Origin of the sequence: Mycobacterium colombiense CECT 3035, assembly GCF_002105755.1 — a bacterium.
Classification (GTDB): domain Bacteria; phylum Actinomycetota; class Actinomycetes; order Mycobacteriales; family Mycobacteriaceae; genus Mycobacterium; species Mycobacterium colombiense.
Map to the genome: position 1 here is coordinate 2,809,361 of NZ_CP020821.1, position 115,343 is coordinate 2,924,703.

Consider the following 115,343-nt stretch of genomic DNA (forward strand, 5'->3'; position numbering starts at 1 on the left):
CCGTTTGGTGTCCAACCTCACCGGAGTCGATCCGTCCGCGGTGACGCCGGGACTGGCCGTTCAGGTCTACTACCAGACGTTCGACGACGGCTTGGTGTTGCACCAATTTCGGCCCAGCGGTTAGGCGCGGTAATGGATTTCGACTTGACGCTCGACACCGCTTCGGCGCCGCTGACCGGGCTTGGCGCAACCTATTCGGAAGGACCCGCATGACGACGACCGCCAACCGCACTTTGCAATGGCGAGACATTTCGGTCGGCGACGAGGTCACCGCGCTCGAAATCCCGATTACCACAACGATGATCGTCGCCGGCGCGATCGCCACCCGGGACTTCATGCCGGTGCACCACGACCGCGACTACGCCAAGCAGCAGGGCTCGCCCAACTTGTTCATGAACATCCTGACCACCAACGGCTACTGCGTGCGCTTCCTCACCGATTGGGCCGGGCCCGAGGCGATGGTGAAGAACCTGTCGATCCGCCTTGGCGTGCCCTGCTTTCCGGACGATCCGCTGCGGTTCACCGGCAGCGTCACCGGCAAGACGCAAGGACCGGACGGTGAAAACTTTGTCGAGGTGGCGTTCAAGGGCACCAACAGCCTGGGCGATCACGTCTCCGGAACCGCGGTGCTCAGCCTGCTCGACGGGGTGGGCGCGTGAGCCGGGCGCTGCCGGGTGCGGCGGCCATCGTCGGGATCGGCCAGACGGAGTTCTCGAAGGAATCCGGGCGCAGCGAGCTGCAATTGGCGTGCGAGGCGGTCAGCGCCGCGCTGGACGACGCAGGCCTGTCGCCCGATGAGGTCGACGGCATGGTCACGTTCACCATGGATTCCAGCGACGAGATCGACATCGCGCGCAACGTTGGCATCGGCGACCTGAGCTTCTTCTCCCGCGTGCACCACGGCGGGGGCGCGGCCGCCGGCACTGTCGTGCACGCGGCGATGGCCGTCGCCACCGGCGTCGCCGACGTGGTGGTGTGCTGGCGTGCGTTCAACGAACGCTCCGGCTTCCGATTCGGCGGAAGCGGCCGCAGCATGGCCGAAACTCCCTTGTTCATGGCGCATTACGCACCGTTCGGACTGCTCACCCCGGCGGCGTGGGTCGCGATGCACGCGCAGCGCTACATGTCGACGTACGGCGTCACCAACTCCGACTTCGGCCGGATCGCGGTCGTCGACCGCAAGCATGCGGCGACCAATCCCGACGCCTGGTTCTACCAGCGTCCGATCACCCTCGAAGACCACCAGAACTCGCGGTGGATCGTCGAACCCGTGCTGCGCCTGCTCGACTGCTGCCAGGAGAGCGACGGCGGTGTCGCGCTCGTCGTCACCAGCGCCGAGCGCGCCCGCGACCTGCGGCAGCCGCCGGCCATCATCACCGCGGCGGCCCAGGGCGCGGCCGCGACGGCGAGATGATGACGAGTTACTACCGCGACGAGATCACCGGCCTGCCCGAGATGGGCGTGGTGGGCCGGCGGCTGTGGCGCGACTCGGGCCTCAAGCCGCAAGACATCCAAACCGCGTTCATCTACGACCATTTCACGCCCTTCGTCTTCGCCCAGCTCGAGGAGCTCGGTTTCTGCGGTCGCGGGGAGGCCAAGGACTTCGCCACCGTCGAGCGGCTGTCGCTGGGTGGGGAGTTCCCGATCAACACCAACGGTGGGCTGCTCGGTGAGGCCTACATCCACGGCATGAACGGCATCACCGAGGGCGTGCGCCAAGTGCGGGGCACCTCGTACAACCAGGTCGACAACGTCGAACACGTGCTCGTCACGTCCGGAACCGGCGTGCCGACCAGCGGCCTGATCCTCGCACCGGCCGGCTGAGGGGGACCGTGACTCAGCCGTCCGCGAACATCCAGTCGCCCGACACCCGCGAGCTCATCGTGGAGTCCGCGTTCGCCTGCTTCGGCAGGCAGGGGTTGCAGAAGGCGACGATCGTCGACATCGCCAAGCACGCCGGCGTGTCCCGCAGCACGATCTACGAATACTTTTCCGACAAGGCCTCGATCGTCGAGGCGTGCGCCGAACACGCGTCGCAGCGGTTCTACCTCGAGATGACCAAGGCCATGGACGCCAGCAGCACCCTTGAGGACAAGCTCTGCGCCGCAGCGGTATTCGTCACTCAGGCGCGACGGGTCATCGCCTCGGAGAAGTATTTCGACGAGGACGCCATCAGCCTGCTGCTGACCAAGGACGCCGCCGTGCTGCTGCGCGAGTGCGTCGAATTCTTCGCCCCGTACCTGTCCGCCGCCCGGCTCACGGGCGAGGTGCGCAAGGACCTCGACATCGAGGCCGCCGGCGAATGGTTCGCACGCATCCTGTTCTCGCTGTTCAGCACGCCGTCCTCGACGCTGGACATGGACGATCCGGAGGTGACGGCGGAATTCGTTCGGGCCCATGTCGTTCGCGGCTTCGCCAGCGAGCGTCCGCGCCCGCGGCGCGGCTAGTGTCAGCGGGCGTGAGCTAAGTCTCGCCGCGGGTTATCGGCGTGTCGTCAACGCCCGCAGGAAGAACGCCAGATTGGCCGGGCGTTCGGCCAGCCGCCGCATGAAGTAGCCGTACCACTGGGTGCCGAACGGGACGTACACCCGCACCGGGTTGCCCGCCGCGGCGAGACGTCGCTGTTCGTCGTCGCGGATGCCGTAGAGCATCTGGTATTCGAATTCGCGTCCGCGACGGCCCGATTCGCGTGACATCTCGGGCACCGCGGCGATGATCTCCGGGTCGTGGGTGGCCACCATCGGGTAGCCCGACCCCGCCATCAGCACCCGAAGGCAGGCCAGGTACGAGTCGGTGACCTCGGTCGGCTCGCGGTAGGCCAGCGAGGCCGGTTCGTCGTAGGCGCCCTTGCACAGCCGAACCCGCGCGCCCGAGGCGGCGAATTCCTCGCAGTCGTCCAGGGTGCGCCGCAGATACGCCTGCAAAACCAGGCCCAGCCAGGGGAATTCGGTGCGCAGGTCGCGCACGATGCGCAGCGTCGAATCCGTGGTGGTGTGGTTCTCGGCGTCCACCGTCACCCACACGCCGGCACGCCGGGCGGCGTCGCAGATCGACCACGCGTTGTCCCGCGCGATCTTGTGCCCGTCGCGCTCCAGCGACTGCCCCAGCGCCGACAATTTCACCGAAACCTCGAAAGGCGCAGCGACGTCGAAATCGCCGGGCCCGCCGAGCTTCTCAATCAGGTCCAGGTAGGTCCGCACCGCCGCGTCGGCGTCGTCGGCGTCGGCGACGTCCTCGCCCAGATAGTCGACGCTGACGAGTCGGCCCGAATCACGCAGCGCCGCCACGCTGTTCAGCACGGATTCGATGGTCTCGCCGGGCACGAACCGGTGCACCACCTTGCGGGTGAGCGTCAGCCGTTCGGCGGTGCGACGCACGCCGTCGCGGCGGCCCGCGGCCAGGATCGCCGGGCGCAGTGTGCTGGCGAACAGTCCGGCCATCACTCGGCGCCCATGTGCGGATAGGTGTGGTCGCTTGCCGGGATGAAGGTCTCCTTGATGGTGCGAGCCGACGTCCAGCGCAACATGTTCAGCATCGATCCGGCCTTGTCGTTGGTGCCCGAGCCACGCGATCCCCCGAACGGCTGACGCCCGACGACCGCGCCCGTCGGCTTGTCGTTGACGTAGAAGTTCCCGGCGGCGAACCGCAACCGGTCCTGTGCCGTCAGCACGGCTTCGCGGTCGTCGGCGATGACGGCACCGGTCAGCGCGTACCGCGACCCCGTGTCGACGACGTCGAGGATGCGCTCGTAATCGTCGTCGGGATACACGTGGACCGACAGCAGCGGGCCGAAGTATTCCGTCGCGAACGACTCGTCGCCAGGGTCATCGGACAGCAACACCGTGGGCCGCACGAAATAGCCCTCGCGGTCGTCGTATTCGCCGCCGACGGCGATGGTGACGTGGGGCGCGCCCTTGGCGCGCTCGATGGCGTCGACGTTCTTGATGAAGGCGCGCCGGTCGATCAGCGCTCCCCCGTAGTTGGTCAGATCGGTCACGTCGCCGTAGCGCAGCGCGGCGGTCTTCCCCAGGAAGTCGTCACCCATGCGGCGCCACACCGACTGCGCGACGAACGCGCGCGATGCGGCCGAGCATTTCTGCCCCTGGTAGTCGAACGCGCCGCGAATCAGGGCGGTGCACAACACCTCCGGGCGTGCCGAGGCGTGCGCGACGACGAAGTCTTTGCCGCCGGTCTCGCCGACCAGCCGCGGATAGCTGTGGTAGCGGCCGATATTGGCGCCCACCTGCTGCCACAAATGCTGGAAGGTTGCCGTCGACCCGGTGAAGTGGATGCCCGCCAGCCTCGGATCGGACAGTGCTACATCGGAAACGGCGAGGCCGTCGCCGGTGACCAGGTTGATCACGCCGGGAGGCAGCCCAGCGGCCTCGAGCAGCCGCATGGTCAGATACGCCGACAGCGTCTGGGTGATCGACGGCTTCCACACCACCGTGTTGCCCATCAGCGCCGGCGCCGTCGGCAGGTTGCCCGCTATCGAGGTGAAGTTGAACGGCGTGATCGCGTAGACGAAGCCGTCCAGCGGGCGGTACTCGCTGCGATTCCACTCCCCCGCCCCGCTGATCGGCTGCTGCGCCAGGATCTGTCGCGCGAACGCGACGTTGAACCGCCAGAAGTCGATCTGCTCGCACGGCGAGTCGATCTCGGCCTGATAGACGGACTTGGACTGGCCGAGCATCGTCGCGGCGGCGATCTTCTCCCGCCACGGGCCGGCCAGCAGGTCGGCGGCGCGCAGGAACACCGCCGCCCGCTCGTCGAAGGGCAGTCCGGCCCATGCGCGTTTCGCGGCCATCGCGGCCTCGATCGCCGCCGTCGCGTCGGCGTGCCCGGCGTTGGTCAGGGTGCCCAGCGTGGCGGAGTGCCGGTGCGGTTGGACGACGTCGATGCGCTCACCGTCGCCCATCCGGTGGGTGCCGCCGATGACGTGCGGCAGGTCGATCGGGCCATCGGCCAGCGCGGCCAGTTCGGTGGCCAGCCGGGCGCGTTCCGGCGAATGTGGGGCGTAGTCGTGGACCGGCTCGTTGGCCGGCATCGGGACCTGTGTTATCGCGTCCATGCTGCAAGGATCCTCGCGGCGACCGCGCAACGAGTTAGCCGATCGAACAATACCGATGGGCAATCGTAGTAAAATCGGACAACATGGCCGGTGTGGGGCTGGGACAGCTGCTACTCGCGCTGGACGCGACCCTGGTGAGCCTGGTCGACGCGCCCCGCGGCCTGGACCTGCCGGTGGCGTCGGCCGCACTGATCGACTCCGACGACGTGCGGCTCGGCCTGGCCGCCGCGGCGGGTTCCGCGGATGTCTTCTTTTTGCTCGGCGTCGCCGACGACGAGGCGCTGCGCTGGGTGGACAAGCAGGCGCGCGAGCGCGTGCCGGTGGCCATATTCGTCAAAGAGCCGTCGAATGCCTTGGTGGCCAGGGCCGTTGCGGCCGGCTCGGCCGTGGTGGCCGCCGACCCGCGGGCCCGCTGGGAGCGGCTCTACCAGTTGGTCAACCACGTCCTGGAGCACCACGGGGACCGCGCGGACGCGACGGACGACTCGGGCACCGACCTGTTCGGGTTGGCGCAGTCGCTCGCCGACCGCATCCACGGCATGGTCAGCATCGAGAACGCCCAGTCGCACGTCCTGGCGTACTCCGCGTCCAACGACGAAGCCGACGAGCTGCGCCGCCTCTCCATCCTGGGCAGGGCCGGCCCGCCCGACCATCTCGAGTGGATCGGCCAATGGGGCATCTTCGACGCGTTGCGGTCGGGCGGCGACGTGGTGCGCGTCGCCGAGCGTCCCGAGCTGGGGCTGCGCCCGCGACTGGCCGTCGGCATCTACCGGCCCGCACCGGATGCGCGGCGGCCGCCGGTGTTCGCCGGAACCATCTGGGTGCAGCAGGGCTCGCAACCGCTGGCCGACGACGCCGAGGAGATGTTGCGGGGCGCCGCCGTGCTGGCCGGCCGCATCATGTCGCGGCTGGCGGCCCGGCCGTCGACGCATGCCCGGCGGGTGCAGCAGCTGCTGGGCCTCGCCGACGCGGAAACCCCTGCGGGGGTCGACGTTGCCGCGATCGCCGCCGAACTCGGCCTGGCCGCCGACGGCGACGCGGCGCTGATCGGTTGGGACGCGGCGGACGGTTCACCCGGACACGGCCGGCTCGCCGATGTTATCGCGCTGAGCGCCAGCGCCTTTCGCGCTGACTCCCAGGTCGCGTCGAACGGCGCGCGCACGTACGTGCTTGTCCCCCAGACGCGCAACCGTTCGGTCGCCTCGTGGGTGCGCGGCACCATCGGCGCCATGCGCGACGAACTCGGGGTGCAGCTACGCGCGGCCATCGCCGCACCGGTCGCCGGCCTGGCCGGGGTTGCCGCGGCGCGCACCGAGGTGGACCGCGTGCTGGACAGCGCTGAGCGGCACCCGATTTCGTTCGGGCAGGTGACATCGCTGGCCGAGGCGCGTACCACTGTTCTGCTAGATGAGATCGTGACCCTGGTCGGCGGCGACGAGCGGTTGATCGATCCGCGGATCGTGGCGCTGCGCGACGACGATCCGGTGCTGGCCGAGACGTTGCGGGTCTATCTGGACGCCTTCGGCGACATCGCGGCGGCCGCGCAATCGTTGCGGGTGCATCCGAATACGGTTCGCTACCGGGTTAGGCGGATCGAGAAGTTGTTGTCGACGTCGCTGACCGATCCCGAGGTGCGGCTGCTGTTTTCGCTCGGATTGCGCGTGCTGGAAAGCCGTTGACCCGCTCGCCTTCCCGGGCATGGCGGCCGACATGCGCGAAAATCCAGAAGCGGTACCCTAGCCCGCATGCAGTCTTCGTCGGTCGTCTCCCTGTTGCGGGAACGCGCCGGCCTGCAACCCGACGACGTGGCGTTTCGGTACACCGATTACGAGCAGGACTGGGCCGGTGTCACCGAAAGCCTGACGTGGGCCCAGCTGTATCAGCGCACCCTGAACGTCGCGCACGAGGTCAAGCGGCACGGCACCGCCGGGGACCGCGCCGTCATCCTCGCCCCCCAGGGCGTCGGCTACATCGTGGCGTTCCTGGGAGCGATCCAGGCCGGGCTGATCGCGGTCCCGCTCTCGGTGCCGCAGCCGGGCTCACACGACGAGCGCGTCGCCGCCGTCCTGGCCGACACCGCACCCTCCGTCGTCCTGACCACGTCCGCGGCCGCCGCGACCGTGAACGACTACCTGCACCACCCGGCGGCCGCCGGGCCCGCCGTCATCGCGATCGACGCGCTGGATCTGGACGAGCCGAATTCGTCGAGCATCCGGATCAGCGGCGCCCCGAGCATCGCCTACCTGCAGTACACGTCGGGCTCCACCCGCCTTCCGGCCGGCGTCATGGTTTCGCACCGCAACCTGCACGCGAACTTCCGGCAACTGATGGCCGCGTACTTTCCCGATTTCAACGGCGTGGCCCCGCGCGACACCGTCTGCGTGTCGTGGCTGCCCTTCTACCACGACATGGGGTTGATGCAGGGCGTCATCGCACCGATCCTGGGCGGCTACCGGGGCGATGTGACGAGCCCGATCGCGTTCCTGCAGCGCCCGGCGCGCTGGATTCACGCGATGTCCCAAACCAACCCGGTGTTCTCCGCCGCGCCGAACTTCGCCTTCGAGCTCGCGGTCCGCAAGACCACCGACGACGAGCTGGCCGGAGTCGACCTGGGCAACGTCATCAGCATCGTCAGCGGCGCCGAACGGATCCATCCCGCCACGCTCGACCGGTTCTGTAAACGGTTCGCACCGTACGGCTTTCGCGAGCACATGATGCAGCCCTCCTACGGGCTGGCCGAGGCCACCGTCTACGTGGCCAGCCGCGCCGAGGGCGGCCCCCCGCGCGTCGTCCACTTCGAACCGGAGCGGATGTCGGAGGGCAGCGCGCAGCGGTGCCCGGCCGAAACCGGCTCACCGCTGCTGAGTTACGGCACACCGACGTCGCCGATGGTGCGGATCGTCGACCCCGATACCCGCACTGGATGCCCGGCCGGGACGGTCGGTGAGATCTGGGTCAGCGGCGACAACGTCGCCGACGGCTACTGGGAGAAGCCCGAGGACACCCGGCGCACCTTCGGCGGCGTCTTGGCCGGCGCGTCCTGCGGCACCCCCGAGGGCCCGTGGCTGCGCACCGGCGACCTCGGCTTCATCTGCGACGACGAGATGTTCATCGTGGGCCGGATGAAGGATCTGCTGATCGTCTACGGCCGCAACCACTATCCCGAAGACATCGAGTCGACGGTGCAGCGGATCACCGGCGGCCGCGTCGCGGCGATCTCGGTTCCCGTCGACGAGACCGAAAAGTTGGTCACCATCATCGAATTGAAAAAGCGCGGTGATTCCGACGAAGACGCGAAGCGCACCCTCGACACCGTCAAGAACGACGTCACCGCGGCGATATCGAACTCGCACGGGCTCAACGTCGCCGATCTGGTGCTGGTGGCGCCGGGATCGATTCCCACCACGACCAGCGGCAAGATCCGGCGGGCCGCGTGCGTCGAGCAGTACCGCCGCCGGCGGTTCACCCGGCTGGACGCCTAGCCCTACTGGCTGTTCGCCGTCTGGGCTTCCTCGAGGAAGCGACCCACCACGTCGGGACCGGTGGAGTGCATCTTGATGGACAACTCGAGCAGCCTGTCCTTGACCCGCTTCGGGAGCAGCTCGATCGAGCGGGTGGTGGCCGAGTCGTACTTTGCACCGGGAAAGCGCTGCAGCAGAACGTCTTTCTGCTCGTCGGTGGTGTAGATCTCGAGCAGCTTCATGCCGGCGAACGCGTCGATCGCCCGGTCCGCCATTCCGGCATTCGCGAGCGCTTCCAGCCGTTCCTCGTTGATCCAGACGTTGACCTTGATCTTCTTCTCCGCAGTACTCATGAGTTCTCCAATTGGTTCAGCGTGAAGACCGGCAACCTGTCCTTCAGGTACTCCTCGGTGACGAACGGCGAGCCCTGGCCGTACTTGGCGGCGCTGTCCATCACCACCTCGAACACCTCGTGGCGCATCACCTGTTGGGTCGGCTTGACCTCGTCGGTCAGGATGCTGCGAATCAGGCTGCCGCTGAAGCTTTGTGATTGGTCGTCGTGGCCGCACAGCGCCGAGTTGGTGACCTCCTGGCACACCGGGCAGTACCAGTTCTCCCGCAGGAACACCGGCTTGATCCCCAGCTCGCTGCGGTATTGCTTGAGGATGTTCTGCGAGTCGTAGGGGTGGTAGAAATCGCCGACCCCGGCGTGGTCCCGGCCGAACATGTGATGCGTGCAGCCGAGGTTCGTCCGCAGGATCGCGTGGAAGATGGCCTCGCGGGGCCCGGCGTAGCGCATGTCCCACAGCGTGAACGACACCAGGTGGACGTCCTCGCGGAAATACCCGCTCGTCCGTAACTCGTTCTGCGCCAGGAGGATCGCCTCGTCGATGTAGTCGCCGACGCGCTTCTGGCCGATGATGGCGTTGACCAGCACGCCGGTGTTCAGGTGGTCGACGGGCTGGTCCTCGTTCGCTGCCAGCCACGCTTGCTTCATCAACGCCTCGTGACCGGTGTGCGGAACGTTGCGGGTCTGATGGGCGACGGCACGCTTCCAGTTCTTCTTCGCCAGCGCGTCCTGGTGCTGCCGCGGCGTGAGCCAGAAGCTCTTGAAGGGTTCGTTGAACACCGGCTCGTTGATGAGCGTGATGTCGCCGCCGATGAAACGATTCGCGTAAGCCAGCGTCTTCTTGACACCCGGGTGCCGGGTATCCGCGGTGCCGTAGGTCTTTTCGGCCAAGCGCGCCAGGTCGTACTCGTAGATCTCGGAGACCTCCAAGATCGCCATCGGGGCGTCGAGATACTCGAGGACGACGCTGTGGCCCTCTTTCACCCCGTACTTGTCGACGTCGTCGGCGGACAGGTCGAAGACGATCGGGATGCTCCACAGCGTGCCGTCCGGCAGCTGGAAGTTGTCCAGCGTGCCATCCACCTCGCGGCGGCCCATGAAACCCGCCAGGGGGGTGAAGAAACCGTAGGACAGGCTGATCACCTCGTGCGCGGTGGCTTTGGAGATCGGGATGCGCGGCAACCCGTCAATCCGGCTCGCCGCATTCTCGGTGGACACTCGTTCCACGATCGGCTTCCCGTTATGGCCTTGGTAGCTCATGTAACTGACCTCGATTCGGTAATCAGCGGGTTGCGGTGGGACGGCTCCCGACGCCGTCACCGCCGTACCCGTCCGCTAAGCGTCCGGCCGTGCCGGGCCCGAGATGACGCCCGCGCGCTCGAGATGGGCGATCACTTCCTCGGCCAGCGTGTCCGCGTCCTTGGTGCCGCCGTCGAGCCGCAGCTCGGGCCGCGTCGGGGCCTCGTAGGGGTCGTCGATTCCGGTGAACCCTTTGATCTCGCCCGCGCGGGCTTTCTTGTACAGGCCTTTGGGATCACGCTGCTCGCAAATCTCAATCGGGGTGTCGATGAAGATCTCCTGGAAATCGCCGTCGTCCAGGGTGGCCCGAATCGCGTCACGATCGCGGACGTAGGGGCTGATGAAGGCCGTCAGCGCGATGGCGCCGGACTCACAGAACAGCTTCGCGACCGCGCCGATGCGGCGGATGTTCTCCTCGCGATCCTGGGCCGAAAACCCGAGACCGAACCGCTTGGCGAACTCGGGTCCGTGCCGCTCCTCGAGCAGTTCCGGACCGGCGTTGAGCCCATAACGGACGTTGTCCCCGTCCAGCAGAAAGCTGCGAATGCCCCGCTCGTAGAGCTTCTGCTCGACGACGTTGGCCACCGTGCTCTTGCCGCTGCCGCTCAGCCCGGTGAACCAGATGACGCAGCCCTTGTGGCCGTTGAGTCTTTCGCGTTCGGCGCGGCTTATCTGGTGTTCGTGCCAGGTGATGTTGTTCGACATTGCCAGCTCCTGTTCACCACGTCTCGACCGACACCGACGAAACCCGCACGGCCACTTGCCATCCTCCGCATCACCGGTCGCCGCGATTGGTGGCCGACTTCGGCGCAGCAACCTCGTCGCATCGAGCCCGGTCACACACCTTCACCATATTGTTTATCAATCAATCCGGATAAGAACCAGTCCACAAGTAAAGATGGTCAACTTACGGGAGTTTGCGTCGCCTCGCGGCGGCCGGCCGCGCAGTCGTGCGCCGGGCCCGGTAGCGGACCCGCCAGCAAATGAAATCGCGGCCGGTTGGGTCGGGCCGATCGGCACCACGCCCCGCCCCGCATACGACGGATCGCCGCGCGATGTGTGCCGAGGACCGGGTCAGGACGCTGACGGCGCGGCTTCCAGGCCGGCCAGCTCGTCGCACAGATGGTCGGCCAAATCCCGAACGGTGGTGATCTTGGTGGGGCTGACGCGCACCCCCGTCTCGGTTTCGATGCGGGTCCGCAGCTCCAGGTTCCCCAGCGAATCCAGACCGTAGTCGGACAGCGGCCGATCCGGATCGATCGTCCGCCGGAGCAACAAGCTGATCTGACCGGAAACCAACCGGCGGATGGCCGACGGCCATTCCTCGCGCGGCAGCGCGCGCAGCTCGGCGAGGAACTTGCCGGTGTCCGGTTTGCCCTGGCCCAACGAGGCGAACGCTTCGGCAAAGCGGCTGCGTTGCGCGAAGGATGTCAGCCATGGCGTCCCCATGATCGGCGCGTAGCCGGAGTACGGGCGGTCGTAGCGCAGCAGCGTTTCGAAGGCGCGGAAACCCTCGGCGGGCGTGATCGCGATGCCGGCGTCCTCGGCCAGGGCCGTGGCCCGGCCGACCTCGGACCACGCTCCCCACGCGATGGAGGTGGCCGGAAGACCTTGGGCGCGGCGCCAATACGCGAACGCGTCCAGCCAGCTGTTGGCCGCGGCGTAGGCGCCCTGCCCCGGCGAACCCACCAGCGCCGCGGCCGACGAGAAGCAGCAGAACCAGTCGAGGGGCTGCTGCGCGGTGGCCTGATGCAGGTTCCACGCGCCGTAAACCTTTGGCGCCCAGCACCGGTCGATCAGGTCGTCGGTGACGTTCGCCAGCGTGGCGTCCTGTACGACCGCGGCGGCGTGCAGCACGCCGCGCACCGGCAGCCCGGTGGCCGTGGCGCACGCCACCAGCCGCTCGGCCGTCTGCGGCTCGGCGATGTCACCGCACTCCACCGCGATGTCGGCCCCCGCGTCCCACAGCCGCTGGATGGCGTCGCGCGCCCGCTCGTCGGGCTGCGAGCGCGAGTTGAGGACGATCCGCCCGCAGCGCTCCGCGCCGTCGCGAGAGGCCATCTGGCCGGCCAGAAACAAGCCCAGGCCGCCGATGCCGCCGGTGACGATGTAGGCGCCGTCGGCGCGGAACGGTCGCACCTGGTCCGGCGGCACCGCGGCCACGCTGCTTCCCGCGCGCGGCACCTGCAGCACCACCTTGCCGGTGTGGCCCGCGCCCGCGACCAGACGCACCGCTGCGGCCGCGTCATGGATCGGATAGTGCGTGGTGCGCGGCAACGGCAGTTCACCGGCCGCGGTGCGCTGGTACACGGTGGTCAACAAGCGCCGAACCGTATCCGGGTGGCTGAAAGTCAGCAGCGCGAGGTCGACGGCGAACAGCGAGAGGTTGCGCCGGAACGGGAACAGGCCCAGGTGGGTGTCGCCGTAGATGTCCCGCTTGCCCAGCTCGACGAAGCGTCCACCGAGGGCCAGCAAGTCGATTCCCGCGCGCTGCGCGGCGCCGGGCAGCGAGTTGAGCACCACGTCGACGCCATACCCGCCGGTGTCGCGGCGGATCTGGCCGGCGAATTCCGTGCTGCGCGAGTCGTACACGTGCTCAATGCCCATGTCGTGCAGCAGTTGCCGGCGCTGCGGGCTGCCCGCGGTCGCGAAGATCTCACAGCCCACGGCACGGGCTATCGCGATGGCCGCCTGGCCGACTCCACCGGTACCGGAATGGATGAGCACCTTGTCGGTCGGTGCGATGCGCGCCAGGTCGTGCAGGCCGTACCACGCGGTCGCGGCCGCGGTCGGCACCGCGGCCGCTGCGTCCAGCGGCACCTCGGGAGGCAGCGTGACCGCGTGCCGGGCATCGGCGATGACGAAGGTGCCCCAGCATCCGTTGCGGGATATCCCGCCGACCCGGTCGCCGACCCGGTGCTCGGTGGCGTCGGGGCCGACGGCGGTCACCACGCCGGCGAAGTCGCCGCCCAACTGCTGCTGGTAGCCCTCGAAGGTCGGGTAGCGGCCAAAGGCGAGAAGAACATCCGCGAAGTTGACGGTCGACGAGGTCACCGCTACCTCGATCTCCCCCGGCCCGGGCGGCACCCGGTCGAACGCGGCGAACTCCAGCGATTCGAGGTCACCGGGCGTGCGGATCTGCAGGCGCATGCCGCCGCGCTCGTGATCGACGACGGTGGTGCGCCGCTCGGACGGGCGAAGCGGACCCGGCCGCAGGCGCGCGGCGTACCACTGGCCGCCGCGCCAGGCGGTCTCGTCCTCTTCCGATCCGCTTTTCAGTTGCAGCGCAACGTGTTCGGGATCGGTCGCGTCGTCAACGTCGATCTGGGTGGCACTCAGATGCGGGTGCTCGGAGTCGATCACCCGCATCAGTCCGCGCAGCCCGGCCTGCGCCAGGTTCGCCACGTCACCCGCGATCACGCTCGCCGCGTTGCGGGTGACCAGGTACAGCCGCGGCGACTCCCCCGGCAGCTCCGAGAGCTCGCGGGCGACGGCCGCCAGGTGCGACACGTAATCCCGCCCGCGCCGCTGCGCGCGCGGCTCGTCCACGCCGCCATCGGGCGCCGCCACCAGCACAACGCCGGTCAGCCCCTTCAGCGGCCCGTGGCCGTTGGAGGCGGTCGCGCCGCCGGACAGCAGCGTCCGCAACTGTGGGGTATCCATGGTCCCAAGGGGAAAGGCCAGCGTGGTGCATTGCGCGCCATCGCAATTCAGCACCTCGGCAAGCCGCACCGGCAACGGGTCGTGATCGTCGGACGCGTTGAGCAGCACCCACGAACCGGGCTCGCCGTGCGCGGCCTCGGACGGCTCCCGCGGCTCCCAGTCGATGGTCAACAACCGCTCGTTGAGCAGCCGGTGGGCGTGTTCGTGTTCGGACGTGCCGCCGGACAACCGCAATCCCTCGACGGTCAACAGCACCGTTCCGGACTGGTCCAGCACGTCGAGGTCCGCCTCGCATTCGCCGGGTCGCGAGGACGTGACCCGGGTGAGGCAGTATTGCGCGTTACGCGTCGAGTGAAAGTTGCGCAGCCGGCGCACGCCGACCGGCAACAGCAGGCCGCCGGCTCCGGCCGCCTGCATCTGGGGTGAGACGACGACCGACTGGAAGCAGGCGTCGAGCAGAGCCGGGTGCGCGGCGTAGGCCGACTGCTGCGAGCGAATGGCGCCGGGCAGTGCCACTTCGGCAAGCACCGTGGTGATCTCCCGGTCGGCAATCAGCACCGCGGTCAGGCCCGAAAACGCCGGACCATAGTGGATTCCGATGGCCTCGAACGCCTTTCGCAATTCCGCACCGTCCATGCGGGACGGGTGGTCGGCGATCAGCGTGGCCAGGTCGTGCGCGGGCGGCTGCTGCGGCTCGGCCGGGTCCGCGTCGGCATGCAGGACGGCGCTCGCCCGGCGGATGCGTTCGCCGTCCTCGTGGGTGTCCACAGCGAAGTCGAGAACGCCGGGCGCGGTGACCGTCGCGACCGACGACGCCGGCGTCTCGTCGGCCAGCAACAGCGTCCGCTCGAACGCGACGTCGCGGACCTCTGCGCGTTCACCGAGTGCCGCGCGGGCGGCCGCGAGCGCCATCTCGCAATAAGCGGCACCGGGAAATGCTGCGACAGAGTGGATTTGGTGGTCTGCAAGCCAGGGGTGGTTCTCGGTGCCGATCTCGCCCTGCCAGACGTGGCGCTCGGGTTCCTCCCGCAGGTGCACGTGCGCGCCGAGCAGGGGGTGCACGGCGCGAACGGAGGCGCCGTGTGCCTGCTCGGTTGCCTCGCGGGTGAGCATCAGCCGGCGGTGGGTCCACGTCGGCAGCGGTGCGTCCACGAGTCGGCCGGTCGGATACTGGACGGCGAAGTCGACCTGGGCGCCGGCGCTGTGCACGTCGGCGACGAAGCCGCGCAGGCCGACCGGCAGCTCCTGCTCACGGCGCATGGCCGCCAGGGCGGCGATGGGCATGTCCAGGCTGGCGGCGTTCTGCTCGACGGCGTGCGTCAGCAGCGGATGCGGCGCCAGCTCGCCGAAGACGCGGAACCCATCCTTGAGTGCCGCCTGCACCGCGGCCGCGAATCGCACTGTGTAGCGGAGGTTTTCCGCCCAGTAGTCGCCGGTGAATGACGGCCGTTCGCGCGGATTCCACAGTGTCGACGAATAGTACGGAACCTCGGGGGCGGTCGGTTGCAGATCGGCGAGGGCGTCGACCAGCTCGTCGAGTATCGGCTCCACCTGCGGTGAATGCGAGGCGACGTCCACCGCCACCTCGCGCGCCAGCACGTCCTGCTCCTGCCACGCCGCGACCAGATCGCGGATGGCCTGGGTGTCGCCGCCGACGACGGTCGATGTCGGCGACGCGACCACGGAGAGCACCACGTCGGAGATCCCGCGAATCGAAAGTTCGGACAGCACTTGCTGTCCCGGCAGTTCCACCGATGCCATCGCGCCGCTGCCCGCGATCCGCGCCATCAGCTTCGAGCGGCGGCAGATGACGCGCACACCGTCGGCGACCGACAACCCGCCGGCGACGACTGCCGCTGCGGATTCGCCGAGCGAATGCCCGATGACGGCGCCGGGGCGCACCCCGTAGGACTTCATCGTCTCGGCGAGAGCGACCTGCATCGCGAAGAGCGTCGGCTGCACCTTGTCGATGCCGGTCACCGTCTCCGGCGCCGTCAACGCATCGGTTACCGAAAAGCCGGATTCCGCGGCGATCAACGGCTCGATGGACGCGATGGTCGCGGCGAACACCGGCTCCCCGGCCAGCAGTTCGGCGCCCATCTCCGGCCATTGCGAACCCTGGCCGGAGAACACCCACACCGGTCCGCGGTCGCCCTGTCCCACCGCGGGCTGGTATGGGATGTCGCTGTCGGCGACCGCGCGCAGCGCGGTGCGCAGTTCGCCGGAACTGTTCGCCGAGACCACGGTTCGCACCGGCCGGTGCGCGCGCCGCCGCGACAGCGTATAGCCCAGATCCCTTAGGCCCGCGGCACTCTCGCCGTCGAGGGCATCGCCCTCGTCCAGCCAGTCCGCCAGCCGGGCCGCCGTGACTCGCAGCTGCTCGGCGGAGGTGGCCGACAGAGGAAACAGCAGCGGCCCCGCCGGTTCATCGGGTGCGTGCGCCGGTGCCTGCTCGGGGGCCTGCTCCAGGATGGCGTGCACGTTGGTGCCCGACATCCCGTATGACGACACCGCGGCGCGTCGCGGGTATTGGCCGTTGCGGGGCCACGGTGTATTGCTCTGCGGCACAAAGAGATTCGTCTTGATCCGGGCCATCTCGTCGGGAAGCCGGGTGAAGTGCAGGTTCTGGGGGACCACGGCGTGCTGCAGCGCGAGGATCGCCTTCATCAGTCCCAGCGGCCCGGACGTCGACTGCATGTGGCCGAAGTTCGTCTTCACCGATCCCAGGGCGCAGGGTCCGCCCGTGCCGTATACGGCGGCCAGGCTGGCGAATTCGATCGGATCGCCGACGGGGGTGCCGGTGCCGTGCGCCTCCACCAGGCCGATCGTGGCGGCGTCGACGTCCGCGATCTGCAGGGCCTTCTGGTAGACCGCGACCTGGGCCGTTTCCGAGGGCGCCGCAATGTTCACGGTGCGGCCGTCCTGATTCGCCGCGGTGCCGCGCAGCACCGCCAGGATGCGATCGCCGTCGCGCCGCGCGTCGTCGAGCCGCTTGAGCAGCAGCATGACGCAGCCCTCGCCGGACACGAAGCCGTCGGCGCGCACGTCGAAGGCGTGACAGCGGCCGGTCGGGGACAGCATGCCCTGCAGCGAGCCCGACACGGACTTGCGTGGTTCCAGGGTCACCACGACTCCACCGGCCAGGGTGAGGTCGGATTCGCCGCTGCCGAGGCTGCCGCACGCCTGGTGGACGGCCATCAGCCCCGACGAGCACGCCGTGTCCACCGTGACCGCCGGGCCGTGCAGGCCGAGGGTGTAGGCGACCCGCCCGGACGCGAAGCTGTTGCTGGTGCCGGTGAATCCGTACGGGCCTTCGGCCGCGCCGCAATCAGCGGACAGCAGTTCGTAGTCGCCGTGCGTCAGGCCGACGAACACCCCGGTCTGCGAATGCATCAGGGCGCCCGGGTCCAGGCCGGCGTGCTCGACGGCGTCCCAGGACGTCTCCAGCAGCAGGCGGTGCTGCGGATCGATCGCGGTGGCCTCGCGTTCGGTCATTCCGAAGAAGTCGCAGTCGAAGCCGCCCACGTCGTCGAGGAACGCACCCCAGCGGGTTACCGACCGTCCGGGCACCCCGGGCTCGGGGTCGTAGAACAGATCCGCATCCCACCGGTCGGCGGGAATTTCGCCGACCAGGTCGTCACCGCGCAGCAGCGCCTCCCACAGGCGTTGCGGGGAGTCGATCCCGCCGGGGAGTCGGCAGGCCATCCCGATGACGGCAACGGGTGTGGCGTTTGCAGCACGCAAAGTGCAAGTCCCCTATCCTCGCCCGGTCACCTCGGGCAGTCGATAGCCGCGCGCGTGCGCGGGCAGCCCGTGAGCATCGGCGCGCACCATCCTTCTCACCTGTTTCAGGCGTAATTATGCAGGTGTCAGTTTACATTCAAACGCCGTCAGCTTAGCGGGAGTAAGGAATTTCGGCCCGGCGTATCGCGAACCCGCCGGGAAGTCCCGAACGCCACGAAACCCACGCCGTGACTACGCAATTCCCCATCCCGATCCCACCGCTGGGCCGCGCCGCCCGGCCTTCGCCCATACCGCAGGTGGGCATCCGGTCCCGCCGGCCACCGCAAAACCCCATCGCGATGCGACGTCATCGATCGGCGCGCCAACCCTCAACGGCGCCGAAATCTCCTATTCCCCACCCCAATTCGCGCCGGGGCGCGAGGCTACGAATCGCCGGTTTGGTCGGAATCCTCGGATTCGGCGTCCTTCGCGGGGTCCTCGATAACCTGATATGCCGGATCGAGCATGGAGATGGCCCGCGTGCCGGACTGGCGCGCCTTCCCGGTGATCCGCAGCACCTGACCGGGCTGGATGTCCGCACCGCCGTTGCCCGGGCGGAACGTGACGGTCATTTCGCCGGTGCTGTCTCCGATGACGATCTGCCGGTGGGTCCGGCCGCGGGTCGTGACGTCTTCAACCTCGGTGACCCGCCCCTCGACGCTGGCGCGCTGCCCGGAGATCAGGCCCGCCACCATGATCACCGACCGGGGCCGATCTGGATGTTCGTACGCGTCCACCTTCCGGTCCTCGTCCTGGGACACCCACGCCTCGATCTTGTCGATGCCCTCCCCGATCTTTTGCTCGAAGGTATCGGGGTAGGCCTCCCTGATCCTCGATTCGACGTCGTAGGGCACGATCGTCGCCGCGGCGTCGGGGATGAGGCTGACCGCCCGCGAGATCTTGTCGGCGGTGCGGTCGTGCAGCAGCCGGCCCAACAGCCGGGCGAAGGTCCGGCGCGGCAGCAGCACCGTCACGTTGGTGCGCGCGTTCTCCTCGCGCGCCTTGGCCACCAGCAGTTGCGCGGCCCGGCTGATCCGGCGGTCGGGGCAGTCCACGATCCGCAGCGGAGTGTCGAGTTCGAAATGGTCCCAACGCTTTCGCAGCAGCGCCGCGTGGGCCGGGTCGACCATGAAGTGCACCGCGATCAGCTCGTCGGCCCGCAATCCCCGGCCGTAGCGCAACGCCTCGATCACCGCCAGGTCGACGGAGTCGACGAACACGAACACCCGGTGCCGCGAGTACTTCACCAACTCCGGGCGGTCGGTGCGGAACATCTCGAGAATCGCCGCCTCGGCGCGGTATTCGCGGTTGAGGCGGGTCAGCATGAACACCAGCAGGGGGAAGACGACGACCACCAGCCAGGCGCCCTCGGTGAACTTCGCCACCGCGAAGATCCCCACCACGATCGTCGACAGGACCGCGGCGGACAGGTTGATCGCCAGCCGGCGGCGCCAGCCCGGTTCCCGGTGCGTCAAATGGTGTTTGGTCATCCCGTAGCCGGCCATCGAGAAGCCGGTGAACACGCCGATCGCATAGAACGGCACCAGCGCGTTCACGGACCCGCCGGTGGCCACCAGCAACGCGACCGAGAGCGCCGTCAGCGTGATGATCCCATTCGAAAACACCAGCCGATGCCCACGTTTGGTGAGCTGCCGGGGCAGGAAGCGATCCTCGGCGACGAAACTGGCCAGGGCTGGAAAGCCGTTGAAGCTGGTGTTCGCGCCGGTGAACAAGATCGCGGCCGTGGCCGCCTGGACCAGGACGTAGAAGACGTCGCCGACGGCGCCGCTGCCGAAGACGGCGCGGCCGATCTGCGACAGCACCGAGGGGTACTCCGTCAGATAGGGCGTCGCGTGGGTGACGTGGGCCAGGTAGGCGACACCGGCCAGTAGCAGGCCGAGGACGGTGGCCATCGCGGTCAGCACTCGACGCGCGTTGCGGCCCTGCGGCTTTCGGAAGTAGTCGACCGTGTTGGAGATGGCCTCGACCCCGGTCAGCGACGAACCGCCGTTGGCGAACGCCCGCAGCAGCACCAAGATCGTGGCGCCCAGCACCAGCCCGTTGCCCTGGTGCACCGGCACCGTCCCGGCCATGTGGGCGGGATCGTAGATCGGCAGGTTGCCGATGGCCGCGCGGACGACCCCGATCACGATGGTCAGCCCGACCATGACGATGAAGGAATAGGTCGCCACCGCGAACGGCAATCCCGCTTCCTTGAGGCCCCGCAGGTTGGCGTAGCAGATGATCAGCACCACGGCGACGGTCAGTTCGAGGCTGTACGGCCCCAGCGGCGGAATCGCCGAAACCACCGCGACGGTGCCGGCGGCCGACTGCACCGCGACCGTCACCACATAGTCGATCAACAGGGCCGCGGCGGCGATCTGCGCGACCCGCGGCCCGAAATTGTCGCGCGCGACGATGTAGGAACCGCCGGCCCGGGTGTAGGCCATCACCACCTGCCGGTACGACGCGGCCACCAGCACCAGGATCAGCAGGATGACTCCGGTGATGGGCAGCAGCAGCAGGAACGCGGCCAGGCCGGCGTGGGGCAACAGTTCGATCAGGATCTGCTCGGGACCGTACGCGACCGAGGACACGGCGTCAGGCGAAAGTGCACCCAGCGCAACGGAATTCGACAGCTTCTCGGAAGCGATGTCCTCGGTGATCAGCGGCTTACCGAGAAACACCCGCTTGGCGATGTCCCCTAGCGACAGCGGGATCCGCAGCTTGCCTGTCGAACCGGTCACGAGCACCGTCCTTCCCCGGAGAACGTGAGACTCCTTCGATGCATTGTGCACGCTCGCCCGCCCCGGGCGCCCGCGCGGCGCGGCTAACTCAGCCGCTGCACGGCGGCGGCGATCCGCTCGTCGCTGGCGGTCAGCGCAACCCGCACGTGCTGCGCGCCGCGCGGCCCGTAGAAATCACCCGGCGCCACCAGGATGCCGCGCTGCGCCAGCCAGGCGACGCTGTCGTGGCACGGTTCGCCGCGGGTGGCCCACAGATAGAGGCCGGCTTCGGAGTAGTCGATGGTGAATCCGGCAGAACGCAACGCGGGCAGCAGCGCCGCGCGGCGCCGTTCGTAGCGCTCCCGCTGCGCCAGCTCGTGGGCGTCGTCGTCCAGGGCGGCCACCATCGCCGCCTGCACCGGCGTCGGCACCATCATCCCGGCGTGCTTGCGCACGGCGAGCAGTTCGGCCACCAGCTCGGGGTCCCCGGCGACGAAACCGGCCCGGTACCCGGCCAGCGAGGAGCTCTTCGACAGGGAGTGGATCGCGAGCAGGCCGGCATGATCGCCGTCGCACACCGAGGGATGCAGGATCGACAGCGGCTGCTCGTCCCAGCCCAGCCCCAGATAGCACTCGTCGGAGGCCACCAGGCAGCCCCTGTCGCGCGCCCAGCCGACCACCTTGCGCAGGTGATCGACGCCCAGGACGCGTCCGGTCGGATTGCTCGGCGAGTTCAGGTAGTACAGCGACGGCGATTGCGGGCCCAGCTGGGTCAGCGAATCCGCGCGCGACACCCGCGCCCCCGCCAGCCGGGCCCCGACGTCGTAGGTCGGATACGCCAGCTCGGGCACCACGACGAGGTCCGCGGGGCCCAGGCCCAGCAGCGTGGGCAGCCAGGCGATCAGCTCCTTGCTGCCGATGACCGGGAGCACGGCCGCCTCGGTCAGCCCGGTGATGCCGAACCGGCGATTCAGCGCCGCGACCGCCGATTCGCGCAATTGGGCGGTGCCCACGGTGGCGGGATAGCCCGACGCCGACGCGGCCGCGGCCAGCGCGTCGGAGATCACCGGGGCGACCGGGTCCACCGGGGTGCCGACGGAGAGGTCGACGATCCCGTCCCGATGAGCGCCGGCCTGCGCTTTCGCGTCGGCCAGGGTGTCCCAGGGGAACTCCGGCAGGGACTCCGACACCGCCGGCCGGCGCTTTTTGAGCTGGTGTGGCACCGGGCCGCTCAGTCGCCTTCGCCCTGCGGCGGCAGATCCTTGACCACTTGCGGGTCGTTCTCGGTCATGCCGACCTTGGCCGCACCGCCGGGCGATCCCAGCTCGGCGAAGAAGTCGGCGTTGATCTGCGTGTACTGGCTCCACTGGTCCGGCACGTCGTCTTCGTAGTAGATCGCTTCGACGGGGCAGACCGGCTCGCACGCGCCGCAGTCGACGCATTCGTCGGGGTGGATGTAGAGCATCCGAGCGCCCTCATAGATGCAGTCGACCGGGCACTCCTCGATACACGCCTTGTCCTTGATGTCGACACAGGGTTCGGCGATCGTGTACGTCACAGACGTCTCCTCCATGTACTAGTCCGTGTACCAGGCTGAAATGTTGGGCTGTTCAGCTCGCACCGGCGCGTCCGACCGCTTCCGATGAAGCTTTCGGTTACTGATACTAGACGTTGCAGATACAGGTCAACCATTCGGCGCGCCTGTCCGTATACAGATTTAAGACCGACAGTCTCGGAGGCCGCGACCGGGTCCCGTTTCGCCGAGGGCGAACGCCGCCAACATGCCGCTGACCTGCGAAGAGTAACGCCGCGGCTGCGGCGTTCGATAGCTCTTGCGTTGCGAGTACGCTCGCGGGGCCTGGTAATCTCAACCGGAGGACGGCAACCGCTGGGCAGATGTTCTCGCCGTAATAGCGGTGCATTAATTGGGGAAGGTGTCCACACATGAGGCTGTCGTTGAGCAAATTGGGCGTTGCGGTTGGCAGCGCGGCGGTGGCGTTGACCGCCGCGGCCGGGGTCGCTTCGGCCGACCCGTCGGACGCGATCATCAACACCACCTGCAACTACGGGCAGGTCATCGCGGCACTGAACGCGACCGACCCGGCTGCTGCCCAGCAGCTGAACTCGTCGCCGGTGGCGCAGTCCTACATCCGCAACTTCCTGGCGGCGCCGCCGCCGAAGCGCCAGCAGATGGCGCAGCAGATTCAGGCCATGCCGTCGGCGCAGAAGTACTACGACGACATCAACCAGGTCGCGGTCACCTGTAACAACTACTGAGCCGATCGCTCCGCACGAAGCGGTTCAGTAACCGCCGAGCAGGCGGCGCACCCGGCCCAGGGTTTCCGGCCCGACGCGGCTGCGAATGCGTGATGGATCTGCGGGTCTACGTCCCCAGAGCAGCAGCACGCGCGCGGCCGCGTCGGTTTCCAGGGTGGCCGGGCCGTCCGGTTCGGCAAATCCGATGGTGACCTGATCCGGATCGGCGGCCACGACGACGTCGTCGGTGCCGTCGGCTCGCAGGCGGGCCTCGATGCGCTCACCCGGCTTCAGCTGCTTGGCCCCTTTCGCGAGCAGCGGCCTGCCGACCGCGAGGACGCTGTGCGTGGTCATCCACGGCTCGGCCAACCGGGCCCGGGCGGCCGGTTCGTCGCCGGTGATGTCCCAGCTGTGCAGGACGAGCTCCTCGCGCATGTGCTCGGCGAACCACGGCACCTTCATGGTGCGGCCGGTCCACGCGACATCGGTGTCGGCGGACACCCCTTCGGCGGCCGCCGCAACGTCGTTCAGTGTGGCCATCCGCTCGGTCAAGGCGTCCCACAGGTCCGCGTCGTTCAGGGCGCGCAACGGAGCCTCACGTTCCTCGAAGTCGCGGGTGGCGACGGGCTCACCCGCCAGATGGCCGCCGAGCACCCTGGCGAGTTCTTCGGCGTTTCCGGCCTGATGCACGACGATGTCGCGCACCGTCCAGGCTTCACACCAGGTGCCGGCGTCTGGTCCGTGTCTGCGGACCGCATCCACGAACGGAGCCCACTCGGGAAATCGGTCGTCGTCGATTCGTCGCTTCACGGCTCCGGGTATACCCGCCGCCTGTGACAAGCAAGCGAACTACGCGGCCAGGGTCGTGTAATCGGTGGTGCGTTGCCGCCCCGGGCGGCCGATGCCCTCGGCGATCGCGATCAGCTCGGCCACCGTCTTGGCCGAACCGTATTCCGAACCGGCCATCCGCGAGATGGTCTCCTCCATCAACGTGCCGCCCAGGTCGTTGGCGCCGCCGTTGAGCATCACCTGCGTGCGCTCGACACCGAGCTTGACCCAGCTGGTCTGAATCTGGGAAATGCGGCCGTGCAACATGATTCGAGCCAGCGCGTGCACCGCCCGGTTGTCGCGATGGGTGGGGCCGGGACGCGACGCGCCGGCCAGGTACAGCGGCGAGCTCTGGTGCACGAACGGCAACGGCACGAATTCGGTGAAACCGCCGGTGCGGTCCTGGATGTCGCGCAGCACGTTGAGGTGGCCCACCCAGTGCCGCGGGCTGTCGACGTGCCCGTACATCATCGTCGACGACGAGCGCAGCCCCACCTCGTGTGCGGTGCTGACGATTTCGATCCACAGCGACGTCGGCAGCTTGCCCTTGGTCAGCACCCAGCGCACTTCGTCGTCCAGGATCTCGGCGGCGGTGCCGGGGATGGTGTCCAGGCCCGCCTCGCGCAGGCTGATCAGCCACTCACGAATGCTCAACCCGCTCTTGGTCACACCGTTGGCGATCTCCATCGGGGAAAACGCGTGCACGTGCATCGACGGCACCCGCGCTTTGACCGCCCGGACCAGGTCGGCGTAGCCGGTGACCGGCAGCTCGGGGTCGATGCCGCCCTGCATGCACACCTCGGTGGCGCCTTCGACGTGCGCCTCCCAGGCACGGTCGGCGACTTCGTCGGTGGACAGCGAGTACGCGTCGGCGTCGCCCTTGCGCTGCGCGAACGCACAGAACCGGCACCCGGTGTAGCAGATGTTGGTGAAGTTGATGTTGCGGTTCACCACGAAGGTCACGTCGTCGCCGACGGTCTCGCGGCGCAGGGTATCCGCAAGGGCGGCAACGGCTTCCAGCGCCGGACCGTCGGCGGTCGCCAGCGACAGGTATTCGCTGTCGGAGCAGCCGGCGGGGTCGCGTTCGGCGGAGCGCAGCGCCGCGAGCACGTCGGTGTCGATGCGTTCGGGGGCGCGCGCAGCCAGTTCGTGCACGTGGGCGCGGATCGATTCCCAGTCACCGAAGGCGCTGTCGATGTCGCTGCGGGTTTCGGTGTTGCGGCCTTCGCTGTCGATCGCCGCGTTGAGGTCGACCCGGCCCGAGGAGCCGACGTCGTCGGGCTCCTGCCAGGGCAGCCCCACCGGGTTGACGTCGCGAGCCAGGCCGGTCGCCGGATCGGCCAGCGCCGTCACGTGTGCGGCCACCCGCGGGTCGATCCAGGCCGAGCCCGCCTGCACGTATTTGGGCTGCGCGGTCAGCCGCTGAACCAGCTCGTAGCCGGCCTCGGCGGTCACGGCGGCCAGATCGTCCAGGGCCGGCCACGGCCGCTCCGGGTTGACGTGGTCGGGCGTCAGCGGTGAAACCCCGCCCCAGTCATCGACTCCGGCGCCGATCAGCGCCAGGCACTCGTCGCGCGACACCAGGTTGGGGGGCGCCTGAATGCGCATCCCGGGTCCGAGCACCAACCGCGCGACCGCCACCGTCGCCAGGTAATCCTCGATGCCGGCGTCGGGGACGGCGGCCATCGCGGTGTGTTCCTTGGCCCGGAAGTTCTGCACGATCACTTCCTGCACGTGACCGAACTCCTTGTGCGACTTGCGAATCGCGTGCAAGGTGTCGGCGCGCTCGGTGAGGGTCTCGCCGATGCCGACCAGCAGGCCGGTGGTGAACGGAATCGACAACCGGCCCGCGTCGGTCAGGGCGCGCAGGCGAACGGCCGGGTCTTTGTCCGGGCTGCCGTAGTGCGCAAGCCCTTTCGTCTCGAACAGCCGGCGCGACGTGGTCTCGAGCATCATGCCCATCGACGGCGCCACCGGCTTGAGCCGCGCCATCTCCGACCAGCTCATCACGCCGGGGTTCAGGTGCGGCAGCAGGCCGGTTTCCTCCAGCACCCGGATCGCCATCGCCCGCACGTAGGACAGCGTCGAGTCGTAGCCACGCGCCTCCAGCCACTCGCGCGCCTCCGGCCAGCGGTCCTCTGGCCGATCGCCGAGGGTGAATAGCGCTTCCTTGCAACCGAGTTCGGCGCCGCGACGGGCGATGTCGAGGATCTCGTCGGGCTCCAGGTACATGCCGGCGCCCTGGGCGCGCAGCTTGCCGGGCACGGTGACGAACGTGCAGTAATGGCAGCTGTCCCGGCACAGGTGGGTGACCGGTATGAAAACCTTGCGCGAGTACGTGATCGGCAGGCCACCACCCGGTCCGCGCCGTCCCGCCGACTCCAGACCCGCGTCGCGCACCCGCGCCGCGCTGGCGCACAGATCCGCGAGATCCGCGCCGCGCGCGGTCATCGCGACCGCCGCCTCGTCGATGTTCAGCGCCACACCATCTCGAGCCCGCCGCAGAACCCGTCGCAGCGCCGACGCACTGACCTCGGTGGAGGCCTTGGCCGGAACCACAGGGTCAGGCAGAGCGGTAGGCTCCTCGCCCGGAGTCAACAGCACCTTTGTGTAACTTCCCGACGATCGAATTTCATCCGCGCGTCCCAACATGTGAAATCGTGGCACCCGTTGCGGGTCCCGTCTGGGCAACAGTCAACAGTAGCGGCACACCCGCGCGGGCAAGCGGGCGACATCCCCGCCGAGCGTCAGGCGCCCCGGCCGCGCCGCCACAGCACCCACACGGGCGGCGCCACCCCCAGGACCAGCAGCAATAAGGCGCCGTAGGCCATCAGGCCGCGGCCCCCAGGATCACGTCGTCGGCCGGGCCGCCCATGCTGATCACCGCGACCGTCAGCAGCCAGGTCCACAGCGGCAGGGCCGCGAGCCGCGGCGAGCGGGTCCAGCGACCGGCGGCCCACACCAGCGCCGCGTTCACCAGTCCGGAAACGAGTCCACTGATGGGGAACGGGACCGTCCCGATGTAGAGAGGCAGCAGCAGAGCCCCGGCAAGTGCGGAGAGCACCCCGTCGACCGCCAAGAGGGCCAACACGACGAAACGGATCGCGGGGTCGGTTGCGCCGCCGTCGTCCAGGGACGCGACGCGTGGCTTGGTTTCGGTCAGGTCGGGACGCTGTCGATGTTGGACATGATGGAGCCGATAACCCACTGCAGGCTGTCCAGCCGGTCCTGCCAGTGCTGCTGATTAGGGTCCAGGTCGGGGTCCATGCGAATTCCTTCCGTGGCTGCCTGATTGGCAGCCTACCGCGTCGGGGCGGCGGGGAAACCAAGCCCTGCGAGCAGGTCCGTCTCCCAGCCGCGCCCGTCGCGCTCCCCCGCGGCGCCGGCGGCCAGGACGTAATGCTCGTCGCCCAGTATCGGTATCGCCGCGTTGTTGGACAGCGCGCAGGCGCGGCCGGTCGGTCCGACCATCACCTGGGTGGCGTGCGCGGCGAGCGCCGCCCGCTTGGCGTCGGAGGCCTCCGGGGCGGTCTCGACGACGGCGTCGATGTCGGCGTCGGCGTAGCCGAAGGTGAACTCTTCCTTGGGCGGGATCGACCACTCGGGCCGCAGATCCTCGGGCGTCAGGGCGTCCATGGCCGCCTCGAACGTGCGCGTCGCGAACACCGACCAGTACAACTTCGGCACGGCCCAGGGCTCGCCGGGGAAGTCGGCGCCGGCCCCGGGCCCGGCCGCCGCCACGGCGGCCACCGTCACCCGGTGCGCGTGCACGTGATCGGGATGGCCGTAGCCGCCGCCCGGGTCGTAGGTCACGACGACGTGCGGGCGCTGCTCGCGGATGACGGCCACCAGCGCGCCGACGGTCTCGCGCTCGTCGGCGTCGATGAATCGCTGCCGATGCCGCCGGGGCGTGCCGCGCATGCCGGAATCGCGCCAGCGGCCGGCCCCGCCGAGGTAGTGGGGCTCGCCGATGCCCAGCGCCCGCAGCGCGGCGGTCAATTCGCCGATCCGGTAGCCGCCGAGCTGGTCCGCGCGATCGACGGCGAGTCCGGCCCAGCGATCGCCGATCACCTCGCCCTCTTCGCCGAGCGTGCAGGTGACGACCCGGACGTCGGCCCCGCGGGCGGCATAGTGGGCGATGGTGGCGCCGGTGCCGAGGCTTTCGTCGTCGGGATGCGCGTGGACGAACAGCAGCCGCGGCGTCTCAGGCATGGACGGCACCCTACCGTCACCGGCGCCGATTTCGGCAGCCCGGCGGCTACCCACCGGTAAGCGACAGATAGGAACGCGCACGGCTACTATCAAGGGGTGCCTCAGCTCACGGACGCGGACCACACCGGCAGCCGAAGCCGTAGGCGAGGTGAGGTTCTCGAGCGTGCCCTCTACGAGGCGACCCTGGCCGAGCTGACCGAGGTCGGTTACGGCGGCCTGACCATGGAGGGGATCGCGGCCCGGGCCCACACCGGCAAAGCGGCGCTCTACCGGCGCTGGGACACCAAGTGCGAGCTGGTGCACGCCGCTTTGGTTTTCGCGCTGCCGCCGCTGCCCGAGCTGCGTTCCGGCCGCTCGGCCCGAGAGAACCTGCTGGCGATGTTCACCGCCCAGCGTGACCTGCTGGCCGGAAAGACCGGCTTCCCGGGCCTGGACGTCGTCCATCAGCTGTTGCACGAACCCGAGATGCGGGCCATCTTCGCCGACGCGGTGGTGCGGCCAAGGATGGCCATCGTGGAATCGATCCTGCAGGCCGCCATCGCGGACGGCGACCTCGACCCGAAGGTCGTCACGCCGCTCACCGCCCGCATTGGCTCGGCCCTGATCAACCAGCATTTCGTGCTGAACGGGTCGCCGCCGAACCGGCGCGACCTGGCGCTGATCGTCGACACCGTGATCCCGCCGCGGGCGGCGCGGGCCGCCGACTGACGGCGCGCGTTACGGCCCGGTCTTGACCCACTGGCCGGCGTCGCCGACGATGCCCACCGGAACCGCGCCGGACAAGCTGACGTTCTGCACGCTCGGGCCGGCGGCGACGATCGTGGTGTCCTGCAGGATCGGCAGCACGGTGGACATGTTCCACAGCCGCGGCTCGACCGCGGTGATCACGTCGTTGATGTTCTTGGTGCCGTTGAGGGCCGCGTCGATGTTCGACTGGATGCTGCGATCGCAGATCCCGGTCAGGTTCGACGGCGCCTGCACCAGGGCGTTGGGATCGGCGGGGCGGCTGGGCGGTGGCGTCGTGGTCGGAGTCGTCGACGTGGCGGCCGGGCTGGTGGACGGCGTCGGACCGGCGGAGGTGGTGGGCGCCGGCGCCGGCGCGTTGGAGATCGGCACCTGGGTCGATTCCAGTGCGCGACAGCCGTATCGGGACGCGAGCCGGGCCGCCAGGTTTCCGCCGGCCTGATGCCAGCCGACGATCGCGTCCACCCGGTTGTCGTTCAGCGCGTCGTGGTACAGGGTGACCGGGTCCAACGCCAGCACGGTCGCCGCGATGCCGACGTTGCGCAACCGGTCGGCGGCGGTGTTGGCGACCGCTACCGAGGTCGGGTCGTTCGCCGCCACCCCGATCACCAGCGAAAGTTGTTGGCCGTCCTTGCTGATCCGGCCGCGGATCACCTCGGGCGGCCCGGTGTTCGGCGGGGTCGGCGCCGGCGGGGCCCCCGAGGGCGAAGCGTTGGGTTCGACCTTGTATCCGGCGCCCTCCAGCAACGCCAGCGCGGCCGGCGTCGTCATCGCCGGGGCGCGGTCGGCTCGTATCCGGGGTCGCTCGGCGCGCGGATCTGGGCCTGGTCCAGGGTGACGGTGTTGTCGCTGCCCGCGCCCACGGCGGCGAGCAGGTCGACGTCGAGCAGCCCCAGGATCGCCTTCCGCACCTGCGTGTCAGCCAGTTTGGCCTCGTTGGCCCGCAGCGTGAGCTGCATGACCCGCGGCGTCACGATCCGGGCCGTCCGGACGTCGGGGATGGCGGACAGCTGCGCGAAGGCCGCCGAGCCGCCATGCACCTGGGCCACCTGGGTGTCGCCGTTGCGCACGGAATCGGCCAGCGCGGCCGGCGCACCGGCGCGCCGGAAGAGAATGAGCGCGGGTTTGGCGGGCGACCCCCAGTAGCGGTCATTGCGCGCCACCAGGATCTCGTCGCGCTGCGGGTCGATGCTCTCCACGCGGAACTGCCCGCCGGTGACCGGCATCGCCCGGGCCAGGCCGGCCGCGAAGCCTCCGGGCACGTCCTTGACGATGTGCGCCGGAAGGATGTTGCTGAACAACTCTTTCCACGACGGATACGGTTCGGCGAAGGTGACCACCGCCTGCTTGCCGCCCTCCAGGGACTGCACGCCGGTGATGAGGTCATACCCGGCCGGGTCGACGACCCCGGGCTGGCTGACCATCTGGTGCCACAGGTACCAGAAGTCGTCGGCGGCGATCGGCGCGTTGTCCGTCCACTGCGCCTCGGGCCGGATCTTGTAGGTCACCGTGAACGGGTTCTGGCTGGTCACCTCGGCCGACACCAACAGGGTGGGGTCCATCTCCCAGCGTGAGCCGGTCGGCGCGTTGGGGTCGGGCACCGGCCGGAAGGCGCTGGGCAGCACCAGCGCGCTGATCGCGGCGTTCACCGGCGACAGGTCGGACAGCAGGTGCGGGTTGAAGCCGGCGCCGATCGAGTCGATGCCCATGATGATCTCGCTGACCCGGGGCGGCGGCGGCACCGAGTTGTGCGGCGTATCGGTGCTCTGCGGCGCCGGCGGCGGGTTGACCGTGCAGGCCGACAGGACGAATCCGACCGACGAGACCAGGCCGGCGAGCACCATGAACAAGCGGCGGACGCGTCTCGGCACGCTGATCAGGGTATCGAGCAGCTGCACAGCAGCCCGTCCGACCACCCGGTGCTAACCCCGGGCCTTGGCGCGCGACCGGCTGCGGGCCCGGGAGGTGGCGTCCAACTCGACCTTGCGCACCCGGACGATCTCCGGGGTCACCTCGACGCATTCGTCTTGCGCGCAGAATTCCATGGCCTGCTCGAGATCGAGCTCGAGCGGCCTGGCCAGCGTCTCGATGACGTCGGCGGTCGACGACCGCATGTTGGTCAGCTTCTTCTCGCGCGTGACGTTGATGTCGAGATCCTCTGCGCGCGGGTTGATTCCGACGACCATGCCCTCGTAGGTGTCCTGGCCGGGTTCGACGAAGAACTGACCCCGGTCGGCGAGCTGGATCATGGCGAACGGCGTGATGGTGCCGGCGCGGTCGGACACCAGCGACCCGGTGTGGCGGGCCCGGATCTCCCCCGCCCACGGCCGGTAGCCGTCGAACACGGCGTTGGCGATGCCGGTGCCGCGGGTCAGGGTGAGGAAGTCGGTGCGGAAGCCGATCAGGCCGCGGCTGGGCACGATGAAGTCCATCCGGACCCAGCCCGCCGCGTGGTTGGTCATCTCTTCCATCCGGCCCTTGCGGGCGGCCATCAGCTGGGTGATCGCGCCGACGAACTCCTCGGGGCAGTCGATGGTCATCGCCTCGAAGGGCTCGTGCAGCTTGCCGTCGATCGTCTGCGTGACCACCTGCGGCTTGCCGACCGTGAGTTCGAAACCCTCGCGGCGCATCTGCTCGACGAGCACCGCCAGCGCGAGTTCGCCGCGGCCCTGCACCTCCCAGGCGTCGGGCCGGTCGATGTCGACGACCTTGATGGAGACGTTGCCGACGAGTTCGGCGTCGAGCCGCGACTTCACCATGCGCGCGGTCAACTTGTGGCCCTTCACCTTGCCCGCCAGCGGCGAGGTGTTCGTGCCGATGGTCACCGAGATGGCGGGCTCGTCGACGGTGATGCGCGGCAGCGCGTGCGCGTGGTCCGGGTCGGCCAGCGTGTCGCCGATCATGATCTCCGGAATGCCCGCGACGGCGACGATGTCGCCGGCGATCGCCTCGTCGGTGGGCGTGCGTTCCACGCCCTCGGTGACCAGCAGTTCGGTGATCTTCGCGTTTGTGATGACGGGATGCCCGTCCACCTCGCGCATCCAGGCGACCTGCTGGCCCTTGCGGATCCGGCCCTTGTAGATGCGGATCAGCGCAAGCCGTCCCAGGAAGGCCGACGCGTCGAGGTTGGTGACCAGCGCCTGCAGCGGCGCCTCGGGATCGCCCTGCGGCGGCGGGATGTGCTCGAGCAGCACATCGAACAGCGGATCGAGGTTGTCGCCCGCGGGATTCTCGCCGTTGGCCGGTTCCGTCGTGCTGGCGATGCCCGCCCGCCCCGAGGCGTACAGCGTCGGCAGGTCGAGGGCGGCCTCGGCAGCCTTCTGCGCTTCCTCGTCGAGGTCCGATGCGACGTCGAGCAGCAGGTCGTGGCTCTCCGAGACCACCTCGGAGATCCGCGCGTCCGGCCGGTCGGTCTTGTTGACCACCAGAATCACCGGAAGGTGGGCGGCCAGCGCCTTGCGCAGCACGAAACGGGTCTGCGGCAGCGGGCCCTCGGAGGCGTCGACCAGCAGCAGCACCCCGTCGACCATGGACAGGCCGCGCTCCACCTCGCCGCCGAAGTCGGCGTGGCCCGGGGTGTCGATGACATTGATGACGGTCGTCGTTCCGTCCGCATTCTTGCGATGCACGGCCGTGTTCTTGGCCAGGATCGTGATGCCCTTTTCCTTCTCCAGGTCCCCGGAGTCCATCAGGCGCTCGACCGCGTCGTCACCGCGGTGGTGCAGCGCGCCCGACTGCCGCAGCATCGCGTCAACCAGGGTGGTTTTTCCGTGGTCGACGTGGGCGACGATGGCGACGTTACGAAATAGCACGTCGGTGATTGTGGCAGCGGGGGCCTGTCAAAGCGAACTGGCTACCGAACCGGCTGGTAGCCGCGCGCCCCGCGCCCGTCGGCTACCAGCCCCGCCGGCGCGGCGCCGTCCCGACCAGTTGGCCCTTACCGGCCGCCTCGCGGCTGCGGTAGACGATGTAGGGCCTGAACAGGTAGACAACCGGTGCGCTGAACACGTGCACCAGCCGGGTGAAGGGCCACAGCGTGAACAACACCATGCCGATCAGGGCGTGCAGCTGGTAGTCCAGCGGTGCGTTGATCATCACCTCGCCGTGCGGCTGGAATATCCAGATCCGGCGGAACCACAGGCCCACCGTGTAGCGGTAGTGGAACTCGCCGCCGTGCGGGCCGGTGCCGATCAGGTCGCAATACAGGCCCACCACGATCGCCAGCAGCAGCACCACGTACATCACCTTGTCGCTGCGGCTGGTGGCGATGTTCACCGCCGGGCGGGTGAACCGCCGGTAGATCAGCAACCCGATGCCGATCAGCGTCGCGATGCCGGCCGCCGACCCCGCGATGACCGCCTGCAGGTGGTAGACGTGGTCGCTCATCTTCAGCATGTGGGTCACCCGGGGCGGGACGAACAGCCCCATCACGTGTCCGGCGAACACCGCCAGGATGCCGAAATGGAAGATGGGGCTGGCGATGCTCAGCAGTCGCGACTCGTAGATCTGCGACGAGCGTGAGGTCCAGCCGAACTTGTCGTAGCGGTAGCGCCACCAGGTGCCCACGATCAGCACCGACAGCGTGACGTAGGGCGCGATGTCCCAGAACAGGACGTTGCTAAACACTTGGCGTTCCTTTCCGGGGTGGCACGGTCAGGGTAAACGGTTGCAGCCCAACGGCTTCCGCCGGCGGCCCGGCTTCCGCCAGCCGCTCGGCGCGGCGGACTTCCTGATCGGTTGCGGCGGGCAGGGTCTCGCAGACCGCCGCGACCGTCGGCTCATACGGCGACTTTGCCTCGGCCAGGGCGCCGCGCAGCACGTCGATGGGCACGCGGTGCCGCTCGAGCAGTCGCCGACCGACCTCGGGATCGACGGTGGCGGCGAACTCGAGCACCACCGTCAGGTGGTCGGGCGCCTCGCCGCCGGGCGGCGTTACACCCGCCTCCCGGTACGCGGTGGCGAACGCCAGCATCTCGCGGCCGCGGTTGCGGGTGTCCCCCGCTGTCCAGTAGGTCAGGTACATCGTGGCGCGCCGGCGCATGTCGAACGTGGCGACGTAATCCATCGCCGCGGCCATCGGCTCGCGGGCGCGCAGCGCCGCGACCGTCTGCTGCAGCAGCGCCGCCGGCGGACCGCTGATGTGGGCGAGCAGCTCGTCGACCGCGTCCAGTCGCGCGGCCAACCCGTCGTCGGGGTAGGACAGCAACAGCGACGCCGCCTGCCACACCAGGCGGTCCTGCATCGCCCGGTTGGTGGAGCGCTCCCGCAGGGCCGAAAGCAGTTTCATCGCTGCCGCCCCTCGGGAAACATCCCGGCGGGCGCCTGGCCGCCCTCCCAGTTGAGCAGGTTCACCCGACCGGACGGCCGCAGGTTGCCGGGATCGTCGCCGCGCTGTTGCAGGGTGTGGAAGGTCTCCACCGAGACCACCGGGTCCGACTCGTACATGCCGGGTCCGCCGTCACCCGTCAGCGAGCAGCCCATCTCCTCGAGATCGCGGGCCTGCGGAGCGAAGGCGGTCGGAATGACGTAGCGCTCTTCGTATTTCGCGATCGCGAGCAGCCGGTACATCTCGTAGATCTCTTCTTCGGTCAGGCCCACCGAATGCGGGATGTGCGGCTGGGTCTCGCGGCCGAGGTTGATGTCGCGCATGTAGGAACGCATCGCCGCCAGCCGCCGCAGCACGCCCTCGACCACGGCGGTGTCGCCGGCGGTGAACAGTTCGGCCAGATACTGCATCGGGATGCGCAGCGCGTCCAGCGCGCCGAACAGGTTGCCGAGGTCTTCCCCGTCGTGCCCGTCGCGGCTGACCGCGTCGACCACCGGCGACAGCGGCGGGATGTACCAAACCATCGGCATGGTGCGGTATTCCGGGTGCAACGGCAGCGCCACCTTGTAGGTGTGGATCAGTGCGTACACCGGTGAACGCTGTGCGGCCTCGATCCACTCGTCCGGAATGCCCTCCGCCCGCGCACCGGCGATGACCTCTGGATCGTTGGGGTCCAGCAGGATCTCGCACTGCGCGGGATAGAGATCGGTCTCCTTCTCCACCGACGCCGCCTCAAGCACCCGGTCGACGTCGTAGAACACCACACCCAGGTAGCGCAGCCGCCCCACGCAGGTCTCCGAGCAGATGGTCGGCAGGCCGACCTCCATCCGCGGATAGCACAGCGTGCACTTCTCGGCCTTGCCGGTCTTGTGGTTGAAATAGACCTTCTTGTAAGGACATCCGGACACACACATCCGCCAGCCGCGGCAGCGGTCCTGATCGACCAGCACGATGCCGTCCTCGCTGCGCTTGTACATCGCGCCGGACGGGCACGACGCCACGCAGGACGGGTTGAGGCAGTGCTCGCAGATGCGGGGCAGGTAGAACATGAAGGTTTCTTCGAGCGAGAGCTTGACCTCTTCGCTGACCTTCTTCAGGATCGGGTCCTCGGCCAGGATCTCCGGCGACCCGGCCAGGTTGTCGTCCCAGTTCGGCCCCCACGAAATCTTCATGGGCTCACCGGTTATCGCGCTCTTGGGCGCGGCCGTCGGGAAGGTGTCACCCGCGGGTGCCGTGGTCAGGTTTTCGTAGTCGTAGGTCCAGGGCTCGTAGTAGTCGCCGATGAGCGGCAGCTTCGGATTGGCGAAGATCCGCAGCAGTTTGTGCAGGCGGCCGCCGTCGCGCAGCCGCAGCCGGCCCTTCTTGTCCCGGATCCAGCCGCCGCGCCACCGCTCCTGATCCTCGTAGGTGCGCGGATAGCCTTGCCCGGGACGGGTTTCGACGTTGTTGAACCAGACGTATTCGGTGCCGGGCCGATTGGTCCACGCTTGCTTGCAGGTCACCGAACAGGTGTGACAACCGATGCATTTGTCGAGGTTCATCACCATCGCCAACTGCGCCATGACCTTCATCGCGGTCCCCCCTTTCGCGCCGTGTCGGTGCGCATCAGTACTGCACCTCCTGGCTGCGACGACGCACGACGGTCACCTCGTCGCGCTGGTTACCGGTCGGCCCCAGATAGTTGAACGCGAACGCGTGCTGGCCGTAGCCGCCGGCCAGGTGGCTGGGCTTGATGCGCACCCGGGTCAGCGCGTTGTGGTTACCACCGCGCTTGTTGTTGGTTTCGGAGCGCGGCGTGTCCACGGTGCGCTCCTGGACGTGGTAGACGAAGACCACGCCGTCGGGCATCCGGTGGCTGACGATCGCCCGGCACACGTAGATGCCGTTGACGTTCACCGCCTCGACCCAATCATTATCGCGCACTTGAATTTTCGCCGCATCACCCGGACTCATCCACATCGTCGGTCCACCGCGGGACAGCGAGAGCATGTACAGGTTGTCCTGGTAGGTGGAGTGGAACGACCACTTCGAGTGCGGCGTCAGGTAGCGGACGGTCAGCCCGATCCCACCGTTACCGTCCGGGGTCGGGCCCAGCTGTGGCTGGCCGAACAGGCGCGCCATGTCCAGCGGCGGCCGGAACACCGGCAGGTGCTCGCCGAGCTCCTCGACCCAGTCGTGTGCGAGATAGAAGTGCATGCGCCCGGTGAGGGTGTGGAACGGCTTGAGGTTCTCGATGTTGATGGTGAACGGCGCGTAGCGCCGGCCGCCCGTTTCGCTGCCCGACCATTCGGGGCTGGTGACGACGGGGACGGGCCGCGCCTGGGTGTCGGCGTAGCTGATGCGCTTGTCCTCGCTGCCCTCGGCCAGATGCACCAGCCGCTGACCGGTGCGCTTCTCCAGTTCGTGGAAGCCCTCGACGGCCAACCGCCCGTTGGTGGTGCCGGACAGCAGCAGCAGCACGTCGGCCATTCGAGACGCGGTGGTGATGGCCGGGCGACCCGCTGCCACACCGGATTTCAGCACCCCGAACTTGGCGGCGAGCTCCTCGACCTCCCGGAAGGGGTGCACCGTGATGCCTTTGGTAGTCAGGCCGAATTTGTCGACCAGCGGACCCAGCGTCAGCCACTTGTCGTAGACGGCGGTGTAGTCGCGCTCCACCACGGTGAGCTTGCCCATCGTCCGCCCCGGCACCGGAGTCCCTCCCGAATGCAACCAATCCTGTTCGGTGCCATCGGGATAGGCCATCGCGTCCGGGGTGTCGTGCTGCAGCGCGGTGAGCACCACGTCGGTGCGGGTGCCCAGGTGATCCTTGGCCATGGCGCTGAAGGCGCGGGCGACGGCACCGAAAGCGTCGAAGTCCGAACGGGTTTCCCACGGCGGATCGGTCGCGGCGCTGAAGGCATGCACGTACGGGTGCATGTCGGTGCTGGAGATGTCGGCCTTCTCGTACCAGGTCGCGGCCGGCAGCACGATGTCGGACACCAGCGTCGTCGAGGTCATCCGGAAGTCGATCGACATCATCAAGTCGAGCTTGCCCTCGGGGATGTCCCCCTCGCAGGTCACGTCGGTGGGCCGGACCCCGTCCTCCGGCGGCAGCGCCGAAGCGTTGGAATCGGTGCCCAGCAGATGGCGCAGGAAGTACTCGCCGCCCTTGCCCGACGAGCCGATCAGGTTGGCGCGCCACACGGTAAGCACCCGTGGCCAATTCACCGGATTGTCGGGATCGGTCACGGCGAGCTTCAGCTTGCGCTGGCCGAGCTGTTCGGCCACGTACTCGGCGACGTCGCGGTCCGCGGCGCGCGCCTCGTCGGCGACGTCCAGGCTGGACCGGTCGAACTGGGGGTAATACGGGCTCCACCCCATGGCCACCGAGGACGCCAGCAGGTCCATGGTGTGCTTGCCCGCGAACCGGCCCCGGCCGATCGGGCTGGCCAGCTTGTCCGCGCCGTACCCGTCGTAGCGCCATTGGTCGGTGTGGGCGTACCAGTACGAGGCACCGGGCACCTGCCGCGGTGGACGCACCCAGTCGGTTGCCATCGACATCGTCTGGAACCCGGTGAGCGGGCGCACCTTTTCCTGGCCGACGTAGTGGGCCCAGCCGCCGCCGTTGCGGCCCATCGATCCGGTGAGCATCAGCAGCGCGAGCACCGCGCGGTAGATCGCGTCGCTGTGGAACCAGTGGCAGATCCCGCCACCCATGATGATCATGGAGCGGCCACCGGATTCCTCGGCGCTGCGCGCGAATTCCTTTGCCACCCGGATGGCCTGGGCGGCCGACACCCCGGTGATCGGCTCCTGCCACGCCGGGGTGTTCTGCTGGGTGGCGTCGTCGTAGCCGGTGGGCCACTGGCCGGGCAGGCCGGGCCGCGCCACGCCGTATTGGGCGAGCATAAGGTCGAAGACGGTGCACACCAGGTGCTTACCGATGCGGCGGACCGGGACACCGCGCGCCACGGTGGTGCCCTCGCCGTCGACGGTGTCGAAGCTGGGCAGGTGGACCAGCGCGCTGGTGTCATCGCCGTCGCGGCGCACGCTGAGCGCCGGCGTCAGGTCACCGAGATCGAGATTCCATTTCCCGACGCCCGACTCGCCATACCGGAATCCCAGCGAACCGTGCGGCACCGCAACCGAATCGGTGTTCTCGTCGAGCACCGCGGGCTTGAGCGCCGCGTTCTCCGAGCTCTTGAAGGCCTCCCCCAGGTCCGCCGCCGTGAGGTTCTTTCCCGGCACCAGCATGCCGCCGCGCTCTTCGAGCTTGATCAGGAACGGCAGGTCGGTATAGCGGCGCGCATAGTCGGTGAAGAACGGAACCTGCTTGCGCACATAGCATTCCGAGAGGATGACGTGGCCCATCGCCATGGCCAGCGCCCCGTCGGTGCCTGCCGCGCAGGGCATCCATTCGTCGGCGAACTTGGTGTTGTCTGCGTAGTCAGGACTGACGGTCACCACCTTGGTGCCGCGGTAGCGCGCCTCGGCCATCCAGTGCGCGTCGGGGGTGCGGGTGATCGGGACGTTGGAGCCCCACATCATCAGATACGCCGCGTCCCACCAGTCCCCGGATTCGGGCACATCGGTCTGGTCACCGAACACCTGCGGGGAGGCGACCGGCAGGTCGGCATACCAGTCGTAGAACGACGTCATCGGGGCGCCGATCAGCTCGAAGAACCGCGAGCCGGCGGTGTAGGACACCATCGACATCGCGGGGATCGGAGAGAACCCTGCGACCCGATCCGGTCCGTAGGTCTTGATGGTGTGTACGTGGGCGGCGGCGATCAGCTCGGTGGCCTCGGCCCAGGTGACCCGGACCAGTCCGCCCTTCCCGCGCGCCTGCTGATAGCGGCGGCGACGATCCGGATCGGACTGGATGTCCGCCCAGGCCAGCACCGGGTCGCCGAGCCGCGCCTTGGCCTCCCGGTACATCTCGATCAGCACGCCGCGGGCATACGGGTAGCGCACCCGGGTCGGCGAGTAGCTGTACCACGAAAACGACGCACCTCGGGGGCAGCCCCGCGGCTCGTACTCGGGCCGGTCCGGGCCCACCGACGGGTAGTCGGTCTGCTGGGTCTCCCAGGTGATGATCCCGTCTTTGACGTAGATCTTCCACGAGCACGAGCCGGTGCAATTCACCCCGTGCGTGGAGCGGACCACCTTGTCATGGCTCCAGCGGTCGCGGTAGAACACGTCGGCTTCGCGACCGCCCTCCCGCGTCACCGTGCGCAGGTCGGCCGAGATCTCGCCCGGCGTGAAAAACCGCCCGCTGCGCTCCAGGAGCTCCTCGAGCACTCCGCCAATGTGAGGTGTGACAGTCAAGAAGTAGTCCTCCGATTCGGTAGCGTCGCGCCTCGTCGCCAAGTCGTTCGTTCGACCCCGTGTGCGTTGTTTTCGGCCATCAGCCCGTCGATCCGCCCGCCCGCACCAGCTCGGATCGGCTCAATGCTCGGCATGTCAGGCCCGCGGGCCGGGGGGCGATACACGACCAGCATAGGTCTGGGCCGAGGGCGTGATCAGGTTTGCCGCGCGTGGGCGAATTACGGAAAAAGTGGTCATGAGCATCGGTTTTTGCGCACCCTTCAGCGTCCCTGTCCGGCGCCGAGGCCGTGACGGGACGATCTGAACAAGCATTCGGCTCGATATCGGCACGCACATCCAGGGCAGCTTCGTGTCGCGTCGTTATTACAAGTCATATTGTTCTATTCAGTTCACTGCGAAGACCTGCAACGCGGCTGTACATAAGCTGCCGGAAGTCTGTGGACTTGTTATGAGGCACCCGTCAAAGGGCCCGCGCCAGGTCCCCTAACCAGCCACGATCGGCCGGCACCCAGTCGAGATCGTGCAGCTCAGCCGCCGTGATCCAGCGCAACGCGCGGTGATCGCGGGCGTCGGGCTCGCCGCGGAGCAACCGTACGCGGTAGGCCCGCAGCGTGAACCGGCCGTCCACCGCGACGTCGGCGCCCAGCCGATCGCCCACCACGACATCGCCGACCGCCAGGCCCAGCTCCTCGGCCAGCTCGCGGGCCAGCGCGTCACGCTCGGTTTCACCGGGCGCGACCTTGCCACCGGGCAGCTCCCAGCGGCCGGCCAGCTCCGGGGGACGGCCGCGTTGCGCCACCAAGACCTTGGAGTCGCAGATCAGGGCGCCCGCGACGACGATCTGGGTGGGCATGGCCAGTGACGGTATACCGTCGGGGCCCGCGCGGGGCACGACGGCCTGGGCCGGGAGAAAGATCAAATTCCACCGGAACGGCCTTAAATTCTCGCGTCGCGTGTCGAAATGCTTTGTGGCACAACGGTTCTCTTCCGGTTTGACCGCCAGCGTGGGATACTGTGGCCCTGGCCGGTCACTATCTCTAGCAGGCACTTCCAGGAATGGGGGTTGGCAATGACCACCGAACCCGCACCGACGTTCACCCGCACATTCAGGGGCTATGACAGGGCCGCGGTCGATACCTACATCCAGGTGTTGCTCACCAAATACAAGTCCCTGAGCGACGAAGTCCACAACCTCAGGGCCCAGCGAAACGAATCCAACGATGAGGCGGTCGCGCTGCGGATCGAAGTCGCCTGCCTCAAGGACGAGATCGCCGTCCTCTCGGACACCTCGCCCTCGCCCTACGCCATGCAACATCGGATGGCGAAGTTGCTGAGGCGCGCGATCGATGAGATTTCCCAGATGCAGGACGAGTCGCGCGCTGAGGTAGAAGCGCTGATCGCCCAGGCTGAGGCCGAGGCCGACGCTGCCCAACGAGAGCACCGGGAGTTGCTGGCAGACATCGCCGCGCAGCGCAAGGCGGTCGAGGCGGAATGCGCGGCAAGCAGGAAAGAATTCGACGCCGAACTCGCCAGACTGCGCGCCGAAGCCCAGTCGGCGATCGACGCGGCGTGGCAGGAAGCCCAGCGTGAGCGCGACCAGCTCCTCACCGACGCAAAGGAGCGAGCTCGCCATTCCGACGAGCAGGCGCGCAGGGCGCTGGCCGAAGCGAATCAGCGACGAATCATGATCCTGGAAGAACTGATGGGCGTGGCCCACGACCTGCAAAGGGTTCCGGCGATCCTCGAGTCGGCATACCAGGAACGCAGCAACCCGCCGGAGGAAAGCGTCGTGGTGCAGCTGGATCAGAAAAGTCAGGCGCCGGGTCCCGCTGTTGCCTCCTAGTTGACCTCGTCGTCGACAAGCCCGTCGGAAAGTGTCGCGAATTCCTCCCCCGCGGCGTGGCCGCCGACGGTATACCGTCGGGACATGGCTGTGTTAACGGATGAGCAAGTAGACGCCGCACTGCCCGATCTCAACGGATGGGAGCGCGCCGACGGCGCCCTGCGCCGCTCGATCAAATTTCCGAGTTTTCTCGCCGGCATCGATGCCGTACGCCGGGTGGGCGAGCACGCGGAGAGCAAAGACCACCACCCGGACATCGATATTCGTTGGCGGACAGTGACTTTCGCCCTCGTCACGCATTCCGAGGGCGGCATCACCAATAACGACATCGACATGGCGCGCGACATCGACGGCATCGTCGACAACTAGTTTTTCGCACCCTCGCCGCGGTCGGTGGTCACGCTCGGCGCGAACCCCGCCTTCCGTCCGCTGGCGGCGATCCAGATCAACGTCGCCACCGCCGCCACGATGTAGATCAGCCCGGCCCACGCCAGGTACCAAGGCCGGCTCACCTGCCAGATGGTCGGTTGGGCGAAGCTCAGCAACCACGGCACGCCGATCACGGTGAGCGCCAGCCAACCCCAGCCCACGATGCGCGCTCCGCGCAGCTCGCGCACCGGGCCGTGGATCGCCCAGATCATCAGCGGCACCAGCCACACCCAGTGGTGCGTCCACGAAATCGGTGAGAGCAGCAGCCCGAACAGCTCCACCACCAGGAGCCTGCCCAGCCGATCGGTGGAGCCCAGGGCGCGCCAGGCCAGCACCGCCAGCACCGCGGTGACGGCGACGGCGGTCACCACCAGCGGGCCGAATCCCACGTCGTGGCCCAGGATCCGCGAAATGCCGCCGCGCCAGGACTGATTGAACGAGGTGGCGATGGGGCCCACCCGATGGGCATCGCCCAGCAGGTCGGTGAAGTAGTAGCGCGTCTGATCGCCGACGACCAAGACCGAAATCCCAATGGTGGCAACGAAAATGACAGCCGAGAACACCGCGGCGCCCCACCGGCGCGCGCCGACCAGATAGACACCGGAGATCGCGGGGGTCAACTTGATGCCGGCCGCCACGCCCACCAGTAGCCCCGAGAGCCACCACCGGGTGGTGTAGACCGCCCACAGCACCGCGGTCATCAGCAACACGTTGACCTGTCCGTAGTCGAATGTGCTGCGCAGCGGCTCGATCCAGATTGCGACGGCGGTCCAGAGCATCGCCACCCGCCGGCCGGCGGCACCGGTGGCCACGCCCATCAGGCGCTGGCTGAGCCGGACCGCGCCGTACAGCGCGGCCATGGTGGCGACCTGCCAGAGGAACGCGACGAGGCCGAACGGCAACAGGTGCAGGGGGTAGAAGACGACGGCCGCGAACGGCGGGTAGGTGAACGGCAGCGGGAAGTCGGGCGTCTGGTCGGCGTAGACGTAGCTGTACAGGGTGCCGGGGTGGTCGATCGCGGCCGCCCCGCCGAGGTACACGTGCAGGTCGACGAAGTTCGCGCCGTTGGGAGCCAGATACGTCCACGCCAGCCGCGCGGCGATGCTCGCGATGAGCAGCATCGGCGCGGCCGCCTGACAAAGACTCGCCAACCGCTGGGGCTTGGGTGCCGCCGGAGCGGCCGAGGTGGTGTCTATCCGCCCGACTTTAGCGAGCGGGGTCCGCGCGGCGGGGCCGTCGGTCCCCATTCAGCTTCGTGGAGGGCTCTTTTCGCCCGTTCGGTCACCCTTCTCACTCGTATCAGTAACGAGTTCATAAATGCCACACGTGTCACTTGAGTCCCATCTGCATCAAAGTAACTTCAGCGCCGGACCTGTAATCGATCAATCAGGGAGAGTCATGCCAACCATCTGGACTTACATGCGAGCAGCCGCCGTCGTGGTCGGTTCGTCCGCAGCGCTATTGACGGGCGGTATCGCCCACGCCGACCCCGTGCCGGCCCCGGCCGTGCCGAACATTCCGCAGCAGCTGATCAGTTCGGCGGCCAACGCACCGCAAATCCTGCAGAACCTCGCGACCGCACTCGGCGCCACCCCGCCGGCGGCTCCGGCCTCCCCGGGCATCAGCTTCCCGGGTGTTCCGGCGGCCACCTCGCCGGCAACCGCGGCGGCTCCGGCGGCGGGCCTTCCGTCGATTCCCGGACTGACCGCGCCGACCAGCCCCGCCGGCCAGGTGCCTTCCACGGCGGCCAACCCCTTCCTTCCGGGGCTGGCGCAGTCGGCGACCCCCGCCGCGCCGTCGACGGCGACCGGCGGTATCCCGGGGATGATCCAGGGCTTGACGGGTGCGCAGCCGGCGGCTGCGGGTCCCGCCGCCCCGTCCGCTCCGTCGATCCCGGGCCTGCCCGCGATCCCGGGGCTGTCCTCTCCGGCGGCACCGGCCACTCCGCCGGCTCCGCAGATTCCGCAGGCGCAGGTCAACATGCCGGCGATGCCCGCCGGCCTGCCGGTCAGTGTGCCTCCGAAAGTCACGCTCCCGCAGGACCTGCCGGCGCTCGCTTCGGGTCAGGCTCCGGCCGCACCCGCGCCAGCCGGGGCACCCGCGCCGGCGGCCAGCCCCGCCGGTCCGGCAGCGCCGCTGCTGGCCGCCCTGCCCTGATCTGTTTCGTAAACGGCTAAACCACCACTGAGAACCGGAGGACACACACCGTGGCAACCACTTGGAATCTGTCCAAAGGTTTGGCCGCTGTCGTCACGGCATCGGCTGTCGCGTTCGGGCTCTGCCCGAGCGCGGCAGCCGACCCGGCGGCGCCGCAGCCGACACCGCAGCCGAATGCGGCCCCAGGATTGCCGGGCCTGCCTGCCCTGTCGCAGCTGAGCCCGCTCATCCAGCAAGCGGCCGCCGACCCGCAGCAAGCGACACAGCTGCTGATGGCGGCAGCGCAAGCCTTCGCGCACAACCCGAGCACGCCCAGCGAGTCGAAAAACGTTGCGGCCGCGGTCAATCAGTTCGTCGCCGAGCCCGGCGCGCCGGCGCAACACGTGCCCGCGGCCGGGGTAGAGCCCGGTTTGCAGGCCCACCTGCCCGCCGGCATCGACCCGGCCCACGCGGCCGGCCCGGCACCCATGGCGGCTCCCGCCGCTCCAGCTCCAGCGGCAGCCCCGGCCCCCGCGGCGGTACCGGCGCCCGCACCCGCAGCGGCTCCCGCGCCCGCAGCCGCCCCGGCGCCCGAGGCGCACCTGCCGGCCGGCATCGACCCGGCGCACGCGGCCGGTCCCGCACCCGCCGCGGCACCCGTCGCACCGGGACCCGCCCAACCGGCCAACGTGCCCGTCGCGGCGCCGGCCCCGGCGCCACCGGCCCCGGCCGCGGCACCGCCGGCGGCCCCGCCCGCACCGGAGGCCGCACCGGCCCCGCGCCCGCACCCGCGCCCGCACCGGCGCCCGACGCCGCCCCGCCGCGGCGAACCCGGGGTTCGGCCCTGACACGCCGCCCACGCAGGACTTCATGTACCCGTCGATCGGCTCCAACTGCCTCGCGGACGGCACCAGCGCCATCGCCACCGCGCTGTCGGTGGCGGGGCCGGCCAAGATTCCCGCGCCGGGTCCGGGGCCCGGCCAGACCGCCTACGTGTTCACCGCGGTCGGCACGCCCGGCCCCGCCGACGTGCAGAAGTTGCCGCTGAACGTCACCTGGGTGAACCTGACCACCGGAAAGTCGGGAACCGTCGCCCTGCAGCCGCGTCCGGACATCAACCCGGAGGGGCCGACGACGTTGAGCGCGATCGTCGACACCGGCTCGGGCAGCATCATGTCGACGATCTTCGGGCAGGTCACCACGAAGGAAAAGCAGTGCCAGTTCTTGCCCACCATCGGCTCGACGGTGGTGCCGTAACGAACCACCGCCCCCAATGCGCGTGTCCCCGACCGGGGGCACGCGCATTTTCGTCGAGCGCGGCTAGTACGCCATGAACAAGATGGCGTCGCGGTCGTACTCGAGGCCAGGATGCGCACTGGCGAGGTGAGCCTGGGTCAACTCGACCAGTTCGTCCTCGTCCTTGCCGACGATGGCTTCGCCGCACGGACACGTCAGGTGTGTCTTCACGTTGCCGCCCTTCCCTTCTCCGGACCTGCTACTTAGCCGCTTTGGCTGCCGCTTTCATCTGCTTTTTGTAGGCGCGCACTTTCCCCATCGACTGGGCGTCGACGATGTCGGCGACCGATATGTGCGAACCGGCCTTGCCGAAGTCCCCCGCCGCCGCCCGCCATCCTTTCGGCGTCACGCCGTACTGCTTGCCCAGCAGCGCCAAAAAGATCTGCGCCTTGACGGCGCCGAATCCGGGCAGTCCCTTGATCCGCCGCAGCAGCTCGCTGCCGTCGGGGTCGCCGGCCGTCCACAAACCGGCCGCGTCGCCGTCGTAGCGGTCCACGATGATCTGTGCCAGCGTTTGGATGCGCTTGGCCATCGACCCCGGAAAGCGGTGTATCGCAGGCCTTTGCGAGCAGAGTGCGGCGAATTTGTCGGGGTCGTAGTCCGCGATTTCGGCGGTATCGAGGCTCCCCATCCGGTCCGCGATCCGCTTCGGACCGACGAACGCCGTCTCGAAGGGGACCTGCTGATCCAAGACCATTCCGACAAGCAATGCGAACGGATTCTCGTCCAACAGGGCATCGGCTTCCGGATCACCGGCCAGGCACAGGTTCGGCACTCCGACAGTCTAGGGCTGCGCGTGATCGAAACACCTACTGAGTATTGGCCGCGGCGTCCCGGCCAGGTCATCCGTGGCGGCACTTCGTCGGCGTTGATTCGGCTGCACCAGCGGCTATGGGGTGCGATCCTTTGCAGATGGACGGGGACGACCCCGAGCAACGCATCGCCGAGCCGGAACGTCAACTGGCGGCGCACAAGCGCGGCCCGGATCTCCCACCGGCAAGCCCGGACCACGCCGCCGGGTCGCGCCGTTTCGTGGTAACCACCCCGCGGCTGCAGACGTGGGCCTTGATCTGCAGTTACGGGACGTGGGCGGGGTTCGTCGCGGTGTTCGCGGTCATGTTCGCGGTTCCATCCGCATGGGCCCTTGCCTGGATCGTCCTTATCGTCATGGCTCTCGGGGTAACGCTTTTTGCTGTGCTCGGCGTTCGCCGGTGGGGGTCCAACAAGAAGATCACCATTTGCGTCACGAGCGACGGCCTCACCGTCGATGAGAAGCCGCGCGAGGTGTATTCATTCGATGGCGCGAAGCTGGGCGTATTCACCGTCGGGCAGGCCATGACGACATCGGGTACCGCGCTTCACCTGCACTGCGGCACGCACCGCTTTGTTCTCGGCGGACGAGATCATCGCCTCGCCACCGCAACACCGCTGCAGGCGCCGCCCACCGACCGCGTAGACGGGTGGTTGCCGGCCGCAGACTTCGACGAGGTGCTCACCATGGTCGCCCGCCACTCTGGGTTGGAGGTACGCGGGCACGCGCCGGGCGAGCCGGTTCGCTGTCTGCTGTATCCGCCCCTGAAACCGGTCGGGCCCTTCAGGTTCCACCGCGCGAATCAGACCCCGCCACCACGTCTGGCCATCGAAGTGGGTGCAGATGCGGTCCATGTTATCGACCCGAACACCAATACGCTGGTCGCCTCGGCGTCGCGCGCGCGGGTGACCGCGACACCGGCTCATTACCGGCAGGTCGGCCCGGAGCAGTCGTATAACGTGCCGGTCCTGGTCGTGCGCGTTCCTGGCTTGCAACCGCTGACCATCGAATGTCGTCGCGCGTGGCGCGGCGACGTGCCCAAGGTGAAGGACGAACCCGAATTTTGGGTCCCGGTCGCGGATTCGCGCGCGCTCGTCGAGAACTTCGGGCTGGCCGCGAAACTGAAAGACTAGGCCAGACGCCGAGGCCTGCGCCTGAGTCGCCCCGTGAGAGCGGCAGAAGACCGGCAACCCGTCGACGGGAGTTCACGCTCTGTCCGACGGCGCCGGCTTCCGTCTACCGCGTTATCGTGGCGTGGTGGTCGACGAGGGCAAGCTGGCGCTGATGCTGGCGCGCGACGAGCTGCATCAGCTCGTCACCGCCTACTGCCGGGCGGTAGACCGCGCCGACTACGACGCGCTACGCGGCCTCTACCACCCCGACGCGACCGATTCGCACGGCTCGTTCTCGACCGGCGGCGTCGAACAGTTCATCGCGCAACTGCAAGCCGCAGAACCGTATGTGCGTGTCTCCCAACACAACATCACCACCACGAACTTCGTGGTCGACGGCGACACGGCGCGCGGCGAGATCTACTGCCTGGTGTTTCACACCTTCGCGGGCCCCGAGCACGACATCGACGTCATCATCGGCGGGCGATACCTGGACACGTACACCAGACACGACGGCCGCTGGAAATTCAGTCAGCGCACCATTGTGGCGGACTGGGCATAGCGCAACGACCCGTCGCGGGTGGACTTCGAACACCCCAGCACCCGGGGCAGCCTGCGCGGCCAACCCGGCCAAGCCGACCCGTCGATCGCCCTGTTCACCGCGCCGAAAGGCTGACGCACGACGAAAGGCTGACGCCCGCGAAACGTTGCGGCGCACAGCATGTTTCGCCGGCGGCCGTCAGCCGCTCTTGCGCCGGAACTCCCGGCGGCCCCCGCCGCGCCGTGCGCCCGCGATTGCTTGCCGGCGCCGTCCTTGTGGTCGGACCCGGTCGAGGATTTCGCCATCTTGCGGTCCAGCGCTTCGCGGAATTTGCGCTTGGTGTCGTCGTCCGACCCGGGCGACTCAGCGGCCCGCGAAGAGTCCGACGACTTGGAACCACCGGTCGATTCAGCCATAGGGGGCAGCCTAGCCCCGGATTGCCGAAACGGTTCGCCTAGGCGGCGCGGCTACCGCATGCCCGGCGGCATGCCATACAGGTGGGAGATCGGCAGCGTCAGCAGCACCCGCCGGTCGGTGACCATCGCCTGCCGGTATTCGTCCCAGTCCGGGTGTTCACCGGCGATGTTGCGATACAACGCAATCAGCGCCTCCACGGTGTCGTCGTCCGGCGCGGCCGCGGGGGGCGTCAGCTCGGCGGTGCCCTCGGCGACCGCGTAGGACCAGCCGTCGTCGGCGTCGACCAGGATCGAGGCCCGCGGGTCGCGGCGCAGGTTGCGGGTCTTGGCGCGCGGCTCGGTGATCGACACCTGGATCGCCACGCTGCGCGCATCGAAGTGATAGCTCACGTTGGAGAGCTGCGGCCGCCCGTCGCGCTTGATGGTGGCCAGCACCCCGAGGGAGTGTCCGCTGATCAAGGCCAGCAATTTGTCGTCGAAGACTTGGCGTCCCATGACGAAAGACTACGTCGCGGACGGCCCGGGATATCGGTCGCGCGGCCGACCTGGTGAAATCGGGGCATGACCAAGTACGCGGCGTTTCTGCGTGGCGTCAACGTCGGGGGCGTCAATCTCAAGATGGCCGAGGTGGCGGCCGCCCTGAGCGAGGCGGGGTTCACCCAGGTCCGGACCATCCTGGCGAGCGGCAATGTGCTGCTGGAGTCGACCGCCGGCGTGGCGTCCGTGCGCAAGAAGGCCGAAGCCGCGCTGCGCGACCGGTTCGGCTACGACGCGTGGGTGCTGGCCTACGACGTCGACACGGTGCGCGCCGTGGTCGATGCCTACCCGTTCGAGCGCGAGGTCGACGGCTATCACTCCTACGTCACGTTCGTCGCCGACAAGGCGGTGCTCGACGAGCTCGACGAGCGGCTCGTCGACACCGGCCCCGACGAGAAGGTCCGCCGCGGCGACGGCGTCATCTACTGGCAGGTCGCCAAGGGCGGCACGCTGGACAGCAGCATCGGCAAGACGATGGGTAAGCCGCGGTACAAGTCGTCGACCACTACACGCAACCTACGCACGTTGGACAAGGTGTTGCGCTGAACCCCGACTAGCAAAGTGACGGCGCGCCAAGGGGTTTCGGCCTTGTGCGAACACTTGTCACTCGTCGGGCACCGCCTCGATGTAACGCACCGCGTCGGCCTTGTCCAGCCCGAGCCCGCGCGCCACCCGGACGTACTCGCGGGCCGCGGCCGCCATCGCCGCGTCGGTCGGGTCGTAGCGGGCGATGAAAGTGCCGAAGCGCCCACGGGTTTCGATGATCGCGGAGCTTTCCAGCTCGCGGTACGCGCGCGCCACGGTGTTGACGGCGACACCGAGCTGGCCGGCCAGGTCCCGCACCGTAGGCAGGCGGGTGCCGGGCGGCAACGCGCCCTCCCGGACGCCGTCGATGACCTGCGTCCTGAGCTGGTCGAACAACGGCTTTCCCGCCTTCATGTCGACCTTCAACCAGTCACCCAGCTCCACCCGTCCAGTATCCCCCACCCCCGGCTATCTTGGTGGGATGCGAGTAGCGGTGCTCAGCGGCGCGGGGATCTCCGCCGAAAGCGGGGTGCCGACCTTCCGCGACGACAAGAACGGATTGTGGGCCCGCTTCGACCCGTACGAGCTGTCCAGCACCCAGGGATGGCACGACAACCCGCAGCGGGTCTGGGGCTGGTATCTGTGGCGCCACTATCTGGTCGCCGACGTCCAACCGAACGCGGGGCACCGGGCCATCGCCGCCTGGCAAGACGACGCCGAGGTCAGCGTCATCACCCAGAACGTCGACGACCTACACGAGCGGGCGGGCAGCCGGTCGGTTCACCATCTGCACGGCAGCCTGTTCGAATTCCGTTGTGCGCGTTGCGGTGTGGGCTATTCCGGCGCGCTGCCCGCGATGCCCGAACCGGCGCTGGAGGTGGAGCCGCCGGTATGTCACTGCGGCGGGCTGATCCGGCCCGACATCGTGTGGTTCGGTGAGCAGCTGCCGGACGAGCCGTGGCAGCGCGCCGTCGAGGCCACCGAGGCCGCCGACGTCATGGTGGTGGTGGGGACCTCGGCGATCGTCTATCCGGCGGCCGGGCTGGCCGAGCTGGCGCTGTCCCGGGGCACGGCGGTCATCGAGGTCAATCCCGAAACCACGCCGCTATCGGGCAGCGCGACGATCAGCATGCGTGAGACGGCCAGCCGGGCGCTGCCCGGGCTGCTGCAACGGCTACCGGCACTGCTGAACTGACGGGCCGGCCGTCAGGGCCGGCGCGCGCGGCCGAGCAGTAGCTCGGAGACGGGCATCGGCGCCCAGGCCGGCAGCGTGAATTCCCGCCGGGACGCGTCGATTTCGAATCCCGCCTCGACGATCGAGCGCTCGGTGTCGCGGTGGGTGTGACAGTTGCCGAACAGCCGGGGCCACAGCGTCGCGTCCGCGAAACGCTGCAGGCGGCCCCGCGCACCGGCGCTGGCGATGTGCTCGAGGTAGCGCAGTTCGCCGCCCGGCCGCAGCAGCGAATACAAGCGCCGCAGCACGCCGCCGGGATCGCGCACCGAGCACAGCACCAGGGAACACACCACGGCGTCGAACGGCTCGCCGCCGCTGAACGCTTCGACCGTCTCCCCGGTCACCACGACGCGGGCTGGCACCGCCTGAGCCGCGGCCCGGGCCTGGGCCGCCAGCCGTGGTTCGGGCTCCACCGCGACCACCTCGTCGACCGAGTCCGGGTAGTGGGGAAAGTTCGTGCCGATTCCGGCGCCGACTTCGAGGACCCGGCCGGATAGGCCGGCCAGATTCTCCCGGCGCATCGCCCGGATCGCCTCGGCTTCATGGGTGGCGACGACGGGCCAGACGCGCGCGAAGAAGGGGTTGTCGACCACCGTTGTCATGCGTACGTGAACCTTCCGACTGGGATGAGCCCCACGATAGGGTCCGCAACGACGAACCGGTCGGCGTTAGCCGACATTGGGTACCGGCTCGCCGACCGGCTCGGGAAGCTCGAGGGATTCCGCGGCCGGCTCGAGGGATTCGGCGGGTTCCTCGGCGCCACCCTCGCTGATGCCGAAGCGATCGTGCAGCCACGCCAGGGGTTTGGGCGCCCACCAATTCCATCGCCCCATCACGTGCATGAAGGCCGGCACCACCACCATCCGCACCAGCGTGGCGTCGGCGAACACGGCCAGCGTCAGGCCGAGGCCGAACATCCGCATGAACGAGACGTGGGCCGCGATCAGCGCGGCGAACGACATCGACATCACCAACGCGGCCGCGGTGATCACCCGCCCGGTGCGGGCGACGCCGAGCGCCACGCTCTCGTCGTTGGCGGCGTGGGCCTGCTTGGCCGTCGGCCTGGCCGGCCGGGCCGCGCCGGAGGACAGCCAGTACTCCCGGATCCGGGAGAGCAGGAAGACCTCATAGTCCATGGACAGCCCGAAGGCGATGCAGAACAGCAGCACCGGCATGTTGGCCACCAGCGTCCCGCTGGGCGTCGTCCCGAGCGCACCCAGGTGTCCGTCCTGGAAGATCCACACCAGCGCGCCGAACGCCGCCGTCAGCGACAGGAAGTTGCAGGCCAGCGCCTTGGCCGGTAGCAGCACGCTGCCGGTCAGCAGGAACAGCAAGACGAAGGTGATCGCCGCCATCAGCCCGAGGACCAGCGGAAGCCGGTCGGTCACGGCGTCGACGCTGTCGCGGTTGACCTGCGCGACCCCGCCCATCTCGACGGATCGGCCCGCGGGCCCGGGCACCTCGTGCAGCCGTTTGAGCTGGGTGTCGTTCGCCGTGGAGAAGAGGGGCGCGGTGCTGCTGACGGTTAGGAACGCGCTGCCGTCGTGCAGCCCGGTGGCCCCGGCCGGCGGTCCCACCCGGTTGCCGGCCGTGAAGGTGCCGCCGGGGGCGGCCACCGCCGACACGTCGGCGACCCGCGACAAAGCGGCCGCGTAGTTGTCGAAGTCCGCCGGGCCCAGGCCGGTGGCATCGGGGACGACGACGGGCACCGACGTCGCGGAGTCGCGCTCGAAGCCGTTGCGCAGCCGGTCGCCCACCTGATGCGCCGACGCGGACCGCGGCAGCACCCGGTCGTCGGGGAAACCCCAGGTGACCCGCAGGAACGGATAGCCGAGTAGCAACAGCAGCGCGACGACGGTCAGGCCGATCGGCGCCCAGCGGCGCATCACGAACTTGGTGGACCGATACCAGAACAGCTGCTCGACGGGTTTGTGCGCGGGCTCGGGGCGGCCCAGCATGCGGCGCCCGAGGCGGCGCACGTTCAGGGCGTCCAGCCGGGGGCCCAGCAGCACGATCGCCGCCGGGGTGATGACGATCGAGGCGGCCGCGACGAAGGCGACGGTCGCGACGCCGGCATAGGCGAACGACTTGAGGAAGTACATAGGGAAGGCCACCGTGGCCGACATCGACAACGCCACGGTGATCGCGGAGAACAGCACGGTCCTCCCGGAGGTGGCCATGGTCCGGATGAGGGCTTCGTCGCGGTCGTGGCCGTCGGCCAGCTCGTCGCGGTAGCGGCTGACGATCAGCAGGGTGTAGTCGATGGCCAGGGCCAGGCCCAGCGCGGTGCTCAGGTTGAGGGCGAAGATCGAGACCTCGGTGGTGAAGGTGATGAGGCGCAACACCGTCATCGACCCGACGACGGCCAGCGCGCCCAGCGCCATCGGCAGCGCCGCGGCCAGCAGCCCGCCGAACACCCAGATCAGCACCAGGAAGCTCAGCGGCAGCGCGATCATCTCCATGACCAGCAGGTCGGCCTGGTTCTGCGTGTTGATCTGCGCGTACTGCATCGCCGCGCCGCCGGCGCGGACGGTGACGCCGTCGCGGTCGTGGATGAACTGGTCCGCCAAAGTCTGCGCGTTGCTCTGGGCGTAGTTCTCGCCGCCCTTGAGGTTCACCACCACGAGCCCGGACTTGCCGTCGCGGCTCACCAAGTCGGCGGAGGCCTGGGGCGCCACGGTCCAGGGCGAAGAGACGTTGTAGACCAGCGGGGACTTCTGCAGCTGGTCGACGAGGTCGGTGCCCACCTTGCGGGCCTGTTCGCTGTCGGCGCCGCCGGGGGCGGTCACCAGGATGAGCACCTGCTGGCCGCTCTGCCCGAACTTGTCGCTCAACACGCTGATGGCGCGCGCCGACTCGGAGTCCGGGTCCTGGAAGCCGCCCGGCGACAGGCTCTTGGCGACGGGAACACCGAAGATGGCGGCGGCGACGAAAACCAGCACACCGGTCGCGACGATGCGGCGGGGCGCCCTGATGGCGAGTCGGGCGATCTTTTGCAGCATGTCGTGCCCTTCCGCTGCCGGTGCCCCATTGCCCTGGCCGCTGGCTTATCCGCGACAACGTAACAAACGCTAATTTCCACGCGTCGAACAGTGTTCTCTTTAAGCACGCAGCCGGGCGTCTGGAGCGTTCAACGACGCGGTTTTAAACCGCTCCGACGGTAAGAGTCCGGCCAGAAAAATGTGCCGCAACTAAGCAGCTCAGGGCCTAAATCGCCGCGCGGGCGCCGGTCAACCTACTTGCCGGTAAATTGCCAAGGTTTTCCGAATCGTGACTCAAAGATTCCTTAATGGTGGCCCATACGCTCAGTGTCATGTGGATCGACGACACAAGTGCCGACGTCATCAAAGTTGACTTCGAAGCCCTCTACCACGGCGACGTGCTGGTGGAAGGCGAGACCTCGGAGCAGTTCGACGAACTGCAAGCGGCGAGCTGAGGCAGACCATGAGCATGCTCGCACGGCTGTTGATGGCCGAACCCAACGTCAGTCGATGGTTTCGCAAGTAGCCATTGAGCCTGGTTTTCACGAAAGCCCCCCGCCGATGCGGGGGGCTTTCGTTTTGTCCGACGGTGGTGCTGCTCAGCGGGGCGCCATGCGGATGGCGCCGTCCAGGCGGATGACCTCGCCGTTGAGCATCGGGTTCTCGACGATGTGGACGGCCAGGGCGCCGTACTCGTCGGGGTCACCCAACCGGGCCGGGTGCGGCACCTGCTTGCCCAGCGAGGCCTGCGCCTCCTCGGGCAGCGAGCCCAGCAGCGGCGTCTTGAACAGGCCCGGCGCGATGGTCACCACGCGGATGAGCTCGCGCGACAGGTCGCGCGCGATCGGCAGGGTCATGCCGACGACACCGCCCTTGGACGCCGAGTAGGCGGCCTGGCCGATCTGGCCCTCGAACGCGGCGACCGAGGCGGTGTTGATGATGACGCCTCGCTCCTCGCCTTTCGGCCCCACCGGCTCGGTCTTGGCGATGCGCTCCGCGGCGAGCCGCAGCACGTTGAACGTGCCGATCAGGTTGACCCCGATCACCTTCTTGAAGCCGTCCAGCGGGAACGGGCCGTCCTTGGACAGCGTCTTGATGGCGTTGCCGATGCCGGCGCAGTTGACGTTGATGCGCAGCGTGCCCATCGACTCCGCGGCGTCCAGCGCCTTGCCGACGGCGGCCTCATCGGTGACGTCGGCCTCGACGAAGCGGGCGCGATCGCCCAGCTCGCGGACCGCTTCTTCGCCGCGCAGGTCGATGACCACCACCTGGGCGCCGCGGTCGAGGAGTCGCTTGGTGGTGGCCAGGCCCAGGCCTGACGCTCCCCCGGTGACGACGGCGACGGCGTCTTTGATCTCCATCCGAGTCCTTCCTGATTCTCCGGTTTCCAGCCAACTGGTTGGTTGGGACTATACCCAGTCCTTGAGTACCGCTTCGGCGTCGTCCACCGGCGCCGCGGGGCGCGGTGTCTCCGGCGCGGTGCGGGAGAACCGCGGCGCCGGCAGCGGCTGCAGGCCGCCGTCGACCTCGTAGAAGGTGTTCCGCTCGGTGATGTGCGGCTCGGTCAGCACCTCGCCGAACGCCAGGATCGGCGTCACGCAGGCGTCGGAGTCGGCGAACACCTTGGCCCAGTGGTCGCGGTCCTGGCTGGCGAACTTCTCGGTGAGCACCGCACGCAGTTCGGGCCAGCGGCTGACGTCGTTCTGCCCGGGCAGGTCGGCGCCGTCCAGGCCGAGTCCGGCCAGCATGGCGGCGTAGAACTGCGGCTCGATGGCGCCGACCGCGACGTAGCGCCCGTCGGCACATTCGTAGGTGTCGTAGTAGGGGGCGCCGCCGTCGAGCAGGTTGGTGCCGCGGGCATCGGTCCACATACCCGAGGCGCGCATCTGCCACATCATCTGGACCAGCACGCTGGAGCCGTCCACCATCGCGGCATCGACGACCTGCCCCTTGCCGGAGGTCTGCCGCTCCCACAGCGCGGACAGGATGCCGAGCAACAGGAACATCGAGCCGCCGCCGAAGTCGCCGACCAGGTTCAGCGGCGGCACCGGCCGTTCGTTGGCCCGGCCGATGGAGTGCAGGATGCCGTTCAGCGAGATGTAGTTGATGTCGTGACCCGCCTGTTGGCTGCGCGGGCCGGTCTGGCCCCAGCCGGTCATCCGGGCGTAGACCAGCCGGTCGTTGACCTTGGCGCAGTCTTCGGGACCCAGGCCGAGCCGCTCGGTGACACCGGGCCGGTAGCCCTCGATCAGCACGTCGGCCTTCGCGATCAGCTTGAGGACGAGGCCGCGCCCTTCGTCGGACTTCAGGTCGGCGGTCACCACCCGCCGATTGCGCATCATGGCGTCCTTTGCGACGCCGCCGGGGCCCGACGACGGGCGGTCGATGCGCACCACGTCGGCGCCCAGATCCCCCAGGATCATCGCCGCGTGCGGGCCGGGGCCGATGCCGGCCAGCTCGACAACACGCAGTCCCTTCAATGGTCCAGCCACGATGCACCGACCTTTCGTCCGCTCTGACGCCGTTGACCGATCGCAACCCAAACAACCGGTCGTTCGACATCTTCGCAGCCGCGCCGGAGGGCCGCGCACCCCGGTCACTTATGGTGAGCCCATGCCTTCCTCCGCGATCGCCACCCTCCCCCAAGTCGCAGGCCTGGACGTCACGCTGGTCGACGGCGTGTTCTCGGTGACCATCAACCGGCCCGACAGCCTCAATTCGCTGACCGTTCCGGTGATCACCGGCATCGCGGACGCGATGGAGTACGCGGCCACCGACCCCGAGGTGAAGGTGGTGCGGCTCGGCGGCGCCGGACGCGGCTTCAGCTCCGGCGCGGGGATCAGCGCCGACGACGTGTCCGACGGCGGCGGCGTCCCGCCCGACGAGATCATCCTCGAGATCAACCGGCTGGTGCGCGCGATCGCCGCGCTGCCGCATCCGGTGGTCGCGGTCGTTCAGGGTCCCGCAGCCGGCGTCGGCGTCTCCATCGCCCTGGCCTGTGACATCGTATTGGCTTCGGAGAGCGCGTTTTTCATGCTCGCCTTCACCAAGATCGGGTTGATGCCCGACGGCGGCGCGTCGGCGTTGGTGGCCGCCGCGGTCGGCCGGATCCGGGCCATGCAGATGGCGCTGCTTCCGGAACGGCTGACGGCCGCCGAGGCGCTGTCGTGGGGCCTGGTCACCGCGGTCTATCCGGCGGGCGACTTCGACGCCGAGGTGGACAAGGTGATCGCACGGTTGCTGGGCGGCCCGGCGGTGGCGTTCGCCCAGACCAAGCTGGCGATCAACGCGGCCACCCTGACCGAGTTGGACCCGGCCCTGCAGCGTGAGTTCGACGGCCAGTCGGTGCTGCTGAAGTCGCCCGACTTCGTCGAGGGCGCAACGGCCTTCCAGCAGCGCCGCGCCGCCAACTTCACCGACCGCTGAAAGTTGTTGCGGCGATCGGCCGCAACGCTTAATCCCGCCGCGATGCGGTAATCCTCCTCGTCAGACACCCCGACGAAAGACGGAGGATCGATGCCCGAACAGGTGCGGTGCCTGGTCACCGGAGCGACCGGCTACATCGGCGGGCGCCTGGTGCCCCGACTGCTGGACGAGGGCCATCACGTTCGGGCGTTGGCCCGCAACCCCGACAAGCTCGCGGAGGTGCCCTGGCGGCGGCGGGCGGAGGTGGCTCGCGGTGACCTGGGTGACGTCGACTCGCTGACCGCAGCGTTCGACGGCATCGACGTGGTGTACTACCTCGTCCACTCGATGGGCACCTCAAAGGATTTCGTCGCCGAGGAAACCCGCGCCGCCCGCAACGTCGTCACGGCCGCCCGGCGCGCGGGGGTGCGACGGATCGTGTACCTGAGTGGGCTGCATCCCGAAAACCGGGATCTCTCACCGCATCTCGCGTCGCGCAAGGCCGTCGGGGACGCGCTGATCGACTCCGGCATCGAGACGGTGGTGTTGCAGGCCGGGGTGGTCGTCGGCTCGGGGTCCGCGTCGTTCGAAATGATCCGGCACCTCACCGACCGGTTGCCGGTCATGACCACGCCCAAATGGGTGCACAACAAGATTCAGCCGATCGCGGTGCGCGACGTGCTCTACTACCTGGCCGCGGCGGCCTCCCTTTCGAAGACCCCGGTCCCGACCTCGCGCACCTGGGACATCGGCGGGCCCGACGTGCTCGAATACGGCGACATGATGCGGGTCTACGCCGACGTGGCGGGCCTGGGCAAGCGCTACCTCATCGTGCTGCCGTTCTTGACCCCGACGATCGCCAGCCTGTGGGTCGGGACCGTCACGCCGATCCCCCCGGGCCTGGCGCGCCCACTCATCGAATCGCTGGAATGCGATGCGGTGATGCGCAATTCGGACATCGACGGCATCATCGAACCGCCCCCCGGCGGGCTCACCGGCTACCGGCGGGCCGTCGAACTCGCGCTCGCGCGCGCCGCTCGTGGTGTCCCCGAACCCACGTGGTCCTCGCTACAGTCCGAACCGGCCGAGGCGCTGCCCACAGACCCGGACTGGGCGGGCGAGATCGTCTACAGCGACGTGCGCACCGCCACGACCGCCGCCGAACCCGCGAACGTCTGGAAGGCGGCCGAGGACGTGGTGAACTCACGGGCGGCCGGCTGGAAGGTCGAGGAGCGCGCGGCGGGAACCCTGTTGCGGCTGCGCTCCACCGGGCGAGCGCCGGGGCGGGAGTGGCTCGAGATAGCGGTCACCGGCCAGAACGGCCGCGGCACCCGCTACACCCAGCGGTCCACCTTTCTGCCGAGGGGCATCCCGGGCCGGGTGTACTGGTTCTTCGTGCGGCCGGTGCGCACCGCCGCCATGCGGGCGCTGGCCCGCGAGGTCGTCGGTTCGGCGGGCGTCAGACGCCGAACATCGGAGGCAGCGCCAGAACCATGATCAGCCCCCACACCAGGTGAGTGAGCACCGGCGCCAGGACACCGCCGGTGGCCCGCCGCTCGAACGCACACACCGTGCCCAAAATGATCGCGGCGAAGCCGAGCATCGGGTTGCCGCTGGCCAGCGTCGCGCACGTGTAGAGGACCGTTGAAATCACGAGGGGGTGGTAGCGGCCCAGGGCGGTGTAGAGCGCGCCGCGAAAGAACACTTCCTCGGCGACGCCGTTGATCAGCGTGATCGCCACGATCACCGGATACCAGCCGTGGTGGGCGTAGAGCAGCACCCGGGTGATCAGTTCCGCCACGGGCGTGATCTGCCGGGCGATCAGGCCGCCTACCACGAAGACCCCGCCGAGCAGGAGGCCGATGCCGGTGCCGGTGATCACCGGCCGCTGGTTGCGTCCCCGCCAACAGATGCCGCCCAGGTGCAGCGGCCCGGAGATCACCGCTCCGGCGGTCCACACCCCCGCCAGCGCCAGGGTCAGCCAGTAGAAGCTCGCATCCCCCGGATGGCGCCGCAACGAGAGCCCGAGCACCGCGGCACCGAGGACCACGGTGATGGCCACGATGACCCGTCGGCGCCGCACGACGGCGGGCGGTTCATTATGGGGCACAGCAACATTGGTGGCCGCACGGCGTACTTCGGAGAAGACGCCGGTGCGGTAGGGACTACTGGTCGACTGGGTCATGCTGGACGCACCTTCGGGGTCAGGGCGATCAGGATGTCGAGGCCGGTGCGTACCGCTCCGGCCACCGGTCCGGGGACCCTGTTCACCAGACCCAGGGTCGGCCGCACGATGGAGGGGGTGACCCGCCGGGCGAGCCGGCGGATGCGCAGCGCGTCGCCGCCGGCCCAGGCGGGATCGGTGTTGGCGAGGTGGTGCGGATCGGCCAGCGCGTTGACGGGCCGCGGCCGGTGCGTGGACCGGCCGGCCACGGCCAGGGTCAGGCACTCGTCGATGCCCAGCAGGCCGCCGGGCGGATCGGGAACCCGATCGCGCAGGCCGCTGGCCGACGCCACCATCGGGTGGTCCAGCGATTCGACCAGGTCACCCGCCAGCCCCGGCGGCACCGGCAGCGCGACGCCCGTGATCAACGACGCCAGCGAGGTGTCGACCCTGCCGACCGGCAGGCCGGTGTGCCAGCGACCCGAGACCCGCGCATACGCCTTGAGCAGGTTCCGGTAGGTCGTGGTGTCCGGGCCGGCGATGTCGTACGCCCCGGCCGGCACCAGGTCGCGATCGGCCGCGGCGACGAGGTAGTGCAGGACGTCGCGGATGGAGATCGGGTCGATCGGGTTGTCCATCCAGCACGGGATCGGGATCAGCGGGAAGCGGTCGCCGACGTAGCGCATCATCTCGAACGACGTCGACCCGGCGCCGATGATGATCGCCGCGCCCAGCCACACCAGTTCGGGGCCGCCCGGGACGGTGAGCGCCTCGGCCACCTCGGCCCGGCTCGTCAGGTGCTCGGACAGGTCTTCGGCGGCGGGCACGAAGCCGCCCAGGTAGACGATGCGCGGCACCTCGGCATCGCGGGCCGCGGCCGCGAAGTTCGCCGCGGCGCTCTTGTCGGCGTCGCGGAAACCGGGCTGACCGATCGCGTGCACCAGGTAATACGCCACGTCAACGGGGCCGGCGCCGGCGAGCGCGGCGGCCAGCGACGCGGGGTCGGCCGCGTCCAATTCGACGGGCGTGACGTCGTGAAACCAGCCGAAACGCTTGAGGCGCTCCGGGTTTCGAGTCGCCGCCACCACCTCGTGCTGATCGGCCAGCAGCTTGGTGACCAGGCGTGATCCCACGTAACCGGTGGCACCGGTAACCAGAGCCCGCATACCCTGACCCTAGCGGCCCGGCCGCACCGCGGGCGGTTGAACCGGTGGCGCGGCGGCACCGTCATCCATACATGGACCATGGGGGAAGCCGTGATTTCGCCGGCTCGACGGGCATTGCGCTGAAAGATCCGACCATCGCCGGCGTTGCGGTGAAGTTTCCACCCAATCGCTATACCCAAACTGAAGCCATTCGCGCGCTGACCGACATCGCCGGTCCGGACTTCCAGCGTTTCGCGCGCAGCAGCGGGGTCGAGTTCCGCAACACCGCGTTGCGGCTGCCGCGGTACCGCGAGCTGAGCGGCTTCACCGAGGCCAACGACGCCTATCTCGAGGTCGCGCTGGAGCTGGGCGAGCAGGCGCTGCTGGCCGCCCTGGACGAGGCCAAGGTCAAGCCGTCGGAGCTCGACATCGTGTTTTCGACGACGGTCACGGGGCTGGCGGTGCCGACGCTGGAGGCGCGTCTCGCGACGCGGGTCGGGCTGCGGCCGGACGTCAAACGCGTGCCGCTGTTCGGGCTGGGCTGTGTGGCCGGCGCGGCGGGAGTGGCGCGCATGCATGACTACCTGCGCGCCTTCCCGGACCAGACGGCCGCCCTGCTCGCCGTGGAACTGTGCTCGCTGACCGTGCAGCGCGACGACAAGTCGGTCGCCAACCTCGTCGCCACCAGCCTCTTCGGCGACGGGGCGGCCGCGGTGATCGCCGAGGGCGCCCACCGCGCGGGCCGGGAACACACCGGCCCCCGGGTGCTGGCGACGCGCAGCCACATCTACCCCGACACCGAAGAGGTGATGGGCTGGAAGATCGGCGGTGACGGCTTCCGGATCGTGCTGTCCGCCGACGTGGCCACCATCGCCGACAAATACCTGGGCGACGACGTCCGCGAATTCCTCGCCGACCACGGGCTGACGCCGCGCGACGTCCAGACCTGGGTGTGCCATCCGGGCGGACCGCGGGTGATCGAGACCGTCGAGAGCGCCCTGGACCTTCCCCCGGACGCTCTCGACCACACGCGAAACTCGTTGCGGGAGAACGGGAATCTCTCGTCTGTCTCGGTACTCGATGTGCTCGCGGCCAACATGGCCGATCCGCCGGCCGCCGGGTCGATCGGCTTGATGATCGCGATGGGCCCGGCGTTCTGCTCCGAGCTGGTACTGCTGGCCTGGTAGAGCTGGTAAAGACTGTAGGCATGTATTACCTGTTGGTGCTGGCGGTCGGGCTCGAGCGCGTCGTGGAGCTGGTGGTGTCCACCCGTAACGCGCGTTGGTCGTTTACCAAGGGCGCCACGGAGTTTGGCCGATCGCACTATCCGGTGATGGTGATCATCCACACCGGGCTGCTGGTCGGCTGCCTCGTCGAGCCGTGGGCGCTGGACCGGCCGTTCATCGGTTGGCTGGGTTGGCCGATGCTGGCGGTGGTGGTGGCCAGCCAGGCGTTGCGGTGGTGGTGCATCGCGACGCTGGGACGGCGATGGAACACCCGGGTGATCGTTCTGCCGCGGGCGCCGTTGGTGCGTCAGGGTCCCTACCGCTGGCTGCACCATCCGAACTACGTTGCAGTGGTGGCCGAGGGGTTGGCGCTGCCGCTGGTCCATACGGCGTGGCTGACCGCCACGGTTTTCACGCTGGCCAACGCCGCACTGCTCAGGGTGCGCCTGCGGGTGGAGAACTCCGCGTTGGGTTACACGTGAGCGACCGCGCCGGCGACGATGCAGGGCGAAGCGATGAGGAGGAGCGGCGCTCATGTCCTACGACGCGGACCTGTTGATCGTCGGCGGCGGCCCGGCCGGGCTGGCCACGGCGTTACACGCTCGACGCCTTGGGCTTTCGGCGATCGTGGCCGAGCCGCGCGACGGCCCCATCGACAAGGCCTGCGGCGAGGGGTTGATGCCCGGCGGGCTGGCCGAACTGACGTCGCTGGGCGTCGATCCCGTCGGCATGCCGTTTCATGGGATCGCCTACGTCAGTGAACGACGGCGGGCGCAGGCGCGCTTTCGCCGCGGGCCGGGACGCGGCGTGCGTCGCACCACGCTGCACGCGGCGCTGGCCGCGCGGGCCAAAGAGCAAGACACAGACTGGATCCGCACGCGGGTGACCAGCGTCGCGCAGGACGCCCACGGCGTCTCGGCCGCCGGGATACGCGCGCGGTGGTTGGTGGCCGCGGACGGACTGCATTCCCAGGTCCGGCGCGCGGTCGGAATCACGGCGACGGCGGGGACGCCGCGGCGCTATGGCGTGCGGTGGCACTACCGGGTGCCGGCATGGTCGGACTTCGTCGAGGTGTACTGGTCGCGCTGGGGCGAGGCGTACGTGACGCCGGTCGAGCCGGATCTGGTTGGTGTGGCGATCCTGTCGCGCGGCCGGCCCGACCTGGCCTGGTTCCCACGGCTCGCCCGCCGGCTGCACGGCGCCGCCCCGGGGCGGCCCCGCGGCTGCGGCCCGCTGCGGCAGGTGGTCTCGCGCCGCGTCGCGGGGCGCGTGCTGCTGGTCGGCGACGCGGCCGGCTACGAGGACGCGCTCACCGGCGAGGGCATCAGCCTGGCGCTCAAACAGTCCGCCGCGGCGGTCGAGGCCATCGCCACCGAGACGCCGGCGTCCTACGAGCAGGCGTGGCACCGGATCACCCGCGATTACCGGCTGCTCACCCGAGCCCTGGTGCTGGCCAGCACGCCCCGCGCGGTGCGGCGCGCCGTCGTCCCGACCTGCACGCTGCTACCCCCGGTGTTCGACCGCGGAGTGAACATCCTGGCGGGCTAGCGCGCCTTCCAGACGGGCTCCCGCTTCTCGGCGAACGCCCGCGGTCCCTCCTTGGCGTCCTCGGATCTGAGCAGGGCCTTCATCTCGCGCATCGTCCGCTCCCAACCCGGCTCGTCGCCGACGACGACGCCGTCGTCGACGCCATAGGCGACGCGCTTGCTGGCCTGCACCGACAGCGGCGCGTTGACGGTGACCCGCTCGGCCAGCGCCAGCGCCGCGTCCAGCACCGAGCCCGCCGCGACCACCTCGTTGATCAGCCCCCACTCGCAGGCGGCGGCAGCCGTAAGCGGTTCGCCGGTCAGCAGTAGCCGCATCGCCACCTTGCGGGGCAGCTGCTCGACGATGCGGAACACCCCACCGGCGGCGGCGATCAGCCCCCGCTTGACCTCGGGCAGGCCGAACTGCGCGCGTTCGTCGGCCACCACCAGGTCGCTGGCCAGCGCCAGCTCGGTTCCACCGCCGAAGGCGGTCCCGTTCACCGCCGCGATCGTGGGCTTGTCGACGAAGTGGTGGACGTAGCCGGCGAAGCCCCATTCGGGATGGTCAGGGTGATAGATGTTCTCCCGCCGCGCGATCGCCTTGAGGTCGGCCCCGGCGCAGAACGACTTGTCGCCCGCGCCGGTGACCACCACCGCCCGCACCTCGGGGTCGTGCTGCGCCTCTTCGAGCGCATCCCCGAGGCCGATGCTGACGGCGGCGTTCACCGCGTTGCGGGCTTCCGGCCGGTTGATGGTTATCACCATCACGTTGCCCCGGCGTTCGGCCAGGGCCCCCGGCTCCTGGGTCACAACAGTTCCACGATGGTGGCGTTGGCCTGGCCGCCGCCCTCGCACATGGTCTGCAGGCCGTACTGAATTCCCTTGTCCCGCATGTGGTACAGCAGGGTGGTCATGATCCGGGCGCCGGATCCGCCCAGCGGGTGGCCCAGCGCGATGGCGCCGCCGTTCGGGTTGAGCTTCTTCTCGTCGGCGCCGATGTCCTTGAGCCAGGCCAGCGGGACCGGGGCGAACGCCTCGTTGACCTCGTAGGCGCCGATGTCGCCGATGGACAGCCCGGAGCGCTTCAGCACCTTCTGGGTCGCCGGGATGGGCGCGGTCAGCATGATCACCGGGTCCGCGCCGGCCAGGGCCGCGGTGTGCACCTTGGCGATCGGCTTCAGCCCCAGTTCCTTGGCCTTCTCGGCGGACATGAAAAGCAGCGCCGCCGAGCCGTCGGAGATCTGCGACGAGTTGCCGGCGTGGATCACGCCGTCTTCCTTGAAGGCCGGCTTCAGCGAGGCCATCTTCTCCATCGGCGTCCCGCGGCGGATGCCTTCGTCCTTGAGCACCACGTTGCCGTCCTGATCCTTGATGCCCACGATCTGGTCATCGAAGGCGCCGGCATCCTGTGCGGCAGCGGCCTTTTCGTGCGAGTCGAGGGAGAACTGGTCGAGCGCGGTGCGGTCGAACCCCCACTGGTCGGCGATCATCTCCGCGCCGATGCCCTGGTTCGGGATCTGGCCCTGGTACCGGTCCAGGAAGGCCTGCGAGTAGGGGCGCCCGCCGTTGGCCAGCGATGCGCCCATCGGGGTCCGCGACATCGATTCGACACCACCGGCGACGACGACGTCGTAGTGCCCGGCGATGACGCCGGCGGCGGCGAAGTGGATGGACTGTTGGCTGGAGCCGCACTGGCGGTCCACGGTCACGCCCGGGACGGTCTCGGGCCAACCGGCGGTCAGCAGCGCGGTGCGGCCGATGTCGAGGGCCTGCTCCCCGGCCTGCATGACGCAGCCCCAGATGACGTCGTCGACCAGGCCCGGGTCGACCCCGGCCTTGTCGACCAGGCCGTTGAGCACCTGTGCGGACAGATCTGCCGGGTGCACCCCGGACAATCCGCCGTTGCGCTTGCCGATCGGTGAACGCACTGCCTCGACGATGACGGCTTCAGCCATGGTCTTGTCTCCTTTGACACGTGGACTTCGAAAGAGTGGAGTCTTGCGTCGATTGTCAACCAAGGGGTTGGGCGGGCGAAGCCCGGGGTGGTTCTGGGCATGGAAGCCGCCGCTCAGCGCTGTCTACGAACCAGAATTTTGTTCTCATCGCCCGCGGTGCAGGGCAATAATGGTCGAGTGAAGCGGCTCAACGGTATGGACGCAATGCTGTTGTACAGCGAGACGCCGAGCCTGCACACGCACACCTTGAAGGTGGCAATCATCGACGCCGCCGCCTACGACGTCGAGTTCAGCTTCGACGTTTTTCGGCACACGCTACGCCGGCGACTGCATCGGCTGGAGCCGCTGCGCTACAAGCTGATCGACATCCCATGGCGACTGCACCATCCGATGTGGCTGCAGAATTGCGAAGTTGACCTCGACTATCATTTGCGGCGCGTCCAGGTGCCCGCCCCTGGCGGTCGCCGAGAGCTCGACGAGGTGATCGGGCAGATCGCCGGCATTCCGCTGGATCGCGACCGTCCGTTGTGGGAGTTCCACTTCGCCGAAGGCATGGCCGATCACAAATTCGCGATCATCGGCAAAATGCACCACGCCCTCGCCGACGGCGTCGCCTCCGCCAACCTGCTGGCCAGACTCATGGACTTGACCGGCCCGGTGCAGGACGAGCGTGACAACGACACGACGTGCATGCCGCCCTCGACGGCGCAGCTGCTGCGCGCCGCCGCCGCGGATCACGCTCGGCAGGCGGCCGCATTACCCGGGGTGATCGCCGATGCGCTCGCCGGGGCGCGGCGGCTGCGGCGGCGCGCGCGGCAGCGCGGCGAGCAGCCGGACCTTGCCCGGATGCTGCACGCACCGCCGACTTTCATCAACCACAAAGTCTCTCCGGCAAGGACTTTCGCTACCACGACTCTATCGTTGGCTCAGGTCAAGCAGACCGGTAAACAACTGCAGATCACCATCAACGACATGGTGATGGCGATCGCGGCGGGTGCATTACGCGAACTGCTGTTGCGCTACGACGGCAGCGCAGACCAGCCCCTGGTCGCCTCCGTGCCCGCCACCACGGACAGGTCGCCGCAGCGGATCAGCGGCAACGAGCTCGGTGGCATGGCGGTCTCGCTGCCCACCCACATCGATGATCCGCTGCAGCGGGTGCGACTGACGTCCGTGGCAACGACGATCGCCAAGGAGAACAACGAGCTGTTCGGACCGGAACTTTATGGCAGATTGATCAGCTACCTACCGGGCGTTGCGGCCCCTCATGCCTTCAGATGGCTGGGCAGGCGGAACACCAGAAACAGGTTGTTCAACATCCCGATTTCCAACGTGATGGGGCCCCGCGAGCGTGGCCGTTTCGCCGGCGCCCCGGTCAGCGAAATCTATTCTGCCGGGCCGCTGATCACCGCCTGTGGGATCAACATCACCGTATGGAGCTACGTCGATCAGCTCAACATCACGGTGATCGCCGACGACCGCACCCTCGGCGACACCCATGAACTCACCGACGCGATGGTCGGCGCATTCAGCGAACTCCGTACTGCAGCAGGATTTTCCGATGACGTGACCGCCGTGCAGAGCGCGATGCCGCCCGCCGCCGTCAAGCCGACGGGCTGACAGGTCGACCCGCCGCATCATCACCGCCGGAACGCACATCAGTCACGGAAGCGCCAGCATTCGATCGAAATGGCCTAGCCGAGAACGGGAAAGCGTCGTTCGCGAGCCAGCCCGTCCAGGGCGGCCTGCATGGCCGAACGGACGTGTGCGTCGATGTCGGTGACCTCTGGCGTGTCGCCGAATTGCGCGGCGACGTCGATCGGCTGCAGTACTTCGCTGACGATCTTGGTGGGCAACGGCAGGTTCGGCGGCAAGATCATGCTGAGCCCGAAGGGAAAGCCCCAGGTGATCGGCAGAATGTCGGACCGCCACCGCGACAGGCCCAACCGCTTCGCCAGCCAGCTGCCGCGGGTGAGGAACAACTGGCTTTCCTGCCCGCCAATGGAGACCATCGGCACGATCGGCACGCGCGCGTCGATCGCCGACCTGATGTATCCGGTGCGGCCATTGAAGTCAACGACGTTCTCCGCCAACGTCGGCCGGTAGGCGTCGTAGATCCCGCCCGGAAACACCAGCACCACGCCGCCGGACCGCAGCGCTCGCGCCGTGTTTTTCGAGGTGGCGCGAATGACCCCGAGTCGGCCCAACCATCCCGACATCGGCCCGACGAACATCCCGTCGTGCCCGAGCGTGTACAGCGGACGCCCGTAGCCGAACCTGCGGTAGAAGGCCGCGGCGAAGATCAGCACGTCCGGCGTGAGCATGCCGCCCGAGTGGTTGCCGACGATCAGGGCACCGCCATCGGACGGCAACGAATCCAGCCCACGCACATCGAAGCGAAACCAGGCCCGCGCCAACGGTTCTACCGCACCGACCATGCGTTCGGTGAAGCCCGGGTCCCACTCGCCGATTTCGCGGTCACTCACGAAATCGGCGTGAATTCGAGGTGCAACTCGCTCAGACCCCGCATCTGCCACGTCGGGTCGTAGGTGTAGCGGCGGGCGTCCGGCGGCCCGTGCTCGCCCTCCGTGATGGCGATGTCCGCCATCCGGTCGAGTATGCGGTTCAGCGAGATTCGCCCTTCTGCGCGGGCCAACGGTGCGCCCGGGCAGGAGTGATTGCCGCGGCCGAAGGCCACGTGCTCGCGCACGTTCGGCCGGTCGATACGGAACTCGTCGGGCTGCTCGAACTTTCGCGCGTCGCGGTTGCTCGCGCCGGGCAGCAGCATCACCGTGCTGCCCGCCGGGATGTCGGTGTCACCGATGGACGTCGTCGTGCGGGCCATCCGGAAGTGGCACTTGACCGGACTCTCCATGCGCAGCGTCTCTTCGACGAAATTCGGTATCCGGCTGCGGTCTTCGCGGAGCAGCTTCTGCAAGTCCGGGTTCTCGGCCAGCGTGCGGACGCCGAAGCTGAGCAGCTTGGTCGTGGTTTCCTGGCCGGCCGCGAACAGGAATGTCGCCAGCCGGACGACGTCGATGACCTCGGGGGTCGAGCCGTCGGGGTACTTCGCCTGGGCCAGCTCGGTCAACACATCTTCGCGTGGTTGCCGGCGGCGTTCGGTGATGTGGGTGGTGAACTTGTCGTCGAGGTATTCCAGCGGATTGTGCGCGCGCGTCACCGAGTCGTCCTCGACCCCACCGGAGAATTTGCCCGAGAACACATCCCGAAACTCTTCGTGGTCCTCCACGGGTACTCCCAGGAGGTCGGCGATCACCAACCCGGAGAACGGCCGCGCATAGTCGTCGAGGAATTCACAGCTGGCGCGGGACAAGAACTCGTCGAGCTGCTGATCGGCGAGCCGCCACATGAAGTCTTCATTTTCCTTGAGCCGCTTGGGTGTCAGCAGGCGGCTGAGCAGACCTCGCGTCCGGGCGTGCTCCGGTGGATCTTGAGTCACGATGTGTTCGCTCATCGGGATCTGCGAGCGATGTTGTTCGATCAAGCTGCCGATGTCGTCGCCCTCGGGCTCGAACGGCAACCCCGAAAACGGCCCGGCGACCGAGACACACGACGAGAACGCCGGATCTTTGTAGACGGCGAGCGCCTCGGCGTGTCCCGTGACCGCCATGACGCCCTGATCGGGTCGCGGCAGCACCGGGCAGCGCGCCCGCAGATGATCGAAGTAGGGGTACGGGTCCGGGATCAGGGACACGTCAGTGAAGAAATCAACCTTCTCGAATTCGCTCAACAGGACTCCTAGGCATCCACGTAACCGCCCCCACCAACGTCAGCCCGGGCGACGTAACCTCTCCTGCCAATCTAGAGCTGAACAAATATTAGGTCAAGCCAGCGGTCCCGGACGCGGCCGCGCGATCGCCAACTGCGCGCGACACCTGCCGCACCGTCGGCGCTGTTGACGCCAGTTCTTCGGCGTGGTGTACGGCGACGGTCACCTGCAGTTCATTTCTGTTGGGTCGACGGCGCATATGGTCCCCGGATGTGAGCACTCCTGCACCCGGGCCCGGTTGGTGGCTGGCGTCAGACGGCACGTGGTACCCCCAGCGATGGGAGAGCACCTTCATCTCGTACACCCATGAGTCGTTGGAAGCGGTCTTGGAACAGGCGAACCGCCTGACGACGACCTACGGCGAGCAGGGCTGGGAAATCGTGGGATCCTCGGTGCAACGCACCCAAGTTGCCCACCGATTCAAGGAATACGATAGGGGCGGTGACCACTATTTCGAGTGGAGCATCGTCTGCACACTCAAACGGCCGCTGCCGCCGGGTCACACCAAGATTGCCGCCAAGGTCGCGATCAAACCCGAAAACCGCAACCCTGACGGCAATCTCGTCGAAGGGTGATTCCTAGCCGGCGGGGTAGGCCACCGACTTGATCTCGGTGTACTGGTCGAATCCGGCGATACCGTTCTGGCGTCCGATACCGCTTTCCTTGTAGCCACCGAACGGTGTGTCGGCGCCGTACGGGGCGCCGCCGTTGACACCCATGAAGCCGGCCTTGATCCGGCGGGTCACCGACAGCGCACGTTCGAGCGAACCCGCAAACACGTTGCCGGCCAACCCGTACACGCTGTCATTGGCGATCCGGATCGCGTCCTCCTCGTCGTCGAACGGGATGACCGACAGCACCGGGCCGAAGATCTCCTCCTGCGCGATGGTCATCTTGTTGTCGACGTTCGTGAAAAGCGTTGGCCTGATGAAATATCCCTTGTCGAAACCGGTTTCGGCACCGGGCCCGCCGACCAGGGGCGTGGCGCCCTCTTCGACGCCCTTCTTGATGTAGTCCGTCACGCGGTCGAACTGTCGTTGCGAGATCACCGGTCCACACAGCGTTGCGGGGTCCTGCGGGTCGCCGCACGTAACGTTCTCGTAGATGTTCCTGAGGATCTCGACGCCCTCGTCATACCGGGACCGCGGCAGCAGCAGCCGGGTCGGGTTGGCGCAACCCTGACCGGCGTGCATGCACGGCGCGATGCCGACCATGCACGCCGTCCCGAAGTCGGCGTCCTCCAGCACGATGGTGGCCGACTTGCCGCCGAGCTCCAGGAACAGCCGCTTCATGGTCGCGGCGCCCTTTTCCATGATCCGCTTGCCGACCACCGTCGAGCCGGTGAACGAGATCAGGTCGACCTTGGGCGACAGCGTGAGCTCCTCACCCACGAAGTGGTCCGACGCGGTGACGACGTTGACGACGCCCGCGGGGATGTCGGTCTTCTCGGCGATCAGGCGGCCGAGCCGGTTCGCGTTGAACGGCGTGTTCGGTGCCGGCTTGAGCACCACGGTGTTGCCGGTGCCCAGCGCCTGCCCGAGCTTGTTGAGGGTGACCTCGAACGGGAAGTTCCACGGCACGATCGCACCGACCACGCCGACCGGTTCCCGCCACACCTTGCGGGTGGTCAGCGCGCCGGTCAGGCTGATCACCTTGTCGCCCAGGTCGGTTTCCCACGCGTACTCGTCGATCAGACGTGCGGGGTACTTCAGCCCGTCTTCCAGCGGCGCGTCCAGCTGGGGTCCGAACGTGATGGCCCGCGGGGAGCCGACCTCGAGGATGAGCTCCTCGCGCAGCTCGTCGATCTCGGACTCGATCGCCTCGTGCAGCTGCAGCAGGCAGCGCTTGCGCAACTCCTTATTGGTCGACCAGTCGGTCTCGTCGAAGGCGCGCCGGGCGGCGTCGATGGCCCGGTGCATGTCCTCCTTCGACGCGTCCGAAACCTCGCCGAGCGACTCCTCGGTGGCCGGGTTGATGTTGGTGAAGGTGCCGGCCTGGCCCTCGACGAGCTTGCCGTCGATCATCATTTTCGGCTCGAAGCGGACCTTTACAGCCTCAGTCATATCTGTCACTCTCTTCTGGGTCGTTGAGGGGCTACGGAGAGCCTTACCGGAAACTAGCCGATTGGCAAGTTGCAGCCGCTACCGGGCTGGTTATTGGGGGTCGAACAGCACCGGGACCGACGTCGGCGACCGGAAGACCTGGCCGCGAATGTGCGGGTCGTCGCCCTCGGGGTCCAGCCGCAGGTTCGGCAACCGGTCGAGCAGCAGGTTGATGGCGGTGCGCATCTCGAGCCGCGCCAGGTGCATGCCGAGGCAGACGTGCACGCCGTGCCCCCAGCCCAGGTGTGCCCGGGCCTCGCGGTGGATGTCGAACGTGTCCGGATCGGGATAACGATCCTCTTGCCGGTTCGCCGAACCGAGCATCGGCATCACCGTCGCCCCGGCCGGGATCGCCACGCCGCCGAGTTCGGTGTCGCGGGTGGCGACCCGGGTGATGGTCAACAGGGGTGATTCCCAGCGCACGCCCTCCTCGATCGCCTGAGGCAGGAGTGATCGGTCCGCACGGATCGCGTCCAATTGCGCCGGGTCCTTCAATAGCGCCAACAGCAGGCTGCCCAGCGACCGGTACGTCGTCTCGACACCGGCGGGCAACAGCAGTCGAAGGAACGAGAAGATCTCCTCGTCCGCCAGCTTCTCCCCGTCGATCTCGGCCGCGGCGAGCGCGCTGATCAGGTCGTCCTTCGGCTCGGCACGGCGGGCCTGCAGGATCGGCGCGAAGTACTCGCACAGGGCGGCCGAGGCCGCAAGCCCGCGCTCCGGGTTCATCAACCAGCTCAACAGCGAGATCGACCACCGCTGGAACTGCGGGTAGTCCTCCTCGGGCAGGCCCAGCAGGCCGGCGATGATCTGGCTCGGGTAGTCGAAGGTGAACTCCTTCACCAGATCCGCTCTGCCGTTGGGCGCGAACTTGTCGATCAGGCCATTGGCCACGCGGCCAACCAGCTCGTCCTGCCAGCGTGCTAAAGACTTCTGCGAGAACGCCTTTGAGACCAAAGAGCGCAACCGGCCATGGATCGGTTCGTCCATGCCGAGCATGACACCCTCACCCAGCACCGGGCCGAACGCGGCGATCACCGCCGACGACGAGAACGTCTCGTTGTCGCGCAGCATCTGCTGAATGTCCTCGTGTCGATACACGATGAACATCGGCAGCCCTTCCTCGTGCGGCAGGGCTCCCGAAGTCTCCAGTCGCTGCACCGGTTCCTCACGGCGAATCCGCGCCAGTTCGGTGTACGGATCACGCACGTCACCGGATATCGCGTCATCGAACGCGCCGAAGTCCTCCAGATCGTCAAAAAGCTGTTCCATGATTGCCCCTTCAATCCCCTTGCGGTGCCGCATTCTTTTGCGACGAGAATCGCCCCGCCACTGCGGCCAAGCGTTGCAGTACCGGCTGCGGAAGAACACGGGCGATGAAGACCATCGCCTTTTGACTTGTCGTCAACGGCCACGCGCCATCGCGCATCGAACCCTGCCGGGGTATGCCCAGAACGATCCGCGACACGTGGTGCATGCCCGACGCCGGCAGAATCCTGTTGGCCACCAACAGCATCGAGGCGTCCGGCCCGATACCCCGGCGGCGGAATGCTCCCCGGTCATCGACCGCCTTGAGCAGGCCGTCGGTGAACCGCTCCGGTGGGCGCGCCATTTTCATCGCGAAGCGCCCACGGCTGTTCATGGTGTTGTGTAGCCGGGCGTACGGGCCGCCGAAGTTGCGGTTGTCGGTGGCGCCGGCGTCGGTGATGATCTCGGTGTCATACGTGCCGGCCACCAGGACGGTGACACCGAGACCGAACGGCGCGATCTCGCACGCCATCGACTCCCCCCACCGTTCCAGCGCTCCCTTGGCCGCGGAGTACGGCGCGGTGGCGGGCTGGCCCCGCACCCCGGCCGCGCTGGACACCAGGACGATTCGCCCCTGCCCCGCCGCCCGCATCGACGGCAGCAGGGCCTGGGTGAGCGTGACGGGGCCCAGGACGCTGGTGGCTAGCATGCGCTGCCACAACGCCATGTCGGTCTCCTCCACCATTCCGGCGGCGGAGATACCCGCGTTGTGCACCAGTGCGTACGGTGCGCCCACGGCTTCTTCGATTGTCTTGGCCGCCGCGGCGATCGACGCGCTGTCGGTCAGGTCGAGTTGGACGCCGATCAGCCGTTCGTCGTCGAGGGCGGCACCGGTAGCCGCGCGCAGCAGCGGCATTCCCTGGTCGGGGGTGCGCATGGCCGCGACCACGCGCCACCCCTCCGTATACATCCGCACCGCCGAGGCGAAGCCCAGTCCGCGGGACGCGCCGGTGATGACGATCGTGCGCGGCTCAGCCATGCTGGCCCGCCTTGTGGTCCTGGACAGCGCAGGGACCCTCACCGGGCGGGGGAGGATCGACGTGCGGCCGTCCGTTGGGCTCCCCGCTCGCCCAGGTCGACCAGATGCCGACGGAGTACGGGCCCTGGGCGCCCGCCTTCTCGTAATATCCTTGCGGGTCATACACTTTCGCCTCCGGGTACGGCCACGGGCACGCGACCGAGGTGGCGGCGTGGCTGACCTTGATGACCCAGAACCAGCCGCCGTAGGCGAAGTAGGACACGTTGATGATGACGAACATCACCAGGAAGGTGCCGAGCACCGGCCGCGACGGGAACAACTTCGCTTTCGCGGCAAGCTTTTCCGCCACCGACTTCCCGGTGTCGTCGCGGTAGCACAGGATCGCGGCCGGCACCATCACGAAGCACACCGAGAACGATTCCCAGATCAGCGGGAATTGGAAGGTGGTGCCGGTGAACACCGATCCCCACGGGATCACCTGCGAATAGATGTACATGCCCCAGTGGATCAGGATGTTCTCCAGGAAGGCATCGAAAACGAACCCGATCGCCAGCGTGATCAGGCCGAGGCTGACCAGGGGATGCCGCGACACGTAGCTGGTGGGCCCGTACTTGGCCTGCAGCCTGCGCAGAATCCAGACCGCGGGGAAGTAGGGCCCGAAGTAGAACATCACGTAACCGAAGACCACGAACGGTTCGACCGTCGGCGACAGCGACACCAGTGGCCAGGATTCGGGCCAGTGCACGAGATCGGGGTTGTAGACCGCGAACGGCGACCAGTTCATGATCGGGTCCTGCCACACGATCAGCGTGGTGCACAGGAACATCAACATCACCGGGCTACCGGGATTGCGGCGCCAGCCCCTGATGAAGACGACCAACAACACGACCAGCGCCGCGACCGTGGCCCAGTCCAGGAACCCGATGTAGTCCAGACCGAACGTGAATCTGACCGGTCTTGGCCGGCCCTGCACGTTCGGGTTCGCGACGCGAGGGTCAAGGGCCACACGGCAATTCGCGATGAAGAACAATGCGAAGGCGGCCAGCGCCGCCCCGGCGATCCAACCGCCCCAGCCGCGCTTGGCTTTTCGCTGCGGGGCGGCCGGTTCCTCCTGCGCGGCAGGCGGTGTGGTTTGTTCCGTGGACATCAGTCTTCCTCTCCGAAGCGATCCACCAGATGCGAGTTGATGCCGTCGGCGTCGAGCGTGCGTGCCACCAGATAACCGGCGCCCATCCAGGCCCGGCGGGTCCATTTGCCGAACGACACTCGCGTGCCGGGCGCACCGGACGCGGCGGGCATCATCTTGACCCGCTCCAGCGCCTCTTTGACGCCCCGCGGGCTCAACGGATGGGCGTCGGTGAACGCGCGCACGAGCGTCGCGGCGACGTCGCGGTTGACCACGGTCACGCAGAACTCAGGACGACTGCCGTTGTACTTCTTCGCGTAGCTGTCGAGAAAGTCCTGGCCGATTTTGTTCGCCTCGTCGTACTGGTCGACACCGATCCAGCCCATGAACGCGTTCCACATGATCGGGTTGACCCAGGCGTTCTGCCACGCCGTCGTGGTGAAGCGGGGCGGGTCCCATCCGAGGGACTCGAGAGCCGGGTTGATGAACACGATTCCGAAACCGAAGCCCAGGTGCACGATCGCCTCGGCCTTCGCCTCATGCAGCGTCTGCACGGCCGCGTTGATGTCCTGAGCCGTCTGCGCGATGGCAACCTCCGCGACGATCCGAATGCCTTTGCGCCGGCACGCAGTTCGCAGGTTCTTCAGGTAGCTCTCACCGATGAGGCTCTGCTCGACCAGCACACCGATGTCGGTGAGCCCGCGTTTTGCGATGAGGTCGGCCAAAAAGATCGGTTCATCGGTCATCGATCCCTGCGGGAAGGCGAACGTCCACTCGCCCAACCAGTCGTCGGTGCCGGTCACGCTGATCGCGGGTACCTTGAACCGCTCCTCGATCGCCTCACGCAACGGCACGCAGTTGTCGGTGATGTTCGGGCCGAAGACCACGAGGCAGCCCTCGTCGACCAGTTCGCCATAGGCGTCGATCACCGCCTTGACCGAACCCTTGGGTAGCCCCTCCACCTCGCGATAGATCATCTGCACGGGGCGGTCCATCAGGCCCTGGGCGACGGCCTCTTCGAAGATGAGGTCGAACGTCTGGGTGAAGGAGGCGAACAGGTCCTCGGGAAAACCCGGCGGCAGCTTGAAGTCCATCAGGTAGCCGACCTTGATCGGCTCTGCGCTGCTCTCGTAGGACATCCGACCTCCCAGGTGACTGAATTGCGCGCGCCGATCCGAAAAACCTAATATTTGTTCAGACCCTAGCGGGGGCGGTATGCAGCGTCAATCATCGGACCCGCCGGACCCGTCCGTACCCAGGTAGATCTGGATCATCTCGCCCAGCGCCTTGCCCACCGCCACGTCGTCGGTCAGCGGGCCTGCGATGGCGGCACGGGCGGCCTCCCGCATGCTCAGGCCCTCGGCGACCAGCCTGCCCGCGGCGATCAGCACCCGAGTGGAGGCCACCTCACGCAGCCCGCCCGTTTCCAGCCGGCGGATGGCCTGCCCGAACCGGACCAGCTCGGCCGCGGTGGCCCCGTTGACGCCCGCCTCGTGCGCGACGATGCCCTCTTCGATATCGGCTGCGGGAAAGTCGAATTCGATGGCCACCATGCGCTGCCTCGTCGAATCCTTGAGATCCTTCAGCACACTCTGATAGCCGGGGTTGTAGGACACCACCAGGCCGAATCCTGGCGCCGCGTCCAGCGTGACGCCGAGGCGCTCGATGGGCAGCTGTCGCCGGTGATCGGCCAGCGGATGCAGTACCACCGTGGTGTCCTGCCGTGCTTCCACCACCTCGTCGAGATAGCAGATCGCGCCTTCCCGCACCGCCCGGGTCAGCGGGCCGTCCACCCACACCGTCTCGTCGCCGCGCAACAGGTAGCGGCCGACCAGGTCCGCCGTGGTGAGGTCGTCATGGCAGGCGACGGTGACCAGCGGCCGTCCCAGGTCGTGGGCCATCGCCTCGACGAATCGGGTCTTGCCGCATCCGGTCGGACCCTTCAGGACCAACGCCAGGCCCTGGCGGTAGGCCGCCTTGAAAACGGCCTCTTCGCCGCCGACCGCTTGGTAGTAGGGCCGCACTTCTTCCTTTCCGTCCGCGTCGGACGGACCGCCGTTGAAGTATGCAAGCCCGGACTCGTTGGCCATAGCTTCCCTTCTGCTACTCCCGGCGACTTGAGCCTAACCGGAACAGATGTTTGTTTTCAAGTGCCCTGACGGACGGCGTTGACGTTCTCGCGCGCCAACTGTGTTCTGGGACTTGGCATCACCGATATCCTGCGGCGTACCTCCGCCGAGCGCAGGGCGGATCGGAATAGCGGTCCGATCACACCGGCGAGCTGATCGGGGCGCGCGACGGTGGCGTGCGCCGTGCTGCCGAACACCCGGCGCAGCGATGCCACGTCGGTTCCCGCGCCGATCGTCAGACACACGCAACCGGTCCCCCGGCGGCGGGCCTCGGTCAGCGCGCGGCGCGCGTCCGCGGCACCGTACGCCCGCTCGTATCCATGGTCATAGGCCAGTCCGTCGGAGAGCACCACCAGCAGCCGCCGCGACGTGCCGCCACGCGCCTCCAGGGTCGCCGAACCGTGCCGGATCGCCGCGCCCAGTCGTGAATACGCGCCGGGTTCCAGGCTGTTGAGCCGCCGGATGACCTGGGCGTTCAGGTGGTCGTCGAACCGCTTCACCGGCACCATGCTCACCGCGCGACGGCCCTGCGAGTAGTACGCGTACAGCGCAACGCGGTCACCCAGGTCGTGCAGCGCCACGGTCAGGTTGGCGACGGCCGCACGCTGTTGTTCGTGCACCGTGCGCCCGACCGTTCCGGGTTCGCCCGACGAGCCCGACACATCGAGCAGCAGCAGCACCGACAGGTCGCGACGGCGCCGCAAGCTGTCGAGGTACACGGCCTCGTCGGGCACCGATCCGGCCCGCACCTCGACCCGGGCCTCGACGGCCGCGTCGATGTCGATGTCGTCGCCCTGCGACTGCCGGTGCCGACGGTGCAGGCCCATGCCGAGCCGCGACAGCGGCCGCCGCACGCCGATGGCGTCGTCGATGGCCTGGGTTGCCGACGCTTTGATCTGCGGCTCGACCTCGCGCACCGTGCACCACGAAGGCCGGTAGCTCTTGCGCGCGACGTCCCATTCCGGATACCGCACCCCGTCCACGGCAGTTTGGCCCTCGTGATCGGCGTCCCCGTCCTCGCCACCGGAGGTCGAGGCCAGCGATGTCACGGCGTACGCGCCGCGCTTACCGGAGTTGGTGCGATGGGTCGGGTTGTCCGCGCCGGGCGGCCCGCCGCCACTTCCGGTCTTGCGCGCCGACGAGAGCATCTTCTTCAGCCACTTGCCGATGAATCCGCCACCGCCAACCGGGCTGGTGAACAGGTCGGGATCGTCGGAGTCGTCGACCTCGCCGTCGTCGAGCTCCTCGAGTTCCGTTGTGCCATCACGCCGCGGCACATGGCCGGCCTTCGCCTCTTCGTCTTGTTTGGCCACCCGGGCGCACGCGGACATCACCTTTGCCGCGTGGATCACGCCGAACTCCGGCGCCGGGTCTTGCAGCGCCACCCGTGCGGCGGCAATGTCGAGCGACGCGTTGGGCGAATCGCTGCGACCCGCCATGTCGCGGTCGCCCAGCGACGCCAAAACACTTGGTAGCAAAGGGGCATTGGCGACCAGTGCGCGGTGGGCTTCGACCGAGAGGTAACGCTTGGCCAGCTTGCGCCGGCGAACCAACGCGCCCACCACATCGGGCTCCAGGCTGCCGGCGGCGATCATCGACGCCTGCACGGCTACGGCTTTCAGTTGCGCGCGCGGCGCCGCCGCGGCATCGACGTGAATCGTCTGGCCGTCGGTCCATGCCGGTTCGCCCGGTGGAAGCCCGGCGACCGCGACGGCCCGGCCCGCGAGCGCGGAGGCGAGCATGCCCAGGGCCTGCAGTCGGTCGGCACGGGCGCCGTCCTCCACGCTCAACCTCCCAATTGTTGACCAAATATCTGTTCCACCGTAAAGTCCGGCTGCACAGCAGTCAATGAATCAGGAGCACACGATGATTGACTTCACCGGCCAGGTGGCGGTGGTGACCGGGGCCGGTCGGGGACTCGGTCGGCTGTACGCGCTGGACCTGGCCCGCCGCGGTGCCGCCGTAGTGGTCAACGACCTCGGCGGATCGATGCGCGGCTTACCCGGCGAAGGCGTCGACAAAGGTGTCGCCGATGAGGTGGTCGACGAGATCAAGCAGTCCGGCGGCCGGGCGATCGCCTCGTACGACTCCGTGGACAGCCCGGCCGGCGGGCAGGCGATCATCGATGCGGCCGTGGACGCGTTCGGTCGCCTCGATGCGGTCGTCAGCAACGCCGGCATCTTCGGCACCGTGCCCTTCGAGGACCTCTCGCACGACGACTGGACGCGGATGCTGCGCGTGCATCTCGACGGCGGCTTTCACCTGTCCCAGCCCGCGTACCGCGTGATGAAGAACAACGGCGGCGGACGATTCGTGTTCATCTCGTCCTCCGCCGGAATCTTCGGTCAACCGATGGAGGCCCACTACGCGGCGGCCAAGGCCGGGCTGGTCGGGCTGACGAACGTCATTGCCATCGAAGGCGAAGCGCACGGAATACTCGCCAATTCCGTTATGCCCACCGGGTTCTCGCGAATGGTCACCGAGACGGTCGGCGACGAGAAATTCCTTGCCGAATCGGGTTTCATGCAAGCCATCCGGCCCGAGCTCGTCGTGCCGCTGGTGACGTTTCTGGCCAGCACGTCCTGCACGTTCACCCACCGCAACTATTCCGCGGCCGCCGGCCGCTACGCGCGGGTGTTCGTCGGCCTCACCGAAGGCTGGCTCGCCGACGCCGAAAGCCGGCCCACTGCCGAGGATATCGAGGCCCATCTCGAGCAGATGTCTGCGACAAAGAAGTTCATCGTGCCGGCGTCGATCGTCGACGAGGTGCTGGAAGTGTGTGAGCGACGCGGTGTCAGCCCGATGCCGGGCAACGCCGAGATCACGTTCCCGAATCCCGCGGGGCGTGGATGACGAATCGCACGAACGCTCGCGGCGTCACGCCTGCCCGCCGAACATCGTTGACCAGTTATCCACCCAACCGTAGAGTCCGGCTTGGTCAGGGTTTACGACGCTGAAGACAGAGGAACGTGGACTTTTCATATCCCGCGGACGTGGAACGGTTCCGCAGCGAGCTGCGTGACTGGCTCTCGCAGAACCTGACCGACCAGCTGGTGGCCGCGCGCCGGCCCACCGGCCGCGACGACGCCGCGTTCGAGATGTTGCGCGAGTGGAACGCGACGATGGCCGACGCGGGATGGGCCGCCGTGTCCTGGCCGCCCGAATACGGTGGCCGCGGCGCGACGGTGCTCGAGCAGCTGGTCTACACCGAAGAGACCACCCGCGCCCGAGCTCCCATGCCGCTCAATGTGATTGGGATCAACAACATCGCACCGGCAATCATGCAATACGGCACCGAGCAACAGAAGCTCACGCTGCTTCCCCGCATGATGCGCGCCGACGAGATCTGGTGTCAGGGCATGTCGGAGCCAGAGGCGGGATCAGACCTCGCGGCGCTGCGCACCCGCGCCGTGCGGGACGGTGACGACTTCGTGGTCAACGGCCAGAAGATCTGGACCTCACTGGGGCATCGGGCCGACTGGTGCCAGCTCTACGTGCGCACCAATCCCGAGGCGCCCAAGCACAAGGGGATCTCCTGCCTGATCGTCGATATGACGCTGCCGGGCATCGAGGTGCGTCCGCTGGTCACGCTCAACGGTGACGCCGATTTCGCCGAGGTCTTCTTCCACGACGTGTCGGTGCCGGCGGACGCGTTGCTCGGCCCGCTCAATGCGGGCTGGCAGGTGGCCACCACCACGCTCAGCCACGAGCGCGCCGGGGCCGCCAGGCTGTACGCGGAGATGCAGGTGCGCCTCGAAGAGCTGGTCGACGATCTGGCCGCCGCCGGCACCGGCGCGCTGGACGATCCGGTGACACTGCGGCGCCTCGGCGAAATCGCGGTCCGCATCAAGTATCTCGAGGTCCTGTGTCAGCGGTCGATCTCGGCGACGCTGCATGGCGGTGACGCACTGGGGTCGGCCAGCCTCGCCAAGACCGTGTGGGGCGAGATCGGCCAGGACCTGGCCGCGCTGGCCTTCGACGCTCTGGGCACCCGGGGCGCCGGCGCGCCGTGGGCGAACTACCGCCTGACGTCGCGGTCGCTGACCATCGCGGGCGGCACCACGCAGATCAACAAGAACATCACCGCGCAACGAGTGCTGGGGCTGCCGCGCAAATGAACCTCGAACTCACCGACGAACAGGTGGCGTTGCGCGACACCACGCGGCGCTTCCTCGCCGAGAAGGCACCGATTTCGCGACACGTGCGGGCGCTGCTCGACGATCCGGCCGGGACGGACGAGGCGGTCTGGCGGGGCCTCGCCAACCTCGGAACCACCGGCCTGCTGGTGCCCGAGGAGTACGGCGGCGCCGGCATGACGATGGTCGAGGCCGGAATCGTCGCCGAAGAGCTGGGCGCCGCGCTGCATCCGGGGCCGTGGTTGTCGACGGCGGTGGCCGCCGCGCGGGCGCTGACCCGGCTCGGGGACGACGACGTCGCCCCGAAGTTGTTGCGCGGCATCGCCGACGGCACCACGGTGGCCACCGTTTGCTTCCCGGACCCGGCACCCACCTCGATCGCCGCGGGCCGACGCGACGACACGATCGTTTTACGCGGCGAGATCGCCGCGGTGCCCGACGCCGCTGCCGCCGATGTTCTGCTCGTGGTGGCCGAAGACGACCACGGCACCGCGCTTTTCGCGGCGCGGCGCGGCTCCATCGGGTTGTCGCTCACTCCCGAACACGGCATCGACCACACCCGCAAGCGGTTCCGCGTCACGTTCGACGCGGTACCCGCGCAGCGACTCGCCGCGGCGCCCGCGGACGACCTGACGGCGGTGATCGACGACGTGCTGATCGCCACCGCGGCCGACGCGTTGGGCGCCGCGCGCGCCATCATGGACCTGGCCGTCGAATACGCGAAAAGCAGAACACAATTCGGCCAGCCGATCGGCTCCTTCCAGGCCGTCCAGCACCTGTGTGTGGACATGTTCGAGACCGTCGAGCTGGCCCGCAGCGGGGTGATCCACGCGCTGTGGGCCAGCGACGCTTTCCCAGGCGCCGACGGTGGCGAAGAGCGTCATCTCGCCGCCCTGCGCGCGAAGGCGTTCGCCGGGCGACTGGCCACCGTGGCCGACACCGCCATCCAGGTGTTCGGTGGGATCGGCTACACCTGGGAGCACGACGCTCACCTCTACCTCAAGCGCCTGCTGAGCTGGAGCGCGTTGCGCGGCGGCCCCGACGAATACCTCACCGAACTCGGAGCGCGCCTTGCCAAGAGGGGCGGGCAGTGATGGATATCGAATGCCTCGTCGTCGCATGCGACCACTGGAACGGCCACCCGCTCTAGAATGGGGCTTTCACCGCTTTGTGCAGCGCATTCAGCGCGGGCAGTCTGATAGCCTCTAACAAAGATTTGGTTCGGTAAGAGAGGACGAATGCGAATGCTCGCAATCCCGCAATCGTCCGGATTTGCACACCGCTAACCATGGCGAAGGCCGAGTCATTGCGGGCCAGCGGCACAGCTGATTCTCCGAGCCGCCGCGCCGAGATCCTGGCCACCGCCGCGTCATTGATCGCATCCTCGGGACTGCGGACGTCGCTGCAGGAGATCGCTGATGCCGCAGGCATTCTTCCCGGCAGCCTGTACCACCACTTCGAGTCCAAAGAAGCCATTCTCGTCGAGCTGATCCTGCGCTACCAGGAGGATCTGGAGCGCATCGGGCGGTCCGCGCAGGAGAGGCTGGACGGACCCGACGCTCGTCCGGTCGCCGACCAGATCATCGAGCTGGGGTCGGCGATCGCCAACTGCGCCGTCGAACACCGCGCGGCGTTGCAGATGTCGTTCTACGAGGGACCGGGCACGGACCCGGAGCTGACAAAGCTGACGCAGCAGCGCCCCGTCGCCATCCAGGAGGCGATGCTGCAGACGCTGCGGGCCGGCCGGTGGAGCGGCTACATCAGAACCGACATCGATCTGCCGACGTTGGCCGATCGAATCTGCCAGACCATGCTGCAGGTCGGCCTCGACGTCATGCGCCACACTTCATCGGCCAACCAGGTGGCCGAACTGCTGTGCCGAATAATCTTGCAGGGCTTAGCAACTCGGCCGCCTACCGACTCGGCGCTGGACCGCTCGAACGCCTTTGCCGCCGCCGAGAACGTCATCGCGACGTGGTCCGACGACAGCGATGCGGACCCGAGTGACAAGGCGGCGCTGGTGCGCGCGGTGGCGCGGACGGAATTCGGCCGCAGGGGATACGAGGTCACGACCATCCGGGACATCGCCTCGGCGGCCGGTCTGGGCACCGGCACGGTGTACCGGGTGATCGGATCGAAGGACGAACTGCTGGACTCGATCATGCGCTCGTTCGGCAAGAAGGTGGAGGCGGGCTGGATCAGCGTGCTGCGTTCCGACGCCACACCCACCGAGAAGCTGGACGCGCTGAGCTGGGTGAACGTCAATGCGTTGGACCAGTTCTCCGACGAGTTCAGGATTCAACTGGCCTGGATGCGGCTGTCGCCGCCGACCGCGAACCCGGGCTGGTCCTACACGACACGCCTGCGACAGATGAAATCGCTGCTCTCCGAAGGGCTCCGCTCGGGCGAGATCGCGATGGACGCGCCGTCGACCGCGATGCTGGCGCGCTGCCTCATCGGCTTGCAGTGGATTCCGGAGAACATCCTCGTCGAGATCGGCAAACGCCCCGCTTTGCTGCACGTTCGCGACACCGTCCTGCGCGGCGTCGCCGTCCGCGGCAAGTAAGCCCAATTAACCGCCCCGGTATTGAACCAAATAACTGTTACCCATACAGTTGAGCAGTTAGAACCGCGTTGGCATTATCCGAGAAGGGGATTTCCATGACCATTGTCGATCGGTTGCGCTACGACGGCAAGCGCGCTCTCATCGTTGGTGGCGCGACTGGCATGGGCGCCGCGGCGGCCAAGTCAGCGGCCGAGCTGGGTGCCGAAGTCATCGTGATGGACTACGCGCCGGTGGACTACAAGGTCGCCCAGTCCGTCCAGGTGGACCTGCGCGACCCCGCGTCGATCGATTCCGCCCTCGAACAGATCGACGGCCCGATCCACGCGGTGTTCTCCGCCGCCGGCGTCGCCGACGGCACGATCGACCTGATGAAGATCAACTTCATCGGCCACCGCCACCTCATCGACCGGCTGCTGGAACAGGACAAGCTCCCCAACGGCTCGGCCATCTGCTTCATCTCCTCGGTGGCCGGCATGGGCTGGGAGAACGATTTGGACCTGATGCTGGAATTTTTGGCCACGCCTGACTTCGCCGCGGCCGAGGCCTGGTGCCAGGCACACGAGGCCGAAGGGATCAACCACTACGGCACCAGCAAGAAGGTGATCAACACCTACGTCGCCACCCAGGGCTATCCGCTGGCGAAGAAGGGCATTCGGATCAACGCCATCTGCCCGGGACCGACCGACACCCCGCTGGCCCAGGCGAACGCGGACCTGTGGCTGTCCTTCGCCCAGGACTACCGCGACGAAACCGGCTCGAAGGTGCACACCCCCGAGCAGATGGGCGACGTGATGACCTTCCTCAACAGCGAGGCGGCCTGCGGCATCAGCGGGATCACGCTGCTGGTGGACTCCGGACACACGATGGCCTCGATGACGGGTGCCTACGCGCCCGGCAAGCCGATCATCGACATCATCATGGGCAAGGTCAAGCTCTAGGGGGTTACCGCCGCGCTACCGTCGGGGCATGGCAAAAGTCATCGTCATCGGCGGCCACGGCAAGGTCGCGTTGCACCTGGCCCGCATCCTGACCGAGCGCGGCGACGGGGTGAGCTCGGTCTTCCGCAATCCCGACCACTCCGGCGATATCGCGGCCACCGGCGCCGAGCCGATAGTGGCCGACATCGAGCGGCTCGACACCGGCGCGCTGGCCGCATTGATCAGCGAGCACGACGCGGTTGTCTTCTCGGCCGGCGCGGGCGGTGGCAACCCCGAACGCACCTATGCCGTCGACCGCGACGCGGCGATCCGGGTTATCGACGCGGCCGCACGGGCGGGCGTCAAACGGTTCGTGATGGTGTCCTACTTCGGTGCGCGCCCGGATCACGGTGTGCCGCAAGGTGATCCGTTCTTCGCCTATGCCGAGGCCAAGGCCGCCGCAGATGCGCACCTGCGAGACAGCGACCTGGACTGGACGGTGCTGGGTCCCGGCCGGCTCACGCTGGAACCCGCGACCGGCAAGATCACCGTCGGTGAGAAGGGCAAGGGGGAGGTGTCGCGCGCCGACGTTGCGCTCGTCGCGGCCGCCGCGCTGGCCGACGATTCGACCATCCGGCGGACGATCGAATTCAACAACGGCGACATCCCGATCGCGGACGCCTTGGCAGGCTGATTAAACTTCATCTCGCAGCTGGTTTGCCGGCGCGCCGCAGCACGCGGTGCCGGCATCGAGCGAAGCGGGATGTTAGTCCAGCTTCGTAAGAGGGAACCCGGTGAGAATCCGGGACTGTCCCGCAACGGTATGCAGGAACGACCGCCGTCAGAGTTTTTGGCAAGCACTGGTCGCAAGACTGGGAAGCGACGGCCATTAGGAGCACCACGGAGTGCGCGCCTGCGAGTCCGGAGACCTGCCAGCTGTGCCGGGCGCGCCGCGTCCGGCGGCTCATCGCCTCGAGGAATGGGCGTTAGGCTGCAGCCGTTGCGGGTTAGTACCTGGGTACGCACCGCTAACGGATCGGCTGCACGTCCGCCGGCGGTGACCACCACGCCAATTGAAGGACGAATATCGTGACCCCCCAAGCATTCACCGCAACTGTTGTCGGCTCGCCGCGCATCGGCCCCAAGCGCGAACTCAAGCGCGCCACCGAGGGCTACTGGGCCGGACGCACCAGCCGGGCCGATCTGGAAAAGGTCGCCGCCACACTGCGCCGCGACACCTGGAAGGGCCTGCTCGACGCCGGGCTGGACTCCGTGCCGGTGAACACCTTCTCCTATTACGACCAGGTGCTCGACACCGCGGCCATGCTGGGCGCGCTGCCGGCCCGGGCCGCGCAGGTCGCCGACGACCTGGACCGCTACTTCGCGGCGGCGCGCGGCAACAAGGACGTCGCGCCGCTGGAGATGACCAAGTGGTTCGATACCAACTACCACTACATCGTTCCGGAGATCGGGCCGTCGACAGAGTTTTCACTGAACCCGAACAAGGTGCTCTCGGAGCTGAAAGAGGCTCTCGAGCAAGGGATTCCAGCGCGCCCGGTGATCATCGGACCGGTCACGTTCCTGCTGCTGAGCAAGGGCGTCGACGGCGGCGGCCCGCCGATCGAGCGGCTGCAGGAGCTAGTGCCGATTTACTCGGAGCTGCTGTCGCTGCTGGCCGACAACGGCGCGCAATGGGTCCAGATCGATGAGCCCGCGCTGGTCACCGACATCTCCCCCGACGCCCCTGCTTTGGCCGAGGCCGTCTACAACAAGCTGGGTTCGGTGAGCAACCGGCCGGCCATCTACGTCGCCACCTACTTCGGTGACCCCGGCGCCTCGCTGGCCGGGCTGGCCCGCACGCCCGTCGAGGCGATCGGCGTCGACCTGGTCTACGGCGCCGACACCGCGATCGCCGCGGTGCCCGAGCTCGCCACCAAGACGGTGGTGGCCGGCGTCGTCGACGGGCGCAACATCTGGCGCACCGACCTGGAGGCGGCGCTGGGCAAGCTGGAGACGCTGAAGGGTTCGGCCGCCAACGTCGCGGTCTCGACGTCGTGTTCGACGCTGCACGTGCCGTACTCGCTGGAGCCGGAGACCGGCCTCGACGACGCGCTGCGCAGCTGGCTGGCGTTCGGTCAGGAGAAGGTCGCCGAAGTGGTGACGCTGTCGCGCGCGCTGCACGAGGGCCGCGACGCCGTCGCCGGGGACATCGAGGCCTCCAACGCCGCGGTGGCGTCCCGCCGCAAAGACCCGCGGCTGCACAACGACGACCTCCGGGCCCGCATCGACTCGATCGTCGCATCGGGGACGCACCGGGGTGACGCCGCCGGGCGCCGCGCCAGCCAGGACGCACGGCTGCACCTGCCGCCCCTTCCGACCACCACCATCGGGTCGTTCCCCCAGACCGTCGAGATCCGCAAGGCGCGCGCCGCGCTGGTCGCCGGGGAGATCGATGAGGCCGAGTACCAGAGGCGGATGAAGCAGGAGATCGCCGACGTCATCAAGCTGCAGGAGAGCCTCGGGATCGACGTGCTGGTGCACGGCGAGCCGGAGCGAAACGACATGGTGCAGTACTTCGCCGAGCAGCTGGACGGCTTCTTCGCCACCAAGAACGGCTGGGTGCAGTCCTACGGCAGCCGCTGCGTGCGGCCACCGGTGCTCTTCGGCGACGTGATCCGCCAGCGCCCGATGACGGTGGAGTGGGCCAAGTATGCGCAGTCGCTGACCGACAAGCCGGTCAAGGGCATGCTGACCGGCCCGGTGACGATCCTGGCGTGGTCGTTCGTCCGCGACGACCAGCCGCTGGCCGACACGGCCAACCAGGTGGCGCTGGCCATCCGCGACGAGACCGTGGACTTGGAGGCCGCGGGCATCGCGGTGATCCAGGTCGACGAGCCCGCGCTGCGTGAGCTGCTGCCGCTGCGCCGGGCCGACCAGGAGGAGTACTTGCGTTGGGCCGTAGGGTCTTTCCGCCTGGCGACCTCGGGCGTCGCGGACTCCACCCAGATCCACACCCACCTGTGCTACTCGGAATTCGGTGAGGTGATCGGAGCGATCGCCGACCTGGACGCCGACGTGACGTCCATCGAGGCGGCCCGCTCACACATGGAGGTGCTGGACGACCTGAATTCGATCGGCTTCTCCAACAGCGTGGGCCCGGGCGTCTACGACATCCACTCGCCGCGGGTGCCGAGCACGAAGGAGATGGCCGAGTCGCTGCGCGCGGCCCTGCGGGCGGTGCCGGCCGAGCGGCTGTGGGTCAATCCCGACTGCGGGCTGAAGACCCGCAACACCGACGAGGTGAACGCGTCGCTGAAGAACATGGTCGCCGCCGCCGCGGAGGTCCGGGCGAACGCTTAGGATTTCTCGAGCGTAAGCCCACTGTGATTTCCGGGCGATTATTTCGCAGTGGGCTTACGCTCGCGGACCTACTCCGGCTGCTCCGATACCACCTGCACCGGAACGTCGTCGGCCCAGGGTTGGCGGACGACCATGTCGGCGACCCGGACGATGCCGCGCTCGAATTCCCCCGTGGCCGCGTCGACCAGCCGGTACGTCTGGGTCTGCTTGTGAATCGGTTGCGCGTCGAGCAGCACCACGCGGACCTCGCCCGGTTCGAAGTGGCAGCGCTCCTGCAGGGCGGCGATCAGTTGCTCGTTGTGCATGTGGCCGTCGCCGAAGTTCCAGCCGATGGCGGTGCTGCAGATCCGCTCACCGTCGGTGATGACGTAGTCGTCCTCGTTCTGGCCCGCCATCGCTCGGTGCGCCAGCGTGAACAGCGCGCGGCCGTGAGTGTTGAAGCCGCGGAACGCATATCCCATGTAGATGGGGATCTGCGCCGCCTCGGGGCTGCCGTAGAACCGCTCCAGCTGGGCCTGCGGCATGCTGGCGATCGCCACGATGCCCCTGCCGATCTTGTCGTTGGCCGATCCCTTGATGCACCACAGCGTGGTGTCCCAGTTGCCTGCGTAGTAACGCATCCCGGGCAGGAACGAGATCTTGCGCGGAAACATGTTGCCCAACACGACGATTCCCGCGATGACGACGAACAGGACCGCCACCACCACCGGGTGCCGCAGGTCGCGCAGCCCGATGTGGGTGTGCGCGACGAACAGCGACAACACCCCGAAGATCATGAAGACGTTCCACTCCAGGGGCACGCCCATCGGGATCGAGACCAGGATCCCCAGATGGAAACAGACCATCGCGATGGCCGCGATCGTGACGGGCCAGCCGCCGTGACAGAAGAACAGCGGTAACGGCACCAACATCTCGATGGCGGTGCTCAGGTGCGCCAGCCATCGCGACAGCCGTCCGGGCCGCAGATCATCCGGGAAGCTCTCGAAGAAGCGCCGTTTCAGCCAGCGGGGCCGCACCAGCGGGTTGTTGGACATCATCGTGGAGATGACGAACGGAAAGTGTTTGTTGAGCTTGGATGTGGCCGCGCCCATCCATATCACCAGGAACACCACCTTGGACCCGACGATCATGTCGGGCGCGGCGAACAGGAACGTCACCGCCATGGTTGCGTACACCTCGCCGCGGGCGGCCAGGAAGATCACCTTGTCGCGCAGCCCGACCACCGCCAGCAGCAACAGGATCAGCACGATCTTCCACGCGGGCAGCAGCCCGATCGTGGTGCCTAATTCGGGTATCGGCCCGGTGCCGTCGGCGAACAGCGCCGCCAGGGTCACCAGTAGGAACAGCGCGTAGAGCGCTACGTCGACCGGTTTGCGCTTGGTGCCCTTGGTGAGCGGGACCCGATCCGGCCACGGTGGCAGCCGGATGGTGCCGAAGCGCATCCAGTACAGGATCGAGCCCATCGGCGGGAAGAACCGGTTGTTCAACGGGCCGAAGCCGCAACCCAGCCCGATCACCTCGAAGAGCATCGTGTAGAGAACCACCTTCTCGAACACGATCGGCTCCGACCACCACGATGCGACGCGGGTGAAGCCACCGAGGCCGTCGGTCGCCGAAGCGAACAGCCATGCGCCGAGGATGTACAGCAGGATCTTGACGACATAGAACAGATGCAGCACGACCGGCGTACCGAAGCCCACCTCGGCCCAGTGCTTGGCCATCGGCCGGATCTTCTCGCTGCGGGTGCCCTTGTTCCATTCGGCCATGTCGAGCTGCGGCAGCTCGGGCTTCAGAAATCCCATGGTTCCACAGACTAGAACGTGTTCTAGGGCTGCGTACTGCAACCGTGCGCAAGAGATCTTTGCCTGCGCCTTTCACGTGGATACCGTTGAAGGCGGGTCGGCATGTGCTGAGGGGGCTTTTCATCATGAGCAGTTCTTGGTCCCTCGGATGGGCAACGGCCGCCGCCGTCTTCGCGATCGTGTCGGCCGCCGACGGCCGTGCCGATCCACCGGCGCCCGGCGACGAGTGCACGGTGTTGCGCTCGACCACCCAGGACGTCAACGGCAGACCGATGTGGTGCAACCCGACGACCACCGGACCGCATGGGCTGGTGTGGCAATACGGCGGGCCGTCGTCAACCGATTAGACTGTGCACCAACATATTTCGGCTACCCGGTACGTCTGCATCACCACCCGCCCGGCCGCCGGCCCCGCGAACTCCCGCGGAAATCTGCGTTAACCGGCCACCGAGGGCACCCGACCGGTGTAGTTTGCTGCTGGGGTGGGCGAGGTTGAGGAGCCAGCCGTGTCTGAGGTCGACTATTGCGTGGTCGGAGCCGGATTCGCGGGTTTGACGGCCGCGTTGCGGCTCAAGCAGGCGGGCCATTCGGTGGCCTTGCTGGAGGCGCGAGATCGGGTCGGTGGCCGCACCTTCACCGAGACCAGAGCCGACGGGACATGGATCGACCGCGGCGGCGCGTGGATCGGTCCCGGCCAGGACCGAATCTATGCGCTGATGGACGAGTTCGGCGTGCCGGAGTACAAGCAGCACAACGACGGCGACGCCATGATGATCGTCGGCGGCAAGAAACACCGCTATGGCGGCACGATCCCGTGGACCGTGAGCCCGTTGGCCGTCGCCAACCTCGGGCTCGGCCTGGCCGCCATCGAGAAGATGTGCAAAGCGATTCCCCGCGAGGCCCCCTGGGAGGCGAAGAAGGCCCAAGAGTGGGACCGAATCAGCATCGGGCAATGGATCGAAAAGAATTCCATGTCGTCGGAAGCCGCCGAGATGCTGGACATGGCCTTTGCCGGCCTCTACACCTCGGCAGCATCAGAGACGTCGTTGCTGTGGGGGCTGCTGCAGACGGCCTCCGCAGGCGGACTCACCTTCGCGATATCGGGCAAGGGCGGCTCGCAGGATGCCCGCCCGGTCGGTGGGATGGGGGCACTGCACCGCCCGATCGTGGCCGAACTCGGTGACGCGCTGCACCTTTCGCAGCCAGTCCGGCAGATCACCCAGGATGCCCAAGGCGTGACGGTCAGCGCCGCGGAGCTCACGGTGCGGGCGCGCCGCGTCATCGTCGCTATCCCGCTGGCGATCGCCACCTCGATCCTGTACGAGCCGATGCTTCCGGTGGACCGGGCGTTTCTGCACCAGCGCATGCCGAGCGGCGCGGTCATCAAGATCTCGCTCATCTACGACGAGCCGTTCTGGCGCGCCGACGGGCTCTCCGGCCAGTCCGCGGCGCCGGGATCCCCGGCCACCCTGACCATCGACGCCTGCACGGACACCGGGGACCCGGGGATCATGTGCGTCATCACCGAAGGGCCCGCGGCGCGCCGGCTGACACGACTCGACGAGTCCGAGCGCAGAGCGGTAATCATCGACGAACTCGTCGACCGGTTCGGCAGCAAGGCCAAGGCGCCGCTGGAGGTCCACGAACAGAACTGGACGTTGGATCGCTACTCCGGCGGCGGCATGATCGGCCACGCCCCCACCGGCGTGCTGACCGAATACGGCTATACGTTGCGCGCGCCCTGTGGCCGGATCCATTGGGCCGGCACCGAGAGCTCGGCCGTCATGTGCGGGTGGATCGACGGCGCCATCCGCTCGGGCGAGCGCGCCGCGGCCGAGGTGACCGAGGCCGAGACCGTCGCCGTCGCGTAGCCGGTCTGGCGCGTAGCCGGGCTGGCGCGTAGCCGGTCCGTCGCGTAGCCGGTCTGGCGCGAGCCAAATCTCTTGCGCCACTTTGGCACCTGTGGTCTCGGCACGACGCTTCTTGTCAGGGGCGGGACGTAGTATTCGAACATGCGTTCGATTGATCGTGAGGAGCTGCAGGGCGATGTCGACGTGTTGCGTACCGTCGTCTCCCGCTTCTGTGCCCGTTCGTATGCGACGCTGACCAACCCGGAGCGGCTGCAACTGCTGGAGATATTCGAGCGCGAGACGCGCCGGCTGCAAACGCCAGGTCATGAGCTGATCAATCAGATCGCCGAGCAAGCGGATCCGACCGAGCTGGGTGGCAAGCTGTCGTGGGCGCTGGCCGATCGGCTGCATATCAGCCGGGCCGAGGCCGGCCGTCGGATCGCCGAGGCCGCCGATGTCGGGCCGCGCCGGGCGCTGACCGGCCAGCCGCTGGCGCCGGTGCTGCCCGCGACCGCGGCGGCCCAGCGCGACGGCGCCATCGGGGCCGACCATGTGGCGGTGATTCGCCGGTTTTTCCACCAGTTGCCCGAGTCCGTCGACCTCGAGACGTGTGTGCACGCCGAAAAACATCTGGCGGCCAAGGCCACCGAGTTCCGGCCCGAGCACTTCGCCAAGCTGGCGCGGCGCCTGATGGATTGCCTGAATCCCGATGGCAGCTACACCGATGCCGACCGGGCGCGGATGCGCGGGCTGGTGCTCGGCCAACAGCAGGCCGACGGCATGTCGCGGCTAAGCGGATGGTTGACACCCGAAGCACGAGCCAGCTGGGAGGCGGTGCTGGCCAAACTCGCCGCCCCCGGCATGGCCAACCCCGACGACGAGCAACCGGTACTCGACGGTGCCCCGTCTCAAGACGCGGTGCAGCGCGACACCCGCAGTGCCGGCCAGCGCAATCACGACGGCCTCAACGCCGCCCTGCGCGCCGTCCTCGCCAGCGGAAACCTCGGACAGCACAACGGCTTACCGGCCTCCATCATCGTCACCACCACACTCGAGGATCTCGAACGCACCACCGGCCACGGGTTGACCGGCGGCGGCACCCTGCTACCCATGTCCGACGTCATCCGCCTGGCCCGCCACGCCCACCACTACCTGGCGATCTTCGACCACGGCAAAGCCCTGGCGCTGTATCACGCCAAACGCCTTGCCGCACCGGGCCAGCGGATCGTCTTGTACGCCAAAGACCGCGGGTGCACAGCCCCGGGCTGTGACGTCGCCGGCTACTACTGCGAGGTCCACCATGTCCAGGACTGGGCACACACCCACCGCACCGATATCGACCAACTCACCCTGGCCTGCGGGCCCCACCACCGCCTCCTCGACAAGGGCTGGACCACGCGACAACGCGCCAACGGCGACACCGAATGGATCCCGCCGCCACACCTCGACCGCGGCCAACGGCGTACCAACACCTTTCACCACCCGGAGAAGGTGCTGGCGGGTGAGGACGACGACGGCCCGTAGCTAACCGGCTTGTTTGGCCGGCGGTCGGCTGCCTGCCACGTTTGGGCAGGAGTCGGTGGTCAGGTCTTGCGCAGCGGCGGCGCCGGGACGCCGATCAACAAGCGCCGCGCCGCATCCCAGGCGCGGCGCAGCGCAACCTGCACGGTTGGCGGATCTGTGCCGAGGATGCGCACCCATGCACCGCGGTCATCGGGAAGAACGCTCACCCCCGCGACGAACTGGTCAGCGACCTCGGCATGCAACGCGTCGGCAATCGCCGCGGCAGGGCGCAGCGGGCTCACAACGAAGAGCGTTGCCATCAGCGTGTGTTTCCCGAGTATCCCTGGCCCAGTCACCGAGCACTGATGCGGCGAGAACCTGATCCGATCGATCGCGACCGCGGCGCCGTCGGTATCGGCGACCTCCAAATCGGTGGCAAGAACGTCGTATTGATGGTGCTCGCGTCGCGCCAGCCGCCCTGCCATGAGCACCTCGCCGACAAGCACCGTCGCGGTCGGGTCCAGGGTCACCATGGTGGACTGATAGAACCGTGCGCCGGGATACGGGATGAGCGCGTCGGGCAGATACTCCAGGTAGGCCCGCGGCCCCACGCGCAGCCCAACGGTGTGGGTGGCGAAGTCGGCATCCATGTGGTGCACCTTGGTCGCGGCCTGCGTCGTCAGGTGCACCGCGGTGTCGGCACCGCAATCGACATCCAGCCGCAGCCGATCTGCCTGTACCACACCGCCACCGGTCGACATCAGATAGACCACGGGCAGATCCGGTCGGCATGGGTCGACGTACAGCGGCCGCATGATCTGCAATGGTGACTTCTGATAGCGACGCACCAACTCGGTACGCGCGCCAACCCGCTCAAAGCCAAGCTCGAGCAGCCCTACCTTGCCGGGGCGACCCACCGCCAAAGTATCCGGCGATCCGGCGAAACCACGAACGGCCGCCGGGATCGTCGCCGGTACATAGTGAGCCGGCGATAGTCGTTCCGTTACAACGTCGCTCACGCCGGCAGACGTCGATAGCTCTCGATGAAGTCGGCCACCTGGTCGACCCCCTGCCCGTCGAGGCAATTCGTCAATACCACCGGACGTCCCTCGCGTACCCGCTCAGCATCGCTCCTCATCACCGACACATCCGCGCGCACATATTGCGCGATGTCGACCTTGTTGATCACCAAGAGGTCCGACTCGGTGATTCCAGGCCCTCGCTTACGGGGCATCTTCTCGCCCTCAGCGGTGTCGAGGACGAAGATGAAGACGTCCGCGAGTAGCGGGCTGAAGGTCAAAGTCAGGTTGTCCCCGCCGGATTCGTACAGCATCGTGTCGACGTCCGGAAACCGATCGAGCATCTCCGCTCCGGCGGCAAGGTTCATCGTCGGATCGTCACGCACCGCGGTGTGCGGGCACGATCCGGTTTCGACGCCCACGACCCGCTCCGGCGCCAGCACGTCTGCCAGGGTACGGCGCACGTGCTCGGCATCTTCCTGGGTGTAGATGTCGTTGGTGATCACCGCCGGCTGATGTCCACGTGCGATCAGGTTCGGCACCAGCGCCTCGATCAGCGCTGTCTTTCCCGAACCGACCGGACCACCTATGCCGACTCGTAACACGTTGTTGCCCAATGCTTCTCCTATCTTCACGTGGCGAACAGGCGAGCGTCGGCTCGCTCGTGCCGCGCCGACATCACGTCGGCAAGCGGTGCGCAGGCACCGAGCTCGGCAAGTGGGCGGTTCGACGCCTGCCGCGCGGCCTCGGCGATCACCGGTGCGACATCGCGAAGCAGCCGCTGCGCGCGAATGTGGTCGCTGAGCCGCAGCCGAACGGCGGCACCGGCGAAGCTGGCCACAAAAGCGAACAAGTCGCTCGCCACCGCGGCCGCGAGCGGTGCGCCGGCGTCGGCATAGACGACACCCGCGACGACGGGCTGCGTCGCGAGTGCCTTGCGCTCGTCCACCAGGGCCGCCAGTCTTTCGGTCCCCTTGCCTCCGAACGACTCTCGCGCAACACTGAGCAACTGCCGACCGGTTCGCGTCGAAGCCGTCCGCATCTCCCGGTTCAGCATCGTCGCGTATAAGCGGCGGTCCACCGTGATGACGTCGTCCCAGTGGCCGGCCGACGCGCTTCGGTGCGCGACCGCCAGTGCCGTGCCGGCTGAGGGGCCCACGGAATGCCGGAGCAAGTCCTCCAACAAGTCCGACAGCTGCGCGGCATCGATCGCGCGGGCCTGCGCGTATCCCTCCAATCCATGTGACAGCGTGTAAAAGCCGCTGGGAAATGCGGAATCGGCCAGTTGCAGGCTGGCCAGCAGCGCCTCGAGGTCCTCGGTCATGGCCGCTCTCCCCGACCAAGTCCGAGGTCCCTCACCTCATCGGTGCTTTGCATATCGTCGTCGGTGCGGGTCATGTTGACGTCAAGCCAAATAGAACAGCTGCGTCAGCGGCAGCGCACGCGCCGGTTCGATCGTCGCCACCTCGCCGTCGAGGGTCACCCGGTAGGTATCGGGATCGACCCTGACTTCGGGTGTGGCGCTGTTGCGCACCATGTCCTGCTTGGCAACCGAGCGGCAGTGTTGCACCGGCAGCGCCTTGCTGGCCAGTCCCAACTGTTCCGGCACTCCGTTCTCGATCGCCTTCTGCGACATGAACGTCACCCGCGTGGCGGCCGTCGCCTTTCCGAACGCGCCGAACATCGGGCGGTAGTACACCGGCTCCGGCGTCGGCAGGGATGCGTTCGGGTCGCCCATCACCGACCAGTTGATCATGCCGCCTTTGATCACCATCACCGGTTTGGCGGCGAACGAGTGGATCGGCCACAGCACGATATCGGCCAGTTTCCCCGGCTCGATGGACCCGATGTGGTCGGCGGTGCCGCTGGCCAGCGCGGGGTTGATGGTCATCTTCGCGACGTAGCGCAACACCCGATAATTGTCGTTGCGCGCCTTGCCGTTCGGTCCCGCGTCCTGCGGCAACGGACCGCGCTGGTCCTTGCAGTGATGCGCGGTCTGGAAGGCGCGGGTCCACGATTCGCCGACCCGCCCCATCGCCTGCGAATCCGACGCGAAGATCGAGATCACCCCCTCGTCGTGCAGCACCGTCTCGGCGGCGATCGTCTCGGCACGAACACGAGAGTCGGCGAACGACACATCCTCCGGGATGTTGTGACTGAGGTGATGACAGACCATCACCATGTCAAGCAGTTCGTCAACTGAGTTCACGGTATACGGCAGCGTTGGATTTGTAGACGCCGGAAGGACATTCGGCTCACCGGCGATCTGCATGATGTCGGGCGCGTGGCCGCCCCCGGCCCCTTCGGTGTGGAAGGTGTGGATGGCCCGGCCGTCGATCGCCGACAGCGTGTTCTCGTAGAACCCCGACTCGTTGAGAGTGTCGGTGTGAATGGCCACCTGGACGTCGTACTGGTCGGCGACCCGGAGCGCGGTGTCGATGGCCGCCGGGGTGGAGCCCCAGTCCTCGTGCACCTTCATCCCGCAGGCGCCGGCCTCGACCTGCTCGGAGAGCGCCTGCGGCAACGAGTTGTTGCCCTTGGCCAACAGCCCGACGTTGACCGGAAGGTCGTCGACCGCCTGCAGCATCCGCGCGATGTTCCACGGCCCGGGCGTGCAGGTGGTGCCTCTAGTGCCGTCGGTCGGTCCGACGCCGCCGCCGATCATCGTGGTGATGCCGTTCGACAATGCCTCGTAGACCTGTTGCGGCGCAATGAAATGGATGTGGGTGTCGATGCCGCCGGCCGTGGCGATGAGATGCTCGCCGGCGATCACTTCGGTGCCCGCCCCGATCACCAGCCGCGGATGCACCCCGTCCTGGGTGTGTGGATTACCGGCCTTGCCGACGCCAACGATCAAGCCGTTCTTGATGCCGATGTCACCTTTGACGACGCCCACCACCGCGTCGAGCACCACGGCGTTGGTGATGACCAGATCCAACGCGCCCTGGACCGCGTTGGTCGCCGGATCCTGAGCCATGCCGTCGCGGATCGACTTTCCTCCGCCGTAGACCGCCTCGTCTCCGTGATAGCCGGAGTTGCAGTCCCTTTCGACCTCGACGACGAGGTTCGTGTCGGCCAACCGAAACCGGTCACCGACTGTCGGTCCGTACAGATCCGTGTAGGTCTTGCGTGGGAGCGTCGTCACCTGTCCTCACTCTGCGCGTCGAAGGCCCCGTGCTGATCGTCAATATCCTTGGCACCCTTGAAATTCAGCGCCTTCGCCCGGCGCATCGAAGCTATCTGGGTGTCGGCCGAATTCAGACCACCGTTGACCAGATTGCTGAAGCCGACCATTCGTCCGTTGCCGCCGTACGCGCACAGCGTCACCTCCCGGGTGTCGCCCGGCTCGAAGCGCACCGCCGTTCCCGACGCGATGTCCAGGTGCATGCCGTATGCCGCGGCGCGGTCGAAATCGAGCGCGCGGTTTGCCTCGAAGAAGTGGTAGTGGGATCCGACCTGAATCGCCCGGTCACCGGTGTTGCTGACCCGGATGGTCGTCCTCTTACGGCCGACGTTGATCTCGACCGGGTCTTCGCCATAGATGTACTGTGCGCCGGCTGACATGCACGCAGTCCTTTCGTGATCGTTGCCGCATCAACAATGTTCGGTGTGGTGATGTTCGGTGTGGTGATGTTCGGTGTGGTGGTGCTCGGTGTGCGGATGGGTGTGGTTGGCGGGCCCGTGCGAGTGCGCGTAGCCGTGGCCGTGTTCCGCGTGCAGGCCTGCGGCGATGCCGTCCTCGCCCTGAGCCAGCCCGTCCAGGGCTGCCGCGACGCGTGCTTGCACCACCTGGCCGATCGTCGCCGGACCGAGCAGTGGTGCGGCATCGTCGACGGGTGCCGCGGCGTTGTTGTTGACGTCGTGAGAGCAGGCCCCGAAGCCGGCTGAAATGAGGCCCACCCGCTCGGCGCCGAGACGGGTCAGACGGTCGATCCCCTCGGCGATATCGGGGTCTCCGCCGGTGAAGGCCACCTCGACCAATCGATGAGGCCCGTATTGACGTACGAGTCGCGCAATGCGGAACAGTTCGGCGTCGTCGAAGGGACCGCCAACGGGTGCGGTGATGAGCAGGCCGTATCCCACGCCGGGCCGCCGCTCGCATCGCAACGCGGCCGACCGCAGCCACGCGATGAGGTGGTTGGCGGTGCCAAACGGTGCGGCAAGCGCAACGCGGTGCGGCAGCCCGGCCTCCGCGGCCGCCCAGCGCAGCGCTCGGGCTGATTCGGCGACCAGTCGCGGGTCCCGCCCGATGGTCATGGGTACGACGCACACCGGCCGAGGCCCCTGCTCGAGTGCCGTGGTCACCGCGTCGCTCAGCGTTCGTCCCGCCGGCAGGACCTCGGCGATCGGCGTCAGCTCGGGCAGCGCAATCCCACCCGCACTCTCGTGACCACAGGACAGCAAGACGGTGGCGTCGTACGGCGGCGCGTCCACCGGCTATCCGCCCACGGGATCATGGCAGGACACCAGCTTGGTGCCGTCGACGAAGGTCGCCTCCACCTGCACCAGGGCGGCCATTTCCCGGACCCCGGGCATCACGTCGTCGGGTCCTACCACATGTTTGGCCAGTTCCATCGACTCGGCGACGGTGCGGCCGTCGCGTGCAGCCTCGACGATGGCCTCACTGATCAAGGCGACCGCCTCGCTGTAGTTCAGTTTCACGCCTCGCTCGCGGCGCCGACGCGCAAGATCCGCCACAACATGAATGAACAACTTGTCCATCTCGCGGGGGGTGAGGTTCATGCGCACTCGCTCCTAGTCGTCGGAAGTGTCCCGGGCACGGTCCGCTGCAGCCGCGGCAGCGACGGCACGGCCAGCAGCAAAACCAGCGTGGTTACGCAGAAAGGCCAGGTCAGCGTGTGTCCGCCGAATGGCGCGAAGATATCGGAGAGCGCGCCCGCCACCATCGTTGACAGCGCCGCGCCGAACATCGCATACGCGAGTCCCCATGCGGTCAGGCTCAGCAGCGCGCCGCCGAGGGCCAGCGCCACCAGCACGGAGTTGTACCCGACGAGACCGCTTCGTACCTCTTCAGCAGGTGACCCGAGCAGCCATGCGGTTGCGATCCCGACAACGCTGCCGAGTGATGCCACCAGACCCGCCGTTCGGCTGGCGACGAAAATGCCGATGAGGAACAGCAATCCGACGTACCACTGCGGCATCAGAAAGATTTGGGCGATGTTGGCGAAGAACGACTGCCACAGATCACCCCAGTGCAATGCGGTAAGGCCCGTGGCGGGTTGCTCGAACCTCGCAAGGCCTTTATGGCCGTGCCACAACCGCTCGAACTCGGTGGCACCCAGCGTCATCGCAGTCGCCCCGATGCAGAACGGGAAGGTCAGGGTAGGAATCTGCCAGGTACCGAGCAGCGTGACCAGCGCCGCCGTGACGATGCTCACCGCGACGGCGCCAGCTGCGGCGAGCAGCCACGTGGAGGCGAACTGCGGGCCAAGAAACACCGTCGCGGCGACCCCTACCAGGCAGCCGTTGAATCCCTCGAGTCCCATCGCGATTCTGCGGCCGTCAACCTGCAGCACGTAGGCGGTCAGCGTGGAGACCGCGGTGCCCAGCAGCGCGCTGAGGCCGTACTGCCACCCCGCGGTGAACAGCGCGGCGAAGAAAAACGCCCCGCACAGGGCACTCGGCATGAAGTCCACTTGCGCAGCACCACGAAGGATCGCCGTCGCCATACCGGCCATGCTGCGGCCGTTAACAACCGACGCCGCGCTGACCGTTTGGCTCATCCATGTGCCTTGATCGTCGATCCCGACTGTGGAGTCCGACGACACCCCTGGTAATCGACGCCTCGGCGAGGGATCCCCGATTGCGCTTGTGCTGACACTGAAAACCCTTTTGGCAGAGTGCCGTTCGTCAGGTGTTAACCTCCGCCGACTACGGGCCTTGCTTGACCGGCGGCCGGTAGAAGATTAACAGCTGGCCGATCGCCCCGGCCAGGCCCAAGCCCGCCGAGATCACCAGGCCCTGCCAGCCGTCGAACCAGTTCTTCCCGAACACCACGTAGTCCAGGCTGTACTTGCCCGCCCCCAGCGTCGCCACGCCCACGGCGCTGACCGCCAGCACCAGGTTGTACTCCCAGCCCTCCTTGACGATGAAGAAGCCGTTGGCGCGGTGCACCGTCCATGCCGCCACCAGCATCAGGGAGACGAAGCCCGCCGCCGGGATCGGGGTCAGGAAGCCGGCGGCCAGGCCCAAACCGGCGGCCATTTCCGTGGTCGCGGCCACGGTGGCGTGGAACTTACCGGGCTTCATGCCGATGCTCTCGAACCAGCGCGCGGTGCCCGGGATGCGGCCACCGCCGAAGAACTTGTTGTAGCCGTGCGCGGCCAGCGTCACGCCCAACACCAGCCGCAGGATCAGCACTCCGACGTCATGGAACGTGTCATATGAAGTCATAACTGTAAACCTAGATCATGGGCCGGGTGGCACCACAAGAGCCGCCGAGCGGCTAGTTCGCTTAATCCGCTGGTCCGTGTGGGAACATAGCGGGCGTTCCGACGTCGGCCCGATCAGTAGCCACACCAGCGAGGGGGTGCATCACGGCTGGCACCGCACGAGGAAGCGGCGCCCACCGCAATGCGTCAAGCGGCCGCGGGTCTGCGCCTACCGAGCACTCCGTGGTGTTGCTGGACGGCACATCGAGCCACCCGCGGCAGCTGCTGGGCAACAAGGGCTACGGCATCGAGGTGATGCGTCGGCACAACCTCCCGGTGCCGCCCGCGTTCTGCATCACCACCGCGGTGGGCCTGCGGTACCTCGCCGACCCCGCGGCGACCATGGAGGTCATCTGGGACGACGTGCTCGACCGGATGCGCTGGCTAGAGGCACAGACGTCGCGCACGTTCGGACAGGGCCCGCGCCCACTGTTGGTCAGCGTGCGCTCCGGAGCCACCCAGTCCATGCCGGGCATGATGGACACCATCTTGGACCTCGGCATCAACGACGACGTCGAGCAGGCGCTGGCGGCCACCGCTGGCCAGGCGTTCGCCCGCGACACCCGCCGGCGGTTCACCGACATGTATCGGCGCATCGTGGGCGTCGGCCATCAAGAGTCGGTGCCGTCGGATCCCTACGCGCAGTTGCGCGCCGGCATCGAGGCGGTCTTCGCCTCGTGGAACTCACCGCGCGCGGTCGCCTACCGCACCCACTACGGGATCGACGATCAGCACGGCACCGCGGTGGTGGTGCAGGCGATGGTGTTCGGCAATCGCGGCCCCAATTCCGGTGCGGGAGCGTTCTTTTCCCGCAATCCGATCACCGGCGACAATGAGCCGTTCGGCGAATGGCTGCCCCGCGGCCAGGGCGACGACGTGGTGTCTGGATCGGTCGACGTCGAACCGATCGTCGCGCTGCACGACGAACAGCCGGCCGTGTACGACGAGCTGATCGGTGCCGCCCGGACCCTGGAACGGCTGGACTCCGACATCCAGGAGATCGAATTCACCGTCGAGGACGGCAAGCTGTGGCTGCTGCAGACTCGCGCGGCGGAACGGTCGGCACAGGCGGCGGTGCGCACCGCGCTGCAGTTGCGGCACGAGGGGCTCATCGACGACGCGGAGACGTTGCGGCGCGTTACCCCGGCGCACGTCCAGACCCTGCTACAACCTGCGTTGCAGCCCGAAATACGGCTGGCGGCACCGCTGTTGGCCAAGGGATTGCCGGCGTGCCCGGGGGTGGCGTCGGGCAAGGCGTACGCGGACGTCGACGAGGCGCTGCGCGCGGTCGACCGCGGCGAGCAGGTGATCCTGGTGCGCGATCACACCCGGCCCGAAGACGTGTCGGGCATGCTGGCCGCGCAGGGCATCGTCACCGAGGTCGGCGGCGCCTCCAGTCACGCGGCGGTGGTCAGCCGCGAACTGGGCCGGGTGGCCGTAGTGGGCTGCGGCCACGGCGTCGCGGCGGCACTGGACGGCAAGCACATCACCGTCGACGGTGCCGAAGGCGAAGTGCGCGCAGGCAATCTGAGCCTGTCCGCGTGGTCCGAGGACGACACGCCGGAACTGCGCGAACTGGCCGACATCGCCCGGCGGATCAGCCCGCTGCGTGCCCACGCGTCGGGCGACCATGTGCGCCTGGACGACAGCTCCGAGGCCGCGGTGCGCGCCGCACTGAACAGCGGACAGGCCGACGTGGTGTCGGCGACGCCGTTGATCGTGATGCTGACCGCGCTGCGCGTGACAACGGGATCCGCGTCATGACCGAATTGGCTGTGCTGCAAGGGGTTCGGCTCAAGGGCCGGGTAAGTCCGGCCGACCTGGCCGCGACGCTGGGCACCGACGTCGCCGACATCACGCCCGTCGTCGAGCGGTTGACCGCGGCCGGACTGCTGACCGAAGGCGAGACGTTGCGGATCACCCTCAGTGGGACCGAAAGGCTCACGGCGTTGCTCGCCGAGGAACGCAAGGGCATCGATCCCCGAGCGATGGCGGCCGCCTACGACGACTTCCGCGCGGTCAACGAGGATCTCAAACGGCTGGTGACGGATTGGCAGCTCAAGGGCGGACCGGACGGCGTTCCCAACACCCACGACGACGCCGACTACGACACCGCGGTGCTGGCCCGCCTCGACGACGTGCACGCGCGCGTGCTGCCGGTCGTCGAGGCCGCCGCGGCGCAGCTGCCGCGACTGGGCGCCTACGCGACGAAACTGGTTGCGGCACTGGACAAAATCAAGGCCGGGGAGACCGCCTGGCTGAGCAGGCCGTTGATCGACTCCTACCATACGGTGTGGTTCGAGCTGCACGAAGAGCTGATCGTCGCCGTCGGCCTTACCCGCGAGGAGGCGGCCAGATCCGGTGACGCGCAATAGCTAGAGCGCGGCGTCGAGCAACGCCAGGTAGGCGTCGACGTCGGGGACGGCCGACTCGGCCGCGTGCACGCTGATGGCGATGGTGTCACCGATGCCGTGCACACCGTGCGTCAGCCCGATCATGGGTGACAGCGCCGGATACCCCGACGTCAGCACCACCGGGGCGCCGCCGAAGCTCAGGTCGGCCGCCCCGCGGTTGACGCTGGACACCACGGTGTTGCCCGACACCTGCGTCGCGCGCTCATCGGCATCGAATTGCCCTATGCCCCAACGTAACAACCCCGCAGGGACCGCCGCGAACGCGCGGTCGGCGGCCCGGGTGGCCGGGTGTTCGAAGCGGCGCCGGCCGTTGGCGAGATCGGCCGCGATCCGCTCGGCGCGCGCGGCCGGCTCGAGGTTCGGGTACAGCCCCACCACGACGTTGCCGAAGTGGTTGTACGCCCGCGCCGCACCGGGCTTCGCCATCGGAACCTCGGCGCCCAGCGAATCGCATTGTCCATCAAGCAGAGTGGACAGGGCCTGCGATACGGCGCTCAGCACGCCGACGGTGATAGTGGGGCCGGGCAACTGCGAACGGTGTCGCACGAACGTCCGCACCGCGCGAACGCCCTCGGGACGCGCGTTCGTCGGCAGCAGCGGACGCGACCCGGCGCCGGGAGCCAACAGCCCCGCGCGGACGTCGCGCTCCAGCCGGCGATGGGCGCGTGCCGCCTGGACGGCGCGCCAGGCTAAAAAGCCGGGCCGCGGTCTGGGCACCTCGGGCACCGGGCCGGGCCGCCCGAACAGCCATGCCGCCATGGCCGCGGACCGGGCGCCGTCGGCCAGCGCGTGCGCGACCTGCAACACCGCGACGACGCCCGGCCCGGTGACGCCGGGGATCCCGCGCACCGCGGAGAACACGTGCAGCCGCCAAGCCATCCGCCGAACGTCCAGCTGGTCGTCGGCGAGGCCGGCGACGGCCGCCAGGACGCCGTCCCAGCTGCACCCGGTGACGTCGTGCCGGACCACCTGTTCGGCCGTGACGGCCGCCGGCACCCACCGCGGGTAGCGCCAGCGGCCCCGATCCCGCACCCGCATCGTGAGCGCCGGCTCCGCGTTGGCCCGCAAGCAGAGTTGCTCGACGGCCCGCGCGTAATCGGCGGGCTCACCGTCGAACGCGTAGAGCAGGAACTCGTCGCTGGGGATCTTGGCCGACATCCAGTAGAACTGCGCGTCGACGGCGGCCATCCGGTGCCCCGACACGGCCCGAGCCACCGTGTCAGCCGGGTGAGCCGGGTGAGCCGATGAACCCGAGCACCAGGTCGGCGACCTTGTCGGGCTGCTCGAGTTGCAGGAAATGACCGGCGTGTTCGACGACGGCGACCTCGCTGCCCGGGGGCAGCACCTTCTCCGCCCACCGCGCGAAAGCCGGTGTCATGCAACCGTCGTCGCGACCGTGCAGGTACAGGCACGGCAGCACGGGTTCTTCGGTCCACAACTGGTTCAATGCGGCATACCGCGCCGACGGCCGGCTGTTGCGGATGGTGGCGCGGTACGGCCCCAGCGCGGCGCGCCAGCTGTCCGGCGCCCCGATCGCGGCGTCGACGTGACGCAAGTCCTCGTCGGCGCGATAACCGGGCGACCACCGCCGCCACAGCAGCGGCAACACCCAGGACGCGGAACGTTCAGGCAGCCAAGGCAATTGGAAGTACATGATGTACCAGCTGCGGAACACCTGGCGCGCCAGATGGGCGGCCAGGCGGCCCCGTTCGGCCGCGCCGCCGCCGCGCCGCCGAAATGCCGCCGACGGCGGCACCGACATGATCACCGCCTTGGTGAACGGACTGTCGGGCATCGCGGCCAGGCCGGTGCCGGCGATGGCGCCCCAATCGTGGCCGATGACCACGTCGTTCTCGGTGCCACCCGCCGCCGAGCGCACCCGCAGGGCGTCGTCCATCAGCGCCCCCACCTGATAGCTGCCGTCGACGGGGATCGACGACGGCGCGTAACCGCGCATGAAGGGCGCGATCACCCGCCACCCCGCCTCGGCGAGCCGGGGGGCGACCTTGCGCCAGCCGTAGGGCGTGTCGGGGAAGCCGTGCAGGCACAGCGCGATGGGACCGTCTTGTGGCCCCCAGGTGAGTGCCTTGAGGTCCCCGGCGGGGCCGGTCACGTCGATCCAGCCTGGTTCAGCCATGTTCACTCCCTGCTCGACGTCTCCGCAGGGATCAACCTAACCTGTGCGGCCTCGCGACGCACCGACCCTGGTCGATAGAGGGTCAAACCGTCGCTGTGCCAGGAATTTTCACCGTTGCAGCGCGGCGGCGCGTTCCAGCTCGGCGATGATGATCTTGCGCATGCCGTACATCGCGTTGGTGGCCGCGGCCGCCCTCGCGCGGTCGGGGTCGCTGATGAGTTCGTAGAGCCGGTCCGGGACGATTTGCCAGCTCATCCCGAAGCGGTCTTTGAGCCAGCCGCACTGCGATTCCTCGCCACCGTCGCTCAGCCGGTCCCAGTAGTAGTCGACCTCGTCCTGGTCCTTGCAGTGGATCGTGAAGGAGACCGCCTCGGTGAAGTGGAAGTGCGGACCGCCGTTGATCCCGATGAAGCGGGTGCCGTCCAGCACGAAGCTGCCGGACAGGACCGTGCCGGGCTCCCCCGGTCCGGCGTCGGTGGTCTGGTTGAGGCCCTCGATGTGGGAGTTGGGAAACACCGAGGTGTAGAACCTGGCGGCCTCCTCGAAATTGTCGTCGAACCACAGCGACGGGGTGATCGATGGCATGTCCGGGGCCTCCTTGGCGGGTCGTTGGTCTCTGCCGTTGATAGACCCGGTCGGCGTCCAAAACTCACCGTGCCGTCCACCCGCGCAACAGTGCTTAACCGGCCTATGTAACGTCAGGTCGCATGAGTACCGTCAGCAGCAGTCCCGAGACGGTTGAGTTTGCCGGCGTCGACGGGATCAGCCTGGTCGCCGACGAATGGAACCGCGGCTCCGACGGTGCCGGGCGCCCGAGCATCCTGATGTTGCACGGGGGCGGCCAGAACCGCTTTTCCTGGAAAAACACCGGCCAGACGCTGGCCGATGAGGGACTGCACGTGGTGGCGCTGGATTCGCGGGGTCACGGCGACAGCGCCCGCTCCCCCGACGCCGACTACGAGATCGAAACGCTCACCGGCGACGTCATGCGGGTGCTGGACGCAATCGGGCGGCCCGTGACGATCATCGGGGCCAGCATGGGCGGGCTGACCGGCATCCTCGCCGCGCACCGGGCCGGCCCGGCGAAGGTCACCCGGTTGGTGCTCGTCGACGTCGTCCCCCGATTCGAAAAGGGCGGCAGCGCCCGCATCCGCGACTTCATGTTCAGCGGCCTCGACGGCTTCGACTCGCTGGAGCAGGCCGCCGATGCCGTCGCCGCCTACCTGCCCTACCGAAGCAAGCCGCGCAGCCCCGAGGGCCTGAAAAAGAACCTGCGACTGCGCGACGGCCGCTGGTATTGGCACTGGGACCCGGCCTTCATGACCAAGCCCGGCGACGATCCCGAATTGCGCACCGAAAGCTTCGAGCAGGCCGCCAAGAACTTGACGATCCCCGTCCTGCTGATCCGCGGCAAGCTGTCCGACGTGGTGAGCCCCGAGGGTGTCCGGCATTTCCTGGCCACCGTGCCGCGCGCCGAGTTCGTCGAGCTGTCCAACGCCGGGCACACCGCGGCCGGCGACGACAACGACGCGTTCAGCGACGCGGTGGTGGCCTTCGTCAATCGCCGCTAGATCTGATGGCGGCGACCCGCTAGTTCGCCGGCTTCTCGGCGTGCCCGCCGAATTGCTTGCGCATCGCCGAGAGCGCCTTGTTGGCGAAGTCGTCGAGCTGGCGCGAGGCGAAACGCGACTGCAGCGCGGTGGTCAGCACCGGCGAGGGCACTCCCTCGTCGATCGCCGCGATGGAGGTCCAGCGACCCTCCCCGGAGTCGGAGACCCGGCCGGAGAACTCCTTGAGCTCCGGCGACTCGTGCAGCGCGATCGCCGTCAGGTCCAGCAGCCAGGAACCGATGACGCTGCCGCGCCGCCACACCTCGGCCACCTCCGGAATGTCGAAGTCGTACTGGTAGAACTCCGGATTGGACAGCGGCGCGGTTTCGGCGTCACTTTCCTGCACGTGCTTGCCGATGTCGGCGTTGCGCAAGATGTTCAGCCCCTCGGCGAGCGAGGCCATCATGCCGTACTCGATTCCGTTGTGGACCATCTTCACGAAGTGCCCGGCACCGGCCGGCCCGCAATGCAGGTATCCCTTCTCCGCCTGCCCGACCTCGCCGTCGCGGCCGGGTGTACGCGGCGCGGCGTCGACGCCCGGCGCGACCGTGGCGAAGATGGGCTCTGCGTGCGCGAAGGCCTCGTCGTCGCCGCCGACCATCAGGCAGTAGCCGCGCTCGCGGCCCCAGACGCCGCCGCTGGTTCCGCAATCGAGGAAGTGAATTCCCTTCTCCGACAGCGTCTTCGCGTGACGAATGTCATCGCGGTAGTAGGAGTTGCCGCCGTCGATGACGATGTCTCCGGAGTCGAGCGTCTTGGCCAGCTCATCGATCACCCCCGTGGTGATCGTCCCGGCCGGGACCATGACCCAGACCAGCCGCGGCGCCGTCAGCTTTTCGGCGAGCTCCTGTAGCGAGGACACCCCGGTGGTCTTGTCCTCCCCCGCCATCGCCTTGACCGCGTCGGGGTTGTGGTCGTAGACCACGCACTCGTGTCCGTCGGCGACCACGCGGCGGACGATGTTCGCGCCCATCCTGCCGAGGCCGATCATCCCAAGCTGCATCGTGGGTGTCTCCTTACTGTTGGGTGGGCTTGCTGCGCGGCAGCCACGGCTCGTGCCAGCTGTGGTGGCCCCGCAGCAGCGACTGTGCGGCCTCGGGTCCCCACGAGCCCTCGTCGTAATGATGAATGCGGCCGGGCCTGTCGAGCACCGGCTGCACGATTCGCCACGTCTCTTCGATGGCATCTTCGCGGGCGAACAATTGGCGATCCCCGTTGAAGGCGGCGTAGAGCAGCCTCTCGTAGGGCCGCACCGGTTCGCCGAGATCCTCGGCGAACGACGAGTCCAGGTGAACGTCGTGCCATGAATCGCCGACCTGGGCGGACAACTGCAGCCGCATACCGGGATCGGGGTCGATGCGCAGCACGATCTGGTTGCACTCGGGCGGCCGGCGGTTGGGCAGGAACGAAAATCCGGGGACGTGGTGCAGGAACATCCGCACCTCGGTTACCTTCTCCGGCAACGCCTTTCCGGCGCGCAGGAAGATGGGCACCCCGGCCCAGCGCCAGTTGTCGATCTCGGTCCGCAGCGCGATATAGGTCTCGGTGGTGGAATCCTTTGCCACACCGGCGACGTCGGTGTAGCCGCGGTACTGCCCCCGGACGCAACGTTGCGGATCCAGCGCCGGCATCGCCCGGAAGACCTCGGCTTTCTTGTCGTTCAGGTCGTCGGCACCCGCACCGACCGGGGGCTCCATGGCGACCAGGGCAAGCACCTGCAGCAGGTGGTTTTGCACGACGTCGCGAAGGGCGCCCACCGCGTCGTAGAACTTGCCGCGGTCCTCGATGCCGAAGTCCTCGGCCATCGTGATGTGGATCTCGGAGATGCTGTCGCGGTCCCACAGCTTGGCGAGTCCTCGATTGGCGAACCGCAGGTATTGCAGTTCTTCGACCGGCTGTTTGCCCAAAAAGTGGTCCACCCGCAGGATTTGGTCTTCGTCCAGCACCGCGCGCAGCCGCTCGTTGAGGTCGCGCGCCGAGTCCAGGTCGTGCCCGAACGGCTTCTCCACCGCCACCCTGGCCCGCTCCAGCAGGTCGGCCTTCGCCAGGTTCTCCACGATCGGCGCGAACAAGGCCGGCGGCATTTCCAGGTAATAGAGCGGATGAGAGTCCGACGGGATCTTCTTGGCCAGTTGCTTGTAGAGCCCTGCGTCGGTGACGTCGCCGTGTAGATAAGACAGCCGGCCCGCCAGCCGGTCGAACACGGCCTCGTCGAACGTCTCCCCCGATGCCTTGATGGCGTCGCGAGCCCGATCCTGCAGCTGCTCGACGGTGATGTCGTCACTGGCGACACCGACGATCGGGTGGCTGAGCATGTCGCGGCGCTCCAGCCGGTACAACGCCCGGAACGTCATCTTGCGCGCCAGATCACCGGTGATTCCGAAGATGACCAGCAGGTCAGATGGGTTAGTGTCGTCCTCGGCCAAAACCGCTCCTCCCGAAAGTCACCCGATCGGCTCCCTTGAGATCACTACCCGCGGCCGGCGGAGTCAACACTAGACACTGCCAATAGGGCCGACAACCCGAGTGGACCGGGCCCTTGAAAGCGCCTGAAAGGATGACCGCCATGGCTGACGCGCTGCACGTCACGGTCTACCTGCTGGCCGGGATCGCCGCGATCGAGGGCGTTGGGCTGATCGTGCTGTGGCGGTTGCTGGTGCGCAGCCAACAGGAGCTCGACGAGCTGCGCCAGCGGACCGACGCCCGCAATCAGCTGCTGTCGGGCGGTCGCGAGGCCGTCAAAAGGGTGTGGAACACCGCCAACCTGATGCGCAAAGAGGGCTTCGGGGCGGCGGTGCGCAGCAGCATCGAGGACCTCGCGGACTGGGCCGAAGTCGAGCGACCCGACCTTGCCCGCGTCACCCCGGACGGCCGGGTGGTGATCTTGTTCTCCGACATCGAGGAATCGACCGCGCTCAACGAGCGGATCGGCGACCGGGCGTGGGTGAAGCTGATCAGCTCGCACGACAAGCTGGTCTCGGATCTGGTGCAGCGCCGGTCCGGTCATGTGGTGAAGAGCCAGGGCGACGGGTTCATGATCGCGTTCGCGCGCGCCGACCAGGCGGTGCGGTGCGGCATCGACCTGCAGCGGGCGTTGCGCAGGGACGCAAACCGTAAGCGGCACGAGGAGATTCGCGTCCGGATCGGCATCCACATGGGTCGTTCGGTGCGCCGCGGCGACGACCTGTTCGGCCGCAACGTCGCGATGGCGGCTCGGGTCGCCGCGCAGGCGGTCGGTGGTCAGATCCTGGTAAGCCAGCCGGTGCGAGATGCCCTGGCCGATTCCGATGGCATCCGGTTCGACGACGGCCGCAACGTGGAGCTAAAGGGCTTTTCGGGCACCTACCGGTTGTTCGCCGTCGAGTCTCCGGCCGATTCCGAGCCGGACTGACCGCCGTCCCCGTTGTATTCGGCCAACCGCTGATGCAGGCGGTCGCGGACCTCGTCGGCGGTGTATGCGCGCCGCTTGCGTTGGTCGCGGACGACCAGCGCGCCCCCGGCGACGACACCGGCCGCACCCGCCAATCCCAGCCACTTCCACACATTGCGCATGACTCCAGGCTATGCGCAGCCGGACCGCTATGGCCCGGTTGTGATTGACTTGTGTGCCCGCAACGTTCGGCAGCGCAGCGCGCGTGACGTACCGGCGGGCCCACACTGGCGATGACAGCGACGAAAGTTGCAGCGGCGGACGGGCTTACACGAAGATGCTCACGTTGGACCAGGCGCTGGAACAGACCCGCACCGGAGACCTCTGGCTGTTTCGGGGCGGTTCGGGACCCGACCGCGCCATCCAGACGCTGACCAACAGCCCGGTGAACCACGTCGGGATGACGGTGGCCATCGACGACCTGCCGCCGCTGATCTGGCACGCCGAACTCGGCGACAAGCTCGTCGACCTGTGGACAGGGACGAATCACCGTGGCGTGCAACTCAACGACCTTGCGCAGTCGGTGTCGCAGTGGTCGCAGCGCTACCACCAGCGGTGCTGGCTGCGCCAGTTGACCCCGCCGGCCAACCGCGAGCAAGAGAACACGCTGCTGCGCGTGATCGCCCGGATGGATGGCACCGCGTTTCCCACCACCATGCGCCTGACCGGCCGCTGGCTGCGTGGCCGGCTGCCGAACGCCTACGACTGGACGCGCGGAATCCCGGTCGTGGACAGGAAGGTTCGCGAATCGACGCAGCGGCGCAAGGAGCGCCAGAAGCTCGGTCTGGAGGTGGCCTATTGCGCAGAAACGGTGGCCATCACCTATGAGGAAATGGGGTTGCTCACCACCGAGAAGTATTCCAATTACTTCGACCCCGGCTCGTTCTGGAGCGGTGACAGGCTCCCGCTGACACCGGGCTACGCGCTGGGCGACGAGATCGAGATCGCGGTCGGCTAGTCGAGGATCACCCGACCGCCATCTCGCCCATCTCGGACCAGCCCGTGGCGTCGATGGTCTGGTTGATGATCTTGGGCGTGGACTTCAGCGCCTGCGGGACCTCTTGGATGAAGCGCTTGAAGTGCTCGCTGTTGACGTGGATGCCGCCCGCCTCGTCGTCGCGGAACGCCTCCACCAAGACGTACTCCGCCGGGTCGTCCAGGCTGCGCGACCAGTCGAACCACAGATTGCCTTCTTCGGCCCGGGTCGCCGCGGTAAACGGCGCGACGAGTTCGGGCCAGCGGTCGGTCCACTCGGGTTTGGTCTCGAACTTGACGACGATGAAGATCATTGCGGCCCCGCCTCGGTTGTGTTCCGGTTACGCCCGCCCGGTCTCCGCGGGCAGCGCCAGCCTATCCGCCCGTGGGCGCCGCCGCGCCGGCCTCCGGGCGCCCACCGCCGGTAGGTAGTTCGCTTCGGTAATGGTCAGAGCAAAGTGTGCTCATGCGTCACACCTGACACATGAGCACACTTTCGCCGCTTGACAGCTCTTCCCCGGCGCTGGGTGGCGTAGCTCACAGAAGGGCGTTAACCGGTGGTATTTCACTTTTCCGCGTAACAGCCGGATCAGCGGTGCCCGCGGAGAGAAATAACTCTTTCTTATCCCCGCCGGCTTGCACCCTATTCGTTATTCATTCGCAATTCACGCGTGGCCGGATAAAGGGTAATTCAGGGCGCCGGCGGAGGCGGGACGTCCGGCGCCGGGGCGTCGATCAAAACGGCCGGCGCAGGCGGCGGAGCATCCGGCGCGGGCGGGGGCGGCGGGGCGTCCGGCGGCGGGGGCGGCGCGTCCGGCGGGGCGGCGGGGCGTCGGGCGGGGGCGGCGGCGCGAACAAGGGCGGCGGCGTGCCACCATCTTCCGGCGGCATCGGGAGGAACATGTGGTGGGTGAATCCGGCCTGGTAGGCGCCCGCACCACCGATGTGCACGCCGCCACGTTCGCCACTGGACACCGGCGTTCCGTCCGGCAGCGTCACGGCGGTGTGCCCGCCGTTCCAGCCGATGACCAAGGCGTTGGGGGCGGTTCCGTACTGGAACCCGCGCGCCAGCAATGCGCCCTCTTCGTTTCCGGTGTTGAATCGATCTCCGAAAACGGGCCTGTCAGTTGCCGCATTCGCAATCCACGAAGCAAGTCCCGAACAATCGGTACCGGCCGGCGAATCGCCACCCGGAATATAGGGCGTGCCGGAGACCTGACCGATCAACGACATCAATGTTGCAATAACGACCATGGCCAGGGAGGCTAGCAATAACATTTATTGTGAACCAAAATTTGTGGCGCAGGTCATTTGCTATACGGACAATGACCTGCGCCGCACCAGAGCAAACTTATTACACAGCGGTATATTTTTCGCAGCAAAATACCTGTGCTACCGGGGCGCCGGTTCAGCAACTTCCCGCGGACGCATCCCAAGCGGTGATCGGCTAGGACTTGGCGGGGCCTCGTTCGCTTTGCGCCGTCTCACGGTCGACGTCGGCTTGCTCCCGTATTGCACGGGCTCGGACGCGCTTGCGCTGTTCGTCCTTGCGTCGCAGCCGCTCGCGCTCGCGCTCGGCGGCCGTTCCCTCGCGCTCGTCCGCGCGCAGCTCTCGCTCGTCTGCCACCAGCTCGCGGTCGTCCGCGATCCGCTCGCGCTGGTCGGCCACGCGGTCTCTTCTACCGGCCTGGAATTCGCGTCGCCTCAGTTCGGCCTCGCGCTGGACCAGCTCCCTTTCGCGCTCATCGAGCTCGTGGACCCGGCGTTCCAGCTCCGCGGGCGGCTCGACACGGTTCTCCGCGGCCACAGCTCACCCTAACGCCGGACAGTCGGCCGTTCGACCGAGCTGGAGCCGCGCATCGCCGGCAAGGCCCGGTCGATCAGCGATCTTCGCTCAGAGGGGTGTCCAAATCCCGTTGTTCCAGATCCCCCAGTTGCCGGCGCCGGTGGGATTCCACATCATCTGAGCCCCGGGCGCCCAGGCCGGTTGGGGTGGCGGCGGCGGGGCCCACGCCGGCGGCGGTCCCCAGGGCCCCCACCCTGCCGGCGCGGACGGGCCGCCCGGGCGTTGCCAATCGTGGCAGTGATTCCAGTCCCAGTCCGCCACGTTGCCCCAGGTGGGGTTCCAAGGATCGCCCGGGCACCAATGACCGGTGGGTGCCGGGGGCGGGGCCGCCCGAGCGACGGTGCCACCGGCCAGACCCAGAGCGGACAGAACCAACGCGCCGCCCGCAGCCACGCTCGCACACCGCCGCACCGCGCTCTTCACAGTCGCCATCTCCCAAGAATTTCCCTCGGCGGGGATCCCGGCAAGTAGCAATTCGCAGCCTCGACTCAGAGTCCGAACTTCGCCCGCGCTTCCTCGGTCACCGGGGTGAAGAGGTTGACCAGGTTTCCGTCCGGATCCCGGAACAACAACGCGCGGTTTCCCCAGGGCATCGTGGTCGGCGCCGTCACGACCTCACCCACGTGCTCGCGAAGCCGCACGTACTCGGCGTCCACGTCCTCGACGATGAACTCCAGGATGGCGCTGCGGTTGGCCGCCGGTTCGGCGGATCCCTCGCCGAACAGCGGGACGGTCTTCTCGCTGCCGATGGCCAGCGTGCCGATCGGCGTCGGGATCTCGGCGAACAGCTCGTTGCCCCAGATCGCGGAGATGCCGGTCACCATCTCGTAGAAGCCGACGAGCCGCCCGACGTCGGCCGTGATGATGCGGGTCGAAATGAATTTCATGCGGTCCCTCCAGGTGAGAGCGGTCGGTGTCCGGGCACCGAATGCTAAACGCCGCCTCCGACAACCCCGAGGGATCGGACGAGAGTTCGCGAAGCCACCGGTCGACCGCTGCCCGGCTTCGCGCTAGTCATCCGTGAAATCGACCGTCTTGCCGCGCATTGCGGCGCAGGCTTTGACGCAGAGCGTCGTCGCCGGGACGGCGACGAGAGCCGCTATCGCAAGCGCGAGAACCGAATCGAGCCAGAAGAAGCGTCCGGTCAGAGCCATGACCGCACCGGCGACGGCAATCGCCGCGGCCGCCGCCGCATCGGCGAGCGTGTCCAGCAGAACGGAGCGCATGTGGAGGTTCTCGTTGGCGGCCGAGGCGCCCAACACCCAGGCGCCCACCAGTAGCACCGCCATCGTCGCCGCACTGACAACCAACACCGGCAGGCCGTGCACCTCGGGAACGCCGCGAGTCAGCCGGCCTATCGCTTCCACCGCGATCAGTGTCACCACTACCAGGAGAGCAATGCCGTTGATCAACGCGACGATAGGGATCGCCGCCGAGCGCCAGGCATAGTCGGTGCGGTCCCGGACGGTAACGGCGATCAGGCCCAGAACCAGTGCCACCGAATCCGCCGCCGTGTCGCCGGCAGCGGCGATCACACCGACGGAATGTGCGGTCAGGCCGACGATGACCAGCGCGGCTATCAGAGAAACGTTGAGGCCGAGGACGATTCCCAGCCGCCTGCGCTGGCTCACCGGCCTACACGTTGAACCGGAACTCGACCACGTCGCCGTCGGCCATGACGTAGTCCTTGCCCTCCATGCGCACCTTGCCGGCCGACTTGGCCGCCGCCATGGAACCCGCGGCGATCAGATCGTCGTAGGAGACGATCTCGGCCTTGATGAAACCCTTCTCGAAGTCGGTGTGGATCACCCCGGCGGCCTTGGGCGCGGTGTCGCCCTGGTGAATCACCCACGCGCGCGCCTCTTTTGGGCCCGCGGTCAGATAGGTCTGCAGCTTCAGCGTGTGAAAACCGGCCCGCGCCAACGCATCGAGCCCTCGCTCGGTCTGCCCGATGGACTCCAGCAGCTCGGCCGCCGACTCGTCGTCCAGCTCCTGCAGTTCGGCCTCGATCTTCGCGTCGAGGAACACCGCGTCGGCGGGTGCGACCATCGCGCGTAGCTCGGCCTTGCGGGCGTCGTCGGTCAGCACGGATTCGTCGGAGTTGAACACGTACAGGAACGGCTTGGTGGTCATCAGGTTCAGCTCGCGCAGCAGTGCCGCGTCGACCCCGGCCGCGAACAGCGTCTTACCGGAGTTCAGCACGGCCTCGGCGGCAACGGCCGCCTCGTGCACGGCCTTGCGGTCCTTGTTGTTGCGGGCTTCCTTCTCCAGCCGCGGGACGGCCTTCTCCAACGTCTGCAGGTCGGCGAGGATCAGCTCGGTCTCGATCACCTCGATGTCGGAGCGCGGGTCCACCTTGCCGTCGACGTGCACGACGTCGTCGTCGGCGAACACCCGCACCACCTGGCAGATCGCGTCGCACTCGCGGATGTTCGCGAGGAACTTGTTGCCCAGCCCGGCGCCCTCGGAGGCGCCCTTCACGATTCCGGCGATGTCGACGAAGGTCACCGGTGCCGGCACGACCTTCTCGGAATCGAACATCTCGGCCAGCTTGTCCAGCCGGGGATCGGGCAGCGGAACGACGCCCTCGTTGGGCTCGATCGTCGCGAACGGATAGTTGGCCGCCACCACGTTGTTCCGGGTCAGCGCGTTGAACAAGGTCGACTTGCCGACGTTGGGCAAACCCACTATTCCCAGGCTCAGGCTCACGGGGAACCAAGTCTAGGGGTCCTGGCGGCGACGGGCGCCGGGGACCGCTGATCACCGCCGATACCGCACACCGGCGTGGCACGCGCAGGATCGCAACGAGGTATTTACGGGCCTTTCGGCCCATTCCCGGTACGGTCTACATGTGTCAGCACAGCGGGCAAGTTCGACGGTGGAGGGTGCCCATCGGTCGATCCACCCAAATATCCCAGGTGTCCCCTGGTATGCGGCCCTGCTTATCGCCGTCACGGCGACTGCCATCGGCTACGGAATCGACGCTGGTCACAAGGAACTGACCCACGTCTTCGCCGGCTTCTATATAGCCGGCTGCGTGGCGGCGGTGCTGGCGGTGCGCCAGGACGGCATCTTCACCACGATCATCCAGCCGCCGCTTATCCTGTTCGGCGCGGTCCCCGGCGCCTACTGGCTGTTCCACGACGCCAAGGTCGGCCGCCTCAAGGACCTGCTGATCAACTGCGGCTACCCGCTGATCGAGCGGTTCCCGCTGATGCTCGGCACCGCCGGCGGCGTGCTGGCGATCGGGCTGGCCCGCTGGTATTTCGGAAATGCTTATTTCGGAAACGCTGATAAGGACAGCGCAACGGCGAACGCCTCCGAGGAGGTCGCCGGGGGCGCCGGCGTCGACGTCAAGTCGTTCTTCAACAGCATCGTCGCCAAGGCGCAGGCGGTGCTGCAGTCCGACACCGACGCGGACGACGACGAAGCCACCGATTCCCGTCGTGAGCGCAGGTCGGGCTCGTCGTCGAGGGCACGCCGCACCACGCGCAGCACCCGCTCCTCCACCAGGTCGGCGCGCGCCCGCTCCCGGCATTCACGCGAGCCGCTGGGCGACGGGTCGGATCCGGTCGAGCGGCCCGA

Annotated in this window: 99 protein-coding genes, 7 pseudogenes and 1 riboswitch (2 of these 107 running past the window's edge); of the genes and pseudogenes, 40 read left to right on the forward strand and 66 right to left on the reverse strand. The window is 68.0% G+C overall.

The window, feature by feature from the left end; all coding sequences use genetic code 11:
* From B9D87_RS12825 to B9D87_RS12840, 4 genes and pseudogenes are all read left to right on the forward strand, one after another.
* Positions 1-124, forward strand: partial view of a Zn-ribbon domain-containing OB-fold protein gene (locus tag B9D87_RS12825; RefSeq protein WP_007773678.1) — the 3' end only. It extends 275 nt beyond the left edge of the window; 124 of the gene's 399 nt are visible here — the last part of the coding sequence; its start codon lies off the left edge, out of view; its stop codon occupies positions 122-124.
* 85 nt (positions 125-209) lie between these two features.
* The gene (locus B9D87_RS12830; RefSeq protein ID WP_007773677.1) at positions 210-659 is read left to right on the forward strand and encodes a MaoC family dehydratase; all 450 of its coding nucleotides are present in this window, start codon (positions 210-212) and stop codon (positions 657-659) included.
* A pseudogene (locus B9D87_RS12835) lies at positions 656-1,824 on the forward strand (lipid-transfer protein). The gene B9D87_RS12830 and the pseudogene B9D87_RS12835 overlap by 4 nt, the downstream one beginning before the upstream one ends.
* An 8-nt stretch (positions 1,825-1,832) precedes the next feature.
* Positions 1,833-2,447, forward strand: a complete 615-nt coding sequence (locus B9D87_RS12840) for a TetR/AcrR family transcriptional regulator (protein ID WP_007773674.1) — start codon at positions 1,833-1,835, stop codon at positions 2,445-2,447.
* Positions 2,448-2,480: 33 nt separating this feature from the next.
* On the opposite strand, the gene B9D87_RS12845 is transcribed toward B9D87_RS12840, so the two are convergent.
* Positions 2,481-3,440: a proline dehydrogenase family protein gene (locus tag B9D87_RS12845; RefSeq protein WP_007773672.1), complete on the reverse strand. Its 960-nt coding sequence runs from the start codon at positions 3,438-3,440 to the stop codon at positions 2,481-2,483.
* Positions 3,440-5,071, reverse strand: a complete 1,632-nt coding sequence (pruA, locus tag B9D87_RS12850) for an L-glutamate gamma-semialdehyde dehydrogenase (RefSeq protein ID WP_007773671.1) — start codon at positions 5,069-5,071, stop codon at positions 3,440-3,442. Before pruA ends, B9D87_RS12845 begins: the two co-directional genes overlap by 1 nt.
* Before the next feature lie 83 nt (positions 5,072-5,154).
* Between pruA and B9D87_RS12855 the strand changes: the two genes are divergently transcribed.
* Both B9D87_RS12855 and fadD21 read left to right on the forward strand, forming a co-directional pair.
* A complete protein-coding gene (locus tag B9D87_RS12855; protein ID WP_007773670.1) occupies positions 5,155-6,750 on the forward strand; it encodes a PucR family transcriptional regulator in 1,596 nt (531 codons plus the stop codon).
* Positions 6,751-6,816: 66 nt separating this feature from the next.
* On the forward strand, positions 6,817-8,553 hold the full coding sequence (gene fadD21 / locus B9D87_RS12860; protein ID WP_007773669.1) for a fatty-acid--AMP ligase FAAL21/FadD21: 1,737 nt from the start codon (positions 6,817-6,819) through the stop codon (positions 8,551-8,553).
* Between the two features lie 2 nt (positions 8,554-8,555).
* On the opposite strand, the gene B9D87_RS12865 is transcribed toward fadD21, so the two are convergent.
* The 7 genes from B9D87_RS12865 to fdxA form a co-directional block, all read right to left on the reverse strand.
* The gene (locus B9D87_RS12865) at positions 8,556-8,885 is read right to left on the reverse strand and encodes a DUF6955 family protein (protein WP_007773668.1); all 330 of its coding nucleotides are present in this window, start codon (positions 8,883-8,885) and stop codon (positions 8,556-8,558) included.
* Positions 8,882-10,141, reverse strand: a complete 1,260-nt coding sequence (sat, locus tag B9D87_RS12870) for a sulfate adenylyltransferase (RefSeq protein WP_007773667.1) — start codon at positions 10,139-10,141, stop codon at positions 8,882-8,884. The genes B9D87_RS12865 and sat overlap by 4 nt, the downstream gene beginning before the upstream one ends.
* Before the next feature lie 75 nt (positions 10,142-10,216).
* Positions 10,217-10,885 carry an adenylyl-sulfate kinase gene (gene cysC, locus B9D87_RS12875; protein ID WP_007773666.1) on the reverse strand — a complete coding sequence of 223 codons (669 nt, stop codon included), beginning with the start codon at positions 10,883-10,885 and terminating at the stop codon, positions 10,217-10,219.
* 369 nt (positions 10,886-11,254) lie between these two features.
* A complete protein-coding gene (gene pks2, locus B9D87_RS12880; RefSeq protein ID WP_007773665.1) occupies positions 11,255-17,587 on the reverse strand; it encodes a sulfolipid-1 biosynthesis phthioceranic/hydroxyphthioceranic acid synthase in 6,333 nt (2,110 codons plus the stop codon).
* Positions 17,588-18,009: 422 nt separating this feature from the next.
* Positions 18,010-20,373 carry an APC family permease gene (locus tag B9D87_RS12885; RefSeq protein ID WP_007773664.1) on the reverse strand — a complete coding sequence of 788 codons (2,364 nt, stop codon included), beginning with the start codon at positions 20,371-20,373 and terminating at the stop codon, positions 18,010-18,012.
* Positions 20,374-20,456: 83 nt separating this feature from the next.
* Entirely contained in the window at positions 20,457-21,542 is a 1,086-nt protein-coding gene (gene dapC, locus B9D87_RS12890) for a succinyldiaminopimelate transaminase (RefSeq protein ID WP_007773663.1), read from the reverse strand.
* Between the two features lie 41 nt (positions 21,543-21,583).
* Positions 21,584-21,910, reverse strand: coding sequence for a ferredoxin (gene fdxA / locus B9D87_RS12895; RefSeq protein ID WP_007773662.1), 327 nt, complete (start codon positions 21,908-21,910; stop codon positions 21,584-21,586).
* A gap of 386 nt (positions 21,911-22,296) precedes the next feature.
* Between fdxA and B9D87_RS12900 the strand changes: the two genes are divergently transcribed.
* Positions 22,297-22,629: a hemophore-related protein gene (locus B9D87_RS12900; protein ID WP_007773659.1), complete on the forward strand. Its 333-nt coding sequence runs from the start codon at positions 22,297-22,299 to the stop codon at positions 22,627-22,629.
* Positions 22,630-22,653: 24 nt separating this feature from the next.
* Here B9D87_RS12900 and B9D87_RS12905 read toward each other — a convergent pair whose 3' ends face one another.
* The 4 genes and pseudogenes from B9D87_RS12905 to mshB all read right to left on the reverse strand — a co-directional run bounded on the left by B9D87_RS12905 (position 22,654) and on the right by mshB (position 27,648).
* Complete coding sequence (locus B9D87_RS12905) at positions 22,654-23,418, reverse strand: maleylpyruvate isomerase N-terminal domain-containing protein (RefSeq protein WP_007773658.1); 765 nt, start codon at positions 23,416-23,418, stop codon at positions 22,654-22,656.
* Between the two features lie 39 nt (positions 23,419-23,457).
* Complete coding sequence (locus B9D87_RS12910; RefSeq protein ID WP_080598609.1) at positions 23,458-26,088, reverse strand: bifunctional FO biosynthesis protein CofGH; 2,631 nt, start codon at positions 26,086-26,088, stop codon at positions 23,458-23,460.
* A gap of 95 nt (positions 26,089-26,183) precedes the next feature.
* Positions 26,184-26,644: pseudogene (locus B9D87_RS12915) on the reverse strand (hypothetical protein).
* A 92-nt stretch (positions 26,645-26,736) separates the two neighbouring features.
* Positions 26,737-27,648 carry an N-acetyl-1-D-myo-inositol-2-amino-2-deoxy-alpha-D-glucopyranoside deacetylase gene (gene mshB, locus B9D87_RS12920; protein WP_007773649.1) on the reverse strand — a complete coding sequence of 304 codons (912 nt, stop codon included), beginning with the start codon at positions 27,646-27,648 and terminating at the stop codon, positions 26,737-26,739.
* A gap of 96 nt (positions 27,649-27,744) precedes the next feature.
* On the opposite strand from mshB, the gene B9D87_RS12925 reads away from it, so the two are divergent.
* Entirely contained in the window at positions 27,745-28,356 is a 612-nt protein-coding gene (locus B9D87_RS12925; protein WP_007773648.1) for a TetR/AcrR family transcriptional regulator, read from the forward strand.
* Between the two features lie 9 nt (positions 28,357-28,365).
* On the opposite strand, the pseudogene B9D87_RS12930 reads toward B9D87_RS12925, so the two are convergent.
* From B9D87_RS12930 to B9D87_RS12960, 7 genes and pseudogenes are all read right to left on the reverse strand, one after another.
* Positions 28,366-30,269 (reverse strand): annotated as a pseudogene (locus B9D87_RS12930) (ABC transporter family substrate-binding protein).
* Between the two features lie 45 nt (positions 30,270-30,314).
* Entirely contained in the window at positions 30,315-32,204 is a 1,890-nt protein-coding gene (typA, locus tag B9D87_RS12935; RefSeq protein ID WP_007773645.1) for a translational GTPase TypA, read from the reverse strand.
* 82 nt (positions 32,205-32,286) lie between these two features.
* Positions 32,287-33,018 carry a respiratory nitrate reductase subunit gamma gene (gene narI, locus B9D87_RS12940; RefSeq protein ID WP_007773643.1) on the reverse strand — a complete coding sequence of 244 codons (732 nt, stop codon included), beginning with the start codon at positions 33,016-33,018 and terminating at the stop codon, positions 32,287-32,289.
* Positions 33,011-33,679 (reverse strand): nitrate reductase molybdenum cofactor assembly chaperone, encoded by a 669-nt coding sequence (gene narJ / locus B9D87_RS12945; RefSeq protein WP_007773642.1) that lies wholly within the window; start codon positions 33,677-33,679, stop codon positions 33,011-33,013. The genes narI and narJ overlap by 8 nt, the downstream gene beginning before the upstream one ends.
* Positions 33,676-35,289, reverse strand: coding sequence for a nitrate reductase subunit beta (gene narH, locus B9D87_RS12950; RefSeq protein ID WP_007773641.1), 1,614 nt, complete (start codon positions 35,287-35,289; stop codon positions 33,676-33,678). Before narH ends, narJ begins: the two co-directional genes overlap by 4 nt.
* A 34-nt stretch (positions 35,290-35,323) precedes the next feature.
* Entirely contained in the window at positions 35,324-39,028 is a 3,705-nt protein-coding gene (locus tag B9D87_RS12955) for a nitrate reductase subunit alpha (RefSeq protein ID WP_007773637.1), read from the reverse strand.
* A 460-nt stretch (positions 39,029-39,488) separates the two neighbouring features.
* Positions 39,489-39,881, reverse strand: a complete 393-nt coding sequence (locus tag B9D87_RS12960) for a (deoxy)nucleoside triphosphate pyrophosphohydrolase (RefSeq protein ID WP_040631223.1) — start codon at positions 39,879-39,881, stop codon at positions 39,489-39,491.
* Positions 39,882-40,097: 216 nt separating this feature from the next.
* Here B9D87_RS12960 and B9D87_RS12965 point away from each other — a divergent pair, with 216 nt between their 5' ends.
* Both B9D87_RS12965 and B9D87_RS12970 read left to right on the forward strand, forming a co-directional pair.
* On the forward strand, positions 40,098-40,871 hold the full coding sequence (locus tag B9D87_RS12965; RefSeq protein WP_007773632.1) for a cell division protein DivIVA: 774 nt from the start codon (positions 40,098-40,100) through the stop codon (positions 40,869-40,871).
* Positions 40,872-40,955: 84 nt separating this feature from the next.
* Positions 40,956-41,240: a 4a-hydroxytetrahydrobiopterin dehydratase gene (locus tag B9D87_RS12970; RefSeq protein WP_007773631.1), complete on the forward strand. Its 285-nt coding sequence runs from the start codon at positions 40,956-40,958 to the stop codon at positions 41,238-41,240.
* Here B9D87_RS12970 and B9D87_RS12975 read toward each other — a convergent pair.
* Positions 41,237-42,547 carry a mannosyltransferase gene (locus tag B9D87_RS12975; RefSeq protein WP_040631156.1) on the reverse strand — a complete coding sequence of 437 codons (1,311 nt, stop codon included), beginning with the start codon at positions 42,545-42,547 and terminating at the stop codon, positions 41,237-41,239. The two genes, B9D87_RS12970 and B9D87_RS12975, sit on opposite strands and share 4 nt — an antisense overlap.
* A gap of 151 nt (positions 42,548-42,698) precedes the next feature.
* Between B9D87_RS12975 and B9D87_RS12980 the strand changes: the two genes are divergently transcribed.
* Both B9D87_RS12980 and B9D87_RS12985 read left to right on the forward strand, forming a co-directional pair.
* Entirely contained in the window at positions 42,699-43,457 is a 759-nt protein-coding gene (locus B9D87_RS12980) for a hypothetical protein (protein WP_007773629.1), read from the forward strand.
* A gap of 50 nt (positions 43,458-43,507) precedes the next feature.
* Positions 43,508-44,693 (forward strand): annotated as a pseudogene (locus tag B9D87_RS12985) (Rv1157c family protein).
* A gap of 63 nt (positions 44,694-44,756) precedes the next feature.
* Here the strand turns inward: B9D87_RS12985 and B9D87_RS12990 are convergent.
* Both B9D87_RS12990 and B9D87_RS12995 read right to left on the reverse strand, forming a co-directional pair.
* Positions 44,757-44,903, reverse strand: a complete 147-nt coding sequence (locus B9D87_RS12990) for a hypothetical protein (RefSeq protein WP_007776396.1) — start codon at positions 44,901-44,903, stop codon at positions 44,757-44,759.
* Positions 44,904-44,931: 28 nt separating this feature from the next.
* The gene (locus tag B9D87_RS12995) at positions 44,932-45,507 is read right to left on the reverse strand and encodes an HhH-GPD-type base excision DNA repair protein (RefSeq protein ID WP_007776399.1); all 576 of its coding nucleotides are present in this window, start codon (positions 45,505-45,507) and stop codon (positions 44,932-44,934) included.
* Positions 45,508-45,644: 137 nt separating this feature from the next.
* On the opposite strand from B9D87_RS12995, the gene B9D87_RS13000 reads away from it, so the two are divergent.
* Both B9D87_RS13000 and B9D87_RS13005 read left to right on the forward strand, forming a co-directional pair.
* Entirely contained in the window at positions 45,645-46,676 is a 1,032-nt protein-coding gene (locus tag B9D87_RS13000; RefSeq protein WP_040631909.1) for a hypothetical protein, read from the forward strand.
* Between the two features lie 121 nt (positions 46,677-46,797).
* A pseudogene (locus B9D87_RS13005) lies at positions 46,798-47,331 on the forward strand (nuclear transport factor 2 family protein).
* A 63-nt stretch (positions 47,332-47,394) separates the two neighbouring features.
* Here B9D87_RS13005 and B9D87_RS13010 read toward each other — a convergent pair.
* Positions 47,395-47,612 (reverse strand): annotated as a pseudogene (locus B9D87_RS13010) (DUF5302 domain-containing protein).
* Between the two features lie 51 nt (positions 47,613-47,663).
* Positions 47,664-48,107, reverse strand: a complete 444-nt coding sequence (locus B9D87_RS13015) for a PPOX class F420-dependent oxidoreductase (RefSeq protein WP_007776406.1) — start codon at positions 48,105-48,107, stop codon at positions 47,664-47,666.
* 66 nt (positions 48,108-48,173) lie between these two features.
* Here B9D87_RS13015 and B9D87_RS13020 point away from each other — a divergent pair, with 66 nt between their 5' ends.
* Positions 48,174-48,695, forward strand: a complete 522-nt coding sequence (locus B9D87_RS13020) for a DUF1697 domain-containing protein (RefSeq protein ID WP_007776409.1) — start codon at positions 48,174-48,176, stop codon at positions 48,693-48,695.
* 57 nt (positions 48,696-48,752) lie between these two features.
* On the opposite strand, the gene B9D87_RS13025 is transcribed toward B9D87_RS13020, so the two are convergent.
* On the reverse strand, positions 48,753-49,118 hold the full coding sequence (locus B9D87_RS13025) for an Rv1152 family transcriptional regulator (protein ID WP_007776412.1): 366 nt from the start codon (positions 49,116-49,118) through the stop codon (positions 48,753-48,755).
* 37 nt (positions 49,119-49,155) lie between these two features.
* Between B9D87_RS13025 and B9D87_RS13030 the strand changes: the two genes are divergently transcribed.
* A complete protein-coding gene (locus tag B9D87_RS13030) occupies positions 49,156-49,869 on the forward strand; it encodes an SIR2 family NAD-dependent protein deacylase (RefSeq protein WP_007776416.1) in 714 nt (237 codons plus the stop codon).
* A gap of 11 nt (positions 49,870-49,880) precedes the next feature.
* Here B9D87_RS13030 and B9D87_RS13035 read toward each other — a convergent pair whose 3' ends face one another.
* Together B9D87_RS13035 and B9D87_RS13040 are read right to left on the reverse strand one after the other, a co-directional pair.
* On the reverse strand, positions 49,881-50,510 hold the full coding sequence (locus tag B9D87_RS13035; RefSeq protein ID WP_007776418.1) for a class I SAM-dependent methyltransferase: 630 nt from the start codon (positions 50,508-50,510) through the stop codon (positions 49,881-49,883).
* 66 nt (positions 50,511-50,576) lie between these two features.
* On the reverse strand, positions 50,577-52,910 hold the full coding sequence (locus B9D87_RS13040; protein WP_007776420.1) for an MMPL family transporter: 2,334 nt from the start codon (positions 52,908-52,910) through the stop codon (positions 50,577-50,579).
* Positions 52,911-53,221: 311 nt separating this feature from the next.
* Between B9D87_RS13040 and B9D87_RS27720 the strand changes: the two genes are divergently transcribed.
* Positions 53,222-53,344, forward strand: coding sequence for a hypothetical protein (locus B9D87_RS27720; protein ID WP_003878506.1), 123 nt, complete (start codon positions 53,222-53,224; stop codon positions 53,342-53,344).
* Between the two features lie 144 nt (positions 53,345-53,488).
* Here B9D87_RS27720 and B9D87_RS13045 read toward each other — a convergent pair whose 3' ends face one another.
* Together B9D87_RS13045 and B9D87_RS13050 are read right to left on the reverse strand one after the other, a co-directional pair.
* The gene (locus B9D87_RS13045; RefSeq protein WP_007776424.1) at positions 53,489-54,250 is read right to left on the reverse strand and encodes a 3-hydroxyacyl-CoA dehydrogenase; all 762 of its coding nucleotides are present in this window, start codon (positions 54,248-54,250) and stop codon (positions 53,489-53,491) included.
* 48 nt (positions 54,251-54,298) lie between these two features.
* The gene (locus B9D87_RS13050) at positions 54,299-55,381 is read right to left on the reverse strand and encodes a CaiB/BaiF CoA transferase family protein (protein WP_007776426.1); all 1,083 of its coding nucleotides are present in this window, start codon (positions 55,379-55,381) and stop codon (positions 54,299-54,301) included.
* A 121-nt stretch (positions 55,382-55,502) separates the two neighbouring features.
* Here B9D87_RS13050 and B9D87_RS13055 point away from each other — a divergent pair, with 121 nt between their 5' ends.
* Positions 55,503-56,315: an enoyl-CoA hydratase gene (locus B9D87_RS13055; protein WP_007776429.1), complete on the forward strand. Its 813-nt coding sequence runs from the start codon at positions 55,503-55,505 to the stop codon at positions 56,313-56,315.
* A 90-nt stretch (positions 56,316-56,405) separates the two neighbouring features.
* The gene (locus B9D87_RS13060; protein ID WP_007776431.1) at positions 56,406-57,791 is read left to right on the forward strand and encodes a DUF2867 domain-containing protein; all 1,386 of its coding nucleotides are present in this window, start codon (positions 56,406-56,408) and stop codon (positions 57,789-57,791) included.
* Here the strand turns inward: B9D87_RS13060 and B9D87_RS13065 are convergent.
* Together B9D87_RS13065 and B9D87_RS13070 are read right to left on the reverse strand one after the other, a co-directional pair.
* On the reverse strand, positions 57,754-58,479 hold the full coding sequence (locus B9D87_RS13065; protein WP_040631911.1) for a CPBP family intramembrane glutamic endopeptidase: 726 nt from the start codon (positions 58,477-58,479) through the stop codon (positions 57,754-57,756). The genes B9D87_RS13060 and B9D87_RS13065 overlap by 38 nt on opposite strands.
* Entirely contained in the window at positions 58,476-59,624 is a 1,149-nt protein-coding gene (locus tag B9D87_RS13070; RefSeq protein ID WP_007776436.1) for an NAD(P)H-binding protein, read from the reverse strand. The genes B9D87_RS13065 and B9D87_RS13070 overlap by 4 nt, the downstream gene beginning before the upstream one ends.
* Positions 59,625-59,695: 71 nt before the next feature.
* Here B9D87_RS13070 and B9D87_RS13075 point away from each other — a divergent pair, with 71 nt between their 5' ends.
* From B9D87_RS13075 to B9D87_RS13085, 3 genes are read left to right on the forward strand one after another with little or no spacing between them, the layout of a single operon-like run.
* Entirely contained in the window at positions 59,696-60,790 is a 1,095-nt protein-coding gene (locus B9D87_RS13075; protein ID WP_052002586.1) for a type III polyketide synthase, read from the forward strand.
* Between the two features lie 20 nt (positions 60,791-60,810).
* Complete coding sequence (locus B9D87_RS13080) at positions 60,811-61,311, forward strand: isoprenylcysteine carboxyl methyltransferase family protein (protein WP_007776440.1); 501 nt, start codon at positions 60,811-60,813, stop codon at positions 61,309-61,311.
* A gap of 52 nt (positions 61,312-61,363) precedes the next feature.
* Positions 61,364-62,377, forward strand: a complete 1,014-nt coding sequence (locus B9D87_RS13085) for an NAD(P)/FAD-dependent oxidoreductase (protein ID WP_007776442.1) — start codon at positions 61,364-61,366, stop codon at positions 62,375-62,377.
* Here the strand turns inward: B9D87_RS13085 and B9D87_RS13090 are convergent.
* Positions 62,374-63,165, reverse strand: a complete 792-nt coding sequence (locus B9D87_RS13090) for a crotonase/enoyl-CoA hydratase family protein (protein WP_007776445.1) — start codon at positions 63,163-63,165, stop codon at positions 62,374-62,376. The genes B9D87_RS13085 and B9D87_RS13090 overlap by 4 nt on opposite strands.
* On the reverse strand, positions 63,162-64,310 hold the full coding sequence (locus B9D87_RS13095; protein WP_007776447.1) for a thiolase family protein: 1,149 nt from the start codon (positions 64,308-64,310) through the stop codon (positions 63,162-63,164). The genes B9D87_RS13090 and B9D87_RS13095 overlap by 4 nt, the downstream gene beginning before the upstream one ends.
* 177 nt (positions 64,311-64,487) lie before the next feature.
* On the opposite strand from B9D87_RS13095, the gene B9D87_RS13100 reads away from it, so the two are divergent.
* Positions 64,488-65,930, forward strand: a complete 1,443-nt coding sequence (locus B9D87_RS13100) for a WS/DGAT/MGAT family O-acyltransferase (RefSeq protein WP_007776448.1) — start codon at positions 64,488-64,490, stop codon at positions 65,928-65,930.
* 74 nt (positions 65,931-66,004) lie between these two features.
* Here the strand turns inward: B9D87_RS13100 and B9D87_RS13105 are convergent, their stop codons facing one another.
* Together B9D87_RS13105 and B9D87_RS13110 are read right to left on the reverse strand one after the other, a co-directional pair.
* Positions 66,005-66,748 carry a lysophospholipid acyltransferase family protein gene (locus B9D87_RS13105; protein ID WP_080598669.1) on the reverse strand — a complete coding sequence of 248 codons (744 nt, stop codon included), beginning with the start codon at positions 66,746-66,748 and terminating at the stop codon, positions 66,005-66,007.
* A 44-nt stretch (positions 66,749-66,792) separates the two neighbouring features.
* Positions 66,793-68,061: a cytochrome P450 gene (locus B9D87_RS13110; protein ID WP_007776452.1), complete on the reverse strand. Its 1,269-nt coding sequence runs from the start codon at positions 68,059-68,061 to the stop codon at positions 66,793-66,795.
* Between the two features lie 365 nt (positions 68,062-68,426).
* Here B9D87_RS13110 and B9D87_RS13115 point away from each other — a divergent pair, with 365 nt between their 5' ends.
* Positions 68,427-68,675, forward strand: coding sequence for a hypothetical protein (locus tag B9D87_RS13115; RefSeq protein WP_148664702.1), 249 nt, complete (start codon positions 68,427-68,429; stop codon positions 68,673-68,675).
* Positions 68,676-68,678: 3 nt separating this feature from the next.
* Here the strand turns inward: B9D87_RS13115 and B9D87_RS13120 are convergent, their stop codons facing one another.
* The 7 genes from B9D87_RS13120 to B9D87_RS13150 all read right to left on the reverse strand — a co-directional run bounded on the left by B9D87_RS13120 (position 68,679) and on the right by B9D87_RS13150 (position 77,525).
* Positions 68,679-70,163, reverse strand: coding sequence for an aldehyde dehydrogenase family protein (locus B9D87_RS13120; protein ID WP_040631915.1), 1,485 nt, complete (start codon positions 70,161-70,163; stop codon positions 68,679-68,681).
* Positions 70,164-70,253: 90 nt separating this feature from the next.
* A complete protein-coding gene (locus B9D87_RS13125; protein WP_007776462.1) occupies positions 70,254-71,471 on the reverse strand; it encodes a cytochrome P450 in 1,218 nt (405 codons plus the stop codon).
* A 10-nt stretch (positions 71,472-71,481) separates the two neighbouring features.
* Positions 71,482-72,486 carry an SDR family oxidoreductase gene (locus B9D87_RS13130; protein WP_007776465.1) on the reverse strand — a complete coding sequence of 335 codons (1,005 nt, stop codon included), beginning with the start codon at positions 72,484-72,486 and terminating at the stop codon, positions 71,482-71,484.
* On the reverse strand, positions 72,479-73,633 hold the full coding sequence (locus B9D87_RS13135; protein WP_007776468.1) for a spirocyclase AveC family protein: 1,155 nt from the start codon (positions 73,631-73,633) through the stop codon (positions 72,479-72,481). The genes B9D87_RS13130 and B9D87_RS13135 overlap by 8 nt, the downstream gene beginning before the upstream one ends.
* Positions 73,633-74,751 (reverse strand): ABC transporter substrate-binding protein, encoded by a 1,119-nt coding sequence (locus B9D87_RS13140; RefSeq protein ID WP_007776470.1) that lies wholly within the window; start codon positions 74,749-74,751, stop codon positions 73,633-73,635. The genes B9D87_RS13135 and B9D87_RS13140 overlap by 1 nt, the downstream gene beginning before the upstream one ends.
* Before the next feature lie 84 nt (positions 74,752-74,835).
* The gene (locus B9D87_RS13145) at positions 74,836-75,702 is read right to left on the reverse strand and encodes a CbbQ/NirQ/NorQ/GpvN family protein (protein ID WP_007776474.1); all 867 of its coding nucleotides are present in this window, start codon (positions 75,700-75,702) and stop codon (positions 74,836-74,838) included.
* Between the two features lie 56 nt (positions 75,703-75,758).
* Positions 75,759-77,525, reverse strand: a complete 1,767-nt coding sequence (locus B9D87_RS13150; protein ID WP_007776477.1) for a nitric oxide reductase activation protein NorD — start codon at positions 77,523-77,525, stop codon at positions 75,759-75,761.
* A gap of 82 nt (positions 77,526-77,607) precedes the next feature.
* On the opposite strand from B9D87_RS13150, the gene B9D87_RS13155 reads away from it, so the two are divergent.
* The 7 genes from B9D87_RS13155 to metE all read left to right on the forward strand — a co-directional run bounded on the left by B9D87_RS13155 (position 77,608) and on the right by metE (position 86,720).
* Positions 77,608-78,594 (forward strand): SDR family NAD(P)-dependent oxidoreductase, encoded by a 987-nt coding sequence (locus B9D87_RS13155; protein WP_007776481.1) that lies wholly within the window; start codon positions 77,608-77,610, stop codon positions 78,592-78,594.
* 116 nt (positions 78,595-78,710) lie between these two features.
* The gene (locus B9D87_RS13160; RefSeq protein WP_007776483.1) at positions 78,711-79,859 is read left to right on the forward strand and encodes an acyl-CoA dehydrogenase family protein; all 1,149 of its coding nucleotides are present in this window, start codon (positions 78,711-78,713) and stop codon (positions 79,857-79,859) included.
* Entirely contained in the window at positions 79,856-80,971 is a 1,116-nt protein-coding gene (locus B9D87_RS13165) for an acyl-CoA dehydrogenase family protein (RefSeq protein WP_007776486.1), read from the forward strand. Before B9D87_RS13160 ends, B9D87_RS13165 begins: the two co-directional genes overlap by 4 nt.
* A 194-nt stretch (positions 80,972-81,165) precedes the next feature.
* Positions 81,166-82,443: a TetR/AcrR family transcriptional regulator gene (locus B9D87_RS13170; RefSeq protein ID WP_007776489.1), complete on the forward strand. Its 1,278-nt coding sequence runs from the start codon at positions 81,166-81,168 to the stop codon at positions 82,441-82,443.
* A gap of 95 nt (positions 82,444-82,538) precedes the next feature.
* Positions 82,539-83,381, forward strand: coding sequence for an SDR family oxidoreductase (locus B9D87_RS13175; RefSeq protein ID WP_007776490.1), 843 nt, complete (start codon positions 82,539-82,541; stop codon positions 83,379-83,381).
* Between the two features lie 28 nt (positions 83,382-83,409).
* Complete coding sequence (locus B9D87_RS13180; RefSeq protein WP_007776494.1) at positions 83,410-84,054, forward strand: SDR family oxidoreductase; 645 nt, start codon at positions 83,410-83,412, stop codon at positions 84,052-84,054.
* A gap of 49 nt (positions 84,055-84,103) precedes the next feature.
* Positions 84,104-84,311, forward strand: a riboswitch (cobalamin riboswitch).
* 138 nt (positions 84,312-84,449) lie between these two features.
* Positions 84,450-86,720 carry a 5-methyltetrahydropteroyltriglutamate--homocysteine S-methyltransferase gene (gene metE, locus B9D87_RS13185; protein WP_007776496.1) on the forward strand — a complete coding sequence of 757 codons (2,271 nt, stop codon included), beginning with the start codon at positions 84,450-84,452 and terminating at the stop codon, positions 86,718-86,720.
* A gap of 68 nt (positions 86,721-86,788) precedes the next feature.
* Here metE and B9D87_RS13190 read toward each other — a convergent pair whose 3' ends face one another.
* A complete protein-coding gene (locus B9D87_RS13190) occupies positions 86,789-88,522 on the reverse strand; it encodes a DUF3556 domain-containing protein (RefSeq protein ID WP_007776499.1) in 1,734 nt (577 codons plus the stop codon).
* A 125-nt stretch (positions 88,523-88,647) separates the two neighbouring features.
* On the opposite strand from B9D87_RS13190, the gene B9D87_RS13195 reads away from it, so the two are divergent.
* The 3 genes from B9D87_RS13195 to B9D87_RS13205 all read left to right on the forward strand — a co-directional run bounded on the left by B9D87_RS13195 (position 88,648) and on the right by B9D87_RS13205 (position 91,896).
* Entirely contained in the window at positions 88,648-88,869 is a 222-nt protein-coding gene (locus tag B9D87_RS13195; protein WP_040631918.1) for a hypothetical protein, read from the forward strand.
* A 159-nt stretch (positions 88,870-89,028) separates the two neighbouring features.
* A complete protein-coding gene (locus tag B9D87_RS13200) occupies positions 89,029-90,393 on the forward strand; it encodes a flavin monoamine oxidase family protein (protein WP_007776504.1) in 1,365 nt (454 codons plus the stop codon).
* 141 nt (positions 90,394-90,534) lie between these two features.
* On the forward strand, positions 90,535-91,896 hold the full coding sequence (locus B9D87_RS13205) for an HNH endonuclease signature motif containing protein (RefSeq protein ID WP_007776505.1): 1,362 nt from the start codon (positions 90,535-90,537) through the stop codon (positions 91,894-91,896).
* A 59-nt stretch (positions 91,897-91,955) separates the two neighbouring features.
* Here the strand turns inward: B9D87_RS13205 and B9D87_RS13210 are convergent, their stop codons facing one another.
* From B9D87_RS13210 to B9D87_RS13250, 9 genes are all read right to left on the reverse strand, one after another.
* A complete protein-coding gene (locus B9D87_RS13210) occupies positions 91,956-92,792 on the reverse strand; it encodes an urease accessory protein UreD (protein WP_238553508.1) in 837 nt (278 codons plus the stop codon).
* Between the two features lie 98 nt (positions 92,793-92,890).
* Entirely contained in the window at positions 92,891-93,511 is a 621-nt protein-coding gene (gene ureG / locus B9D87_RS13215; protein WP_007776510.1) for an urease accessory protein UreG, read from the reverse strand.
* 14 nt (positions 93,512-93,525) lie between these two features.
* Positions 93,526-94,218, reverse strand: coding sequence for an urease accessory protein UreF (locus B9D87_RS13220; protein ID WP_007776513.1), 693 nt, complete (start codon positions 94,216-94,218; stop codon positions 93,526-93,528).
* 81 nt (positions 94,219-94,299) lie between these two features.
* Complete coding sequence (ureC, locus tag B9D87_RS13225; RefSeq protein ID WP_007776517.1) at positions 94,300-96,039, reverse strand: urease subunit alpha; 1,740 nt, start codon at positions 96,037-96,039, stop codon at positions 94,300-94,302.
* The gene (locus B9D87_RS13230; protein WP_007776521.1) at positions 96,036-96,458 is read right to left on the reverse strand and encodes an urease subunit beta; all 423 of its coding nucleotides are present in this window, start codon (positions 96,456-96,458) and stop codon (positions 96,036-96,038) included. Before B9D87_RS13230 ends, ureC begins: the two co-directional genes overlap by 4 nt.
* Before the next feature lie 30 nt (positions 96,459-96,488).
* The gene (locus B9D87_RS13235; protein WP_007776526.1) at positions 96,489-97,328 is read right to left on the reverse strand and encodes a sirohydrochlorin chelatase; all 840 of its coding nucleotides are present in this window, start codon (positions 97,326-97,328) and stop codon (positions 96,489-96,491) included.
* Positions 97,329-97,331: 3 nt separating this feature from the next.
* Entirely contained in the window at positions 97,332-97,637 is a 306-nt protein-coding gene (locus B9D87_RS13240; protein ID WP_007776527.1) for an urease subunit gamma, read from the reverse strand.
* Complete coding sequence (locus tag B9D87_RS13245) at positions 97,634-98,638, reverse strand: urea transporter (protein WP_077094061.1); 1,005 nt, start codon at positions 98,636-98,638, stop codon at positions 97,634-97,636. Before B9D87_RS13245 ends, B9D87_RS13240 begins: the two co-directional genes overlap by 4 nt.
* 148 nt (positions 98,639-98,786) lie before the next feature.
* Complete coding sequence (locus B9D87_RS13250) at positions 98,787-99,308, reverse strand: DoxX family protein (RefSeq protein WP_007776529.1); 522 nt, start codon at positions 99,306-99,308, stop codon at positions 98,787-98,789.
* 221 nt (positions 99,309-99,529) lie between these two features.
* On the opposite strand from B9D87_RS13250, the gene B9D87_RS13255 reads away from it, so the two are divergent.
* Positions 99,530-101,110 (forward strand): pyruvate, phosphate dikinase, encoded by a 1,581-nt coding sequence (locus B9D87_RS13255; protein WP_007776533.1) that lies wholly within the window; start codon positions 99,530-99,532, stop codon positions 101,108-101,110.
* Complete coding sequence (locus tag B9D87_RS13260) at positions 101,107-101,721, forward strand: hypothetical protein (RefSeq protein WP_007776534.1); 615 nt, start codon at positions 101,107-101,109, stop codon at positions 101,719-101,721. Before B9D87_RS13255 ends, B9D87_RS13260 begins: the two co-directional genes overlap by 4 nt.
* On the opposite strand, the gene B9D87_RS13265 is transcribed toward B9D87_RS13260, so the two are convergent.
* The 3 genes from B9D87_RS13265 to B9D87_RS13275 all read right to left on the reverse strand — a co-directional run bounded on the left by B9D87_RS13265 (position 101,722) and on the right by B9D87_RS13275 (position 104,482).
* The gene (locus tag B9D87_RS13265) at positions 101,722-102,963 is read right to left on the reverse strand and encodes a WS/DGAT domain-containing protein (RefSeq protein ID WP_007776537.1); all 1,242 of its coding nucleotides are present in this window, start codon (positions 102,961-102,963) and stop codon (positions 101,722-101,724) included. It abuts the gene before it with no gap.
* A 16-nt stretch (positions 102,964-102,979) separates the two neighbouring features.
* Positions 102,980-103,897 (reverse strand): alpha/beta fold hydrolase, encoded by a 918-nt coding sequence (locus B9D87_RS13270; protein WP_007776538.1) that lies wholly within the window; start codon positions 103,895-103,897, stop codon positions 102,980-102,982.
* A 108-nt stretch (positions 103,898-104,005) separates the two neighbouring features.
* A complete protein-coding gene (locus B9D87_RS13275) occupies positions 104,006-104,482 on the reverse strand; it encodes a VOC family protein (RefSeq protein WP_007776539.1) in 477 nt (158 codons plus the stop codon).
* Between the two features lie 122 nt (positions 104,483-104,604).
* Here B9D87_RS13275 and B9D87_RS13280 point away from each other — a divergent pair, with 122 nt between their 5' ends.
* Positions 104,605-105,468, forward strand: a complete 864-nt coding sequence (locus tag B9D87_RS13280; protein ID WP_007776540.1) for an alpha/beta fold hydrolase — start codon at positions 104,605-104,607, stop codon at positions 105,466-105,468.
* 19 nt (positions 105,469-105,487) lie between these two features.
* Here B9D87_RS13280 and gnd read toward each other — a convergent pair whose 3' ends face one another.
* Both gnd and B9D87_RS13290 read right to left on the reverse strand, forming a co-directional pair.
* Positions 105,488-106,510 carry a phosphogluconate dehydrogenase (NAD(+)-dependent, decarboxylating) gene (gene gnd / locus B9D87_RS13285; protein ID WP_007776541.1) on the reverse strand — a complete coding sequence of 341 codons (1,023 nt, stop codon included), beginning with the start codon at positions 106,508-106,510 and terminating at the stop codon, positions 105,488-105,490.
* A gap of 13 nt (positions 106,511-106,523) precedes the next feature.
* A complete protein-coding gene (locus B9D87_RS13290; protein WP_007776542.1) occupies positions 106,524-107,933 on the reverse strand; it encodes a glucose-6-phosphate dehydrogenase in 1,410 nt (469 codons plus the stop codon).
* A 131-nt stretch (positions 107,934-108,064) separates the two neighbouring features.
* Here B9D87_RS13290 and B9D87_RS13295 point away from each other — a divergent pair, with 131 nt between their 5' ends.
* On the forward strand, positions 108,065-108,898 hold the full coding sequence (locus B9D87_RS13295) for an adenylate/guanylate cyclase domain-containing protein (protein ID WP_040631921.1): 834 nt from the start codon (positions 108,065-108,067) through the stop codon (positions 108,896-108,898).
* Here the strand turns inward: B9D87_RS13295 and B9D87_RS13300 are convergent.
* Positions 108,850-109,059, reverse strand: coding sequence for a hypothetical protein (locus B9D87_RS13300; RefSeq protein ID WP_007776556.1), 210 nt, complete (start codon positions 109,057-109,059; stop codon positions 108,850-108,852). The genes B9D87_RS13295 and B9D87_RS13300 overlap by 49 nt on opposite strands.
* 155 nt (positions 109,060-109,214) lie before the next feature.
* Here B9D87_RS13300 and B9D87_RS13305 point away from each other — a divergent pair, with 155 nt between their 5' ends.
* Entirely contained in the window at positions 109,215-109,895 is a 681-nt protein-coding gene (locus B9D87_RS13305) for a hypothetical protein (RefSeq protein WP_007776560.1), read from the forward strand.
* Between the two features lie 7 nt (positions 109,896-109,902).
* On the opposite strand, the gene B9D87_RS13310 is transcribed toward B9D87_RS13305, so the two are convergent.
* The 7 genes and pseudogenes from B9D87_RS13310 to ychF form a co-directional block, all read right to left on the reverse strand.
* Positions 109,903-110,226 (reverse strand): putative quinol monooxygenase, encoded by a 324-nt coding sequence (locus B9D87_RS13310; protein ID WP_007776563.1) that lies wholly within the window; start codon positions 110,224-110,226, stop codon positions 109,903-109,905.
* Between the two features lie 487 nt (positions 110,227-110,713).
* Positions 110,714-111,190 (reverse strand): annotated as a pseudogene (locus B9D87_RS13315) (hypothetical protein); the annotation flags it as partial.
* Between the two features lie 169 nt (positions 111,191-111,359).
* A complete protein-coding gene (locus B9D87_RS13320; protein ID WP_080598655.1) occupies positions 111,360-111,719 on the reverse strand; it encodes a hypothetical protein in 360 nt (119 codons plus the stop codon).
* Positions 111,720-111,806: 87 nt separating this feature from the next.
* The gene (locus tag B9D87_RS13325) at positions 111,807-112,190 is read right to left on the reverse strand and encodes an Mtp family mycobacterial-type pilin (RefSeq protein ID WP_007776568.1); all 384 of its coding nucleotides are present in this window, start codon (positions 112,188-112,190) and stop codon (positions 111,807-111,809) included.
* 56 nt (positions 112,191-112,246) lie between these two features.
* The gene (locus tag B9D87_RS13330; protein ID WP_007776571.1) at positions 112,247-112,645 is read right to left on the reverse strand and encodes a VOC family protein; all 399 of its coding nucleotides are present in this window, start codon (positions 112,643-112,645) and stop codon (positions 112,247-112,249) included.
* Positions 112,646-112,768: 123 nt separating this feature from the next.
* Positions 112,769-113,389, reverse strand: coding sequence for a cation efflux transmembrane domain-containing protein (locus tag B9D87_RS13335; RefSeq protein ID WP_007776573.1), 621 nt, complete (start codon positions 113,387-113,389; stop codon positions 112,769-112,771).
* Between the two features lie 4 nt (positions 113,390-113,393).
* Positions 113,394-114,467 (reverse strand): redox-regulated ATPase YchF, encoded by a 1,074-nt coding sequence (gene ychF, locus B9D87_RS13340; RefSeq protein WP_007776576.1) that lies wholly within the window; start codon positions 114,465-114,467, stop codon positions 113,394-113,396.
* Positions 114,468-114,609: 142 nt separating this feature from the next.
* Between ychF and B9D87_RS13345 the strand changes: the two genes are divergently transcribed.
* Positions 114,610-115,343, forward strand: the 5' portion of a protein-coding gene (locus tag B9D87_RS13345; RefSeq protein ID WP_193787401.1) for a DUF6542 domain-containing protein. Its footprint extends 502 nt past the window's final position; 734 of the gene's 1,236 nt are visible here — the first part of the coding sequence; it begins with the start codon at positions 114,610-114,612; its stop codon lies beyond the right edge, outside the window.

What these genes read in the sequence shown, in the direction of transcription:
- B9D87_RS13055 (WP_007776429.1), top strand. Translation starts at nt 55,503, where the DNA reads ATGCCTTCCTCCGCGATCGCCACCCTCCCCCAAGTCGCAGGCCTGGAC.
- B9D87_RS13270 (WP_007776538.1), bottom strand. Translation starts at nt 103,897, where the DNA reads ATGGCTGAACCAGGCTGGATCGACGTGACCGGCCCCGCCGGGGACCTC.
- cysC (WP_007773666.1), bottom strand. Translation starts at nt 10,885, where the DNA reads ATGTCGAACAACATCACCTGGCACGAACACCAGATAAGCCGCGCCGAA.
- B9D87_RS13105 (WP_080598669.1), bottom strand. Translation starts at nt 66,748, where the DNA reads ATGGTCGGTGCGGTAGAACCGTTGGCGCGGGCCTGGTTTCGCTTCGAT.
- B9D87_RS13155 (WP_007776481.1), top strand. Translation starts at nt 77,608, where the DNA reads ATGATTGACTTCACCGGCCAGGTGGCGGTGGTGACCGGGGCCGGTCGG.
- B9D87_RS13135 (WP_007776468.1), bottom strand. Translation starts at nt 73,633, where the DNA reads ATGTCCACGGAACAAACCACACCGCCTGCCGCGCAGGAGGAACCGGCC.
- B9D87_RS13020 (WP_007776409.1), top strand. Translation starts at nt 48,174, where the DNA reads ATGACCAAGTACGCGGCGTTTCTGCGTGGCGTCAACGTCGGGGGCGTC.
- B9D87_RS13070 (WP_007776436.1), bottom strand. Translation starts at nt 59,624, where the DNA reads ATGCGGGCTCTGGTTACCGGTGCCACCGGTTACGTGGGATCACGCCTG.
- B9D87_RS13145 (WP_007776474.1), bottom strand. Translation starts at nt 75,702, where the DNA reads ATGGCCAACGAGTCCGGGCTTGCATACTTCAACGGCGGTCCGTCCGAC.
- B9D87_RS13045 (WP_007776424.1), bottom strand. Translation starts at nt 54,250, where the DNA reads ATGGAGATCAAAGACGCCGTCGCCGTCGTCACCGGGGGAGCGTCAGGC.
- B9D87_RS12855 (WP_007773670.1), top strand. Translation starts at nt 5,155, where the DNA reads ATGGCCGGTGTGGGGCTGGGACAGCTGCTACTCGCGCTGGACGCGACC.
- B9D87_RS13085 (WP_007776442.1), top strand. Translation starts at nt 61,364, where the DNA reads ATGTCCTACGACGCGGACCTGTTGATCGTCGGCGGCGGCCCGGCCGGG.
- B9D87_RS13205 (WP_007776505.1), top strand. Translation starts at nt 90,535, where the DNA reads ATGCGTTCGATTGATCGTGAGGAGCTGCAGGGCGATGTCGACGTGTTG.
- B9D87_RS12960 (WP_040631223.1), bottom strand. Translation starts at nt 39,881, where the DNA reads ATGCCCACCCAGATCGTCGTCGCGGGCGCCCTGATCTGCGACTCCAAG.
- B9D87_RS13000 (WP_040631909.1), top strand. Translation starts at nt 45,645, where the DNA reads ATGGACGGGGACGACCCCGAGCAACGCATCGCCGAGCCGGAACGTCAA.
- B9D87_RS13305 (WP_007776560.1), top strand. Translation starts at nt 109,215, where the DNA reads ATGCTCACGTTGGACCAGGCGCTGGAACAGACCCGCACCGGAGACCTC.
- B9D87_RS13295 (WP_040631921.1), top strand. Translation starts at nt 108,065, where the DNA reads ATGACCGCCATGGCTGACGCGCTGCACGTCACGGTCTACCTGCTGGCC.
- B9D87_RS13230 (WP_007776521.1), bottom strand. Translation starts at nt 96,458, where the DNA reads ATGTCAGCCGGCGCACAGTACATCTATGGCGAAGACCCGGTCGAGATC.
- B9D87_RS13190 (WP_007776499.1), bottom strand. Translation starts at nt 88,522, where the DNA reads ATGGGATTTCTGAAGCCCGAGCTGCCGCAGCTCGACATGGCCGAATGG.
- B9D87_RS12910 (WP_080598609.1), bottom strand. Translation starts at nt 26,088, where the DNA reads ATGTTGGGACGCGCGGATGAAATTCGATCGTCGGGAAGTTACACAAAG.
- B9D87_RS13280 (WP_007776540.1), top strand. Translation starts at nt 104,605, where the DNA reads ATGAGTACCGTCAGCAGCAGTCCCGAGACGGTTGAGTTTGCCGGCGTC.
- B9D87_RS13120 (WP_040631915.1), bottom strand. Translation starts at nt 70,163, where the DNA reads ATGACTGAGGCTGTAAAGGTCCGCTTCGAGCCGAAAATGATGATCGAC.
- B9D87_RS13035 (WP_007776418.1), bottom strand. Translation starts at nt 50,510, where the DNA reads ATGACAACGGTGGTCGACAACCCCTTCTTCGCGCGCGTCTGGCCCGTC.
- B9D87_RS12965 (WP_007773632.1), top strand. Translation starts at nt 40,098, where the DNA reads ATGACCACCGAACCCGCACCGACGTTCACCCGCACATTCAGGGGCTAT.
- B9D87_RS13220 (WP_007776513.1), bottom strand. Translation starts at nt 94,218, where the DNA reads ATGACCGAGGACCTCGAGGCGCTGCTGGCCAGCCTGCAACTGGCCGAT.
- B9D87_RS13125 (WP_007776462.1), bottom strand. Translation starts at nt 71,471, where the DNA reads ATGGAACAGCTTTTTGACGATCTGGAGGACTTCGGCGCGTTCGATGAC.
- fadD21 (WP_007773669.1), top strand. Translation starts at nt 6,817, where the DNA reads ATGCAGTCTTCGTCGGTCGTCTCCCTGTTGCGGGAACGCGCCGGCCTG.
- narJ (WP_007773642.1), bottom strand. Translation starts at nt 33,679, where the DNA reads ATGAAACTGCTTTCGGCCCTGCGGGAGCGCTCCACCAACCGGGCGATG.
- B9D87_RS13195 (WP_040631918.1), top strand. Translation starts at nt 88,648, where the DNA reads ATGAGCAGTTCTTGGTCCCTCGGATGGGCAACGGCCGCCGCCGTCTTC.
- B9D87_RS27720 (WP_003878506.1), top strand. Translation starts at nt 53,222, where the DNA reads ATGTGGATCGACGACACAAGTGCCGACGTCATCAAAGTTGACTTCGAA.
- B9D87_RS13180 (WP_007776494.1), top strand. Translation starts at nt 83,410, where the DNA reads ATGGCAAAAGTCATCGTCATCGGCGGCCACGGCAAGGTCGCGTTGCAC.
- B9D87_RS12970 (WP_007773631.1), top strand. Translation starts at nt 40,956, where the DNA reads ATGGCTGTGTTAACGGATGAGCAAGTAGACGCCGCACTGCCCGATCTC.
- narH (WP_007773641.1), bottom strand. Translation starts at nt 35,289, where the DNA reads ATGAAGGTCATGGCGCAGTTGGCGATGGTGATGAACCTCGACAAATGC.
- B9D87_RS13060 (WP_007776431.1), top strand. Translation starts at nt 56,406, where the DNA reads ATGCCCGAACAGGTGCGGTGCCTGGTCACCGGAGCGACCGGCTACATC.
- B9D87_RS13065 (WP_040631911.1), bottom strand. Translation starts at nt 58,479, where the DNA reads ATGACCCAGTCGACCAGTAGTCCCTACCGCACCGGCGTCTTCTCCGAA.
- B9D87_RS13240 (WP_007776527.1), bottom strand. Translation starts at nt 97,637, where the DNA reads ATGAACCTCACCCCCCGCGAGATGGACAAGTTGTTCATTCATGTTGTG.
- B9D87_RS13250 (WP_007776529.1), bottom strand. Translation starts at nt 99,308, where the DNA reads ATGACTTCATATGACACGTTCCATGACGTCGGAGTGCTGATCCTGCGG.
- B9D87_RS12865 (WP_007773668.1), bottom strand. Translation starts at nt 8,885, where the DNA reads ATGAGTACTGCGGAGAAGAAGATCAAGGTCAACGTCTGGATCAACGAG.
- B9D87_RS13075 (WP_052002586.1), top strand. Translation starts at nt 59,696, where the DNA reads ATGGACCATGGGGGAAGCCGTGATTTCGCCGGCTCGACGGGCATTGCG.
- B9D87_RS13175 (WP_007776490.1), top strand. Translation starts at nt 82,539, where the DNA reads ATGACCATTGTCGATCGGTTGCGCTACGACGGCAAGCGCGCTCTCATC.
- B9D87_RS13080 (WP_007776440.1), top strand. Translation starts at nt 60,811, where the DNA reads ATGTATTACCTGTTGGTGCTGGCGGTCGGGCTCGAGCGCGTCGTGGAG.
- B9D87_RS13245 (WP_077094061.1), bottom strand. Translation starts at nt 98,638, where the DNA reads ATGAGCCAAACGGTCAGCGCGGCGTCGGTTGTTAACGGCCGCAGCATG.
- B9D87_RS13015 (WP_007776406.1), bottom strand. Translation starts at nt 48,107, where the DNA reads ATGGGACGCCAAGTCTTCGACGACAAATTGCTGGCCTTGATCAGCGGA.
- B9D87_RS13310 (WP_007776563.1), bottom strand. Translation starts at nt 110,226, where the DNA reads ATGATCTTCATCGTCGTCAAGTTCGAGACCAAACCCGAGTGGACCGAC.
- pruA (WP_007773671.1), bottom strand. Translation starts at nt 5,071, where the DNA reads ATGGACGCGATAACACAGGTCCCGATGCCGGCCAACGAGCCGGTCCAC.
- B9D87_RS13030 (WP_007776416.1), top strand. Translation starts at nt 49,156, where the DNA reads ATGCGAGTAGCGGTGCTCAGCGGCGCGGGGATCTCCGCCGAAAGCGGG.
- B9D87_RS13040 (WP_007776420.1), bottom strand. Translation starts at nt 52,910, where the DNA reads ATGCTGCAAAAGATCGCCCGACTCGCCATCAGGGCGCCCCGCCGCATC.
- B9D87_RS13325 (WP_007776568.1), bottom strand. Translation starts at nt 112,190, where the DNA reads ATGGCGACTGTGAAGAGCGCGGTGCGGCGGTGTGCGAGCGTGGCTGCG.
- B9D87_RS13300 (WP_007776556.1), bottom strand. Translation starts at nt 109,059, where the DNA reads ATGCGCAATGTGTGGAAGTGGCTGGGATTGGCGGGTGCGGCCGGTGTC.
- B9D87_RS13165 (WP_007776486.1), top strand. Translation starts at nt 79,856, where the DNA reads ATGAACCTCGAACTCACCGACGAACAGGTGGCGTTGCGCGACACCACG.
- B9D87_RS13170 (WP_007776489.1), top strand. Translation starts at nt 81,166, where the DNA reads ATGGCGAAGGCCGAGTCATTGCGGGCCAGCGGCACAGCTGATTCTCCG.
- B9D87_RS13330 (WP_007776571.1), bottom strand. Translation starts at nt 112,645, where the DNA reads ATGAAATTCATTTCGACCCGCATCATCACGGCCGACGTCGGGCGGCTC.
- B9D87_RS13260 (WP_007776534.1), top strand. Translation starts at nt 101,107, where the DNA reads ATGACCGAATTGGCTGTGCTGCAAGGGGTTCGGCTCAAGGGCCGGGTA.
- gnd (WP_007776541.1), bottom strand. Translation starts at nt 106,510, where the DNA reads ATGCAGCTTGGGATGATCGGCCTCGGCAGGATGGGCGCGAACATCGTC.
- B9D87_RS12975 (WP_040631156.1), bottom strand. Translation starts at nt 42,547, where the DNA reads ATGGGGACCGACGGCCCCGCCGCGCGGACCCCGCTCGCTAAAGTCGGG.
- mshB (WP_007773649.1), bottom strand. Translation starts at nt 27,648, where the DNA reads ATGCCTGAGACGCCGCGGCTGCTGTTCGTCCACGCGCATCCCGACGAC.
- B9D87_RS13095 (WP_007776447.1), bottom strand. Translation starts at nt 64,310, where the DNA reads ATGGCTGAAGCCGTCATCGTCGAGGCAGTGCGTTCACCGATCGGCAAG.
- B9D87_RS12900 (WP_007773659.1), top strand. Translation starts at nt 22,297, where the DNA reads ATGAGGCTGTCGTTGAGCAAATTGGGCGTTGCGGTTGGCAGCGCGGCG.
- B9D87_RS12980 (WP_007773629.1), top strand. Translation starts at nt 42,699, where the DNA reads ATGCCAACCATCTGGACTTACATGCGAGCAGCCGCCGTCGTGGTCGGT.
- B9D87_RS13140 (WP_007776470.1), bottom strand. Translation starts at nt 74,751, where the DNA reads ATGTCCTACGAGAGCAGCGCAGAGCCGATCAAGGTCGGCTACCTGATG.
- B9D87_RS12845 (WP_007773672.1), bottom strand. Translation starts at nt 3,440, where the DNA reads ATGGCCGGACTGTTCGCCAGCACACTGCGCCCGGCGATCCTGGCCGCG.
- B9D87_RS13275 (WP_007776539.1), bottom strand. Translation starts at nt 104,482, where the DNA reads ATGCCATCGATCACCCCGTCGCTGTGGTTCGACGACAATTTCGAGGAG.
- B9D87_RS12830 (WP_007773677.1), top strand. Translation starts at nt 210, where the DNA reads ATGACGACGACCGCCAACCGCACTTTGCAATGGCGAGACATTTCGGTC.
- B9D87_RS13130 (WP_007776465.1), bottom strand. Translation starts at nt 72,486, where the DNA reads ATGGCTGAGCCGCGCACGATCGTCATCACCGGCGCGTCCCGCGGACTG.
- sat (WP_007773667.1), bottom strand. Translation starts at nt 10,141, where the DNA reads ATGAGCTACCAAGGCCATAACGGGAAGCCGATCGTGGAACGAGTGTCC.